The following is a 115,343-nucleotide window of genomic DNA, read 5'->3' as shown; positions in this document are numbered from 1 at the left end:
CAATACACCCACGCCGACACCAACCAACACACCCAGTTCCACGCCATCGCCCACGGCCACCGCCACAGCCACAAACACGCCCACGCCAACCCATACGTCTACCCCAACAAATACACCGATGCCTACGCCCACGCCGCTGCCGCAACGCACCTGGCAAGAACTAATAACGACGCATACCCCACAGGCCGGCGGGGAATATGCACTGGCCTATGATGCGGGGCGCGGCGTCCTCGTCCTCTACGGGGGCAATGCCTACGCCTGGCCCTACAGCAATGAAACGTGGGAGTTTGATGGTGTCGATTGGACCCAGGTGACGACAACCGTGTCGCCCGCGGCACGCTATGGCGCGGATATGGTCTACGATGCCACCAGCGGCCAGGTGCTTCTCTTTGGTGGCAGCGACCAGGATGACGCCGCCAATGGGGAAACGTGGATGTATGATGGCGCCAATTGGACGCGGCAGTTCCCGGCAACGTCGCCGCCCGCGCGCAGCGGGCATGTGATGGTGAGCGGGGAAACGGGAGATGTTTATCTCTTTGGCGGAGCCGATGGGGAGGCGGTTTATCAGGATTTGTGGCGGTATGATGGGGTGACGTGGTCTTTGGTCAATGCCGGCATCACTCTCCCCCCCCCACGCACCCACACCACCCTCGCCTTCCTCCCCAACACCAGCCAACTTCTCCTCTACGGCGGGCGTGACAACAGCGGCCAAACCCTCGCCGACACCTGGCTTTTTGACCTCAACACCAACACCTGGACACCCACAGGCGGCCTTAGTCCTGGCCCACGCCAGGCAACCGCCCTCAGCTACGACGCCATCACAGGTAACGCCGTCCTCTTCGGCGGCCTCGCCGACGACGGCGATGATACCCTGGCGGACACCTGGCATTACCAACCAGGCAGCGGCTGGAGTCTCGTCATCTTGCCCACATCACCACCCGCCTCCGCCTTCCAGCGCATAGCTTTCGACAGTGCCAACGGATACCTGATTCTCTGGACCGCCGGACAAACCTGGCGCTACCAGTAAGGGGAGTGCAGCAACATGAATAACCAGACCACGTCCACCGCAAATGAAAGCTCACCCCAACCATCTTCCCACGCCGTGTGGGGCTTGTTGATCGGCCTAATTTTCTTGTTGGCCTACGCCTTATGGTCGTTTGCGCGCGTCCCCGCCGCCGCGGCGCAAAAATTGGCCGCGCCCCTTGCCCCCCTGGCAGCCACCGACGCCCTCGAAGAACCCGCCGCCAATCCCCCCGCCGCTATAAACGAAGTCATCTACAGTCAGGATTTCAGCACCCCTCCCGGCCCAGAATGGTCAAACCCACTCACCGACACCACACCCTTCGGCGACCCCTTCTTGGGGCAGTTCAGCAGCGAAACAACCACCCTTAGCCTCAGCAACCTGCCCACGCACACCGCCGTCACCCTCAACTTCAGTTTCTATGCGCTAAACACCTGGGATGGCATCAATCCCAACTACGGCCCCGACCTCTTTGAAGTTCTCGTACAGGGCGGTCCCACCCTGCTCTACTCCACCTTCAGCATCTGGGACACGCTCGATACGCTATGGTGGCAAACCTATCCCGACACCTATCCCGGCGGCATCTACGCAGGCAACACGGGCGCCAGCCAGATCGGTGGACAAGGTTATTACTACAGTGCCATTTACGATTTCTCCTTCACCTTCTTCCACAACGAAAACAACATCTCCATTGATTTCAGCGCATATGGACTGCAAGAAATCACCGACGAAAGCTGGGGAATCGACAACGTAGCCATAGAAATCAGCAACGAGCCAACAGACATCCCCATCACATCCATCACAGCCATCAACAACAGCCCTACCCCTCTGGGGGAAGCCACCCACCTCTCCGCCATCGCCAACGGATATGCAACGAACTTTGAAGCGGGCCTGGGCGAATGGCAAGCAACCGGCCTATGGAATCTGCTAACGGACAGCAGTCCCTGCGCCGCTGCCGCGCTGCCCGTCCCCAGCGAGACCCATGTCGTCTACTACGGCCAGACAACCACCTGCAATTTCGCTACAGGAGCCACCACCACCGGCACGCTTACACTCCTCAACCCCATAACCCTGCCCGGCGTAGGCACACCCATCCTATCTTTGTGGAGCTACGAACAAACAGAATGCGGCGGCGGTATCAATTGCGGCTATGATCATCGCTACATAGAAATATCCACGGACAACGGCGCTTCCTGGATCACGCTAGGGGAAGGATACCAGGAAAACATCTGGTATCAGCTCACATTCGACCTCTCCCCCTACCTGGGGAATGATATTTTGCTCCGTTTCCGCTTCGACTCCGTTGACGACATTGCCAATGAATATCTTGGCTGGCTCATTGATGACGTCGAAATCAGTCAGGGCGGCGTGGGAAGCGGCATCAGTTACGCCTGGGCGTTCGGCGATGGCGCCACAGGCAACGGCCAGAACCCCAGCCACGTTTACCCCGCCGTTGGGACGTATACCGCCACCGTCACTGCCAGCAACACCATCAACAGCCTGACGGCAACGACCACCGTAGACATATTCGAGACGCATATCAGCGTTTTCCCCACCTCTCTGGAAGCCACCCTGTCCCAGGGGGAAATCCAGTCGCACACCCTGACCATCAGCAACAGCGGCGCTTCTGATCTGGTATGGCAAATTCCCAGCGGCGGCGCGCCCGACGTGCTGCTGCTGCACGCTGACTGGGACAGTGAATATGGCGACAGCCCGCTGCAATCCTACCTCAGCGCCTACGGCGACCTGGGGAGTATTGGCCTGTTTGACGCCCGCGATCCCAGCGGCGGCGGCAGCGCGCTTGCGGGTGGGGATAAGGGAAACGGACAGATTGCCGGCACGCCCTCGCTGTCCACACTTCTCTCCTACGATGTGGTCGTCGTCTGGTCTTACGAATACTTCCAGGACCCCTACGGCCTGGGCGACGTGCTGGCCGACTACGTGGACGCCGGCGGGCGCGTCATCGTCATGATGTACGCCCTGGACTCCTACGCCCAGTTATTTGGTCGTTTCATGGACCAGGATTACACCCCTCTGCGCGGCAGCAGCCCCAATTACAACTTCGCCTGCCTCGGTAGCGCGGATGGCAACCATCCCATTACGACCGGGATCACGGACATATGCGACGACATCCGCCTGGCCGGATCCTACCTGACACCTGGCTCAACAGCGCTGGCCTATTGGGATGATGGCGAGATATTGGCTGCCATCAAGAGCAATTTACCTGTAGTGGGCATAGCCGCCTATCCTGGATATTACTACGATTGGAGCGGCCAACTGCCAGACATCATTCACAACGCCATCCTCTTTCTTAGCGACCGCTGGCTGCAAGTAACACCCGCCAATGGCCTCACCCCACCCGCTGTCAGCACACCCATCACCATCACCCTCAACGCCACTAACCTGCTCAGCGGAACGTACAACACCATCCTGCGCGTTAACAGCAATGACCCCGACCTGCCCCAACTCCCCGTGCCCATCACCATGCACGTCCTGGGATCGCCGACAATCGTCGTCACCCCCACACAATTGACCATTAGCCCGGCTTACGTCGGATACCCCACCGGCGAACCGCTGCTGGTGAGCAACAGTGGCACGGCGGACCTCCTGGTTAGCGCCGTCAGCGCCGCCGATCCCACGGTCACTGTCTCGCCTACCACCTTCATTGTGCCGCCGGATAGCGCGCAATCTGTTCTGGTCACGGCCACTCCCATTGTCAGCGGCGTGCTGACCACGACGCTGACCGTTAGCAGCAACGCCCCCCTCTCTCCCACGCGGATAGTCACTGTGGTGGTCACCGCGGTGGATCCGCCCGTCCTTGTCTATGCGCCTACGGCCATTGAAAAGACGCTGGAATCAGGGCAAACGCAAACGGTCACGGTGACGATCAGCAACACGGGTGCCGCGGACCTGGCGTGGTCGCTCAGCCGGGCCGAAATTCATCCGTCTGAGCCGCCAATGATGTTTGATTTTGCCGGCATTTCCCCATCCCCCGCCCTCGACAATAACCAACTGCCCGTGCGCAAGCGTCGTGCCGGCATTTTCCCACTCGCCCCCGGCGACTTCACCCTCCTGGCAAACAGCCCCGTCCCCCTCACCTGCCTGGCCGTCGATCCCAACACGTCATTCATCTACGCCCAGGGCAATTACGACACAGGCTTCTACCGCTACGATCCCGCTACCGATCTCTGGACCGGCCTGGCCAGCGCGCCGCTCAGCAGCGGCAACAATGGCGGCGCGGCCTACCTGAACGGCAAGATTTACACCGTCTACACCAACAACAGCACGCAAATGGGCGTCTATGACATCGCCGGCAACACCTGGAACGTGATCAGCAATGGCCTGGGGGACGGCACAGGCAACATCACCACCGACGGCAACCGCTATCTCTACCTCGTGTCCGACGTTGTCTTCCGCCGTTACGACACCATCACCGACATCTGGACCGACCTGGCGGCACCGCCAACCTATTTCGAACTGTGGGGCGCGCTTGTCTATCTCGATGGCTTCATCTATGGGCATCAAGGCAACGGAGAAATCGCGTTTGCCCGCTACGATGTGGCCGCCAACAGTTGGACGGCGCTGCCCTCCCTGCCGGATGGGGCCGTCCTGGGCGGGGCCATCGACCCGGTGGACAACGTCTACTACACCTATGGCAATTACGGCGGCAATAATTGGTACGCATTCGATCTCACCACGGAAACCTGGAGCGTGACGACCGTTCCCTTCATAAATGTAGATGACGGGGGACTCGTGCATGTGGGGGCAAGCGGCATCAGCGGCATCTACATCATCGAAGGCGAAAACGGCACGGGTTTTGCCCGCCTGGAGACGAGCCCCTATTTTGGCTGGTTGGCCCTCGATCCACTGGCGGGCGTGCTGTCGCCACAAGCAGCGACGCAAGTCACCGTCACACTAGACGCCACGGCGCTGTTCAGCAACACGTACTATGCGAACATCCTCATTGACGGCAACGCACCGGCCACGCCGCGGGCCACATTGCCCGTGACCATGCACGTGACGGCGGACGCATTGCCCGTGGCTGTGCCGGCACAATTGGACTTCGGCGGCATGTTTGTCGGATACACGTCCACCCTGCCTCTCCTGATTGAGAATCAAGGGCTGGCCGATCTGGTGGTCACGGACGTGACCGCCAGCGATCCCGCCATTTCCACCACGCCCGTCAGCTTCGCCACGCCGCCATTGGCGAGTCAATCGGTAATGGTCACATTCAGCCCCATAGTCAGCGGCACGCTACTGGGCACGCTCACGTTGACCACGAACAGCGCCCTAACGCCGCTGCTGACCGTCGGCTTGAGCGGCGAGGCGTTAGGGCTGCCCGTGGCGCACCTGTCCCCGGCCGTGATCAGCGAAACCCTCATCAGCGGTAACAGCCGCCAGGTTCCGCTGCTCGTGTCGAATACGGGCGAAAGCGACCTGGCCTGGGATTTGACGGCGGTGAGTACGGTAAGCGGCACTGCCGGCATGGACTACGTCCTCAGCAGCAGCAACGAGGCGGGCGGACCGGCGTTCAACTGGATGGATATTGCCGGCACGGGCACGCCCATCTTCGGCCTCAGTGACGACAACTACGTCGGCCCCTTCCCCATCGGCTTTGACTTCACCTACTTCGGCGAAACCTACACCGAATTCTACGTCGGTTCCAACGGATTCATCGGTTTTGGACCGCCGACCTATTACGACGACCTGGGCAACACACCCCTTCCCGATAGCGGCGACCCGAACAACATCATTGCCTGGTTGTGGGATGATCTGCACCCACGTGCCGGCACAATCCACTACCAAAACGTCGCCGGCCAGCTCGTCATCCAGTTCACCAACTACTCCTGGTTCTGCTGCGGCGGCGACGCCATCACCGCCGAAATCATCCTCCGCCCCACCGGCAACATCCTCATCCAATACCTCACCTTCACCCCCTCCGCCCCCCTCACCACCAACACCATCGGCATCGAAAACCAGGACGGCAGCCTCGGCCTCCAGGCCGCCTACAACCAGGCCCTCGTCCAACCCAACCTGGCCCTCTCCTTCTCCCCACGTCCCAACTGGCTCGACCTCAACCCCGCCAACGGCAACACCGCCATGGACAGCGCCACGCCCATCACCGTCACACTAAACGCGACCAACCTCCTCAGCGGCACCTATGACGCGCACATCCAGCTACTCAGCAACGACCCCGTCACGCCCCTGTTAACCACGCCCCTCACACTGACCGTCATCGGCCAGCCCCATGCCGTAATCACGCCGACGCTGCTGGACTTCGGCGCAGGTTTCACCGGTTACACACGCACGCTGACCTTCACGGTGACGAATACGGGGTCGGAAGACCTGCGCGTATTTGACATAACCGCCGACTCGGCGGAACTGGCGGCGTCGCCGACGAGCTTCGTGCTTCCACTCTGGGGCGGCAGCCAGGTCGTGACAGTTGTGTATGGGGCGGAAAATGCCGGCATTCTCACCGCCACCCTCACCCTCACCACCAACAACCCCATCACCCCCATCCTCACCCTCCCCGTCAACGGCTCCGCCATTGATCCCCCTATTATCGCCGTTACCCCCGCCGCCGTCAGCGCCACCCTGCCCATCCACACCAGCCGCCAGATCACCCTCACCCTCGCCAACAACGGCGGCAGCAACCTCAACTGGGTCATCAACAACGGCCAGGCGCTCCAGTTCGACGGCAACGACTATGTCGCCACCGGCCTGAACATTGACCAGGGCAGCGGTTCTCCCGGCCTCACCCTGGAAGCGTGGGCCTATCCCACCTCCACCAGCAGCGGACGCCACCACATCATCAGCTCCGACAACGGCGGCCATGACTGGTCCATCCTGCACGAAGGCGGCGTCTGGTACGTCTTCACCGGCGAAAACGCCCGCTCCACCGGCTTCACCGTGGACCTGAATACCTGGCAGCACGTCGCCGCCGTCTTCCAACCCGGCATCGGCGTCACCTTCTACAAAAATGACCAGTCCGTCCTCATCCCCTACTTCTCCACGGACACCGCCGACAACAACATCCGCATCGGCGGCAATCCCGGCTTTGGCGAATACTTCACAGGCCAGATTGACGAGGCCCGCGTCTGGTCTGGCGTGCGCACCCCGGCGCAAATCATCAACAACCTCTACATCCCCCTCAATGGCGACGAACCCGGATTGCTCGGCTACTGGCCTTGCAACGAAGGCTTTGGCCCCACCACCGCCGACGCCAGCGGCCACGGCTACACGGGCAACATCGTCGGCGCGACCTGGGTGGCGACGGACATTCCCGGTTGGGTCATCGTCGAACCGCTCAACGGCCTACTGGCCCCACTCGCCAGCACCCCCCTCACCCTCACCCTCGACGCCCAATACCTGATCAGCGGCACATACCCCACCGCGTTGCACATCCTCAGCAACGACCCCGCTGTGCCGCGGTTCACCCTGCCCATCACCCTCACCGTCATCGAAGCAGGCCCCGTGGACCTGCTCGCCTCCACCATCGTCGTCACCCCCACCATGGCCATTGCCGACGGCGTAGACACGATCGCCATCAGCGGTACATTGCGGGACGGCGCGGGTCTGCCCGTATCCGAACGCTCCATCGGCTTGCAAGTAGGCGGCAGCGGCAACCTGATCGCCCCCGCTCCCCTCATTTCCAGCACCCTCGAGGGCGGAATCTCCTTTACGCTGGCCGCAACCGGCGCAGGACCACGCTCGCTGGCCCTTTATGACGCAGCCTACGGCGCAGCCCTCACCCTCACCAACGTCACCTTCATCACCCCCGCGCAGCCCAGCCTCGCCGCCGCCCCCACGACACTGCTGGCCGACGGCCTGCAAACGGCCCTCATCACAGTCACGCTGCGCAACACCGCGGGCGACCCCCTACCCGGAGAAATCGTCTCCCTTCGCTTCCTCAGCGGCACATACAGCTTGCTCAACGGCGTAGTTGTCACCGGCGCCAACTGGATTGACATCGGCGCGGCAGACGTGGGCGGGGTAGCCACGGCCACACTGGCCTCCACGCGCGCCGAAGTAAAGCATCTGGCCGCGCGCGGCGAAACCGTATCCGCCCCGGAGACAGTGACAGTCACATTCCTGGCAGACACCGCGATGCAAGCGCAGTTGCTCCTACCAGGAGAAACAGCCACGCCCGGCATCCTCCCTGGACAGGCAGGCACGCCTGCCGCCGTCACCGCGGGCGCCCCCTTCACCTTCACCCTGCAAGCAGTAGACGCCTACTGGAATCCCGTTCCTATCACGGGAACCCTGCAACTCACCGTGAGCGATCCGCTCGCCGACATGCCCGCCACAGTTGATCTGGTAGCTGGCACGGCAATGGTTTCCGCCACGCTACGACTGGCCGGCAGCCACGTCATCACGGCCACGCCCACGAATCAACCGTGGCCTGTAGCGATGAGCCAGCCGCTGCCCGTGCAGGCGGCCCCGGCGACCTCGCTGACGCTGGACATCCTCAGCAGCACGCAGTTGCTCGACCCCGTGGACGCCGCCGTCACGCTGTACGACCCGTTCGGCAACGTTGCCGGCAGCTACACCGGCCAGGTCCTCTTCAGCAGCAGCGACGCGCAGGCCACCCTGCCCACTCCCTACACCTTTGCACCCACGGATGGCGGCGCGCACACCTTCAGCGGCGGCATCCGCTTCCGCACACCCGGTCCACAAACAATCACCGTCACGGACAGCGTGCAACCATCCCTACTGGCGACGGCCACGCTCACCGTCTCCGACCAGGTCGTTATCAGCAACGACACCACCTGGAACGAAAGCGCCGTCGCGCTGGACAGCCTCACGGTACTCAACAACGCCATCCTCACGCTGCAAGGCGCGACGACGATCACGGCCAACAACGTGATCATCGACACCGGCGCGGCCATCTCCGCCAATGGGCAGGGGTATGGCGCGGCGGCTGGCCCTGGCGCGGGTGAAAACGGCGGTGGTCCCTGGAACCAGGCGGGCGGCGCGGGGCATGGCGGCTGGGGCGGCGCGGCAGAACATCCCGGCGGCGCGCCCTACGACAAGGTGTACCAACCGCGGGAATCGGGCAGCGGCGGCGGCAGCAGCGGCGGCAATGCGGGCGGCGCAGGCGGCGGGGCCATTCACCTGGTGGTGGCGGACACCCTCACCATCAGCGGCACGCTCTCCAGCAATGGCCTCTCCGCGGGCTACGGCGGCTTTGACGCCGGCGGCGGCGGCGCGGGCGGCGCTATCTGGCTAGACGCGAACACGCTCACGGGGGGCGGCAGTATCCAGGCCTCCGGCGGCGATGGCGGCACAACAAGTTTGGGCAATGCGTATGGGCGCGGCGGGGGCGGCGCGGGGGGTCGTGTGGCCGTGTATGCCGGCATTGACGACTACACCGGCGCCTTCCAACTTCACGGCGGCGGCGGCTCCCAATACGGCGGCCCGGGCACGCTTTATCGCCAGAACCAGGACCTGCTGCGCGTGGATAATGCCGGCCACAACGGCCAGAGCGCGGGCCTGCTGACAGGCGCGTACCATTTTACGGCAATCCAACTCACCGGCTACGGCCATTTGCACCTCCCTGACCCCGGCTCCATTCTCACCCTTACCAACGGCACAGCCGGCGGTGATGGCACGGCCCGCCTCAGCAGCAGCGGCCTGGTCATCGGGGACGCGGACATGCTCATCAGCGGCGTCACCCTGGCGATCCAGGGCGATCTACTAGGCGCGAACAGCATCACCACGCAGAGCAGCGGCGGCCTGGAACTAAGCGCCAGCACCCCTTGGCGCAGCGGCGTGTACACCTTCACAACCGTTACCATCGGCGGCGGCACAACCCTCAAGGCCGTCAACTACAACAACGGCAACACCGACTACAACGACGATTACGGCCTGACGCTGGTGGCTTCCGAGCTGACCATTGCGGAGGGTGCCGCCTTCACCGCCGATGGGCAGGGATATGGTTCTACGTCCGGGCCGGGCGCGGGCGCACCCGGCGGCGGCCCCTGGGATCAAGCAGGCGGCGGCGGCCATGGCGGCTGGGGACACAACGCCGAACATCCGGGCGGCGCACCCTATGGCGACCTGTACCAGCCGCTAGACCTGGGCAGCGGCGGCGGCTACAGCGGCGGACGCGCCGGCGGCGCGGGCGGCGGCGCGGTACACCTGATCGTCGCCAATACGTTAGCGATCAGTGGCACGCTCAGCAGCAACGGTATTTCCGGCGGCTTCGGCGGCTTTGATGGCGCAGGCGGCGGTTCCGGCGGTTCCCTCTGGATTGAGGCGGGCGTGCTGCAAGGCGGCGGCAGCATCCGCGCCAACGGCGGCGATGGCGGCACCACCACTTTGGGCAACGCTTATGGACGCGGCGGCGGCGGCGGCGGCGGGCGCATTGCCGTGTACGCCGCGGTGGACACATTCACGGGCAGCTACAGCGTCAACGCAGGCGATGCCGGCACATGCCCGGCTGTCTGCCTGGGCACCCTCTACTTCAACGGCATTGACCCCCTCAATTCCAGCCTCATCCTGGCCCCCGACGCACTGGTGGCGGACGGCGTGAGCGCGGCCACCATTACGGTGACGCTGCGCGCCCGCGACGGCGCGCCGCTGGCGGGCGAAGGCGTGGAACTGCGGGCTACGCCGGGCAATAACGCCCACATCAACGGGCAGCCCGCCGTCGGCTACGTCTACGTCGGGGACAGCGATAGCAATGGCGTCGTCACGGCGGTGATCACGTCCACCAAGGTAGGCTTGCACGTCCTGGACGCGCGCGGGCTGCGCGGGGAACTGTTGCAGCAAACGGCCACCGTGACGTTCACCGTTGGCCCCGTGGACGCGGACGCCTCCCAGTTGACGACCAACAAGAGCAACGTCATTGCCGATGGCCTGGACGCAGCCACGCTAACCGTGACCCTGACAGACGCGCAGGCGAACCCGCTGGCAGGGGAGGAAGTGCATTTACAGGCCACGGGCGTGGACATTACGGTGACGCAGCCGGTGACGCTGACGGATGCGGCGGGGCAGTTGCAGGCCACTGTGCGCTCAACGACCGCGCAGTCATCCCAGGTGACGGCCCTGGTGGTCGGCGAGGGGATCACCCTCACGGACGTGGTGAATCTCTCCTTCACGCCCGCGCCGGCGAACGCGGCCAATTCCACCATCATCATTACGCCCACGCAGGCGGCGGCCAATGGCAGCAGCGTGATCACGATTACGGCCACGCTGCGGGACATACTCAACCGTCCGCTGGCGAATCGGGCCATCCAGATTCAGGTCACGGGGAACAACAACGTTATTCACCCCTCCACCACCCAGAACACGGATGCGACCGGGCAGGTCGCATTCACGCTGGCCTCTTCAACGGCGCAGGCGAAGCAGATTTCGCTGCGCGACCTGGTGGGAAACGTGACGCTCGTAGGCGGTACGGTAACGTTCCTGCCCACGCCGCTGGACCCCAACCGCTCGGATATTAATATTCTGGGGGCGCGCACGGCGGCGGCGGATGGGCAGCATGCCCTGACGCTGATAGCCACGGCCCGCGACGCGAACGGGAACGCCATCCCCGACTTACCCGTGGTGTTTACGACGAATGCGCCCGTGAATCTGGCGCAGCCTAATTATCCCACAGACCCCAGCGGACGAGCGTTGGGCAGCGTCAGCAGCAGCGAGATCGGCGCGTTCACAATTGGGGTAACAATTGACGGCCTGGCGTTGAACAAAACGGTGACGGTTTCGTTTATTGGTCCGGACTTGCACGTGACACAAAGCGGACCGGCGCAGGCGACGGTGGGGTATCCGCTGGCGTATGACGTGACGGTGAAGAATGAGGGGTTGATGCCGGCATCTACCACCCTCATCAGCGACACCCTCCCCAACTACACCACCTTCGTCACCCAGACCAGCCCCTACCCCTTCACCTACTACACCACTACCCGCACCATCGTCTGGCAGGTCGGCCCCCTCCCTGTCGGCCAGAGCGCCAACCTGCACCTGGAAACCCTCGTAGACAACAACGCCCCCCTCAACAGCACCGTCTACAACACCGTCGTCGCCCAGGCTGCCGAACCGGAACTGGATACAGCGGACAACACCGCCTCCAGCCCCACCGTCCTCAAAGCGCCGCAGCCCAACATGGTCATCTCCTCCCTCTACCCCAGCCTCGTCGTCCCCGAAGGTTTGACGCGCACCCTGGTCCTGACCATCAGCAACGAAGGCACGGCCAACCTGATCAGCGCCACCATCCTGCCGCCGCCGCACCTGCCCTGGGTGACCGTCACGCCACAGCAGTTAGGCAACCTGGCGCCGGGCGACGTCGTCACTGCCACTATCATCGCGGACGCCAGCCAGGTCGGCGTGAACGGTCATTACCGTGACCGCCTGCAAGTAACGACGGCCAATGCAGGAACGCAAAACGTCTTCCTCACGGCGCAAGTCCAGGCCCCGCTGCGCAATTTGCACCTGCAATTGAGCAACGACCTGGAGCAAAACGTGATCAACGCCCACGTCATTCTCGTGGAAACGATCTACGTAGAAACAGAAGGCGTGCCCGGCTCCAGCAGCTACTACTACGAAAACGACACCGATGCGACCGGGCAAATTACCTTCAATTCCCTGGAAACAGGCCAAGCCTACGAATACACCATCACGGCGGCCAGCCATGACGCAGCCAATGGCTACGTCTACGTGGAAACGGGCGCGAACGCACAGGAATGGTCCCTGGTCCTGCAAGGGCAGCCCGGACTACGCCTGGAACCGGCGGCCATCACCTTCAACATGTATCGCGGCGAACTGGCGCAGCAAATCCTGACCATTCGCAACACCGGCGCGGCCCCGCTGAGCGACATCAGCCTGGCGATGCAGAATATCCCCTTCATCTACCTGGGCGAACCGGCGGTGGGCACGGTACTCAATCCAGGGCAGGCGGTGGAGGTGACGGTGAATGCCGCGCCGCCGATTACGGAAACGATTGACATCTACCAGGGGACGCTAACGGTAGATGCGTCCGGCGGACAGTCGCAGAGCATTCCCGTGACGGTAAATATCCGCGACCAACTGGCGCGCACGTTGTGCGCGCGCGTGGAAACCGACTCGGGCGCGCCTTTGACTCAGGCGACACTGCGGTTGACGGATCTTGCCGGCAAAATCATCGCCACAGGCCCCATCACCGACACCATCCAGCAAGCCTACGTGCAAAGCAGCGACCAGGACGGCCCCGGCTACAGTTGCTTTGCCGACCTCACCCCCGGCCCTTACTACCTGGAAGTGGGACGCGGCGATATTCTCCTCGGCGACAAAAACATCGCCGTCGTCCCCGGCGACGGCATCCAGGAAGAACTCATCATCGTAGACGAACCCGCCGTTATCGCCAAGTGGTCCGTCACCCCCACAGAGATTGAAGACGTCTACACCACCGTCTTCACACTTACCTTTATCCCCCACCAGGTGCCGCGGTTGTCCTTCTCGCCCGACCGCATCAACCTTTGCGGCGACGACGACGGCGTGGTAACGCAAGAGATCACCGTCCACAACTTCTACCCCATCACCCTCACCAACGCCGTCCTCACCTGGCAGACGCAGGGCAACGTTTCCGCCAGCGTCAGCGGCCCCAATGGCCCCACGGGCGGCGGCTCCATCGGCATTGGCGAACTGCCCCCCAACTCCCATACTCCCTTCCTCCTCACCGTCAGCACGGATATGCAGACCTGCTCTGGAGATGAAGGGCTGGTGCTGATCAACGTCGAAGCGGAATACCAACACTTCATCCCCGAAACGTGGTATCGCATTGATGCCACACCGGGGCTGGTGCAACCCGGTCAGCAGGCGCACATCCCCTTGAAATTGGTGAACACGGGGTATCCCGAAGAGAGCAACCTCAACGGCATCCCCCCCACGATGGAAGACATCACCATCGTGCCGCCGCAAAACCTGAACTGGATTACGGTCAGCACCACCCTGATTGACTCCCTGGAAGTGGGCGAAGAGATCGGCTTTGACCTGATTGTCGAGCCACCACAATGGCTGGCCGAAGGCTTCTATTACGATTACATCCAGATTTACGCCACCAATGGCATCACCACCCTGATCGGCATCGAGGCGGAGATGACGCCCGGCGGCCTGCGCGTGGAAACGCAGTTCGTTACGCCGCTGACGGCGGGCGAAGGGGGCGCGCCGCCACCGCCGCCGCCAGGAGAACCACCGCCACAGTACGGACAGGAAACGCCCCCCTGGGATGACATCGTTACCCAGTGGAACCCGGACATCTTTGGCCCCAACGAAGTGATCGTGGGCAACTGGCAAATCCTCGTCGGCTGCTACTGCGCGCAACCGGTAGGCGAATGGTATCCCGTGGGCAATGCGCTCGTCCACGTGGTCACGGGTGCGCCCGGACCCGGCTTCGCCTTTTCGCCCGACTTCAAGGAAAACGTCGTCATTTTGCAACTGGAGCAGCGCTTCTCGCTGGACCGCCAGGCCTTCACCGCCGACCTCGATCTGGGCAATGGTCTGGCCTCCGAGTTGACGGACGTGGAAGTGAGTATTGTCTTCCAGAACGGTCAGGGAGAGATTGTGCCCGTGCGCCTGCCGGAAGATCCCATCACGCCCACGGGAGACTTCACGCCCACGCTGCCGCTGACTTCGATTGTGCCGGCAGAAAACCTCCTGGACGGCACACCAGGCAGATGGCAAAAGATTTACCCGGCCAACTTCATCATCGTCCCGGAGACGCCCACCGCCCTGCCCAACCTGCCCAGCGGGCAAAACTACTTCGCCAGTTGGACTATCATCCCTGACGCCCCCGGGCTCACGGAACTGGGCTACTTTGACGTGTACGCCATCATCCGCTACAAGGTCAACGGCGTGCAAAAGGAGTTAATCACCTCGCCCGCGCCCATTACGGTGGAGCCGCAGCCGCGCATTGTGCTTGACTACTACCTGCCCAACTACGTTCTGGGCAGCCAGACCTTCGACTGGCTGGTGGTGGCGACAAACATCGGCTACGGCACGGCGCGCAACTTCCGTGTAGAAACGCCGCAGCCAAAGATCATCAAACAAAGCGAGGTCTACCCCACCAATTTCACCTTGATCGGCCCCTCCGTACTGAACTGGGGCGACGTGGCTCCCGGCCAGCAGGTGAGCGGCGTCTGGCGGCTACTGCCCAGCGAGCCGGGTTCATTCGTTGACTGGGAGGCAGAATGCAAGCACGACGACTACAAGGGCGTGGAACTGCCCGAACTCGTCTACTGCACGCCGCGCGTCCACTTCTACGACACCTCCTACCTGGCGGAATCGCAGCAGTGGGGCAAGGGAGATTCCTGTCTCTCTGGCCTCTTCCAGGGCTTCGACAGCGACCCCGTAAACACCTTCTCCGGCAACTTCACGTACAGCACCTCCGACGTGAACATTCCCTCTTGGGGGCCAGCATTGGAACTGGTACGCAGCTACAACTCGCGGGATACGGAGGACGGCCCCTTCGGACCCGGCTGGACGCACAACTTCAACCTGGACCTGACCTACGAGAGCTTTATTGGCCTGGATCAAGATGGCATCATCGGGCAGCAGACCTACTTTGCCGCCCGCTTGCCGCACGGCTCCATCATCTACTTCAACGTCAGCCCCGACGGGAACACCATCACCCCCTTCCCCGGCGTGAAGGCCACACTGACGCGGGAGTTGACGACATACACACTGACCCAGGCGTGCGACCAGACGGTTTACACGTACAATGCGGAACAAAAGTTGACGTCCGTGGAAGACCCGAATGGCAATCGCCTGACGATGTCATATGACCAAAACGGCAACCTGACGGCGGTGACGGATGACACGGGCCGCCCGTTGACGTTTACGTACGACGCCAACGGGCACGTGACGCAAATGACGGACCCACTGGGGCGCAGCTACACCTACTCTTATTCGCTGGGGTATCTGGCGCAGGTGGAGGATTTCCGCGGCCAGGTGACCCACTACACCTACTCGCTGCCTACGCCGCGGCAGCCAGGCCAGCTGGTGTCTCGCATTGACCCAAACGGCCACCAGGAGTTCGTCAACCATTACGACGAGAATTATCGCCTGGATTGGCAGGATGACGCCCTGGGGAATCGCACCCTGTTCGGGTACAACTACGACGCGAACAACGATACGCGCACAACGCTGGTTACGGACCCATTAGGGAACACGTCCACGGACCGATACGACAGCGAGGGCCGCCTCATCAGCCGTCATGACGCGCTGGGGAACGCGGAGACGTATGGGTACGACAATGCGTACAATGTGAACCGGGTGACAGACGCCAACGGGCATACGACGTTGTACGATTGGGACGACTGTAACTGCAATATCACGCAGTTGGTGGACCCGATGGGGAACACGACAACGATGACGGTGAACGGGCAGAAGCTGGTGACGAGCGTGACCAACGAGCGCGGCTACACCACTTCTATGGCCTACGACAGCCACACAAACCGCCTTGCGGTCACGGACCCGTTGGGGGGAACAAAATCGTACACGTATGGGCCGCATGGGGAGACATTGTCGGAGACGGACGAGAACGGCCACACGGCGTGGTTTGGCTATGATGCGTTTGGAAACACGACGGTGATCACGGACGCGTTGGGGCAGACGACGCGCATGGCGTATGACGTGGCGGGCCGTCTGCTACAAATGACGGATGCGTTGGGGCGGACGACGACGTATGTGTATGACGCGGGCGATAATGTGCTGCAAACGACGAATGGGATCAGCGCCACGACGGTATTTGCCTACGACAATGCCGGCAATCTCCTCTCCATCACCGATCCCCTGGGCCGCAACGTCAGCTACGAATACGACCCGCGCAACGACCTCATTCGCACCACCAACCCCCTCGGCGGGGTCCAGACCTACGCCTACGATGCCAACGGCAACCTCATCACCCAGGCAAACGCCAACGGGCGCGCTACCACCCACACTTACGACCCGCTCAACCGCCGCATCCAGACCACCAACCCGCTCTCCGGGACCGTGAGCAGCGTCTACGACCCCGTGGGCAACCTGCTGGCGGAGACAGACGCCAACGGCAACGTCACCCAATACGTCTACGACGCCAATGACCGCGTGGTGCGCACCATCTTCCCCGATGGCAGCGAAATGACCTCCCTCTACGACCAGGCGGACAACCTCTTGCAGTTGACCAACGGCGCGGGGGGCAGCGTCAGCTTCACCTACGACGCCCTGGGACGCACGCTCACGAAGACGGACCCGGAGTTGGGCGTCGCCAGTTACGTTTACGATCCTGCCGGCAATCAAATCCACATGACGGACGCCGAAGGACGACAAACCAGCTACACCTACGACGCCCTCAACCGCCTCGTCAGCGTCACCGACCCCGCCGGTTACATCACCAGTTTCGGCTACGATGCCGTGGGCAACCAGACCGGCGCCACGGACGGCAACGGGCACACGATGACAATTGTCTACGATGATGCCAACCGCATCGTACAGCGCATTGACCCGCGCGGCGGCATCACTCGTTACAGTTACGACCTCGTGGGCAATCGCACGCGCGTCGTTAATCCCTTAGGAAGCGCCACGCGCACCAGCTATGATGCCCTCAACCGCCCCCTGACCGTGACGAACGCCCTCAGCGGTACGGTCAGCTACCTCTACGACGGCGTGGGCAACATCCTGCAAGTGACGGACGAGGAAGGAAACACGCGGCAGTACGCCTACGATGCGCTGGACCGCAAGGTAAGCATGACGGATGCCCTGGGCGGAGTGACAACGATGGCGTATGACGCTAACGGCAATCTGCTGACGCAAACGGACCCACTGGGGCGGACGACGCAGTTTGCGTATGATGTCTTCAATCAGGTGCTTACGCGCACGAATCCGCTCGGCGGAACGACGGTTTATGTCTACGACGCGGTGGGTAACGTGCTGCAAGCGACGAATCCAAACGGGCAAGCGACACAGTTCAGTTACGACGGGTTGGATCGGATGATTGCCGCGATTGACGCGAATGCCGGCATCACCCTCTACGCCTACGATAAAGTGGGCAACCTCACCCAGCAAACCGACCCGGAAGGCAACGCCGTCGCCACCGCCTACGACCTCCTCAATCGCCCCGTCGCCGTCACCGACGCCCTCGGCCACGCCAGCAGCTACGCATACGACGCCGTGGGCAACCTCATTCGCATGACGGACGCGGAAGGGCGACAAACCACCTACGCCTACGACGAACTGAACCGCCTGGTGCAGTTGACCGACCCACTGGGACAGGTGACGCAGTACGCCTACGACGCCATCGGCAACCAGGTCAGCCTCGTGGACGCCCTGGGGCGCGAATCCACCTTTGCTTTTGACAAACTGAACCGGCTGGTGCGCGCCACCAACTCCATCAGCGGCACGACGGTTTACACGTACACCGCTGCCGGCAATCTCCACGCCGCCGCCGACGCCAACGGACAACAAACCACCTACATCTACGACACCCTCTACCGCCCCATCCACACCATTGACCCCCTGGGCCAGGTCCTCACCACCACCTACGACGCCGTGGGCAACCCCCTCGCCATCACTGACGTCGCCGGGCGCACCACGCAATTCACCTACGACGGCCTCAACCGTCTCGTGCAAGCCGTCAACCCGCTCGGCGGCGTGCAAACGATGGCCTACGACCCCATCGGCAACCGCATCCAGTCCAGCGACGAAAACGGGCACGCCATCCATTACAGCTACGATGCGCTTAACCGCCTCGTCGCCATCACCGATCCCCTCGCCCATCTCACCACCTTCACTTACGACCGCGTCGGCAACCAGCTCACCCTCACCGATCCCCTCTCCCGCACCACCGGCTACGCCTACGATGCCGCCTACCGCCTGCTGACCATCACCGACCCTCTGGGGCAGCAAAGCAGCTATAGCTATGATGCCGTAGGCAACATCCTCGCCAGCGCCGACGCCGCCGGACGCACCACGCAGTTCACGTACGACGGCCTCAACCGCGTCATCCAAATGACCAACCCCCTGAGCGGGACAATGCAATTCACTTACGACGCCGTAGGCAACCAGACCAGCGTCACCGACGCCGCCGGGCACGTGATCGCCTACGCCTACGACGGCATGGACCGCCTCACGCGGATCACCAACCCGCTCAACCAGGTCACCAGCTACGCCTACGACCCGCTGGGCAACCTGCTGGCGCAAACGGACGCCCTCAACCGCACCACGCGCTACGACTACGACGCCCTCAACCGGATGGTAATGGTCACGGACCCCCTCAGCGCCACCATGCAGTTCGAGTACGACCCCGTGGGCAACATGGTGCGCCAGGTAGATCGCCTCCAGAACCCCACGCAGTACACTGTGGATGCCCTCAACCGCGTCGTCGCCATGACGGATGCGTTAAACCAAACCACCAGTTTCGCCTACGACCCCGTGGGCAACCTGCTGCAAGTAACCAATGCCAACGGAGCGACCTCGCAGATGGCTTACGATGCCCTCAACCGCCTCGTCAGCCAGACCAACCCGCTGGGTCACACGACGCAATACAGCTATGACGCTATCGGCAACAACACCGCCGTCATTGACCCGCTGGGGCATCAGACCTCGTTTGTCTACGACCCGCTGGACCGCATGATCGGCGTCACGGACGCGCTCAATCGCACCACCGGCTACCTCTACGACCCTGTGGGCAACCAGGTGGGCATGACGGACGCCGAAGGCGTGGAGACGCGCTACCAGTATGACGCCCTCAACCGGCTCACCCAGGTGACGGAGAATTACGTCAGCGGCGGGCCGCAAGACGCGGAAACCAACGTGGTCAATCAGTTCAGCTACGACCCCGTGGGCAACCTGATTGCCGCCACCAACCCGCTGGGCAACAGCTTCACCTACAGCTACGACGCCCTCAACCGCATGGTGCAAGCTGCCGACCCGCTGGGCTATGTGACGCAGTACAACTACGACCCCGTGGGCAATCTGGCGGGCGTGATGGACCCGAATCAGACGCAGACCAGCTACGTCTACGACGACCTGAACCGCCTGACGACGATCACGCGCCCCGACGAAACTGTCAGCTTCACTTACGACGCCATGGGCAACCGGCTCACGATGAGCGACCTCACGGGGCTGACCAGTTACAGCTACGACGCCATTTACCGCCTTACCGTAGTCACGGATCCGCTGCTGCAAACGGTACAGTACGGCTACGACAGTGCCGGCAACCGCACCAGCCTCACCTACCCCGATGACGAGCAGGTGACGTATGGCTACGACGGAGCCAACCGCCTGCTGACGGTGACGGATTGGGATGGCGGCGAAACAAGTTACACCTACGACGAGGCCGCCCGCCTGGTCGAGGTGGTCCTGCCCAACGGCATCACAGGCACGTTCGGCTACGACGACGCCAACCAGCTTACCCTCATCCAATACAACAGCCTGACGCAAACGCTGGGCAGCTACGTGTACGCCTATGACCAGGCCGGCAACCGTATCCAGGTGGTGGAACTGCAAGTGGCGGCGGAAAACGTGCCCACAGCGGTATTCACGGCCACGGAGCGCGTGGGCGTGGCCCCGCTGACGGTGACATTCTACAACGGGTCCATCTATGCGGACACCTTTGTGTGGGAATTCGGCGACGGGCAAACGCTAACCACGACTTCCATGCTGCCGCTGACGCACACCTACGACCAACCCGGTCTGTACACGGTGCGCCTGACGGCGGCAAACGCGGATTACAGCCACACGCTGGAGCAGTCGGATTACGTGCTGGCGCTGGCGGCGGATGTGTTCCAGGAAAGCGGCGGTCAGGTGGTGATGGAAGCGGAACACGCGCACGCGATAATCGTCCGCGGCGGGCAGACGTGGATCACGCGCACGGCGCTGGCGGGCTATGTGGGCGAGAGTTACTTGCAGGTGCTGCCGGATCGAGGGGCGTTATATGCGACGGATTATCTGACGCGCAGCCCGGAGTTGCAGTACCAGGTGTACTTCAGCACGCCAGGCGATTATGTAGTGTGGGGCGCGGGGGCGGCGGTAAATGCCGGCAGCGACTCCCTCCACATCGGTATCAATGGCACGCCCGCCCTCAGCCTCACCGGCTTCCCCTGGCAGCAATGGGGTTGGACCAACCAGACCACCACCGGCCTTACCGCCACCCTGAACATTCCCGCTCCGGGTCTCTACACCATCACCCTCTGGGCGCGCGAAGACGGCCTGCGCTTCGATCGGCTGCTGCTCACACAAGACACAGACTACGTCCCCACAGGCAGCGGTCCCGGCGAAAGCCCGCGCGTGGGCGACGTGCCCCTGGCCCAGTTGACGCCGCCGCCTTCCCGCGTCGCCACCTGGTTCACCGCCAACAGCCGCCATGTGGCCGCCGCGGCGCAACAACAGCGCAACTGGCTCCAGATTGCCGCCACCATCTTGGGCAACCCGGGCCTGTTGTTCCTCGGGCCGCTGGGGTTGCTGGCCCCACTGGCTTATAGCCGCCGCAAGCGCCGCCGCCTCATTCGCGCCCTCACCGGCGCAACCATCGCCCTGGCGCTGATCGGCTTCGGCTGGGCGCTGACCACGGGCGCGGGCATGAATCTGGCGGAAGCGGTCGATCTGCCGCGCAGCTATCTCAACCCGCTCACACCCGCGAGTTTGACCGGCGACCAGGCCACCACGCACCAATCCCTGCGCGGCCTGGCGCAAACCAGCGCTACCACCATCCAGTACGAATACGACCCGCTCTATCGCCTCACTGCCGCAACCTACAGTTCTGGAGAGAGTTACGGATATAGCTACGATGCCGGCAGTAATCGTCTCCTGGAAGCGCGCAACGGCCAACCTATCGCCAGCTACACCTACGACATCGCCAACCGCCTCGTCCAGCTTGACGGCCAAACGCTCACCTACGACGCCAACGGCAACCTGCTCACCGACGGCCAGTTCAACTACGTCTACGACACGGCCAACCGCCTCACCCAAATCAGCAGCGGCGTCTCCACGGCGCAGTACGTCTACAACGGGGACGGCCACCGCGTGGCCCAAATTCTTGACGGCGTGCGCACCGATTACGTCCAGGACGTGGCCCGCGCGCTGCCCCAGGTACTCACCGCGCGCCAGGGCGGCACAACCTCCCGTTATCTGCGCGGCCTCGGTCTGATTGGGGAGCAGCACGGCGGAACGGGTCCCTTCGCTGATCCACCCACCTGGCAGTACACCCTGGCCGACGCCCTCGGCTCCATCCGCCAGGTGACGAACGGGCAAGGAAAAGTCACCCTCAGCCAGGACTTTGACCCGTTTGGCGCGGTGATGTCCAGCAACGGCGTCGCTGCCAGCGCCTACGGCTTCACCGGCGAAGAGCAGGACCCGCTCACGGGCCTCATCTATCTGCGCGCCCGCACCTACAACCCGGCCACGGGCCGCTTCTTGCAGCAGGACAGCGTCTTTGGCGATCCTACCCATCCGCGCACGCTGCACCGCTACGCCTACGGCTTCAACAATCCCGTCAACTACACCGACCCGTCGGGCAACATGCCCGACGGCGGGCGCAGCGCCGGTTCACAGGCGCTCCCCGGCGCGCGGCATGGCACGCCTGACGGGCAGCAACATGGTTCGAACGTGAGAACACCCGGCGGCCGGGGCGGCGGTTCGGGCGGTCAGAGTGAGCGGCGGCATGGCTCCGGGCTGTGCGGCTTCCTCGCTGACGTAGTCACCACCGTGGCAGACATCGCCACAGAACTGATTGACCTGGGCGGTAATGTCGTGGACGCCGCCGAAAGTCTGTGGGACTTTGTGCAGACGGGCGATCCCGAATCCCTCTTTGACGCCTACGACAGCATCAAGGCCGCGGGCGACAATGCCGTGAACATTTACAACCAGGCCGCGGACTTCGTAGAACGAAACGAAGCCGTGTTCACCGCGCTGCTGCAAGTCGCCATTGGCTTCATCCCCTATGTGGGAACCCTGTACGACATCGCTTCGCTGGCACTGGGGTACGACTTACTTACGGGCGAGCCACTGACCGACTTTGAGAAGGGGCTGATGATCGCGGGCCTCTTCCTCGGTGGCCTTGACGAATTAGGCGGGCTGTTCAAGGGCGGCTTGAAGTATGGCGATGAGCTGGTGGACGGCTTCCGCAGCGCTGACGAGTTGGGCGACCTGCACAACCTGGATGAACTGGGCGACCTGCGTCATGCGGACGAGTTAGGCGGTCTGCGCGGGGTGGATTCCGTAGCGGATGATTTCCGCTATGTGGATGATCTGCAAGATTTCCGCCACGCGGATGAGTTCGACAGCGCCGCGCGTCCGGTGACGTATGGCGGGTCGCCATCGAAGAGCGTGCCCATTGCCAGCGATTTCGTGGATGATGGGCGGCGCATCGGGCGCAGCGAACTGGCTCCGGACTTCTATTCGGTACCGAACAACGGCGGCGGGCGCGTCTGGGTGTCGGACAAGGTGATCGGCCAGGCGGATTTCGCCGATCTGGTGAATACAAAGAACGCCGGCGGTGAGGTCCACATCCTCACAGGCACACATGGCGACAAATTGGGCAACCTGATCCCCGAAAAGGCTTTCTACCGGCAAGACCTGGAGGAGTGGGGGAGTACGCCTGATGTGACGGTGTCAGACATCACGAAGATGACGCCGGAGGAGATTGAGAAGGCAGTGAACGGGCCAGGGCGCGTGGTTTGCGCCTGGTGCTACAGCGAACGCTCCCAGGATGTGCTGCAAGGATTGGGTCATACCTCGTGCGCGAACTCGTTTGCTGCCGGCACGTTCGTCTCCACTGACTCAGGCATGCAGGCCATCGAAACCATTAACGTGGGCGACCGCGTGCTGGCGCAAACCCCGCAAACGGAACAGCAGGCGTATGAAGCCGTTACGGTCCTCACTAACCACCCCACCAACAACCTGGTTAAACTGCCGCTACAATACACGGATGCCGCCGCGCGGGACGACCAGCGCCTGGATAATCGCTCTGGCAAGTTGTTTGGTCCCGACGGACAGGCGACCCAGGACGTGATCCTGGTGACGCCGGATCATCCCATCTACATTGAGGGCGCGGGCTGGATGCTGGCGGAGAACCTGGCGCTGGGCGACCGCCTGCGCCGCGCCGATGGCGGCTGGACCAAAGTGCTGGCTATCGAGCGACTCAAACAGGGACCGTTGCAACATGGCTACGACTTCGTGGAGGGACCGTTCGTGGTCAACCACAAAGTGGCGCGCAATCCCAATCTGAATCACCGGTCATTGATACCCAGAGGGCATCAAATCTCCATCCACACGCAGAAAGCGGTAGGTGCGTTCAACCGCTACATCGTGCGACCATAGAAGGAGTGGTTTGAACGTTATGTTTGCGGATGCGGATGGAGCGGAAATCCGGCAACTACTGCGGGAAACATATGACTTGCTGGTGTTATCGTTGATGGAATTTGGCTCCATGGACAAAGAAACCGCCGTGCGGATGATCGCGGATTCCGGTCTGTTTGCTTTTGCCACGGAGATGGAAGCGTACCTATTGCTGCATGAGGAGGCCTATTGTTGGGCAATGGTGCTGCTGCATGGGCGCGAAAACACGCAGTGGCACCAGGACCCGACCTTGTGGCCGATTCCTGAGCGTTACAATGCCCTGGCGGAGGCGTATTACCGCTCCCTGGAAGCGTAGCGTTCCTGTTTTCCGAGACAAGAAAAGACGGAATGGCTTTACGCCATTCCGTCTTTTTTCTATCTACCTGTGGCCTGAGTCTGTCGCAGGCAACCCCCGCCGCAACAGATAGGGGATTAGTCCTTCAGGCGACCTCAGCCGTCCCTGGTCAAGTGCCGGTTACTTCTTCAGCATGACCGTGAAGGAAGCGTTGTCGGATTGGCCGCGGAAGAAGACGATACGCAGTTTGTAGAGCGTGTCCTGGGTGATGGTCAGGTCGAGGCGGGAGTCGTGCCCCTGGACGGGTGTTTCCGCGCCGCCGCCGATGGAGAGGTAGATGGCCTGGGCGCATTCCACGTCCCAGAAGATGCTGAATTTCTCCCCGGCCTTGACGCTGTAGGTGGTTGGCTCGAATCGCTGCACGTAGGGGTCGCCGCAGGCGCTTCCGGTGACGTTGATGGTGAATGTGTGCGTTTCCTGGCTGTTGTCTTGCTTGACGACGAGGGCTTCGTAGGTGGTGGTGACGCTGGGGCAGACGGTGGCGGAGCCGATGCCGGCAACGCCCCGCTTGTCGAAGCCGTAAGCAAAGGAGACGTAAAGGGCCTTGATGTTGGTGAAGTTCCAGTGCAGGGTGGTGCAACTGCCGGCATTCAACGACGTCGTGTCCGCATAAAACAGGTTGGCTACCGTCGCCGACTCCGTGTTGCTGTAGGGGCCGAAGCCGTAGCTGTTGTTGCCACGGACGCGGTAGTAGAAAGTGCCGGCATTTTTCCCCGGCGACGGCACGGACCACGACGTTCCCGCGCCTGTGTACACCACCGTCGGGCTGGAGAAAGCCGCATTATCATCCTCCTCCAGACTGTACGTCTGCGCCAGCCCCGCCGCCTGCCACGACACCGTATAGTACCCATCTTGTTCCGCATTGCTGATCGGGTTCAACACAGGCGCATACGGCACGGGCGGATACCAATTAAACAGGATGGGAAAATAAAAGCGCGTCTCCACGGTAACAATATCAACCGCCGCGCCCACGATGGCCGGATTGCTCAACGAAACCGCCGTCAGCGTCAATTCATCTCGCGCGCCGACCGCATCAGAGGGAACCGTCAACTGTACCTCAACAGCGGCTGTCTCCTGCGCGTCCAGCATCAGCGTCAACTGCATCGTATTGGTCAGCGGCGCGCCCGCCAGCAGTACCGGCCAGCCCATTTGCGACTCCACCTGCACCAGGAAGGTGTCGCCGCCAGTCTGTGTATTCTTCACCGTATGCGCCAGGGTGAGCATCTGGCCGGGTTCGGCGGACACGTCATAATCCGGCTCCACATCCACCCCCGGAATTTGCGGGGCCGTGGGAATGGGCGTCTGCGCCCGCGCGGCGGATGACCAAGTGCCGAGAAAAACAAAAACGAAAACGCCGACGAGGGCGCTGAACATTCCGAAACTTACTTGCCGGCTCTGCCGGTTGTGTGGAAATAGCATGGTGTTCTCCTTCTCAAATACCTTATAGGGTCAATGAACCTTAAAGATCTTCCAGACCTTTAGGGTTTGGCAACTTTTCACGTAACGACTAACGCTCTCTGGAGATTGGACCAATTTCACGCGCTCAACGGCCATTTTCACCAAAGAAATGGGTCCAATCTGGCTTAGCAGTTACTTTTCACGCGCATAAAAGAAACGCCAGTAGAGATAGATGGCAATGATGTAGGTGGTGATTGTGCCCAGAAAAACGGGCGCGAATCCGTAATGCACTTGCAGCCAACCACTGATGGTGGGGCTGAACGACCAGCCAACGTTCCAACTCATGCTCACCAGACTGGCAACGGTGGCCCGCGCCTCCTGACGTACTTCCTCCATAACAAACGTCTGGTAGACGGGATTGCTCATGTTCATCAAGGCCAGGCGCACCAGGTAGGCGGTGGCGCTGAGCCAGAACCAGGGCGCGAATCCAAGCAAGATGAGGAAGGGAATGGACAGGGCTTGGGTGAGGACGACGACCGCGATCTTGCCGTATTTGTCGGCCAGGGGCGGGGCCACGAGCAGGCCAATACCCATAGCCAGGGAGCCGGCGGCAAAGAGGGTGCCGATGGCGGCGTCGCTGCTCTGGTAGGTGCGGCGGAAGAAGACGTTCATGAAGGGCATGAGCAGGCCCGCGCCCAGTGAGGTGACGAGCAGAGGGGAGATGAGTTTGCCCAGCAGGCGGGGGTTTTGGCGGGCATATTGGAATGGGGAGAGATTACGTCCTTCGTCTTCCTGGGCGCCGGGATGGGAGCGCAGGAGGGAGAGGGGGATGAGGGCCAGGGCGGCAATGCCGGCAACAATCACCAACGACCACCTGTAAGCGACGGCACTGGTTGCGCTCACGGCGGCGATATGGCCTATCCATGCCGGCATTCCCCCGCCAATCCAGTTCCCCACAAAACTCGCCAGCATATTCAAGCCAAAACTGATCGAAAAAAGATACGTCCGCTCCGCCTCGCCACTGTTCTCCATCAAAAACGGCCCCAACGTGACCCCACTCAGGCTTTGCGCCAACCCCAATACAAGGCTCATGGCAAAGAAGCCCGTCACGCTGCGCCACGTGACCAGCCCCACCACGGCAGCGGTCGTCATCAGGCTGGACAGAAACAAAGCCCGCTTCCGCCCGACGCGGTCGCTGACATAGCCGGCAGGCAAGGCACTGAGCAAAGCCACCAGGCTAGACGTGGTCAGCAGTTGCCCCAGCAGGGCTTCGTTGTAACCCAGGCTGAGGACGTAGAAGTTGAACAGTAGGCCGTAGATGCCGTAGGCGACGCCACTGACGATCAGGCTTGCCAGGTAGAGGCGTGCGTTGGGCCGGAACAAGCGCACTTTGTCCAGGTAGAGGCGCACGCCTGCCAGAATTCCGGTGCGCTCGCTACCGGATACGGTCAGTGGTGGCGGTATTTCCGTCACGATGGCTTTTCCCCCTCTTCCCGGCTGCGGGCGCAGGCGCGCACGGCGTCCAGGACGTTTTCAGGAGGGTCTCCTTTGCTGACGAAGCTGTCTACGCGGTGGGCACGGGCTTCGGCGCGGGCTTCGGGGCGACCGCTCAGAGCGAGGATGCGCATGAGGGGTTGGCGGGAGCGGATGAGGGGGAGGAGAGAAGATGCCGGCATTCCCGGCAGCTCCCAATCCAACAACAACAGATCAGCCACCTGGGACTGCAAGGCCAGAAACAGGCCGGTTGCATCCGCCGCCTCCGCCACAATCATATTGCCCGGCTCCTGTTCCAACAAGAGCCGCAGCGCCGCGCGCACCCGTGGCCGATCATCCGCGAGAATAATCCGCATTCTCTCCCTCATTGACGTGATGGCAGCGCCGCGTATATGCGCTGGTAATGTCAATATACCCCCAAAACCCCACCCCGGCATCAGGCAGGTGGCGAGAATTGTGTCTGGACGGATGGACAGATTCACGACTGGTCAACTGGCCAGTAAACGCGCATAGGAAGAACCCCCATGACTCATGACGAAAATCGGAAAAAAACCGGACGTTTGCCACTGGCGGTGACGGATGCCCTACTTCTATAGTAAAAGATTACAAAAGTCTTAGCCAGGCGTATTGATGTCAGCATGTAAGCGCTAAGCGAGATTGGACCAATTATCTTTGTAGTCTGTTAAAGGGGCCAGTGGGAGCAGCCCTCCATCACGAACATGTAACAAACAGGACACGAGCGTTTAAAGAATATCTACCCTTACTTGCCAGGGAGGCGCATGATGAACCGTAAATCGATCTTTCCTTTGATTGTGGTCGCCGCATTTTTGTTGGCGCTGGTTGCGCTGCCGGGCGCGCCGCGCCTGACACAGGCGGATGAATCCGCGGCGGATGAATCCGCGCCGCCGCGCCCAGAGCAGCCCACCGCGCCAGAGGCCCGCAGTGGGTACATTCCCATCCAGGGACGGCTGACGGACGCTGACGGCAGCCCACTGGACGGTGACTATTCCCTCACCTTTCGTCTCTACGATGTGTCCACGGGAGGGACGGCTCTGTGTACGGACACGCGCAGCGTCACCGTGGAAGATGGGCTGTTCAGCAAATACATGTATGCCGGCAACTGTCCCATCAGCGGACAGCAACTCTATTTGAGCATAGAAGTGGAAGGTGACGGGGAAATGACGCCGCGCCAGTATCTGGACAACGTCCCCTACGCCTGGAGCTTGCGGCCAGGAGCCGTGATTAAATACAACCTGAGCGGCGACAACGCCATTTTGCACGTCGAAAACAGCGGCAGCGGCGTGGGGGTGTATGCCGCCAGCGCGTCCGGCGTGGCCCTGCGGGCGGGCGGCAGCGGCGTTGTGCAAAGCACGGCCCCCTCGTATCTCTGGATCAGCGGCAGCGGCGCGCGCCCCTATCACCAATCCGACAGCACGATCATTGACATGGACACGGTGGGCGGCGCGAAAATCTATCGTGGGGCGACGGCGGGCAACAAGAATGTGATGCTGCCGATCACGGTTCCGGGCACACTTTATGGGCAGAACGTGCGTTTGACGGGCATGGAGATTCATTGGGCGGGGCAGACGGAGTTTGATGGGCTGGCGGCGGTGCTGCTGCGCCGGCAGACGGGCGTGTGCGGCACGTCCTCCTGCTACCTCACGATTCTGTTCGACACCACCGATCACGTCTGTGACGTAGGCAATAACCCCACCGGCTGCGTGCAATCCTACAACTTGAGCAACAACAATGTCCTTTCGCCGGACTCCGGCGTGCTGTACCTGACGTTGGAATTGGGATTCAGCGGCGCTTCCACCTGGGTGGAGATTGGCGGCGTGCGCCTGACGCTGGCGTATGACGATTGAAAAGGAGGCACAGGATGCAGCGCATACGAATCGGGTTGATCCTGGCGCTGATCGCCTGCCTGATCATTGCCCTCAGCACGCAGGCCATGTCATCGCCGAATTATGCCGTGGATTGGATGGTGCCGCTGTCGGGTGGCGGCGGGGCGGCCAGTTCCACCGATTACGCTATCAACATGACGGTAGGGCAGACGGCCATCGGGAAGGCTTCTAGCCCGTCATACGCGGCGCAAATGGGTTATTGGTATGGCATTGCCCGCGAGCAGCTCGTTTTTTTGCCAATGGTCCAAAAGTAGTGGGCGGACGGCGTGGAGAAAAAGTCGCTTGTTTCCGGTCCGATTTAGAAAATCGGACAACCCTCTTGTAGTCCGATTTTCCAAATCGGACACAGCCCGCCCGCAATCCGATCCAGGAATGGCTATTGGTTTGCCAGCTTGATCACGTCTATCTTCCAGAACCCGCCCTCCTGCAACAGCCGGATACGCAGCTCTTGACCGGCATCGCCAAAATCAAGGCGCAGGAGAACGACACCACCCGTGTTTTCGGCGGGCGTGGCGGCAAAGCCTTGCGGGGTCCTGGTGGTCAATAAAAATGGGTCGTCGCCACTTGCCCCGGCGGAGACCTGGGCATCTACCTGTTCCATCAGGGCGGCGGAGAGAAAGCCACTGGCGCGGTAGTCACCGTTGGTGAGGGCGGCTGGTCCCTGGTCGGCAAGGCGGCTAAGATACCAGAGGTAGAAGCTGTTGACGACGCCTTCGGGTGTGCCGGCACAAGCAATGTCGCTGATTTGCCAAAGATTGCCCGTTTGCTGCGTGTACACGACAAAAGCGTGTTGGGGCAAATTGGTACGCATAAGGAGCATGGGGACGCCGTTGTTGCTGAATTGTCCATCGAGGTAGAAGTTGTCGGGGGGGGTGATGCCGGCACACCACAAAGGATCCAGCCCCACAAAACCCTGCTCATCAAACTTCAGCACCAGCTCGTTGACGCGGTGCATCAACATGGGCGTCAGATAACCGCTCCGGGCGACCTCCCCATTCGCCAGCGGATTATCACGGTCGCCCGTCAGCGCCGCTTTGATCGCGTCCAGATACCAGCCGTAGAAATTTTGCACCGTATTCGCCGGGGTGTCGGCTTTGTCCGCGGGCGGCAGGTAAATTTCCTCCGTGGGCGTGGCAATGCCGGCATTCTCCCCGGCGGATTGGCTCGTCGTATCATGGGAGGCGGCGGGTTTGTCGGCGCGGCAGGCGGCAAGCAGCAGAGTCGCGGCCATAGCGCAGAGGAGCAGGCACATCTTCGAAGGCTTCATAGGGACACATTTCCTTATCACAATTTGCCCCCCGGCCAGGGGCGACATCAGAATATCCCCATTTTATTCCGTCTGCGCCTGATGCCAACCCAAACGATACCGTTTCTCTAAATTCGGTAAAGGACAAAGGACGCGGATGCGCGCAAAAGGATGCCGGCATAATATGCCGGCATCCACTCACATTCATCCACGTCCTGTTGTGGCAAGAGAAGCTTATTCGTTACCCGGACCAGACGATCATGTCTTCAATCGGGTAGCTGTACAGCAGATACCGCTGGTTAACCCAACCCGTTTGCCCTTCGGGGGTGATAATTTGCACCCAGGTAGCCGCGCCGTTGCGGTAGCCGGTGAGGGTAACTTGCTGCCCGTTGAGCAGACGGGTAAAAGTGGTGTAGGAGACATCCGGGCCGGTGCGGACGTTCAGGTAGAAAGCGATGACAATAGCCGTGCCGGCATTGACCGTCCCCGCCGATCCCGACCACACAGGCAAACTCAGAAGCGGATAACTGCTCAACACAAACGGCGCATACACCCACCCCTGCACATTATCCGCCGTAATCACCTGCACCCAAGTCGCGCTCAGGTTACGATAACCCGCCAACCGTACCACCTGATTGCGCGTCAGCACCCGGATGATATTGTAGCTCGGAGACGGCCCCGTGCGCAGATTCAGCAGATCAGAGATGACGGTCGCCGTGGCCCCGGTGGGCAGCGGCGGCGGCGTGGGCGTGGGTTTAGGCGTCGGCTGCGGCGTCGGCTGCGGCGCCGGCGTCGGGCCAGAGATCACGCTCCAGGTCAGATGCGCTTCCGCCAGACCCGCATGTTCATAGTACTCCATGCGCAGCGGCACGGAGCCACCCGGCAAGGAGAGGTCCGCCGAGAAGGATTGCGTCGCCCGGTCCTGCCAACGGTCAATCAGGAGAACATTATTCACCCACAGGCGCACCCCATCATCCGTCGTCGTCGTAAAGCGATAGTTGCCCGGACTAAAGTAGAGCGTTTGCGTCCAGCGCACGGAGAAGTTATCACTGTTAATAACGCCCACGGCAGGCGTGCCCGTGCCCCAGTTGAAGTTGACCTGGCTATCCGTGCGTACCAGAGCCGCCGCGCCGCTGAGGCTGGTGTTGTTGTAATATTCTCCCTGCCACTGGTTTGTGCCATAGGAGATAACCTGCGTCCAGGCCAGCTTGACAGACGCGCCGCCAATGTCTTCGTAGTACTCCAGTTTGATGGGAACCAGCGCGCCGGGCAGGTCAATTTCCGCGATGAGCGCCCCCCCTTGCTGGTCCACCCACTTGTCAACCAGGAGCGTATTGTTCACCCAGAGGCGCGCGCCATCGTCCGCGTTGACGACGAAGCGATAGCGGCCTGGATTGAAGGTGAGTGATTGCGTCCAGCGCACGGAGAAGTGGTCGGCGGCCAGGAGGCCCACGGCGGGCGTTCCCACGCCCCAGTTAAAGTCCACGGCGGGGTCGGTACGCACCAGCGCGGCCGTGCCGCTCAAGGTCTGGTTGTTGTAGTATTCGCCGCGCCAACCGGTGGTGGGCGTCGGCGTGGAGACATTGAGCGGCGACCAGTTGAGTTTGATGATGGCGTTGCCGCCCGCTTCGTAATATTCCAGCCGGACGTAGTGGTCACCCGCGGCAAGGAAGGTGTCCGCGCTGAGGGTGTGGACGTTGCTGGTGTACCAGGCGTTGATCAGAAGCTGATCGTCTACGTAAAGGCGCACGCCATCGTCCACAGTGACGGAGAAGCGATAGGTTCCGCCGGAAAAGTTGACGACGCGCATCCAGCAGGCGGAGAAGTTGTCGGCGTTGATGCCCGGGGCGGGGCTGCCTGTACCCCAGTCGTGGTTAATGTCAGATTCCTGGCGAAAGTAGGCGGGAGGCCCGGAGAGGGTGGTGTTGTTGAAGTATTCGGCCATCCAGGTTGTGTCCGCGGCGGCCAGGGGGGCGGACCCGCGCAGGATGAGGAAAAGGAAGAGGCCGGCCAGCACGACGAAGCCTGCCGGCAGGCGGAAGGCAAAGGTTTTTAGATGCCGCATGGTGACACCTCCTGTGTCGTCATTGCCGGATTGTGGTGCTGCAAGATGCCGGCACAAACCAACGCCACGATTAGCGTTACATACACTATACCGCGGGAAGACTCCCCATCGCATCCGCCTGTTGGCGGAATTTTGCTTAGCCAACTGACCAGGAATACACCTGGCTCAATGACCAGTGATCCGCCCAATTCCCCCGGAAAATGATATACTTCCCCGGAAAGACGAAGGCCCTCATTCATCGTAACTGCTAAGCCAGATTGGACCAATTTTCAGAGAGCGCTAGGAGTTACCATTCATCATTTGAAACTCACAAGGAGTTCCCCATGATAATTGGCGACTACATCACGCGGCGGGCGCAGCTTACGCCGGACAAGATCGCCCTGGTAGATACGCTTCACGAGCAGCAACCCATCACCTACCGCGCCTGGGCGGCCCGCATCAACGCTACCGCAAACTGGCTATGCGAAGAGATTGGGGTGTGCAAGGGGGACCGCGTCGCCGTGTTGGCGATGAACTGCACCGCCTACCTGGACATCTGGATGGCCTGCGGCAGATTGGGCGCCATTCTGCAAAACCTCAACTGGCGGCTGTCGCCCGCCGAACTGCGCGCCTTGCTCCAGGATGCGGAGCCGTCCGTCCTCATTTACGGCCCCGATTTCCGGGAGACGGTGGCGCAATTGCGCCAGGGAGTGGCCGGCATCCGTCATTGGGTGGCGCTGGCGGAACGCGCCCACGCGGATGATGAACCATTCACCCGCCGCGATAGTTATCCAGCGACGCCGCCGCCGGTGGTGGACCTGGTGGCGGACGATCCGTGGGTGATTTGTTACACGGGGGGGACGACGGGGCTGCCAAAGGGGGCGATTTTGACACACGGGGCGATATTGGCAAATGCCGGCAACACCAACTTCAGTTGGGGCTTGACCGGAGACGATACCGCCATCCTCAACGCCCCCCTCTTCCACGCCGGCGGCCTCAACGTCTTCACCTTCCCCCTGATCATCGCCGGCGGCACATCCATCGTCTGCCGCGGTTTCGACCCCGACCAGGTGTTTGACCTGATCGCCGGCGGCGGCGTCACCCTCTTCTTTGGCGTGCCCACCATGTTCCTCATGCTACAGCAGCACCCGCGCTGGGCCGAGGCCGACTTCTCCCGCCTCAAACTGGTCATCTCCGGCGGCGCCCCCTGCCCCATGCCCATCTTCGAGAAGTTCTGGGAGCGGGGCGTCGATTTCAAGACCGGTTACGGTCTCACGGAAGCGGGGCCAAACACCTTCTGGCTGCCGCCCGCCGACGTGCGGCGCAAGCCCGGCTACGTCGGCTTTCCCTTGCAATTCGTGGACGTGAAAGTGCTGCGGCCCGATGGCCGGGAGTGCGCCGCGGAAGAAGGGGGCGAACTGGTCATTCGCGGGCCGCATGTATGCGCGGGCTACTGGCGCAACCCAGAAGCGACCGCCAAAGCGATCCACCCTATCGCCGCCGACCCCAGCGGGCGCGCCTGGTTACATACGGGCGACATCGCCGTCCGGGACGAGGAGGGATACTATCGCATTGTGGGACGATTGAAGGAGATGTTTATCTCCGGTGGGGAGAATGTGTATCCGGCGGAGATAGAATCCGTGCTGCACGCGCATCCGGCGGTGGCAGAAGCCGCCGTTGTGGGCGTGCCGGACGAAACCTGGGGGGAAGTGGGACGGGCGTTTGTGGTGTTGGTGGCGGGGCGGCAAGTTGCGGCGGCGGAATTGGCCGCGTTTTGCCGGCAGCGGCTGGCCGCCTACAAAACGCCGAAGTCATTTGTGTTTCTGGAGGAGCTGCCGAAAACGGGCGCGGGGAAGATAGACAAGAAGCAACTGGCGTAGCCTTTCGGCGACGCCCTGGCGTCAACCCTGACAGGTCCGCCAGGTTCGCGGAGACCTGTCAGGGTTGTGCATCATCGGGTTATTGCGGGTCCATTACGCGCCGGGGGGCGGATCAACGGGACCATCAAACTGCATCACCGTGAAAATGCCACCTTGCGGGTCTTGCAGCACGGCAAAACGCCCCATCGCGCCCGCGGGCGTGGCGGGCACGAGAACCGTGCCGTTCAGTTCCTGGGTGCGGGCCACGGTGGCGTCCAGGTCATCCACCATGAAGTAAACGGCCCAGTTGGGGGGCACTTCTCCCCAGGAGTCGTCCATTTGCATCATGCCCGCTTGCCGCCGGCCATCCGCGGCGTAGACCACGTAGCCTGAACTGTCGGCATCGGCGGTCCAACCAAAGACGGCGCTGTAGAAGGCATTCGCCGCCGCGCCATCGCGTGTTTGCAGTTCGTTCCACACCAGGGTGTTGGGCATGTTCACCAACTGTGCGCCGATGTGGTCGCGTGGCTGCCAGACGCCAAACATGGCCCCGGTGGGGTCCTGGACCATCATCATGCGCCCTTCGCTCATCACGTCCATCGGGGGCATGGTGACGACGCCGCCGGCGCCGGGGATACGCGCGGCAATGGCGTCTACATCGCTGTGATTGACGTAGGAGGCCCAGAATGCCGGCATTCCTTCCATCCCCGGCGGCTGCGGCCCCAATCCCGCCACATTATAGCCATTCATGCGCAGCATCGTATACGCCGGCCCCATGGGGGTGGGAATATCCTCCGACTCCCAGCCAAAGAGACCCATATAAAACGCCTTCGCCCCTTCCGGATCAGGCGTAGCCAGATCCACCCAACTAAACACACCATCAGGATAACGTTTTACCACATGCATCTGTTTGTCTCCTTCTTCGAAATTAGATTTGAGGCAACTCAAGATTGGTTCATTCTCCAAGAATGAACCAATCTGACCACAAGAGGGTTGAGTCGTTACGCTTTAAGAGCGATTCTCATGCTGTCCCCAAGAAAAAATGTACTCGCCAACGGGTTGTGGTTGAGGAAGTGTTTGGAAACGGAATTAAGCGAGGGGAGAGCAAAATGATCATTTCCGCACACGAGAAAAGTATACCACAAATAGAACATCCGGTCTACTGTTTTTGGTGTAGAATTACAATGGTTGTAACTATTCACGTCTCCGAGAGATTGGACCAATTTTGTAGACATCAATAAGATTCAACCAGAGCAAATTGGTCCAATCTGGGCAGATGACCTGTATAGTCACCAATGGTTTTGATCTTTCGGATCGACTGTCAATTCTCTCAGGCGCGCGCAACTATCAACGCGCTCTGGAGATTGGACCAATTTCATGCGCTCAATGGCTATTTTCACCAGAGAAAATTGGTCCAATCTAGCTTAGGAGTTATAGGCGAGCCAGAAAATCGCCTGGCAAGGTGCTTTCAAAGGAGACTTTTATGCACACCGTCGACGTTTCTCATCTATCCAAGCGGTTTGGCAGCGTGCACGCAGTTGCAGATGTTTCTTTTGCGGTGGAGGCGGGCGAGATCTTTGGCCTACTAGGGCCAAATGGTGCCGGCAAAACCACGACAATCCGCATGGTGATGGATATTTTTAAGCCAGATGCCGGCACGATCAGCGTACTCGGGGGACCACTAGACCTGGAGCGCAAGCGACGAATTGGCTACCTGCCCGAAGACCGCGGTCTCTACAAAGACCTGAAACTGGAGAACACCCTCATCTACCTGGGAACCCTCAAAGGACTGGATGAGCGCACCGTGCGCGCCCGCCTGGGGGAGTGGTTGGAGCGGTTCGATCTGGCGGAACACCGGCAAAAAAAGGTACAGGAACTGAGCAAGGGCATGCAGCAAAAGGCGCAAATCATCGCCACGCTGCTGCACGAGCCGGACCTGATCGTCATTGACGAGCCGTTTTCCGGGTTAGACCCCGTGAACACGCGCCTGGTGAAGGACATTCTCGACGAGCAGCGGCTGGCGGGAAGGAGCATCATCATGTCCACGCACCAGATGTATCAGGTGGAAGCATTGTGTAACCGGATTGTCCTCATTGACGAGGGGCGAACGGTTTTGTATGGCAAAGTGGACGAGATTAAGCGGAATTTTGCCGGCAATGCCATTTCCCTCGACGGCAGCGGCAACTTCGACCAGATTCCCGGCGTCCTGGAAGCGCGCCACCACAACGGCTCCTGGCAATTGGCGCTGGCCGCCGGCGCGGACTCGCAAACCGTGCTGCGCGAACTGGCCGCGCGTCCCGACGTCCATATTGAGCGATTCGAGCTGGCGGAACCCTCGCTGGACGACATCTTCATCACGGTTGTTTCCGAGCGCCCCGCCGCCGAACACGCCAGGGAGGGGAACAATGCTTAACTATTGGCTGGTCATGCGACACGAATATCGGCGCATGGTGGCGCGGCGCGCATTTCTCCTCACCACTCTGGCCATCCCTCTGGGATTTTCCCTCCTCATCGGCCTGGTCATCGCCGTGGAACTGGCGCGGGAGAACAAACAGCCCATCGGTTACGTGGACAACGCGCACATTCTCGACGAATCGCTGCAAGCGACGGTCTCCGATGCCGAAAAACGCATTCACATAACGGCCTTTCCGGACGAGGCCAGCGCCCTGGATGCGCTACGCAGCGGCCAGGTGCAGGCGGTGTTCGTTTTCCCGCCGGATTATCCGGGAAACCGCGTTGTCGATCTTTATTACGAGAGGCAGGCTCCGGGCAACAGCGCCTGGGGGGATTTTGATGACTTTGTGCGCGTCAATCTGGTACGGAATATGCCGGCAAACTACCAGACACGACTGCTCGATGGTCCGCACATGATCGTGGAAGACACGGTGAGCGGGCGACAATTCAGCGAGCAAGGCGTCGTCAACATTATTTTGCCCATCGTCGGCAGCATCTTCTTCTTCGTCGCCACCATGACGGCGTCGGGCTACATGCTGCGCGTGGTCGCCGACGAGAAAGAGAACCGCACGATGGAAATTATGCTCACGTCCATCACGCCGCGGCAGTTGATCGGCGGCAAAGCCCTGGGATTGCTGGCGGCGGCCTTAACGCAGTTGGGCATCTACCTGATCACGGTGATCATCGCCCTCAAAGTCGCCACCCCCTACGTGCCAGAATTACAAGGGGTGCAGGTTCCCTGGGCCTACCTGGGCGTGATGGGCCTCTTCTTCTTTCCCGCCTACGGTCTCATCTCCGCCATCATGGTGGCCATCGGCAGCGCCGTCACCGAATTTCAACAGGGGCAGCAAATTGCCGGCTTGTTGAACTTCCTCTTCATCATTCCCATGCTCGTCCTGCCCGCCCTGCTGCAATCCCCCAACAGCCCGCTGGTCACATTTCTCTCCCTCTTTCCCACCAGTGCCTTCCTCACTATCTCCCTGCGCTGGGGATTAGGCACGGTTCCCACCTGGCAGTTGGTAGCAAGCTGGATCATCCTCGTAGGAACCACGATAGTCATGATCGCCGCCGCGGCGCGCGTTTTCCGCGCCGGTATGCTGCACTACGGGCAGCCGCTAAATCTGCGCAGCGTTATGGCGGCGCTGCGCGGCTAAAGGATCAACCCATGCAAACCATCTGGCTTGTCCTCAAACACGAAATTGTGACGACGCTGCGCAAGCGTTCGTTCTGGGTGATGACATTTTTAATGCCGGCATTCCTCATCCTCCTCAACGGCTACTACGTCCTGCAAGAGAGCGATGCCGCAACCCAAAACGAACAAACCGACACAGCCCCCGTAACGCTGCCCCATGTCGCCCTCGTAGACCAGGCAAACCTGGTCCACGGCTTCCCCCCCGAACTGCCCCCTGACGTTTTCCTCCCCTACGCCGACCTCGCCACCGCCCGCGCCGACCTGGACGCAGGCCGCGTTGATCAAATCGTCGTCGTCTCCGCCGATTACCTGGAAAGCGGCAACATCCGCATCTACGCCCCCGACTTCCACCTGCTCAGCGGCGGCGATAACAGCGTCGCCTTCAGCAGCAGCAACGAGTGGATGCTCAACTACCTTCTCGACTACAACCTCACCGGCGATGGCGCGCTGGCTATCGCCCTTTCCAACCCCACGCCCGGTGTCCTCGCCAGACAACACGCCTTGCAGCCCGCCACGGCGGAAAGCAGCGGTGAACGCGCCCAGGCGGAACTGGTCGCCACCATTGTCCCCTACATCTACTACTTCATCCTCCTCATCGTCAGCGGCTACATGCTGCAAAGCGTCACCGCCGAAAAAGAAAACCGCGTCGTGGAAATACTGCTCCTCAGCGTCAAACCGCGGCAGCTCATGATGGGCAAGATCATGGGCCTCACCATCGTCGCCCTGGTGCAACTGCTCATCTGGTTTGGCGGCGGCATCTTTATGCTGCAACGCAGCGCCATCTGGCTCAGCGCCGCCCAACTCAGCTTCCCCCCCAGCTTCTTCATCTGGGCCGTGCTATTCCTCCTCTTTGGCTACCTGACCTACGCCTCCATCATGGCCGCCGCAGGCGCCATTGCCCCCACCGCGCGCGAAGGCAGCCAGGTCACGTGGATGCTGGTCCTGCCGCTGCTGCCGACCCTCATGTTTGCTAGAGAATTCCTGGACAGCCCCCACGGGGGACTCTCCGTATCGCTCAGCCTCTTCCCCCTCAGCGCCCCCAGCGCCATGGTCACGCGCATCGCCGTGGCCCAGGTGCCGCTGTGGCAAATCCTGGTCAGCCTGGCCGGCCTGGCCCTCACCGCCTACCTGTTCATCACCCTCGCGGCGCGCTTCTTCCAGCCCAACAACCTGCTTTCGGTGGAATCATTCAACTGGAAGCGACTGGCAACGGGATGGCGGCGTGAAGTATGAGGGGTGAGGGGTGAGGTATGGGGTATGGGGTATGAGGTATGAGGTATGGGGTATGAGGGCGGAAGGGTGCGCGTACACTCGCCACTCGCACACTCGCCACTCGCCACTCGCCACTCGCACACTCGCCACTCGCACACTCGCCACTCGCACACTCGCCACTCGCACACTCGCCACTCGCACACTCGCCACTCGCACACTCGCCACTCGCACACTCGCCACTCGCGCACACTCGCCACTCGCACACTCGCACACTCGCCACTCGCACACTCGCCACTCGCACACTCGCCACTCGCACACTCGCCACTGCACACTCGCCACTCGCCACTCGCCACTCGCACACTCGCCACGCACACTCGCCACTCGCACACTCGCCACTCGCACACTCGCCACTCGCACACTCGCCACTCGCACACTCGCCACTCGCCACTCGCCACACACTCGCCACTCGCACACTCGCCACTCGCACACTCGCCACTCGCACACTCGCCACTCGCCACTCGCACACTCGCACACTCGCACACTCGCCACTCGCACACTCGCCACTCGCACACTCGCCACACTCGCACACTCGCCACTCGCACACTCGCCACTCGCACACTCGCCACTCGCACACTCGCCACTCGCACACTCGCCACTCGCCACTCGCCACTCACCACTACTTTCTCGGAGGATTTCCGCTATGGCTCCTACACAAACCTCGCACCATGAGCCTGTCCCTTATGTCCGGGTAGCCGCACCCGTTCTGGTTGGATTGATGGTGATTATGGGGCTGGTTATCTGGCTGGCTCCCGTGGACCGGACGTTGGGTGAGGGGATCAAAATTGTATACGTACATGTGGCGTTGACGTGGACGGGGATGTTGCAGTTGGTGATTGCCGGCATTCTCGGCCTCATCCTCCTCATCAGCGAAAACCCCGGCGTGCAAAACTGGCTCACCACCCTCAGCCGCGTCGGGCTAGGCTTCTTCGCCGCCGCCACCCTCATCAGCCTCTGGGCCGAGATCATCAACTGGGGCGGCATCCTCTGGCAGGAACCCCGCACCAGCGCCATGCTGCGCGTCCTGGCCGCCGCCATCATCGCCCAGGTGCTGCACACCTGGTTCCGGCGGCCCCGCATACAAGGCGGGCTGCACCTGCTCGTCGCCCTCTACCTCACCACCTCCCTCCTCCTCGCGCCCCGCTTCTTCCATCCGGGCAACCCCATCGGCGCATCCCCCTCCGCCGCCATTCAACTCGCATTCTACAGCCTCTTCGCACTCTGCTTCATCGCCGGGCTATGGATCATCGGCTATTTCCACCACGGCTATGACGCCAGCAGCCCCTGATCCGGACACACCATCTCTCCCACGCGGGAGCCGCTGGCAAAGCCGCACCGCCCATGTCATAATACGACGCACATCAGGCGTATCGAAGCGTCGCCGCGTTAGCGCACCTGTTATGCGTTTCGGCAGGTAGACGTCATGGTTAATCGCATTGTTTGCGCCAACTGCGGGCATCGCAACGCCGCTTTTCGGCGAAGTTGCCAGGTCTGCGGGGCGGCCCTCGCGCCGCCGCGGGATAGCGACCGCCAGGACAACTGGCAGCCCGCGCCGCCGCCGCTGAACACGACAGAAATGGTCCTCATCGGCGCAGTCGTCGCCCTGCTGCTGGCCTGCTTGATGGGCTACTGGATGTTGACGGCGGAAAGCGGAAGCATGGCCGCCGTGCCCTGGCAAAATCATCCCGAAATGCTGCTGCTGCTCTGTCCCGTTGCCCTGATCGGGCTGCTGGGCAGCGTCATCACTTATCGGCTCTGGTGGCGCGACCCCTCGCGCTCCTACATTCTACTGAGCATCATGCTTCTGCTCGTCCTGGCCGCGGGCCTGACCATCGGCTGGCTCGCCCTCACCCTTTTCGCCAACGCTTGAGAAAGGCAAGAGGCGCTCGCAAACGTACAAAGGAGTACGACTATGGGAATTGATTACGATGTCGTGGTGATTGGTTCAGGGGCCGGCGGCCTGACGGCAGCCTTGTGCCTGGCACAGGCGGGGCAGAAGGTACTTGTTTGTGAGCAGCATTATGTGGCCGGCGGCTGGTGTCACTCGTTCACGCTGGAAGGGTATCGCTTTAGCCCCGGCGTGCATTATATTGGCGGCATCGGTCCGGGCGGCCACATGCGGGAGATTTACGAAGGGTTGGGGGTGTCGCGGGACCTGGCCTTTAGCGAGATCAACCCGGATGGCTACGACCATATTCTGGTGGGGGAAACGGGAGCCAGCGCGCAGCGTTTTGACATTCCCAAGGGGCGTGCCGCTTATGAAGAAAAGCTAAAGGCGCGTTTCCCGCATGAAAGCAAGGGGATTGCCGCCTTTTTTGAGGCGGTGGATAGTTTGCCACAGGAGTTGAGCCGGCTGGCGCGGCTGCGCGGTGTGGTAGACGTGGTCAAGCTGCCGCTGACGGCCCCAAACGCGGTGCGTTGGGCGTGGCGGTCCGGCCAGGCGATGCTGAACCATTATGTGTCGGACCCCTTCTTGAAGGCGGTTCTGGCGGGGCAGGCGGGGGATCATGGGATGCCTTTGTCGCTGGTGTCGGCTCCGGTACATGCCGGCATTATCCACCACTACTTCGACGGCGGTTACTACCCCATTGGCGGCGGCTTCGCCATCCCCCGCGCCTTCGTGCGCGCCCTCAAGCGCGCCGGCGGCGAACTCCGCCTGGAAACCCGCGTAGAGCGCATCCTGCTGGAAGATGGCAAAGCCATCGGCGTGCGCCTCGGTGACGGCAGCGAAATCCGCGCCAACACCATCATCAGCAACGCCGACCCGGAAGTCACCTTCGGGCGATTGATAGGACGGGAAAACCTCTCCTCCCGGCTCCAGCGCAAACTGGATCGGGTGCGCTACTCCGTGTCCGCCCTCAGCCTGTTCGTGGCCGTGGACATGGACCTGCGCGCCGCCGGGCTGGATTCCGGCAACTACTGGTTCTACGCGCACAACGACCTGGACGGAATCTATCGCCAGGGGATGACGGATGAAGCGCTGCGGGCTGAGCGCGTGCCGGCAATTTTCCTCACCGCCACCACCCTCAAAGACCCCTCCAAAATGCACAGCGGCCACCACACCCTGGAAGCCTTCACCTTCGTCGGCTACGACGCCTTCCGCAAATGGGCCAACGAACCCAGCGGCCAACGCGGCACGTCCTACCAATCGTTGAAAGAACGCCTCATAGACCACATGTTGGCCCGCCTGGACGACCTCGTTCCCGGCTTCCGCGACCACGTCGTCTTTTGCGACCTGGGCACACCGTTGACCAACCAGTTCTACCTGGAAGCCACCGCCGGCAACCTCTACGGCATCGAAAAAAGCCGCTTCCAGGTCGGGCCGGGCGCATTCCCCACTCGTGGCGAAATCCCCGGCCTCTACATGGTCGGGGCCAGCACCCTCTCCCACGGCGTGGCCGGCGTTACCGCTTCCGGCCTGCAAGCGGCGCGGCAAATCCTCCACTGCCGCACCGCCGATCTGCTGCAACAGGATGGCCCCGCCCTGCCCATTTATCCGGCGGAAGACATCAGCCAGTGGCCGGACAAATTGCGCCGCCGCATTGAACAGCGCCAGGCCACCCTCGCCCCCGAACCTGAGCCGGAATTCGTAGGATAAGGTAAGGGCGCATCGGTTACGAATAGAGGCTTCGCTCGGGAATGGACGGATGCGCGAGGGCGGGTTCTTGGTTTATCCGCGCCCTATGCCTACCCGACCGGCACGCGCCCGCGAGCTTTGTCCGGGTGGCGCATCTGCATCAGGGGAATCCCCACGCCATAAGTGACGAACTCCTTTTCCGGCGTCACTTCGATCAGGCAATAATCGGCCACCTGCCCCGGATCGTCGGCCACGGAGCGAAAGACCGCTTGCACCAAGTCGCGCGGCGCTTCTTGTCCGGGGATCACGCGGGCTGTGCCGGCAAAAGTAATAGTCGCCGCCGGAATCCTCATCCAGGGCATAAAGGGAATACGCTTGGCGATAGGGATGGTCATGGATACCTGGGGGTTACGGGCGACGTGGCGCACCTTCCACGCATCCTTTTCCGTCCCGATGTACAGCTTGCGGTCGCGCACGACGTAGATAATGCCCACCGTGCGCCCCTCCCCGCGGGCGCTAACCATCCCCAACACACCGAATAACTCTTTCTCAATCACTTGCCAGACCTGTTCACTGGTCAACTGCACTGTCATTTCTCCATCCTTCAAACCTTCCCGGATGCTCAGGCAATCGCTTCCGGAAAGGCAGTACTAGCCGGGCATCTCCGCGGCCATTTGCGCCTATTCCCGCGGCTGGAGGGCCTCGGCAATCGCCACCGCCCAGGCGGTGATGGCCTCCCAATCGCGGAAATCACCCAGCGGAGCTTTAACGTTCTTGCTCACCCATTTTTCCAGCAGATTCAGATCCTCCACGTCTATTTCGCCGTGGAATACGGCCACATCTCGCGGCTGAATACGCTCAATAATGGCTTTTTGCGCTTCGGGAAAGCGCCAGCCTTGCAGGAGTTCCGCCGGGTCCCCTTCCCCAGTCGGTCCACTGGAGAAGAGCCAGAGGGGGCGCACGGCCAGCATGGCCTCATGGGTCGTGAGGAATTTCACGGCCTCCTTGCGCCATTGCCCGATGTAGACGGCGCTGCCCAAGACGACGGCCTGGTAGGGTGTCAAATCGGTGACGCGCTCCACGGACATCACATCCGCCCGCAACCCCGCCTGACCCAATACCTGGCCGATTTTTTCGGCGATTTCCGCCGTTGCGCCATGTTTTGTAGCATACGTGATCAATACGCGATCGTTCATTTTGTTCTCCTTGTGCCGGCATCACACGTCCAACCATGCGCCCCAACAGCCCCAAAATCAGGGACCGTTCGCCTCATCCGATTATTCCTCAACTCTTTGTCCTGTCACCCGTCGCGTATAACTCGCCACCACCCAACGCAACGTGATGATGGCTTCGTTGCCGGCAAATTGCATGGTCACTTGCAACCGATCAATTTCGCCCGGCACGCGCTGCTCCACCACAAACTGGTTCGCGTCCAGCCAGTAGCCGCGCACGCCGCTACGAATGCCATCCGCTTCGTTGAGACGAAAAACGTTGTCCAGGCCAATGGTGGTGGTGAAGGTATCCGTGGCGAAAGTTTGCACCAGTTCCGCTTCCGTTCCGTCCTCGTCAAAGGTGAGGGAAAAACGCTGCCAATCGAGGGCGTTGGGGTTCAGTTCGTAGACCTGGCCGGAGATTTGCGCGGCCAGCGGCGGCAGGGGCGGCACGGGTTTAGGATTCGGGGCGGCCACGGCGGTGATCGTTTGCGCGAGGCGGGCGTTGGCGGTGGGGTTGGGGGGCAGTGGGTCGTCGGAGAGAATGGCCGGCATCACATAAAACCGCAGTAACGATTCGGGCAATCCTTCGTCTCTTGCGGGCAAGCCACTCACCACAACCAGTAGCAGGTCGGCCTCCGGCACGACGAACAAATACTGCCCGCCATGCCCAACGGCTTTGTAATAACCCTGGGGACTGATCCACCACTGGTAGCCGTAGGTATCCTCACCGGGCGTTTCGATATGGCCGGTCGTGGCCCGGGTGATCCAGGATGCCGGCACAATCGTTTCCTCCTCCCACACCCCCTGATGCAAATAAAGATAGCCCAGTTTCGCCAGGTCACGCGGCGTCAAATACAGTCCGCCGCCTCCGAACGCGCGCCCTTGATTATCTGTGGCCCAGGAGACGTCCCTGATGCCCAGTTTATGGAACAGGTTATCCGCGGCAAATGCCGGCAGCGGCATATCCACGGCCCGCCCCACCAAAATCCCTAACAAATGAGACGCCCCGGAATTGTAGTTGAAGCGCGCGCCCGGGTCCGTGAACAGAGGACGGTCCAGCACAAACCGCACCCAATCGTCACTGGCCATCATCTGGTTCACGGGATTGCCGATGCTGCCATACGGCTTGCTGCTCTCCGGCCAGTCCAACCCCGTCGTCATCATCAGCAGATGGGTAATCTGTAGGCTCTCCTTGCGCGCATCCCGGTTCTGTATGGCATAGTCAGGGAAATAGGAGAGAACGGGCGCATCCCAATCGGGTATCTGCCCCTGCGCCAAAGCGATGCCCGCCAGCGTGCTGACCACGCTTTTCGTGATCGAAGCCAGGGCATGAGGAATGTTCGCTGCGTAGGGATAAAAGTACGCCTCAGAGATAACGTAACCGTGGCGTACAATGAGCAGTCCATCTATCGGCGCGTCCCGCTCCGCAATCAAGTCGAACAGGTCCGCCAGTTTTTCCGTGTCCACGCCCTGCGCTTCGGGCAGGCTGGCGCGCCAGGTGGTGGTGGGCCAATAGATTTCGGGAGCGGTTGAGGGGGGAGGAAATGCCGGCATAACGTCCGTGCCGGCAAGTTCGGCAGAGGGAGTCGGCACAGGCGGAACAGTCGGCGTCACGGTTGGCTCACTGGCCCGACAGCCCGCGAGCAAAACCATCAGCAGGCCAGAAAGGAGGAATAACGGTAACGGTTTAACACCCATCCGATCTTAGAACCCGTCCCTGTCACCAGGAGTTATAGAATGCCGGCAACCTAAACAACCCCCTCCCCCCCATTATCCTAAAAGGGGCATCTCTCCGGGAAAAGTGACAAAAAGCGCGAAGCCGGGCGATAAAAATCACGAGGAAACACCCGGATGCCTTGAACCAATGTCCTAAATGCTTCCCGCGTTTATCCACATATTGATTGAGGGCGTGGCGATTGAGGGTTTGGGGAATGCCGGCATCCGGCACAATCGTATCCGCATTCACAAACCGGCCCACGCCGGGGATGTAGTACCGCGCGTTGTAGTAGATGAGGCCGAGACGTTAACTGCTCCGCGAACGGCTGCGCGACAACGACAAGATTGGATTGTTACTGTGCTGCCAGCGCAACGGCTGGTGGGAGGGCTGCCGCCGTAGTAGAGGCTGTGGAATTGTGGGTAACTGGGATGTTCCAGTTATCCACATTCCCACCAGCCTGGTATGCCAGGATAAGGTAGGAACGCGCTCAGTTCCAAGTTGAAAAAAGCCTCATCGGAACAGGAGCTACTGTTTCTTTCGAATAATCACGTCTATATCTATTCCGATGTTGACTTGTGCCAACTCTTTCAAAAGCGTGTTTTCAAGATGAATACTGGGCACTGTATCAACAACATACACGATTACGGAAAATATAGGGGCTAGATCGTTTTTTTGAATAATTTCGACTAACTCTTTTTTATTTAGTTTTATGTGATTCCAAAAGTCACTTATAACTCTCTCAGTGTAAAAATCTGTAGTAGGTTGAGATTCAGCGCTAAATTTACAGCCGTTGCTTTCGTGGGTAAGAATAGTTTTACCTTTGGGCTGCCCTTTGAACCAGGATTCTGTAGCACCCATTTCCTTTAATAAGGCTAGAAGTTTATCGTCTACAGCATCTTCTTCTATTACTAATGATATATATATTTCAGGGATCATAATTTATTCCGGTAGGACTACAAATTAGCGTGGAGTGATTCGGGTCGGATAGCGAAGCAAAAAAGCAGTTCGCGCACCGACCCAACCTCCTCCGTCAGACCAGCCGCCATGGCTGGCGTTCCTTCCAAAGTGGCATGAACACGACAGAAATTGTACACGCAACCTGTCCAGAATAGCGCTGCCTCCAGGCTCAGCCATCGGATTGTCCAGGTCGGCGTGGAAGACGTAGATGCTCGTGATAGGGTCAATGGCGTGCGCCGCCTGGCCGTCGTTGGCGGCGCGAAACTCGATGCGACTGGCGGGGCTGCTGCTGAAGCGATTGACGTGTTTGCCCGGCGGCAGGCTTGTAATCACATTGGGGTAGTTGTACTCGATGGCGTAGAGCCGCTTCTTGGCCGTGGCGACGGTGGTGACGATGGTGTCGCCGCTTTCGGAATTGAAATAGTGGTATGTTTCCTCCACCTCTTTGGTGTTGTAGGTGTCGTTCATCTGGTTGCCGAACGCATCGGTGACCGTGTCCACGTGCCACGCCATCCCGGAACTGGTGCGCGGGCTGGGTTCTGTGTCGGAACCGGTATCCAGACCGCGATGGCCGCTGATTTCCAGGTTCCAGACGGCGCCCGCGTTTTGGTATTCTTCACTGTCGGTCGTGTATCCAAGGCGATAACGTGTGCCATCGGGTGTGTCCACGAGCCAGAACAGTTTGTCGTAGTTGAGGGCGGCCTCATCGAAGTAGCGGTAGATACGCAACTGCGGCGCGTCCTCAGCATAGTAGCGCACACTGTCCCCCATAGTGTCGCCCGCGGGCACGAGCTTGTGCCCTGTGCCGTTGAGCAGGAGGCGGAACTCGTCAGGGTGCCGCAGCACGTACCATTTGTCGGGATTCGAGTCGCTCACCTTCATGTTGACGCCGGTACGGAGAATGCTGATTTGCGCCAATGACCAGCCGGTAGCCACGAGGCCAAAGTCCGGGTCGTGAATGGCGCCATCCAGGTTGCGGCTGTTGTAGCTGAGGGAGACTTGGGGCTGCAACCCGCGCCGGCCAGGGGGCACGGCGATGGGGTAATTGTAGGTGACGGCGCCGCTGAATGCGCTCACGGCGGGGGGAGTCCAGGTAGGCATCCAGGGGGTAGGGGTTTGTCCCATTTCCCAGTCGGAGAAGTCCAGCACTTCGGCGCTGAGGAGGCCGGCATTGTCGTGGAGGGTGAAGGGGACTTCGTGTCGCAGGGCGGGATTTTCCGGGTCGCGCCGGCCGAGGTAGAAGGCGTAAGGTTTGGGAGCGAAATTGAGCTTCCAGGAAGGTTCGTCAAGTAAAAATTTCCGCGTTTTGTTTCGTCGTTGGCCCGAAATTTGGCATTTGATTTGAACAACCGCCCATAATGGATAATAATAGCGGCACAAACCGTAGCGCAGTAAACGGCGAGTAGCCGTGGGAAATGAAGATTCACCCTTCGTTCTTCATCATTCGTCTTTCTAGGAGATACCCCATGACAAAAGCAATCATTATCGGCGATGGCCCTGGCGGACTAAGCGCTGCCCTTTTCCTGGCGAAAAACGGCGTTGATACTATCGTCTTTGCCCAGGACAAAACGGCCATGCACTACGCGCTCCTGCTCAACTATCTGGGCATTCCGGAGATGACGGGCACGGACTTCCAACAAATAGCGCGTGAGCAGGTCGCTTCGTTCGGCGCGGATTTGCGCGATCAGGCGGTTGCGGCCATTGCCCAGGCAGAGCAGGGCTTCGTCGTCACCACCGAGGATGGTGCAAAACATGAAGCGGATTACGTCGTCCTCGCCGAAGGCAAGGCGTCGAAACTGGCCGTTGCTTTTGGACTGCTCAAGGGGGATGCCGGCATTCCCGTAGATCGTGACGGGCGCTGCGGCGTAGAAGGCTTATACATCGTCGGGCGCAGCACCCGCGTCAACCGCAGCCAGGCCATCATCTCCGCCGGCGACGGCGCCGCCGCCGCGCTAGACATTCTTTCGCGGATACACGGCAACGAGTTCCACGACTTCGACAAGCCGCCCGCCGCATCGTAAAATACACGCCCTCGCACCTACGCGACCTTTCCTATCAGCAGCGCGCCGCATGGCTACAAAAAAAATGCGGCGCACCCTTACTTTATTAACGCCAATGGTGGTTTGCTGGCGGGAAGAAGCAGGCGCGGGCCTTGTCACCCTGTTTCTGTTATTGATCGGGTTGCTTACCGGTCTCCACGAACAGGGGCCGGGAGCAAAAAAGCCGTAAGGGCGCATCCGTCAATAGAGGCTTCGCGCGGGAATTGACGGATGCGCGGGAACGGTTCTTGCTTTTTGGATAATCCAAAGTTGATTTTGTACGAGCCATAAGCATATATTTTGGGAGGTTCCATGTTTCGTCTACGCAAAACGTATCTTGTTGTCATGCTGCTGCTGGCGCTGTCCGTATTCGCCGACGGGTTGTTCTCCGCCGTCGCCGCCCGAACAAACGCGGATTTTGCTTTGTTTATGCCGGCACTACACTACGCCCAACCCACCCCCGGCATCAACGGCCGCGTCACCGAAAACGGCAGCCCCGCCGGCGGCGTCCCCCTCGACCTACGCTTCTACAACGGCAGCGAATGGTCCACCAAAGCCAGCACCACCACCGACGCCAACGGCGTCTTCTCCTTCACCGGCAGCCCCTCGCTCGGCGCGAACCAACGATACTACGTCCTCTTCCTGAACCAGGACAACCCTAACCGCCTCTATGTTTGGGGCTCGCGCGACCTCACATCCTACAACGGGGGAGCAGCCATCCACATCGGCGACTTCGACGTCGCCAATGTCGAAATGCTCTCCCCCGCACCCGGCGCAACCGTCGGAATGCCGGCAACCTTCACCTGGGACCGCCGCACCGCCACACCCAACGACAGCTACGAATTCAACCTGTATGACTATGACGATGGCGCCCCCTACTTCTACACCGCTCCCCCACTCGGCTACGTTGGCAGCTACGTCCTCGGCGAACTCCCACCCGGCTTCAGCCCAGGCGTCCCCTACGTCTGGAACATGTGGGTCTATGGCGATGAGGGGTTGGAGAGCTTCGGCATTTCCTACTGGCTCTACTACGTCGCCTTTTCCGGCGGCGGGCTTGCCCTGACGCCCGTGCAAACACATACAGCGCTGCCCCAATCCGGCAGCATCGAAGCACTGCTACGAAAATGAGACTCGAATTCCGTTGAGCGAGATTCTAACTCGCTCCCGTGAAAACAGGCAGTTGTTGGAAGGAACCGCGCGGCACAGTATAATTTGCGCGGTTCTCGCTCGCGCGATACGCCACGCTAAACAACAATGCTTGCACGCCCGACTCCGGTCGGTCATAGGAGAAAACGACCCCATGCGGACACGACGTTCCCCCCGCTTCTTGCTCATCCCCCTGCTGCTGCTCTTTGGCCTGCTGGCCGCCCGCCCCTTGCTCGTCCACGCACAAGAAGAGGCCACCGGCGAAGGCGAACACGCCACCACCGTCACCACGGAAACAGAAACGGAACAACCCGTTCCCGTGCAAATTAGTGAAGGACAGGACGACGCCGTCTCATTGGGCGTTGTTCTCGGCCTGATCACGCTGGTTCTGGTCGTTGTGATGGGGGTTGTCGTCCTCGGAGCCGTGGGATTGGGTGTGATTGGATTAGGGGCCTGGATCTCGCAAGGCGAAGGGTAGCGCCCGTCACGAAGAACGAATTTCGAAGGTTTTGAGATGCGACGCACTTGGGGCCAGTGCGTCGCATTTGTGTTTGCGCGACTACTCCCTGATTTCTGCCCGCCCCGTCATGCCCGGACGCAGCGCCAGGTCCGTCGGCGGCAAGTCAATCATTACCGCAAAAACAGCCGCATCCCCCACCGCGCCCGACGCCTGCGGCGCCACCCGCGCCACGCGCCCCGCCACAGGCTGATCCGGAAACGCTTTTAGCACAATCTCCACCGGCAACCCGGCCACAATCTGCGCCAGGTCCCGTTCACTCACGTTCGTCGTCTGAAACTGAAGATGATTGGTGTCCAGCAACGTCACGATGGGCGAACCCGTGCCCACCAGTGCGCCCGCAGCCACCTCCACGGAGAGAATGGTTCCGCCCCACGGCGCCAAAAGCCGTGCCTGCGCCAGCGCCTTTTGCGCCTGCGCCAGAGAGAATTCGCTTTGCTCCCGCGCCAGCTCCGCTTGCTCCACTTTCAACTCCGCGGCGGCAATGTCCGCCTCCGTGGGGCCGCGCCGAGCCTGATCCAACGATTGCTGCGCCGTGACCACGGAGACGCGCGCCTTGAGGGCGGCGTCATCTTGCAGGCCGGCCAGGGCCAGGTTGTACTGCGCCTGCGCCACTTCCAGGTTTTGGCGTGCCCCCTCCAGGCGGCGGGTGGTGGCGTCCCGCTCCGCTTTCAGGCGATCCGCGCGGAAGGGGTCATTCAGTTCCCAATCCCGCGCCGGGTCCCAGGCCGTATCGTAGGCTTCTTGGGCGTCGGCCACGCCCTGGCGCGCCTGGTCCACGGAGATGCGGGCGGAGGTGAGGGTGTTGCCGGCTGCCGCGTCTTGCGCCTGCGCCGCCTGGTAACCGGCTTCCGCCGCCGCCAGGTTGGCTTCCGCCGCGGCAACAGCCAGTTCGTCCGCCTCCCAATTCCGCAGCGTGTCCAGGGAGGCCTGCGCCTGCGCCAGGCTGTTTTCCGCCTGCGCCAGTTGCAACTGCGCGTTGGTGACGGCGTCTTGCAGGGCGTCGTCGGCGAGTGTGGCAATCAAGTCTCCGGCGGCGACGGTGTCGCCAGCCTGGACGGCCAGGGTGAGCAAATGCCCACCGGTCTGGAAGCCCAGGGGCAGCACCGGATTGACGGCCACGATTTGCCCTTCGGCGAGGACGGTGACGCCTGTTTGCGCGGCGCGGGTGGGTTGTGGCGTGGGGGTGTTCGCGGAGGCGTTGGGCGTGGGTGTGGTAGAGAGGCGTGAGGAAGATTGCCGGCATCCACCCAGCACCAGCGCCATTAAAGTCAAACACAAAATGAAATACCGCTTCATCGCAAGTCCTTTATTGCACGGTAACCGAAGTTTCCCGTCTTTTTGTAAGTGCCGCTGTATTTACTGCATCCGCAAAATCTCAACAGCCTGTCGCTTCACGATCCGCCGCGCCGAAAAAACCGCGCCAATCATGCTGGCCAGCACCACCATGACCACAATCAGCGGCATCACCGTTGTGTCCACGGCAAAGACAACGGGGCGCTGCTGCAAAATGTAGTTGCCATAGGTGGCGACGTATCCCATCGTCGCCCCGGCGGCGATGCCTGCCAGCGCCGCGCCCAGCGTCATCGTGATCGCTTCGATGACGAGCATCCCCGTCAGGTCGCGCCGTCGCATGCCCATCGCTTTTAACATGCCAATTTCGATGCGGCGGGCGTAGATGGTGACGTAGATGACGGCAAAGACACCGAAGACCGCCGTGGTGAAGGAGATCAGGGTGAGGGCAATGAGGAAAATACGCTGTGTGGCCTGTCCGCGCTCGCTGCGCGCCAGGTCGGTTTCCATCAGGTTGATGCGCAGGTTGAGTTTGGTGGCGTACCGCTGGTTGAGGTCGTCCAGCACGTCCTGCGCCACGGCTCCGGGCGTGGTGGTGGCAATGACACGGGCCAGGATGGGATCGTCGGCGGGTGGCAGGGGCAGGTCGGGTGGGGTTTTGAGGGCGCGGAAGCCATCCAGCGAGAGGAGGACGGTGCTGCCGGAACGGGCTTGAATGCGACTGCGGCCGATGTTGTCAATGCCGGCAATTCGCCTTGCCACCCCCACCACATGCACCACCACCGTATGGTCCCGCCCCGCCCCCTCCAATTTCAACTCATTGCCCACCGTCGCCGACAGTTCCTCCGCCAGCCCCTCGCTGATAATGATCGCCTGAGGGTCCGCGAGAATATCGTCCAGCGCCCGCGGGCTGCCGGCTACAAATTCCACCAGGTCGGGATAAGCCACCTCCCGCAGCCGCCCGCTCACGCCGATCACCGTCACCCCCGCTCCACGTAGGCCGATGGGGTCCGTCAGGCGGGAGGAGTAACTATGCGAAAGCCCCGCCGTGCGATCAATGCCCGGAACAGCCTCCAAGTCATCCGTGAGGAAGCTGGGGCGCAGGCGATAAGTGGCGGCTTCCGGTTCGGGCAGCCACGTGCCGGAGACGCGAATGCCCACAGGCGCGCCCCAGCGCAGCCGCACCGAGCCGGGCAAATTCGCCTGGTCCAGGGCCACCTGGGTCGCCAGGAAGCTGGGTAGCACGCCGCTAAATAGCACAAGGAGGGAGATGAGGGTGTTTCGCAGTTGGCCGCGCCCCACGTTGCGGCTGGCGAAGTAGGTCAGACGCGGGGCGACCAGTCGCATCACCAGCAGCGCCAGCCGCTCAAAAGGAACGGTGGTGATGAAGAAGATGAGGCCGACGCCCAGCACGAGTACGCCCAGCGCGGCCAGGATGAAGACGACTTGTAGGGCGGGGTTGCCAAAGGCGTCGATGACCTGGAAGCCGGCGATAAGGGCGAAGATGAGGAGGAGGATGAGGCCGGCCAGGAAGAGTTTGCCGTCGGGGCGGCGTTCACGGAGGCGGGCCAGGTCTTCGATTTGCAGGTTGTCGGCGACGCTGGGGTTGATGGCGTGCATGACTTTGGTGCGCGAGGCTTCCTGGGCGGGCTTGAGGGTGCTGATGATGAGGACGGCAAAGGTGGCGATAGATGCCGGCATTATCGTCCCCAACGTCACCTGAGGCTGCAAGCGAAAAGTCAGTCCGGCTAACGTCATTTGATGTGCAATTGCCGGCACAACCACATACCGCGTCAACGCCTGCCCCAAGATCGCCCCCAAAATCACCCCAATCGCCCCCATCACCATTACCTCGGCAATCACCAGTTGGAAAAGATAACGGCGCTGGCTGCCCAAAATACGCAAAATCGCCATATCCCGCCGCTGCTCCTGCACATTCGTCATCACCAACGTATGCACCAGCAGCCCCACAATCCCCAGTGCCGTCAAGCCATAAACACTGATCAACGCCTGAATCACCAGGAAACCCTGACTGGACGCATCCAAAGCAGCCGCCTTGTCCATGGCAAAAACATACTCATCCCCCAACGCCTGCTGCACCGTTTCCGCCACCTCCCGCACCCGCAGCGCCGCCTCCTCCGCGCTACTCGTCTCGTACAACGCGGGATCAACCGTCGCCACCAACTGCTGCGCCCGCCCCTCCCGCCGCAACCACGCCTGCGCATCCGCCAGCGACACGATCAGCCCTTCGCTCACGCTGCTGCTGGTCACGCCATCCTGGCGCACAATGGCCCTAATCGTAAAACTTTGCACAGTACGCCGCTGGCTGCTGCCCGACGTACTCGGCTGCCCCTTCTCCCGCGGCAGCGGAAAGCTGTAGGCCACGTCAATCGTATCTCCCACATCCAACCCATAGACACCCGCCGTATCCGCAAACAGCGCCGCCTGCTGCTCCCCCAAAGCCAGCGTCCCGGAGACCACCTCAATAAAACCGATATGGTCCACGGCAGGATCGAGCGCCAGCAGCGTTCCCTGCGCCACTTCGGCCCCGATGTTCATCTCCACCGGCTGCTGAATGCGCGCATACACAGCGGTGACGCGGCTGTCCGCCGCCAGCACACGCGGCACAACATCCGCCACATCAATGAACGGGTCCGGGCTGATGTCCATCTTGGTGATGGACAGGTCAAACTGCCCCACCTCATTGGCAATCAGATCCACGTTCGAGCGGCGCACCGTTTCCACCGTGGCGCTCATCGTCACAATCAAGCCCATGCTCACCAACAGCGCCAGCACCATCAAAACGGTGCGCACTTTGCGGCGGCTGAAGTTTTTCCAGACGTATTTGAGAATCATGACAGAATCTGCCCGTCGCGCAATTCCACCACACGCTGCGCAAAGGCCGCCATGCGGGGGTCGTGGGTGACAAAAACGATAGTCATGCCGTCTCGATTGAGTTGGGAGGCCAGTTCCATGATGGCAAACCCCGTCTCCGAGTCCAGATCGCCCGTCATTTCATCAGCAATGAGGATGGGCGGGTTGTTCGCCAGGGCGCGGGCAATGGCCACGCGCTGCTGCTGCCCGCCGGAAAGCTCGCCCGGATAATGGTGCGCCCGGTCGCCGAGGCCGACTCGCTCCAAAAGGGTGTGGGCACGCTGCCGGCGCTCTTTGCGCCCCACGCCCGCCAGCACCATGGGCGCTTCCACATTCTCCTGCGCCGTAAAGTTGCCCAGGAGATTGTAGTTTTGAAAGACGAAGCCCATTTTCTCCAGGCGCAGGCGGGCCAGTTCGTTTTCCGAAAGTGCCACCAGGTTTTCCCCCTGCACGATCAAGTGACCACGGCTGGCCTCATCCAGGCCGCCAATGATGTTGAGCAGCGTGGTTTTGCCTGAGCCACTTGGCCCCATCAGACAGACAAATTCGCCCTGCCGGATTTCTAGCGATACGCCGCGCAGGGCTGGGACGGCTTCTTTGCCCATCAAGTAGGATTTGTAGACGTTGTCCACGATGATGATTGGCTCACTCATGAGCATTTCCTTTTGCTGCTTTCCCTTGCGCGGAAGTAACTACCGACGCTCTCTGGAGATTGGACCCATTTCACGCGCTCAATGGCTATTTCACCAGAGAAAATTGGTCCAATCGGCTTAGGACTGACGACGAAATAAAGTACGGAATTGCATCGTCAGTTTGAAGGAACGGGAGTGTTACCAAGCAAACAACTTCGTTGTCTTATTAAATTCCGTTCCTTAGCAGTTACGCGCGGAAAGAGATTTCTCCGGCGGGTGCTGGGGTCTCGCGCGACATATTTTTAGAGGATCAGCCGCTATGGATTTTAGTAGTTGCCGCCTTTTTGTAAACACCCCTGCGAGGATATTTGTGACAGGCGAAAATAAACGATTTTTCCGGTGGCCGCAAGCGCGGCGCTGCAACTCTGCCGCGCTGCCTTCGTAAAAAAGTATAACCCTGTCGGCTCGAATTGACAGGCGACACGTGAGTTTGCCGCCCACCCGTCAGGGGTGGAAAGGAGAACAATGATGGCAAAAGGACAAGTGGAACAATTGTTGGGGCAAGAGTTTGTTTGCGCGCGCTGTGGGCGCGCGGGGGGGCATGTGGAGCGCCTGTCGATGTCGGGCACGGGTCTGTCGCGGCTGATGGAGATTCAGCCATACCGGTATGCCTTTGTTTCCTGTAATAATTGTGGCTATACGGAGGTGTACAATTTGCGCATGTTGGAAGGAAAAGACGACCTGGGTACATTCCTGGACATCTTGTTCTCCAATTAGACGCACAACCGCCACGATAGTCCCAACGGGCGTATCACTATTATACGAAAACGAAAGCCGCGCCAATGGCGCGGCTTTCGTTTTGTGTCGGTTACGCAACGACTAACGTTCTCTGGAGATTGGACCCATTTCACGCGCTCAATAACCATTATCACCAGAGAAAATTGGTCCAATCTGGCTTAGCAGTTGCTCGGTTACTTGTTCTCCGTTGGTGTAGTCGGTCCACATTCTCCGTTGAAGAAGGCCCAACTATTGCAAGCGTTTCCGTCGGGGAAAACACAGATGCCACACAGACGACCATCCTGCTGCGCCCGCACCTCGTATTGATACCCTTGTTGCGTGCAATAGAGCGCGGCGGGGTTTCCCTCTCCCGGTTCGTTGGCTGCCGCCACGCCGGTGCGCAGAACGCGCCCATTTGCGTCTACGACGGCCTGCCAGCAAAATCCGGTAACGCTATCGCCCAGGGCAACATGGTAGAGAGTGCCGGCATTTGTGTCTAGCGTGTAGGAAACGGTGATGGTGCAATCCTCGGCGGTGAAACGGTAGACGCCAAAGCCGACGGGCGTTTCCGCGCCGCCCGGGGCTGCCCGCCAACGCACGCCGGCGCGGGGAACACACTCATTGGCGCTGGTGCGCAGGAAAGCGAGGGCCGCGTCGCGGGCCGTGAGGACGGCGGCGGGTGTGGTTGCTTCCGCGGTGGGGGTGGGCGACGGGATGGCGGCGGTGGTGGCAGCGGGGGAGCAACTGGCCGCGAGGAGCAAGAGCCAGCAGAGACAAATAATGATCAGGATTTGCCTGAGGCTGTGGTGGGATTGCATGAGTTACCTCCTGCCTCGGCGACCTGTGGAGGGCTGGTTTCAGGTTGCGAGAGGCGATTCAGCGTCGTCTTCCGGTTCTGACGGCGCTTCCAGGTGGAGTCTGCGCGCCAGGTGATTGCCGGCATCCGCGTAAAAAACAAGCATGAATCGCGCGGGAGCCTCCCGGAGATTGCGAAAACTGTGGGGCAGAGAGGCATCAAACAGGAGACTGTTTCCTGGCTCCAGAATATACGCCTGATCAGCAATGCGATACTCAACGATACCGGCCAGGCAGTAAACAAACTCCTCTCCCCCATGACGGACCGGTTGGTCCGCGTTGCCCGCCCCCGCCGACAATGTAACCAGAAACGGTTCAAGATGCTGATGCGGCAGCCCAATCCCCAGGCTTTCTAGCGTGATGCCATTGGCCTCGGAACGCAATCGTGTCTCTGGTCGAACGACAATGATGGCCTGGCGCGCCTCCGCGTCCTCGAAAAAATCGGTGATGGACACACCCAACGCCGTCGCCAGCACATGCAGCGAGGAAACCGTAGGTGAATTCTCGCCTCGTTCGATCAGACTAATGGCATTTGTCGACAGACCACACTGCTTTGCCAGCGCCCGCAGGGAAAGCCCTAGCGCTTCTCGCTGGCGGCGAATACGCCTGCCGACGTCAAGGTTTGTGCGTTCCATTGCTAATTGTGCATCCCATAAAGGGGCATTGCACCTGAACAACAATTTTGTCTATCAGTTTACCCGGCAAACGGGTTCACCAAGTCACGTCAATTATACTACAATAGTTTACAGATGTACATTATTTTAGTACGTACGGACAAGAAATGGAATGAAAAATGCCGGCAGCCGCCGGAACCCCGTAGAGTTGCAATTTTCTTATGAGTGGACAATAATTTGTCCACACCCCTCGGGGAAGCAACCATCGCCCGGTCAGGAAGGACAGGCTTCCATGTCGAACAGGCAAGACAAATTCACCGAAGAAAGGCTGAAAATGGTTCACACGCAATTGCGCGCGCGCGATATTACTGACCCCGCCGTACTGCGTGCCATGTCCCTTGTCCCCCGTCATCTTTTTGTCCCTTCCGCCTACAAAGAATACGCCTATGCCGACACCCCCCTACCCATACCGCAAGGGCAAACCATCTCCCAGCCCTACGTTGTTGCCTACATGATCCAGGCCCTTGTGCTGGACCGATCCGACCGGGTTCTGGAAATTGGCACAGGATCAGGATATGCCGCTGCCGTTTTGGCCCAACTTACACGGGACGTTTATACCGTTGAGCGCGAAACCATTCTCGTCCGCTACGCCACCATACGGCTACAGCGACTTGGCTACACCAACGTTCATTTACATCAGGGGGATGGCACGCTCGGCTGGCGTGAGCATGCGCCATACGAAGGGATTCTCGTCTCCGCCAGTGGTCCCCACGTTCCACAGGCTTTGCGGGAGCAGCTCGCGCCCGGCGGCAGGCTGGTCATTCCCATTGGCTCACGCCGCAAGACACAAGAACTCCTGCGCATCACCTCGCTCGGAGAGGGTCTATACGAAACAGAATATCTTGGGGGCGTCCGCTTTGTGCCCCTAATAGGCTCCGAAGGCTGGAACTGAACGGCGACATTACGACGCGCGCTCCTGGCTCTCGACTGCGGCTTGCGTTGCTTCTACACGTAGTTGCAAGAGAAACCACAACCCTAACACCGCCACGCCAACCCACCCCATCAGGGCCGTCACCTGGCGTACCCCCAGATGCAGCGTGTCTTGCCCATAACCCGCCCAAAAAATAGAAATGGATTGGGTCAGGGTGAGAAAGGCGAATTCAAAAGCAAAGACGCGCCCGCGCACACGATCAGGCACGAGCATTTGCAGCAGAGCCGCGGAGAAAACCCAGATTGTGCCAGAGCCAATCGTGCGGATCAGGGTACCAAGGGCAAAGACGGGCAGTGTGGGGGCCATGCTCAGCACAAACAGGCCGGTTGTCAGCAGGACAAAGCCTGAAGTGATCGCCCAACGCGCCCGCGCGGGTTCGTCGCCAAAGACGCGGCGCAGCAGCAAGGGACCAAGTCCGGTGCCGAGGCCGCTGATGGTGTAGATGATGCCCAGCGTAGCGGTGCTGTTGTGGCCGCCCAGGGGAAAGATTTTTTCGGCGAAATTGACTTCAAGCACGTTTACGGCTCCCCAGACCAGGGAGCCGCCACCTTTGACGAGGCTGAGGGCGAGGATAGCGGGTGCGCCACGAAGATAACGGAGACCGTCAAGGAAGGCTAACCAGCCGCGTCGGGCGACGAGGTCTGCGCTGCTCTGGTGTATGTTCGTGATGCGGCTGATAAACCAGGCGGAGAGGAAGAAAGTGCCGGCATCTACTACAAATGCCGTCGTTCCCCCAAACAACGCGGCCACGACGCCGCCGAGCATGGAACCAACCGCCAGCATCGTGCTCCAGGTCAAGCTGTCCAGCGCATTAGCCGTGACCAACTCCTCTGTCCGCACGACATTCGCCAGCACCGCGGAACGCGCCGGCGTAAACAATGCGCTAAGAACAAACTGGCTGACGGTAAGCAGGTATAGCAGCCATATTTGCGATGGATCGCGGATCAGCAGGAAGCCCAACACAATCAGGGCGCGCAGCACGTCCGTCACGATCATGATTGCCTGGCGACTGTAGCGGTCCGCCAGGACGCCAGCAATCGGGCTAAAGAAGAAAAGGGGCAAAAAACGAGCGAGGAAAAGGTAGCTGATGGCGGTTCCGGTCGTCGTCAGCTGGGCTACCAAGGCTGCGGAGGCAATTAAGTTGAACCAGTCCCCCAGGTTGCTGATCAGGGCGCCTAACCACAACAGTCGATAGTTCCGGTTAGTACGTAGTAAGCGCCAGTATTGGCTCATGCAAACACTCCCCGTACTCGGCTCCGTTTTGGGGCGATGGGTGATTGTAAATGCCGGCAGAAAATGAAAAAAGGCCTTTTGGCAATGACCTACTCTCCCAGGGGGTCGCCCCCCAAGTACCATCGGCGCTGACGAGCTTAACTTCCGGGTTCGGGATGGGACCGGGTGTACCCTCGTCGCTTAAATCACCAAAAGACCTTTATCAACAAAGCTTTTTTAAGCCTGGTTTACACAATCGAATATAGACATCAGAACAGTCTTATACGGAGTCAAAATCCCGAATTCTCCGTACCACATGGTTTGTAAGCCCTCGACCATTAGTACAGCTTAGCTGAGCACCTTTATATATACGTACTTACACTTGCTGCCTATCAAGCTAGTAGTCTTCTAGCGGTCTTACTCCTTACGGATGAGGGATCTAGTCTTGAGGCGAGTTTCCCGCTTAGATGCTTTCAGCGGTTATCTCTGCCAGACGTAGCTACCCAGCGATGCCACTGGCGTGACAACTGGCACACTAGAGGTCTGTCCACCCCGGTCCTCTCGTACTAGGGGCAGCTCCTCTCAAATCCCTTACGCCCACAGCGGATAGAGACCGACCTGTCTCACGACGGTCTGAACCCAGCTCACGTACCGCTTTAATGGGCGAACAGCCCAACCCTTGGGACCTTATCCAGCCCCAGGATGCGATGAGCCGACATCGAGGTGCCGAGCCAGGTCGTCGATGTGAACTCTTGGACCTGACTAGCCTGTTATCCCCGGGGTAGCTTTTATCCGGTAAGCCACGGCCCTTCCACTCGGAACCGTAGGATCACTAAGCCCCACTTTCGTGCCTGCGCGACTTGTAGGTCTTGCAGTCAAGCTCCCTTGTGCCTTTACACTCTATGGCTGGTTTCCATTCAGCCTGAGGGAACCTTTGGGCGCCTCTGTTACTCTTTCGGAGGCGACCGCCCCAGTCAAACTACCCACCAGGCACTGTCCCCACGCCGGATAACGGTCGCAGGTTAGGGTCAAGACTTAACCAGGGTGGTATTTCAACGACGGCTCCACCGAGACTAGCGTCCCAGCTTCATAGCCTCCCACCTATCCTACACAAGTTAAGCCCTAACGCAATGCCAAGTTGTAGTAAAGCTCCACGGGGTCTTTTTGTCCAGCTGCGGGTAACGCGCATCTTTACACGTACTTCAATTTCGCCGGGGCCTTCGTTGAGACAGTGCTCCTCTCATTACGCCATTCGTGCGGGTCGGAACTTACCCGACAAGGAATTTCGCTACCTTAGGACCGTTATAGTTACGGCCGCCGTTCACCGGGGCTTCGGTTCAAAGCTTCGCTTTCGCTAACCTCTCCCCTTAACCTTCCGGCACTGGGCAGGCGTCAGCCCCTATACATCGTCTTTCGACTTAGCAGAGACCTGTGTTTTTGGTAAACAGTTGGAAGAGCCATTTCTCTGCGACCTCCAAAAGCTTCGCTTAATTGCTAACCATCAGAGGCCCTCCTTCTCCCGAAGTTACGGAGGTATTTTGCCTAGTTCCTTAACGAAGGTTCTCCCGATCCCCTTGGTATACTCTACCCACCTACCGGTGTCGGTTTGCGGTACGGTCACTTAAGCATCAACGCTTAGAAGATTTTCTTGGCAGCTTGGCTCAATCACTTCCGGCTCTATTGGCACCGCCATCACGCTTCAGGTTCAAAGTGCGGCTTTTCCTACACTCATCATTACCCTAGACGTTTGGTACCCGCCATGTCCATTTAGACGGGCTGACCTACCATACTGCGTCCCTCCATCACTCCACTTAAGTGGTTCCGGAATATTAACCGGATGTCCATCGCCTACGCCTTTCGGCCTCGGCTTAGGCCCGACTGACCCGACGCGGATTAACCTTCCGTCGGAAACCTTAGGTTTACGGGGAACATGTTTCTCACATGTTTTACGCTACTCATGCCAGCATTCTCACTTCTGTAGGCCACAGCCGTCCTTTCGGTCGACCTTGTATCTCCTACAGAACGCTCTCCTACCACTCCATACCAGGTATGGAGTCCGTGGCTTCGGTACTATGCTTAAGCCCCGTTAAATTTTCCGCGCAAGAGCGTTTGACCAGTGAGCTATTACGCACTCTTTAAAGGGTGGCTGCTTCTAAGCCAACCTCCTGGCTGTCTGAACACTCTCACATCGTTTCCCACTTAGCATAGATTTGAGGACCTTAGCCGGCGGTCTGGGTTGTTTCCCTTTCGACTATGAAACTCATCTCACATAGTCCGACTGCCGCGTTCTGGAGTATAGGTATTCGGAGTTTGGTTGAGGTTGGTAAGCTTGCGCCCCCTAGCTCATCCAGTGCTCTACCCCCTATACTAAACACGCGACGCTAGCCCTAAAGCTATTTCGGAGAGAACAAGCTATCTCCAAGTTCGTTTGGCATATCACCTCTACCCACACGTCATCCCCTAAATTTGTAACTTTAGTGGGTTCGGCCCTCCACGAGAGGTTAGTCTCGCTTCAGCCTGCACATGGGTAGCTCACATGGTTTCGTGTCTAATCCCAGCGACTGCAACGCCCTATTAAGACTCGCTTTCGCTACGGCTCCGTCTGTAACTGACTTAACCTTGCCACTGAGATTAACTCGCTGGCTCATTCTCCAAAAGGCACGCCGTCACACATTGCCAGACGACCGAAATCGTCGGCCATAGTGCTTCGACCGGTTGTAGGCATACGGTTTCAGGTTCTATTTCACTCCCCTTGCCGGGGGTCTTTTCACCTTTCCTTCACAGTACTTGTTCGCTATCGGTTACCAAATGTATTTAGCCTTGGGAAGTGGGCTTCCCAGCTTCCGGCAGGGTTAGCGTGTCCCGCCGTACTCAGGAGCTTTGCGGAAGTCTGTTCAGTTTCGCATACGGGACTGTCACCCTCTATGGTCAACCTTTCCTGAATTGTTCTGCTACCAAACAGATTTGTAACTTCCATAATGCAAAGTCCTACAACCCCGCTATCAGAGATAACGGTTTGGGCTGATCCCCTTTCGCTCGCCACTACTCAGGGAATAATCTCTTTTCCTAGGGTTACTTAGATGTTTCAGTTCACCCCGTTCCCTCTATCACCCTATGTATTCAGATGATAGTACCAGGGCACAACCCCTGGTGGGTTTCCCCATTCGGAAATCCTCGGGTATAGCGTCTGCACACGACTAACCGAGGCATATCGCAGTGTGCCACGTCCTTCATCGGCATTTGGTACCAAGGCATCCACCGTACGCCCTTAGTAGCTTACTCATATGATACGGAGAATTCGACATTCTCACTTTACGTGTAAGACTGCATGGACGATATCTATATTCGATTTTTAATGTGCAAACATACTTGTTTAGCAACCTGGTAGGCCGCTAATGAATGCCCCCATGTTAGAGACATTCATTAATTGCCTACCGCCGTTTCGGCACAAAAAAGGCCCGGCATAGAGCCAGGCCGCAAAGAAACCTGAATCACATGCCTGATATTCGTGCCTAACGAGTGTCAACTAACAACAATCTTATTTCCTGTTAACAAGCTTTGTAGAAAGGCGACCCTTCTGGGAAGAGATGGAGATGAGGGGACTCGAACCCCTGACCTCCGCCGTGCAAAGGCGGCGCTCTCCCAGCTGAGCTACATCCCCTCTGATTTAATGGAGGAGTGGGCCTGGTTGGACTCGAACCAACGACCTCTCCCTTATCAGAGGAACGCTCTAACCGGCTGAGCTACAGGCCCTTGACACGTTCGCTTTAGAAAGCAGAGTCTGCTTTTAACGAGCCTTCTTCAAATCACCACAAGACTTTAACAACTGAAAAGCGACAGAAACAAGTGCCTGGGTTATACGCAACCTCTCGGTCACATACTTTCTCCATAAAAAGGAGGTGATCCAGCCGCAGCTTCCGCTACAGCTACCTTGTTACGACTTCGTCCCAGTTACCAACCCCGCCTTAGGCGGCTGCCTCCGTTAGGTTAGCTCACCGACTTCAGGCGTTGCCAACTTCCATGACGTGACGGGCGGTGTGTACAAGCCCCGGGAACGTATTCACCGCACTGTGGCTGACGCGCGGTTACTAGCAACTCCGACTTCATGCAGGCGAGTTGCAGCCTACAATCCGAACTGAGACCGGCTTTGGGGGATTGGCTCCGTCTCGCGACTTAGCAACCCATTGTACCGGCCATTGTAGCGTGTGTGTAGCCCAGGATATAAAGGCCATGCTGACTTGACGTCATCCCCACCTTCCTCCGGCTTATCACCGGCAGTCTCGCTAGACACATGTAACTAACGATGAGGGTTGCGCTCGTTATTGGACTTAACCAAACACCTCACGGCACGAGCTGACGACAGCCATGCAGCACCTGTGCTGGCTCCCCGAAGGGTCGTTCCGTTTTCACTTCACTACCACCAGCATGTCAAACCCTGGTAAGGTTCTTCGCGTAGCCTCGAATTAAACCACACGCTCCGCTGCTTGTGCGGGGCCCCGTCAATTCCTTTGAGTTTTAGCCTTGCGGCCGTAGTCCCCAGGCGGTCAACTTAACGCGTTAGCTGCAGCACAGAGGGGTTGGATACCCCCTACGCCTAGTTGACATCGTTTACGGCTAGGAATACCGGGGTTTCTAATCCCGTTCTCTCCCCTAGCTTTCGCGTCTGAGCGTCAGGAATGGCCCAGAGAGCCGCCTTCGCCACTGGTGTTCCTCCCGATATCTACGCATTTCACCACTACACCGGGAATTCCACTCTCCTCTACCATCCTCAAGTTTTCCAGTTTCGAACGGCCTCTCCCAGTTGAGCCAGGAGCTTTCACGTCCGACTTAGAAAACCGCCTGCACGCGCTTTACGCCCAGTAAATCCGGATAACGCTCGCCTCCTACGTTTTACCGCGGCTGCTGGCACGTAGTTAGCCGAGGCTTATTCCTGGGGTACTGTCCTTTCTCATCCCCCAGAAAAGGAGTTTACAACCCGAAGGCCTTCATCCTCCACGCGGCGTTGCTGCGTCAGGCTTTCGCCCATTGCGCAATATTCCTTACTGCTGCTACCCGTAGGTATCTGGTCCGTGTGTCAGTACCAGTGTGGGGGGTCACGCTCTCACGCCCCCTACCCGTCTTAGCCTTGGTAGGCCATTACCCTACCAACTAGCTGATGGGACGCAGGCCCCTCCCAGAGCGCCGGAGCTTTAGTTATTGCTTTCTAAACACAATAACATCTGGGGTATTAGCCATCGTTTCCGACAGTTATCCCCCTCTCTGGGGCAGGTCACCAACGTGTTACTCACCCGTTCGCCACTTTCACCCTGATAAATCAAGGTTCACGTTCGACTTGCATGTATTAGGCACACCGCTAGCGTTCATCCTGAGCCAGGATCAAACTCTCCGTTAGATTAAGGAAAGTTTTTTATCCGTAAAGAATACGGACTACGTTTTGAATTTACCTGGAGCCCAAGCATATGCTTGTTTCTATCGCTTTTCAACTGTTAAAGTTCTTCCGTCGAGAGTTAGTATCGTAACACAACTCTCTTAGCGTGTCAAGGGCTGTTGCCAACCAATTTTGCTTTTTCTCGCATCTATTCTGATTAGAAATTCGCTGCGAGAAATCTACTAGCTATAGATTGGCTTTTTGCCACAACTTTATACGCTGTTTACTGCTGTTCAGGTTTACAACTGGCCGCTGCCAGCAAAAGAGCATTATACAACTTTCTTATGGCTTGTCAACCCCTTTCTTGGCCGGATTTCACATTTCCCCCATTTGCCCTTGCCACGGTGTGCAAGCGACGCTTCTGGGGGGGGAGATTGAGAAGTCTTGTGCCCGATGGGGCAAATCCGATTGAAGATCATGGCTTGACAACGGCTTCGGCAACCAAACAACAACATCATCAGTGAATAACAACATCGGGAGATCGGCCAAAACAGATGATCACAAATCACCGCAGTCTTGTATTCGCCGCCTTTCGGACTTGGGTAAATTATAAGTTATAAAACGCCTCAAATACACGCCTATAACCACCATATGTGGCATTATGACGGACTTATACCCTTTATTTTTTACTTTCCTATCAGGGTGACGGGGTTGAGCGGTTGTTGATCTCGATGTATTCTTTATGAGTTACTCACAAAAAAATAGCCTCGATCAGTTCTTGGAGATCATGTACGGAATTATAGCTGTGGTGAGCAAGTTCGTTCTGTACGGCCTGACGAAACAGGGCTAATCCAAGTGTATACACCTGGCTGCGATTGGCGCCAAAGAGGGCGTGAAGAGTGCCTTGTACACGTCCTAGTTCAATAGCTTGCTGCGGCGATACGCGGAGGGAGGTCCAGTTTCGCTCCGCATCTTCCGCCGGCAACGGCAAATCCCACAGCAAATACAACGATTCCATATCCGTTATTCCCTCTGGCATCTCCCGTTCACGATCAGCAACATGCCGGCGTATGCTCTCCAACCTCACGGCCAGCAGACCGATAGCAAGATCGGGAATATCCGCGCGCTTCAAGCCCGGCGGGAGTTTATCCGCCAGGTCATGCATAGCCTGCTTCTCTTCCCCTGTTAGCGCAACATAGACGTTTTGCCGACTAATGCGACGGGGCGGACGACCCCGCTTTGGCTTATCCTGCAACAGCGCGGCAATTGTGCTTTTCTTCGGTTCCACTAACTATTTCCCTCTAGCTGACGGTAATTCTGGTGCTTGTCCAGAAACGCATTGACAAATGCCTCGTCAATTAGACGTCCCTTGTCCTGGGCCAACAACTCAAGGCATAAATGTAAGCAAAGCAAACAGATGCTGCGAGGATAGCCTCTCGTCGTGCGCCATATCAGCAAGGCGGCGTCATCCGTAAAAAGCGTTCCCTGACTAGGGCTGCGTCCGGCGGCAAACAGGCGATATTCGATGAGGGCTTTGGTATCTTCCGGGGGGAGAGGATCAAGCGAGGATCGCGTGGCGACGCGATCATTGAAGTCGGGCACGAAGCGCAAATTAATATCCAGTTCGGGCCGCCCCAGCAGCACCAGCTGGTATGCCTTGCCCCCGCGTGGATCGCGGAAGTTGAGAAGGCGGCGAAGTTCGGTGAATTGCTCCGCGCCCAATTCGTGCGCTTCATCAATGATGATCAATGGTAGCACGCCTTTGGCTGTCTGCTCGACGAGATAAGCGCGGAACTCGTTTAGTTGATCTTCCGTGGCACGACGGGTGCGCAAACCAAACTCGGCCGCGATACGACGCAGCAGAAGCAGACCGCTGCGCTTGGGCGGCTCATCAACTTTGGCGGCAACGAAATCGGGGCGGCGCGCATAGCGACTGTGAAACCAGGAAGCCAGGGTTGTTTTGCCCGTTCCTACCTCGCCTATGATGATGGAAGCCCCCTGTCCGGCTTCCACCATGTAGCTGACCTTGGACAGCGCGCGCTTGGTTTCTGTGGAAAGGTACATAAAGCGAGGGTCGGCCTCTATGCTGAAGGGGGGAACCACTAACCCCAGGTTTTCCCATTTGGGCTGAAAGAATTGATCGATCTCGATCATGGGGAAGATGTCAGCGCTCATGGACATATCCTATTAAGTGTGAATGTGATTGTCAAGGGAGGCCTAACTGCGCGATCCCGTTCCTCTTTATAACACAAAACCCACAAGTTATCCACATGCTATCCACAACAATTTGCGTCAATTGCGGCTTCTATGGCAAAAAGATGCCCGAATCGGCAATCTATAGCATATAGATTTATTGACAAGGGTTTCTATCTTTGTTACACTGTTTTGCGTCGCACCCCATTTCTCTTGTTTTTCAGTGCCTGCCCATCAGCAAGTACGCAATGGGGCATCTTGAACAAGAAAAAGACAGCGAGAACACCATTGCGAGTGAGGGGGCAATTCACTCAAGTGGTGTGTAGCTGAGTAAGGTCATTGCATGTCAGTGTGGTGGCTTTCCTCGGCGATTGAGATGTTTCACGCTAACAAGTATTCCGTTAACGTGCGTGCATCTCGTGCATAAGCAAAAGGCCAAGCGGGGGCACGCTTGGCCTGGCGGAAATTGCAAGCAAACTTATACATTTGAGTTGAAGCCGCTGGCAACGTTTTCAACAATGTACCCTGTGAGGGGGTGGGGGTTTTTGCGCCTCCACGAAGTTTGCTCTACCGGGTAAAGAGCATAGCACACGCCTGTATATGTGTCAATAATCTCGTGCATGGCGCGAGGTTGATGCATTGGTGTAGGCTGCTCCGCCCCGTCTAGAGTGCGCGGTGAGGGAAGAATATCGGCAGGGTGAGCGGTTATTGGCCTTGCAGTCGGCTCAGGAACATCTGGCAGCACGGCGCAGGCTATGCCGGCATCAACGCCTCTCCACCAACCAGCCCATACACACAGATGAAACCGGGCGCCGCCTGGACCCCTGTGTTGTGCCGGCATCTTCTCCTCCCCCCCCCATCACCCTCCCCCCCCATCTCGGATGGGAAAGCCAACCCCTCACCCAACTGCTGCGGCGGCAAACCCCCTCCTTAAACACACCGCCGCCATCCACCCCACCCGCCCCATCCACCCCACCCACGCCCGACAAACCGACACACGACGCGCGCCTCACCCTGTACCCGGACCTGGCCCTGGCCATGCTGCGCCAGAGTCAGGTAGCCGCCGGGCGCATCTGGCTGCTGCTGCGCCACCTGGATCAAGCAGGACGCGGCTGGCTCTCGCTCGCGGAGGCACGCCAGCAACTGACATCCACCACGGGAACGTGGCGCGTCTGTGGCTGGCGGCAGTTACGCAATTTACTGACGCAAGGAGACGACATCTTCTGGCAGCGGCAAAACGAACGCATCTGGCTGCGGTCCGTGCCCCGCGTAGCCGCCGCCCTCGGCGTTGCCGCGCTGACATCGCCTGCCGTTCTGCTGCCGGCAAAACACCTGCGTGGCGACATTGGCAAAGTTCGCGCCCATTTCTATGCCAGTTTCCACAGCAGCCGCGGCAAAACAACCCGCGACGGACGCATCCAGGCGGCCCCTATCGCCCGCATCACGCTGGAAAAACTGAGCCAGACGACGCGACAAACACAACGCCGGTATGAGAAAAGTGCCGGCATTCGACCACAAACAAACATCGCGGTGGGAGCCCCCCCTACCCCGACAACAACGCAAGCACGCGCCAGCCAGCATGGTCACGCCCTGTTCCATTTCCGCGACCACCGCGGCCAAATGGGCCAGGCCGGACAAACCTACCTGGCCTGGCAGCTACCCAACAGCTACATCGGCCCCCACGCACAACGAGCGCCGGGGCAACGACGCCGCCTCAACCGGCAGCTTGCAGTCCTGTTGCATGAAGGGATGACGGGGAACGACAAGACACAAGCCGGAAAAAAGCGTGAGCGCCGCTGCCAGCGATTCTTCCGCGACGGGAGCCAGGCCGCCCATGGATACAACCGCGCGCCCACGCAAGACGTCTACTGGGCTAATCAACGCCCCCATCGCAGCTCGGCCACCTATTGGCACGTCCTTGCCGGGCAGCAACCAGATCAGGCCTGATCTGGCTTGATCAGGTCTGATCTGGCTTGATCAGGTCGCGTAATCCCGGAAGAAACTGCACCCCATTATCAAGGGACTCTTTTTTTCTTTTCGCAAACAGGTCCCAGCGGTTAAGCAGTGTTATTCGGCAAATTTGCCGAGTTGGCGCGCAATAACGCCCCCCACATCCGCAGGCTGCCATCCAGGAGGCTTAAGCTGCTTACCATCGGCCCGACGCGGTCCATGGGTTTTGTCCATATTGGCTTGATGCACGGCGGCAAAAACCGGGTCGGGGTCAACGCCACAGGCCAGCATGGCTCCATAGGTCACGTACAGCAAATCGGCCAGTTCGTGCATCAGATGGCTGAAGGCGGCGGCGTTAACGCCTTCAGCCCCGGCCATCAGTTGTCGGATAGCCGTCTTTACTTCGTCGTATTCCTCGTCCAGCAGGGTTTCCCGCAAGCGCAAAAGTGACTGATCGGGGGCATGGGGTTTTGCCGGCACGGGCGACCCCATCGCCGCATGAAAAGCCCGCACCCGCTCCGCATTCGTCTCACCACACATCTAGCTTCCTCGCAATCCATTCACAAACAACCGCAAACCCATCCGCGCCTCCCCGCCCCATTCCCCACGCGGACACTGCCAGGGAAAAATATGATTTTCCGGGTGCGGCATCAACCCCAACACATTCCCCGCCGCGTTGCTCAATCCGGCAATGCCATCCACGGAGCCATTAGGGTTCCCCGGATACCCGACGTCATTCCCCGCCGCGTCCACATAACGCAGCGCCACCAGATTTTGCGCCCACAACCGCGCCGCCGCCGCTTCATCACGCACCGCCAGCCGCCCCTCCCCATGCGCCACCGGACAATAAATCAACTCATCCAACCCGCGCGTAAACAGGTTGTTACAGGCCGCATGGGGCCGCAAATAGACCCAACGACATTCAAACTGGGCCGATTCATTAAACGTCAACGTTACGTCCCGCGCCCCGGATGTATTCCCAGGCAGCACGCCCGCCTTCACCAACACCTGGAATCCATTGCAAATGCCCAACACGGGGCGACCGCTTTGCACAAAATGGTGCAGCGCTTCCCCCAAACTATGCCGCAAATCCTGCGCCCACAGCACCCCCGCCCCCAGATCATCCCCGTAGGAAAAGCCGCCGGGAACCACGAGCATGTGGTAATCATCCAGCCGCCGTTCCCTGGCCAGGAGTTGATTCACGTGGACGATCTCCGGGTCGCCTCCCGCCAGGTGGCAGGCCAGCGCCGCATCCCGATCCCGATTGGTGCCGTTAGCGTGCAAGATCAGCACTCTGGCCGCGCCCACCCGATGTCCGCCGCCACGCTGTCGCGCTGATGGCAGGGGCGCGGTTGCCCGCACTGGTGGCGGGGGCGATTCCTGACCGCGCCAGGCTCGCTCCAGGTCCGTCACGGATAAATCTATCAGCGGTTGTTCCCCGTCCCGCAGGATAAATCGCGTCGCTGCCGTCACCTTACCAATAACGGCGTGGGGAATGTCCGCCAGCATCGCTTCCAGTGCCGGCATATCCGCCACAGCCACCTCCAGCACAAACCGCGTCAACGATTCGGCAAACAGCGCCGCTTCCGTCGTCACCGGATACGCCACGGGAAGCCGCGCCACGTCCACATCCAGCCCCAGCCCTCCGGCCAGAGCCATTTCCGCCAGCGTCACCGCCAGACCACCATCGGCGCAATCGTGGCACGCCTGCACCAATCCGGCGCGAATCGCCTGATGCAGTGCGCGCAAACGAGCCGGCGCGTCAGGCACAGGCTGTGGCAGTTGTCCATCCGCCGCGTGCCGGAGGGCGGCATAATGCCCGCCGCCCAACTCCTCCCGCGTGTCGCCGATGACGTAGAGGCGACTGCCCGGCTGCCGCAAATCGGTGGCCGTCGTGCGGGTCACGTCGGGCACAATGCCCAGAGCGGAGATAAGGAGCGTGCCGGGAATGGCGTGTTTTTGCCCATCCGCACCCGTGTATTCGTTGTTCAAGCTATCTTTGCCGGAGATGAAGGGCGTGCCATAAGCGATGGCGGCATCGTGGCAGCCCTGCGCGCAACGCACCAACCCGCCGAGGCGGTCGGGCAGGTTGGGGTTGCCCCAGCAAAAGTTGTCCAGAATGGCAACCCGGTCCGGGTCCGCGCCCACGGCGACCACGTTGCGCAGCGCCTCGTCAATGGCGGCCCAGGCCATCAGGTAAGGGTCCCTGGCGGTGTAGCCGGGGCGGATGCCGTTGCCCAGGGCGACGCCGGGGACAGTGGCCGCTTCGGGCGCGTCGAGCAAGGCGACCTGCGCGCTTTGCGGCACGAGAACGGCGGCGTCCGCCGGTCCGGCGTTGGCCGACCCCACCAGCGGCTTGATGGCCGTGCCGCCTTGCACTTCGTGGTCGTAGCGGCAGATGACGTCTTCTTTACTGTGAATATCGGGGTGAGCCAGGAGGTCGAGGAGGATTGTCGTCCAGTTGGCGGGGGGGGCTGGGGGAGGTGGGGTGTTGTTTTGCTGCGTGGGTGGGGGCCAGAATGCCGGCATTATCCTTCGCGGTAGCCCATCATGCAAAAAGGCCATCGACACATCCCCCACCAGCCGTTCCCCGAAGAACAGCCGCAGCCGCCCGCCCGGTTCAAACTCCCCCAGGCAAATGGGTTCCACGTTTTGCCCGGCGCAGATTTGCCGCAGGCGCTGCAGATGGCGCGGCGGCACGGCCAGCACCATGCGCTCTTGCGCCTCGCTCAGCCAGATTTCCCACGGGCGCAGGCCCGGATATTTGAGCGTGGCGGCCTGGAGCTGCACGCGCGCGCCGATCTTTTCGCCCATTTCGCCCACGGCGGAGGAGAATCCCCCCGCGCCGCAGTCGGTGATGGCGTTGTACAGTCCTTCGTCGCGGGCGCGCAGGACGACCTCCTGCACCTGTTTTTCCTGGATGGGGTGGCCGATTTGCACGGCTGTGCCGGCAATTTCACTCGTCGCCACATCCATTTCCATGCTGGAAAACGTCGCCCCGCGCAGCCCATCTCGCCCCGTGCGTCCACCAATTGCCACGATCAGGTCGCCCGGTTGCGCCTGTGTGCGGTGCGCCCCGCGCGGCAACACCCCCAGGCAGCCGCAGTAGACGAGCGGGTTGGCCGTGTAGCCCGGATGATAAAGGATGGCCCCGTTTACCGTGGGGATGCCCATCTTGTTGCCATAATCTTCGATGCCGCGCACCACGCCGGCGGCAATGCGACGCGGATGCAGCACACCCACCGGCAGATCATCGTGCGCCAGGTCGGGCGGGCCAAAGCAGAGGATGTCGGTGTTGGCGATGGGGCGGGCGCTGACGCCCAGGATGTCGCGCACGACGCCGCCGACGCCGGTGTTGGCGCCGCCGAAGGGTTCCAGGGCGCTGGGGTGGTTGTGGGTTTCTACTTTGAAGGCCAGGTCGTGGGTATCGGTGAAGGCGATGATGCCGGCATTATCCACAAACGCCGACCGCACCCACGGTTTATTTATCGTCTCCGTCGCCCCCTGAATATACGTACGCAGCAGTCCATCAATCCGCTGTGGCCTGGGCGGGTCCGTGGGCGACGCGCCCGCCGGCGGCCCCACATAATCAATCGTCGCCTTAAACGTCTTATGCACGCAATGCTCGCTCCACGTCTGCGCCAGCATCTCCAGTTCCACATCCGTCGGATCACGCCCCTCCGCCGCAAAATAGGCGCGAATCGCCTGCATTTCCGCCAGATTTAGCGCCAACCGCCGCGCCGCGCTGATCGCCATCAGCTCCGCATCATCCGCCATCCGCAGCGGGATCACGTCTACCCGCTCGTCCGCCGCCTGATACGCGAAGAAAGGGGGCGCGATGGGCCGATCGATGGCGAACCGGTGGACGACGGGATTGGCGAATAGCTCCGAAGCCAACCGCGTCAGCGTGTCCGTGTCCAGCGTCCCCGTGAGTGTAAACCGCTGCCCCGTAGCCGCCCGCGCCACGCCATCAATGCCCAGCGCCCGTGCCGCGCGTACCAGGTTCTCCGCCGCCGGATCGGTCACGCCGGGCAGCGGCGTCACTTCGATGGTATGGACTGCCGCCATTGGACGTTGCGCCTGTTCCCCCGCGCCAACGGACACCGTAAACTGCTCCGTCACCGGGTCTGTCAGCAGTTCCCGCGCCACGCGCGCGGCGTCGGCGGGTGTGAGTGTGCCTTGCAAGAAGTAGAGGCGGGCGCGCGCGCAGTCGCTCAGGCCGGTCAATCCTGATTCCCGCGCGGCCTGCACAAAGCCGGCCCCACTGTGGTCAAAAGCGGTGTCACGCGCGTCAATGGCAATACGAAAGGTTGTCTGCTCCATGAAACCTACCTTGTTGAGGTGTGAAGGGGAGAAAGCGTGGGGGCTATTCTTCTAGCCACTCGCGGTAGAGGTACCAGTTGCCCTGGCGATTGTCGGCATCTTTCGGGGCGCGATCGTAGTAGATTTCAAACACACGCCCACCGGTCGTGCGTACCTTGAAGCTGAAACGCCCCACGCCCCACGAGCCGCGATTTTCCGCCACAGCCGCGTGCTGCGGCTGCATATTGCGCGCCATCCGCCCCCGCCGCCGGTAGTCGCGCCATGCGGCCAGCGTCTCGGCGATCTCAAACGTTTGCCCATCCCAGGTGAAGCGATCCGGGCATGGCGGTTTTTTGCTCATGGCCGGCGGTGCATCGAAAGCCACGGATATGGGTTCGGCGATGAAGCGGGAGCGGGACATGGGCTGTTTTTATTCGCGCCGATATTGCGCCTCTAGCGCCGTCACTTGCGCCAGGCACTCGTCATCCACTTCGTTGGGTTCGTACTGGTGCTGGAACCAGGCGTTGAGTATCTCTTCCGCCATAATTTCCGACGTGCGACGCAGCGAGAGGCAAAGCACGTTGGCGTTGTTCCACAGGCGCGCGCCCCGCGCCGTCTCCGCGTCATCGCAGAGGGCGGCGCGAATGCCGGGGACTTTATTGGCCGCCAGGCTGACGCCCGTGCCCGTCCAGCAGAATAGAATGCCTTCATCCGCCGCGCCGCGGACCACGGCTTCCGCCACTTCTCGCGCCACGGCGGGCCAATAAGCCGGTTCATCTTGCAGCGGCCCATGGAGGGTCAGTTCGTGCCCCCTCTGTCGCAGGTCGGTCACGATCTTGTCTGTTAAATAGGTGCGCTCATCTGAGCCAACAGCGATTTTCATGCAGCGTCCTTCGAAAACACCGTACAGGGCGAGGTTCTAACCCGCCTGAGAAAAGTTGGCAGTCGGTGGTTGGTAGTTAACAGTGGTTGGAATCCCTGTTTGTTGTACGCACTTCAGTTGGTTGCCGACCGGTATGGACCTGGACTGGTAATCTGGGGACAGTCGGGGTCGATGCCCCGCCATTATACCACGCTACGAGCGCGCCACCCTACAGCCCAACCAACGCTCAACCGCCAACTACCAACCATGACTCTACTGAAAAAAGGTCAAAAACCGGGTTTTTACACAGGAACCACTCTGGAAATTTCAGCCAGACAATCGAAAAACCCGGTTTTTTCAGCGAACTCAACCATCAACTGCCTCACCCACTAACACCCCACTTGCACAAATCCCCCCCAATACGCATGATGATGGCCCTGCCTGATGGCGGCGCGCTGCGACGCCGCCAGCGCCGTTAGCGGCGTCGCGCCGGCGGCATAGCGGGCGTAGAAGTCCACCATCAACGCCGCCGCCGCCGGATCCAGCACGCGCCACAAATTGCCCACAACCCGGCTGGCTCCCGCCGCCAGGCAGGTGGGCGTCAGCCCTACCGTCTCGTCGCCATCGTATCGCAGGCTGTGGCTACCATAGCAGGCGGATAACGTGACCAGCGACGGCAGCGGGGCCAACTCCCAGATGTCGTCTACCCATAGTTCGCTGTCGTAGAGAAAAATGCCGCTGAGGCGTCCGTTGTCACGCCCGGCGGCGGCGTGGGAGGCGACGTGAAAGAATGAATCCTCGCTCGCTTCTTGGTTCGCCCACCATTGGCGCAAATTTTCTCTGGTGGTTGCTTCGTCGTGGAGGATGGATACGTTTTCGGCCCCTAGCAGTTGTTGCAAGCCGTGCCGCTCTTCCGTGACGAGTGGCAGAGGGGGCTGCTGCTGGTTGGCGAAGGTACTCACGGCCAATATCCGTCCACGCAACCGTGTGGTTGGCGGCTGTGGCCGTTGGTGCTGTCGCTGGTGCAGGAGGACGAGGCTGTCGGCGGAGGGGATGATCAGGGGGAGGCAGCGGTTGACCAGGTGGTCGTTGTCCAGGCGGAGGGCGGCCCAGGGGATGCTGTGCAGTTTGCCGGAGGGGGCGATGAGCAGGGGGGTATGGGGATGGAGGTGGGAACGGATAAATGCCGGCATCAACAAATCCCCCAACAGCGCCAGATCACGATCCAGAATCCGCTCCCCCGTCTGCGCCTGGGCGCACTGCCCCAGCACAAAACCGGTCAGCCCATCAATTGGCGTATGCCAGACGCGGCACGTCTCCGCCGTCGTCCATGTGGCATACAGCGTATCATCGCCGCCCAGGTAATAGCTGATAGCCCCCCACCCCGCGCCAAATGCCTGCGTCGCCGCGCGCCGGAAGCGGCTCAACTCCGCCTGCTCTGCCGGCAAATCCGCGTCGCTCTCCCCCATCTGTTGTCGCTCCAGGCGCGCCCGCAGCTTCTCATACCGCGTAATTGCCTCGCGCAGCCGCCGGCGCAAAGGTGACGCCGTCGGATCTGCCGTGGATCGGAACAAACGACTTTGCCGCCCCACCTCCTGCAACTTTTCCCGCAGCCAGCGAATCTCCGCCGCCAGGTCCGACAATTCCGTCCGCCGCGAGACGGCGGAAATGGTTGACTGCATGGCCGCGTCCGCCAACTGCCGCTGCAACGTCTGCGCCTTGCTCACTTCAATAAAGTACCAGGCATCTTCGGCGGCGTCTTCGGTGGCGGCCAGCCGCACCGCCGCGTCCAGAGTGGGCTTGACGCGCGTAAAATGATGCCCGGCTACTTCCGGCTGCCAGAAATCGCGCCGGTATTGAGCCAGCGCGGCGACGGCCCGGCGATAGGCCGCCAACGCCGCATCAATGCGCCCGGACTGCGCCGCCAGGTCCGCCAGCCCTGCTTCCGCCAGCCAGGTTTGTTCTGGCAGCAGCCCTTCGCTCTGCGATCTGGCCCGCTCCCAGGCCGCTTCCGCCGCTGCCGCGTCGCCCGCCTGGAGGTAGTAGCGCCCCAGCGCCAGATCGCCGTTGACCTGTTCGACGCTGTGCCCCATGGCGGTGAATGTTTCCTGCGCCTCCTGTAAATAGGGCGCCGATTCCGCCAGTTTGCCCAGCGCCAGCAGCCCTTCTCCCAATGCCCGCTGCGTCAGGGCGTGCTGCGCGGCCATGTCGGGGGACGTGGAAACATCCAGGGCACGCCGCCACCAGTCAACGGCTTCTTCCAATTTCCCTTCTTGCTCCAGTACGTTGGCGCGGCGGTTGTAGATGGCGGCTTTGTAGACGGGTATATCCTGCGTTTCAAAATAGGCGGCGGCCTGATCCAGGTAGTGATGGGCGGGTTCGGGCTGTCCCAACAGATACCAGACGCGCGCCAGGCGCAGGGCGCAGGTGGCGACTTCGCGGGGGTATTTCAGGTCAATCAGTTCCGCTTCCGCCGCTTCCAACGATTGCAGGGCATGTTGGTAGCGCCCTTGTGAGAGGTCTACATCCCCCCGATTGAGGATGGCGTAGGCTGCCAGCATGTGGCGTCCGACAAGTCTGTATTGCGCTTCCGCCTGGTGTAGGGCGGCTAATGCCTGGGGGAATTGCCCCAGGTAGTTGAGCAGCTTGCCCGTGTCCATCAAATTGTCCGCCAGCGCGCCCGGAACGCCCGCTTGCCGGTAGATGCCGTATGCCTGGGTCAGCGCTTCGCGCGCGTTGCGGAGTTGCCCCAGGTCCCGAAAAACCTGACCTAGCGCGTTGTAGGCTTGTGCCGTCCACAAGGGGAGGCCGCATTGCTCAAAGATGTCGCGGGCTGCCTGGAGGTGGGGAATGGCGGCGGAGTAGGCTTCCTGGATGAGATAGCCGAGTCCGCGCTGCTGCGCGATGCGTCCCTGCCAGACGGGAGCGTCGAGGTCGTTGGCAATGGCCTGCGCCTGGTCCAGGGCGGCGAATCTTGCCGGCAATCCCTGAGGTGCGTCACAGATGGATTGTACGAGCCAGGCCTTGATTTGCAGGGCGGGATCGGGAGCCGTCAGTCCGTATTGCGCCTGGACCTGGGCTGTGTCGGCGCGCCCGGTGAGCAGATAGGCGACGGCGAGGGAGAGGCGACAGGGAAGAACGAAGGCGGCCATTTCCTCTACTTGCAACAGGTGCGCGAGGGCTTCTTCCAGGGCGACGACGGCCTGGGCGAAGTTGGTGTGGAGCCAGGGTTCGGCGTATTCCTGCCATTGGCAGGCGGTCAGCCAGGCGGGGGCGTTGGCTTCACGGAAGTGGGCGCGTGCCTGCGCCAGCGGGGGGCGCAGCAGATGGGGATCGGGCAGCAAGTTGGCGGCGGCGGCTTCGTGGAAGGCGGCCTGCCCCCGGCGCAGTGGGGACGTTTGGGGATGGACGCGGGCGGCGGCGTTGGCGACGGCGGCGATGGCCCAGGCGCGACGGGGGCGGCGATAGGCGAAGCGGGCGGCGTGGGTGGTGAGGGTGTGGAGCAGAGGATCGGTGAGGGGGGGGAGTTCGATGGCGTGGCGGGGGAGTTCGGCGTGGGGGAGAATGCCGGCATCTAACCGCTCTGCCATCTCCAGGTAAATTGAGCCGTCCAGGCCAGATTGATCCATTGCGTATCCACCATTCGGTCGTGTTCCCGCTCAGTTGCGCATCGTCTCTAGAGACAGCCGCAAATCATGCAGAAAATGCGCTTGATCGTCCAGCACATCCGCCAGGAGCAGCGGACGGTAGAACACTTCCGCCGGTCCCTGGATCACTACCGTCTGATCGAAATTGCCCCACGTCAAACGTGCCTGCAATGGAGCGGGGGCGTCGCCGCTGATGCCCACGGAGATGGATAAACGGAGGTAGTCCGGTGACTCGTCTTCCTGATAGGCGTGGAGCGCCAGAGCCAGGTCGTTTTCTTGCATGTGGGTGCGGCTTTGGAAGAGAAGAAAGCGTGGGGCCTCCAGTGCGTCCCGCATGTCGCGGTAGGCCAGGCCGCGCGCCTGCCAGTCGAAAGCCGCCTGGACCTGGGCGATTGTCTGTTGCCAGACGATGCGCCAACCGCCTGGCGTGGCATTGGCATGCCGTGGCGGAAGCGAATCCAGGGGAGATGGGTCCGTGTTCTGCGTTTCTTTTGCTTCTAGTTCTTCTAATGAGGCCAGGAATTGCGTCTGGAGGGTTTTGTCTTCCAGCATTCTGGCAAAAAAGGCGGGATGCAATGTGTCAATGTCCAGGCCCCACAGTGCGGCCTGGGCTATTTCGCGGATGGTGTCTTCGTCGGTAGGGGACGTGGATGCCGGCAGTTCCCTTCGTATCTGTGCCAATAATCGTCTCGCGGATGCCGGCATCTCGCCGGATTGCTCCAGCCGTTCATACAGTTCGGCCAGTTCCCTCTGCGTCCAATCGGCGGCTGGATAATCCCCTGTATCAGGCATTGATAAGCTCATTTGTAGTATGGCCCATGGCTGTTTTGATGCGATTGGCGGAACGGCGTCGCCATGATGCCCACGGCCACCCGATGAAAAAGGAGTCCATTTTCAAGCGGCTGTCCGGCGACGGATAGTCAGCGATGATGCCTTTCCCTCCTGGCCCTGGCGATTGTAAATCTCCCGCACCTCTTCAAGAGCGTCAAAGTGCAGTTTGTACAATGCGCTTAACGTTTTATTCATTATCGGTTGAATTTCCGCAAAAGACAAATCCTGGTAATAGTGTAGCAGGAGGAAACGTTGACGATCCGGGTTGCTCATGGTCTCAATAGAGCGCAACAAATCCTGGTGTATGGCAACCGACTCTTCCAGTTTCCGCACGGGCGTTGGCCCTTGTTCGCTCTGTTGTTGTTCCCGCAATTCCGCTACCTCTTTCGCTTTTCGGTGCATTTGGGCGCAGGTGTTGCGCAAAATGCGGCGGGCCCAGGGATCGAAGTGTGTATCATAAGGGAATCGCGCCGTTATCAAAACCAGCATGGCTTCGTGCGCAATGTCTTCGGCCTCTCCTTGAGCGAGATTGTATTTGCCGCTGCTCAAGTAATGTCGCGCCCAGACCGTCAGCTTGCTGTGTAGGAGACGCCATATCTGATCCGACCGGGTTTGCTGCAACAGGATGATATATGCCGCCCACTGCTGGTAGTGGTCGGCGACGTAATCAACGTAGTCTGTGAGTTGGTGTTCTGGGTGACGTTTGAGGTAGTAATTGAAACGCCCGATTTTGAGGTTGGCGAGGACGATGGGTCGGATGTGCTTTACCAGGTCGCATCCCCTTTTCCGAGCAAAGAGGCGGAGCGCCTTGTCTAGTTGAGCGTTCCAATCGGGTGATGTTAGGTCGGTCACGTTCTTCATCCCCGTGGTAGCACAATCTGAAAGGCCAAAAACCGGGTTTTTACACATGAACCACTCTGGTAATTTCGGCCGGACACTCGAAAAACCCGGTTTTTTCAGTGAACTCATTATACTTTTGCGGGTAAAGAATAGCAATTGACCGGGGTATTGTTAAAAAATAGAAAGAATCCAGTAATTATCGGCAATAAACAAATGGAATGAGTTGAGCAAACCAGACTGGCTGCCAAAACCCTGCCAGGTTTATCCCATATCAGCGAACGCCTTTCATGTTGTATAAAGCGAACGCCTTTCATGTTGTATAACGACAAGGATTTTTGTCAGGAGATTCATGAATTACACGAAAAACGCACTTCGTGAAATCGTGGCAGGGTAACGGCTAAGCCCGATTGGCCCCATTTTCTCTGGTGAACATGCTCATTGAGCGCGTGAAATTGGGCTAATCTCCAGAGCGCGTTAGTCGTTACAAGGTTTTGGTGATTTGGCGAATTGCGGAGGAGGATCGATGTCTGGGAATGGCAGTGATAGGATCATGACGATAAGGGAGGTAGCCGAGTATTTGCAATTGGCTTCCTCGACTGTGTACAAGCTCGCGCAAGAAGGCGTATTGCCGGCACGAAAAATCGGCGGCACATGGCGGTTTTCCCTGGAACGATTGGATCGCTGGATACAATCATCCTCCCCTGATGTTGAGGATGGCGACGAGGTCGAGGACTAGCGGTTGTCCTTTTCCTCCCGCTCACAACTATGCGAAAACACGGACGGGGGAGCCTGGCGCGCGCATCCGAGGCCGGGCGGCGCACGTCCGGTCTCAGGCGCGCATTTGCAGCAGGGCTATTCCCCCCACGATGATGCCCATACCCGCCACCATCCCCGGCGTGATCTGCTCCCCTAGCAGCAGCGCCCCACCCACCGTCGCCACCAGCGGAATCACATACGCCGTCATGGCCGCGGATGTGGCCCCAAACCGCTTGACAATGTAGAAAGCCAGCAGCAGCCCGATAAACGTCCCCACCAATCCCGCATACCCCAACACCAGGTATCCGCGCCCATCCACCCGGCTGAAATCCAATCCCAAGAGCAAGGCGGAAAGAGGCAGCACCGTCAGCGCCGCCGCCAGGAAGCGAATGGTGGAGACATCCAGCGCGGCATACTCGGCCAGATAGCGGCGCATGTAGATGGTTGCGCCGCTGGCCAGGGTCATGGCCGCCAGCACCAGCCCATAGCCCATGGGGCTGGCCTCGTGGACGCCGGGAATGCCGCTTTCTCCCCGTAGTGTCAGCAGCAGTGCGCCGCCGAGGGCCAGGACCAGTCCGACAACCTTGCGCCGCGTTAGCCGCTCGTCCTTAAGCGCATAATGGGCAAACAGGACTGTCAGCGCCGGATTGGCCGTGAGCAGAATGGACGTGACCCCGCTGGATTGGTACCGCAGCGATGTGACAATGGCCGTCATGGGAATGGCCGTGCCCACCACGCCCAGAAGCGTGGCGCGCCGCCAGAGACGGGCGTCCGTCGGCCACTTGTAGGCGGGGTGGATGGCGTAGATAAGCCCACATGCCGCGCTCGCCAGACTCAAGCGCAGGCCGATGTAGGTGGAAGGGGCGAATTGGGCGACGCCAAAGCGGGAGGCCACGAGTGTGGAGCCAAAGAGAAAACCGAGCAGGAGGACGTAGGGAAGCGCTTCCAGGGGCATGGTGCAAAGGATGATCAGGATGATTTTTGGCGCCGCCGCAGGTAGCGTGTGATGCCGTCTACGGACATGTAGTGCGGGTTGGCGATGGCGTAGCGGTGGAAAAGGTCTTCGGACAGGTGGTGGGCTGTTGCGCTTTGGTGAATCCAGTTTACATATTCGCTGACGAGTTGGTCGCGGGGCATGTTGGCTTGCAGCCGCGCGTCGATAAAGGTGACGGCCTGGTCGATGAGTTGGCCGATTGCCTGGAAGTGGGCGCGGGGGTTTGTGACGAGGCCGAAGTGGGTGGGATAAATGCCGGCAAACCCCGCATCCATGAGCTTCTGTATCGTTTGCCGCCAGGCCTCGCGGTCGAATTCCGGCGGTGGCGCGGGAAGATCGACAAAATCCGTCCCCGGCAAGTGGATGCCGCCGGCGTCACCGACGAAGGCGATGTCTCCCAGGCAGATCACATGGTGGTGGCTGGCGTGCCCCGGCGTGTGCATGGCCATGAAGGTCAGGCCGCCGGCGGTGATCGTGTCGCCATCGTGCAAGGCGTGGACGCAATCGGCGGGCGCGGGGAGCATCTCCCCCCAAAGGGTGTCCATCTGGTCGCCGTAGATGCGGGCGGCGCTGGACAACAGGCGGGTGGGATCGATCAGGTGGGGTGCGCCGACGTAGTGGACGTAGACGGGTACGCCCTGCTGGGCGAACCAGCCCGCGGCGCCGGCGTGGTCGAGGTGGATGTGGGTGACGATGATGGCTTGCAGGTCGCGGGGTTGCAGGTGGCGTTGGCGCAAATGGTCTACGAGGGTGTGCCGTGTGGAGCCGGGGCCGGTTTCGACCAGGACCATGCCGGCAGGTCCTTCGATCAGGTATGCGGCGATTGTTTGGGGGGTGTGTTGAAAAGCGAGATCGAGTGTTTCGATGTGCATGTGGAACCTCGGCAGGGTGTTTGACGCAACGTGGAAATATGATGGGATATGTAACGGCTAGGCCAGGTTGGATCAGTTTTCTCTGGTGAAAGTGATCCAATCTCCCGAGAGTGTTAGTCGCTACGGGGATATTAGCACACGGGTTGATCGGTTTCCACTCGTTTTGTCTTCTCAGGTCTATGCGAAGAGTGTTGATGAGGTGAGGGAGGCTGTGAGAGGCGTTGTGTGGGAGGAAATGCCGGCATTTCCCCCCACCCCATCCGCGAAAACGCCAGTTTCCTGCCGTTCATGCAAAATTGGAACCAAATGTTATCACTTATATCTCAAATTGAAATCAATTTGGAATCATATTAGTATCAATTGATACCACATGTAAATGGGCTTGCCGTGTTTGTTTGCGCATATGATGCCATGTGATACCATTTGACATCATCTTTGAAAACAAATGATACCAATATGGTTTCAATTGATACCACTTGAGCGCGGGAAAATGCGGCAGCCCCATCCGCGGCAGCCCCATCCGCGGCTCCCCCTTCCACGAGGATCACGGAGATATTCCTGATGAGCGAACACCCAACGATTTTTGCCGTTGTCAATCAGAAAGGTGGCGTCGGAAAAACGACGACCGCCGTTAACCTTGCCTATGGCCTGGCGCGGATGTGCGCCGCGCACAATGACGGCCATGTCTTGCTGATCGATTTCGATGCGCAAGGAAACTGCGCCACGTCCCTGGGTGTACAGCCAAACGAGACGACCCTGGCCGACGTCCTCGTGGGGCGCGGGGCGATCCGCGACAGCCTTATCGTTGCCGACCGCGCCGACGAAGGTCTGCCGCGCCCCAATTTGTGGCTGTTGCCTTCCGACCAAAAACTGGCGGAAATAAAAACGGAACTGGTAATGCAGGAGGCCTTGACCAATGCCATGGCCATCATGCGCCCCAACGAAGGCGAACGCAACGTTCCCTTGCTGAACTTACTTGAATCCCGTCTGGGAAGCCTCACGGAGCGGTTTGCTTTTACCGTCATCGATTGCCCTCCGGCGCACGACGCGCTGTCTAATGCTGTGTACCAGTTGGCGCACGCGGCCATTGTGCCCGTGAAGTTGGACTTCCTCAGTGCCATTGGCGCCGGGCAGCACATCGAAAACGTGCGCCGCGCCCAGATGAGCGGCATCAACATCGCCATCCACACGGTTGTCCCCACCTTTTTTGTGAAGCGACAAGTGCAGGATAACCAGGTGCTGGAATCTCTTGTTGATGCGTACGGCGTGAAAGTCGTCGCGGAGCCGATTCCTAAAAACCAGGTGGTCCCCGAATCCGCCGCGTCCGGGGGAGGGATGACGTTATTTGAGTATGCGCCCGACTCGCCAGCCGCCGATGCCTATCAGCGATTAGTGGAGCGTATCTATTATGGCCGATGATCTGCCTGATTTTTTAGCCGATTTTGAAGAACCGAAAGTTAACCGCCCCAATACGCGCAAAAAGCAGTTAGCCAACCCGTTTGAGGTAATTCCGGCCACGGAGGTGCGGCGGGCGACAAACCCGCAGGGCAAGGACCCCTCCATGGCCGGGCGGCAATTGCGGCGTGGCGTGCTGCTGCCGCCAGAAATGGACGAGGAGATCAATCGCCTGGTAAAGCGGTATGGCATTGGCAAGATGGAGTTGATGCGTTATCTGTTGGCGGCGGGGCTGGAGCGCGTCCACCGTTATGGTATTGAGCGCGATATGGTGGAGACGCGGAACGTGGAATTGCGTATGCCTAACTGGCGACATGACGAGTAGCGGCGCGTCCTCCTCATTGGTACTTTTGCCTCTGTCCACGATTTATTGACCACTCATTTCTATTCCGAGGTTAACTGATGACCGCGTTGATCCCTCTTGAACAAAAGCAGGTTGTCTTTTATGATGATGAGATAACCGTCGTATTGGTGGACATGGGCAAACGGCAGGAGATATACGTGCCCATCCGCCCCATTTGCGATTTCTTGGGCGTGGCCTGGGATCCGCAGCGGCGGCGCATCAAACGCGACCTGGTGCTGTCGCGGGAGGTGCGAGGTGTCACCGTTACGGTGACACCTGGAGGTCGCCAGGAGATGATTTGTTTGCCGCTTGATTATCTGAGCGGTTTCCTCTTCGGCATCAGCGCCAGCCGTGTCAAAGAGGAGATTCGGGACCGTCTGGTACGCTACCAGCGGGAGTGCTACAAAGTGTTGGCGGAAGCGTTCCAGGAGGGGCGGCTGACCACGGACCCGGTGCTGGATGATTTGCTGCAAAGCGACACGGAGGCGGTGCAGGCGTACAAGATGCTGCAAGCCCTGGTGAAACTGGCCCGCAACCAGATTTTGTTGGAGGCCCAACTGGATCGACATACGACGCGCCTGGACGAGCATGATCAGCGGTTGGAGGAGCTGGAGGCGGTGTTGGGGGATACGGGGCGCAGCGTGACGCCGGATCAGGCGAGCCAGATCAGTCAGGCGGTGAAAGCGGTGGCGTTGGCGCTGGGGCAGCTCACGAACCGGAATGAGTTTGGCGGCGTGTATGGGGAGTTTTATCGTAAATTTGGGATCACGAGTTATAAGGCGCTGCCGGCAAAAAAGTTTGACGAAGCCCTCCAATTCCTCACCGAATGGCATCAAAGCCTGGTGGGGCGCGCCCCTTTTTAGCAACCCGCACATGTCTTCGCATAGTCCTGAGAAACGGGAGCAAACGCAAGCCGCGGAGCAGGGTAGGGGGCGCATCGTCACGCAAACCGGTGCATGGTGGCGTGTTCTGCTTGGCCTTTTGCTCTTGCCCGGACTCCTGGCCTGCGGCGGTTTGGGATTGCTTCCCGCCGATAGCTTTGCCTTACCCACGCTGGCCGCGCCGGCCAGCGCCCCACCGGAATCGCCGCCGCCGCGCACGCCCGTATCCCTGCGCCCCACGTACACGCCCGTTCCTTCGCCAACGCCCATCCCCGCGCACACCAGCACCCCGTCCCCCACGCCCAGCCCCACGGCCACCGCGAATCCTTATGAGGGGCTGTCGATTGCCGAACTAGCGGCCCGGCCTTATGGTGGCGGCGCGCTGCGAATCGTGGAAACGATGGAGTACAGGCCCACCTTCACGCGCTACCTGATCACGTACCCCAGCGATGGATTGACGCTGTACGGTTTTATGGATGTGCCGGAAGGGGAGGGGGAATTCCCGGTGGCGATTGTGCTGCACGGCTACGTGGACCCCGACGAGTACCGCGTGAAGGATTACACCACGCGCTACGCCGATGCCCTGGCGGAAGCGGGCTATTTTGTCATTCACCCCACTTACCGTAACCATCCTCCTTCTGATAACGGCCCCAACCCTTACCGAATTGGCTATGCCATTGACGTGATGAACCTGATTGCCATTGTCAAGGAACAAAGCCTGGACGCAACGGGGGTGCTGCGCCGCGCCGATGGCAACAACATCTATCTCTGGGGGCACAGCATGGGAGGCGGGATTGCCTTGCGCGTGATCACGGTCTGGCCGGAGGCGGTGCGGGCGGCGGTGCTGTATGGGGCGATGAGCGGGGACGAGGCGCTCAATTACGAGCGGATTAGCGCGTGGTCGGAGGGGCGGGAATGGGAATTTGAGATGAGCGCGCCATCTGAGGTGTTGCAGACGATTTCCCCGATCTCTTATCTGGACCGTATTCAGGCTCCGGTGAGTATTCACCACGGTGTAAAGGATGTAACGGTTCCGCCGGCGTGGTCGGAGCAGTTGTGCCGGTTGTTGACGGCGGGGAATCATGTGGTAGAGTGCTTCCGTTACGAAGGGCAGGGGCATACGTTTTATGGGGATAGTGAGAAACTGTTTGAGGATCGCGTCCTTTCTTTTTTTGCGGTGTGGTAGGGGCGCGGGTAATGGAAATGGCATCTATGAACCAGGTTTATCATTCATCGCGGTCTTTGAGAAGTGCCGGCATTTTTGTCATCGCCGCGCACGTTTTCCTCTTTCTCCTGCTCCTCGTCGCCCTTATCCTGGATCAGCGCCCCCTGGCAAGCTACCTGTTCCTGCCCATCCTCCTCATCAACCCCCTCAACTGGATGGGCATCTACTTCTTCATTCGCCACAGCGACGCAGTCACCCTCACCGACACGCACATCACCTGGCAGCGCTTCCAGCGTCACAAAACCATCCCCTACACCGACATCACCGGCTACCAGGAGCGCGATTACCACCTGCCTCCCAACCTCATCCTGTTCGCCGAAAACGACAAACTCCGCCTCAACCGCCGCCTGGAAAACTTCCCGGACCTGTACCAGGCGCTGCGCCAGCGCATACCCGCCCTGCAGCAACCGGAGCTACCACAGTTCCCCTGGCAGTTGCGCCTGCAATCCCGCTACCTTTGGAGCCAGGCCGGCATCGCTCTGCTCCTGATCGTGGGTTTCGGAGCCATGTCCCTCTTAATCGCCGACCGGCAAAACCGTTGGGAAGCGTTTCTGGTTCTGGAAATTCTCATCGGCGTCATGCTTCTTGCCGCTCTCTTGATGGAGATGCACGGCCCTGCCAACGTTCGTTTTACCCCGGATACGATCAAAGTCCACAACTTCTGGCGTAGCCCGCAAATCTGGGACGCGCGCAGCATTGTTGACGTCCGCCTCAACCGCAACCGCACCCTCATTCGTGGCATTGAACGCATCATGTACGACGTGGAAATTCGTTTCGACGATGGTCGGGTACTCACCATTGAGGAAGCGCGCTCATGGGCGTTCGGCTACGATCCCTCCCGTCTGTGCGACATGTTGCATCGCCTCTATCTCAATCCCGCGCCCGGATCATCACGGCAGTCGGCACAGGCGCGCGCCGACGACTTGCTGGTGCAGGCCAACGCCTGGCGACAGCAGCAAGCGTATGAGGAAGCCATCGCCGCCTACAGTGAGGCGATTCGCCTGTTTCCCCCCTACCACACGCACCGCCTGGTCATGGCCGACTTGTTGTACGACATGGGGCGCTTCGCGGAAGCGGCGACCAACTATGAAGCATTGGTGCAGTTAACGCCGGAACACGATCAGGCCTGGTATGGATTTGGGTTGTGCCAAATGCGCCTGGGGCAGCCGGCGGCGGCGGCGGGTGCCTTTGACCAGGTGTTAGAACTGGACACAACCAACGCCCAGGCGTATTATGCGGGGGCCATGGCCTACACGCTGCTTGACGATCGCAAACAAGGACGGCGCTATTTGCTGCGCGCCCTGGACCTGAAGCCGGAATGGCGCGACAGCGCGCGCCAGGATGCGGTGCTGCAATCCTATTTTGCCTGAAGACAGTAGGGCGTTTTTGAAGGAGAGCCTATGCTAACGCACGAATCATTGCTGGCCGCCGTGCCCCAGGCGCTGGCAAGCGTGGACATTCCTGGTTGGGGAGCAAAGGAAACGGGGAAGGTGCGCGACATCTACCGCCGCGATAAGCAGCGGCTGTTGATCGTGACGGACCGCGTTTCCGCGTTCGACCGCGTATTGGGCCTGATTCCTTACAAGGGGCAGGTCTTGAATCAGTTGAGCGCCTGGTGGTTTGAGCAGCTTGGCGACGTGGCGCGCAACCACGTGATCGCCATCCCTGATCCCAACGTGACCATCGCGCATGAGGCGCAGCCGCTGCCCGTGGAAGTCGTCGTGCGCGGCTTCATCACGGGGGTGACGACGACGTCGCTCTGGTATTTGTATGAGCGCGGCGAGCGGCGGCCGTACGGCATTCCGCTGCCGGATGGCCTGCGCAAGAATGATCGCCTGCCGCACCCTATCATTACGCCGACGACGAAAGCGGCGCGGGGTCAGCACGACGAGCGCATCACGCGCGCGGAGATTGTGGCGCGAGGGTTGGTTTCGCCGGCGTTGTGGGCGGAGGTAGAGGAGACGGCGCTGGCGGTCTTTGCCCGTGGGCAGGCGCTGGCTGCTCGCGCCGGGTTGATCCTGGTGGATACGAAGTATGAATTTGGCCTGGTAGATGGGCGGCTGGTGTTGATTGACGAGGTACACACGCCGGATTCCAGCCGTTATTGGGTGGCGGAGAGCTATCAGCCTGGCGGCGCGGAGCCGGAGAATCTGGATAAGGAGTTTTTGCGGCGATGGTATGCGCAACAGGGGTATCGGGGTGAGGGGGCGCCTCCGGTGATGCCGGCATTTTTCATGGCCCAAGTAGCGGCGCGTTATATCAGCGTCTACGAAAAGTTGATTGGGCAGCCATTCGTCCCCGGCGCGCAACCGGCGGCGACGCGGATAGCGCAAAATTTGGCCCGCTGGCATGATCAGGTCGGTGCAATATGACATCCTCCGGCGGGTTTGTGCTAGAATCATGAGCGGTTTGCCGTGATGGGTGGCGTTCTGCCGGCCCGCGCCTGATGCGTTCCCTGATAACCGAGAAATCTGGCAGTTCAAGATTCCTGATACGAATGATCCGTGTTCGTTGGCTTATGGCTGCGAGTCGGTGAAGTCGTGCGGAAATGAGGGGCTGCGAATAACATGCGAGGATGAGGTCATGCACAGAATCCTGGATGGTTGGTACAGTCCCAACCTGGAAAAGTATATGGAAATTGCCACGTATGGGCATTTTGGGCTGCCGTTGTTGCTATTTCCCACGGCGGCGGCGGATTATTTGGAGTATGAGCGGTTTCAGATGATTGATGCGCTGGCGGAGGTGATCAATGCCGGCAAAGTCAAAGTCTTTTCCATCAACAGCATCAACAGTGAGAGCTGGCTCAACCGCGCCGTGCCTGTCAAGTACAAAGGCCTGCGTCAGGTGCAGTACAACAACTACATCACGGATGAAGTTGTCCCCTATATCTGGAATAGCTGCCAGGGCAAGTTGGGCATCATCACCAGCGGGGCCAGCCTGGGCGCGTTCCACTGCGCCAACCAACTCTTCCGCCGCCCTGACCTCTTTGCCGGCATGATCGCCATGAGCGGCTCCTACGACATTCGCGGCTACTACAACGGCGATCATTACGACGAAAACGTGTACTTCAACAATCCCGTCGATTACCTGCCCAACCTGGGAGAGCCTTACCTGGGCATGCTGCAACAGAAAACGCACATCCACATTGTCACCGGACAGGGCAGTTACGAAAACCCGGACGCATCGCGCCGCCTGGCGGACATTCTCCAGCGCAAAGGCATCCCGCATGAGTTGGACGTATGGGGATACGACATCCCGCACGACTGGCCCTCCTGGCGCAAGATGCTGCCTTATTATCTGGCCTTTCGTTTTTGAGAGGCGGTTTCCCGACGACAATAGAGAGGAAATAGCATGACAAACCCGGAGACCCCGCTGGTGGGCGTGATCATGGGTAGCACGTCGGACTGGCCCACCATGCGGCACGCGGCAACGGTGTTGGCCGAATTTGGCGTGCCGCACGAGTGCCTGGTCGTCTCCGCGCATCGCACGCCGCAATGGATGAGCGAATACGCGGAGACTGCGGAAGCGCGTGGTTTGGAGGTGATCATCGCCGGGGCAGGGGGGGCGGCGCATCTGCCCGGCATGGTGGCGGCGCAGACGACGCTGCCCGTGCTGGGTGTGCCCGTGCAAAGCCGCGCCCTCAACGGCCTGGATTCCCTGCTCTCCATTGTGCAAATGCCCGGCGGCGTCCCCGTGGGTACGCTGGCGATTGGCAATTCCGGAGCGAAAAACGCGGCGCTGCTGGCCGTGGCGATCCTGGGCAACAAATACCCCGATCTACGGCAGAAGCTCAAACAGTTCCGTACCCGTCAGATGGAAGAGGTGCGGGCGGCGAAGGTGCCGGCAGAAGATAAAGCCTGACGCCCTCTTTTCTTACCAAAGCGCGGCGTCGATCAAGCAGAGTCTGTTCTCTCAGGAGATTCTCCCACCTTGAGCAGAGGTTGCTGGATAGCGTACAGCCCGCCTTGCGGGTAGAGCAGATTGTTTGTCTGTGTATCAAAATTGGTAATAAGCACTTCGCGGTTGACGACCCGCTCCGCCCCGTTTTTTTTCGTATTCATGCCGGAGAAGGACTGAATGGGCACAATGTTATAGCCGTCATACATTTGGTGTATTTCTGGCATATCGTAGGAAGATAGCATCCATTTGCACTTTGTTCGGGACAACCGCATTGCCAACTTCCGATGATCTTCCCAATCTTGCATGTTGTGTTTATAGTTGCACCCGTTTTGCGGATATGGCGGGTCAAGGTACATGAAGACTTTCGCGCGGTCATAACGATCAATGCAATCTTCCCAACTCAGATTTTCTATGATCACCGTGCGTAGCCGTTCATATGCGGGCTGAATTCGTTGGCGCAAATGCTTCAAGGCCCCAATAAGACGGTTGCCATGTCCCCCATCAGAAATGCTGGTTTGAAAACGCGGGTAATCCAGTTCGCCGCCCCAACCTGCCATGATGAGGTAATAGAAGCGGTGCGCCCGTTCCATTTCGGAAAGGGTGGCTGGGTCCAATTGCGCCAATCTTTCAAACTCAGATCGGGAAACAAGTTCCCATTCAAAGGACCTGATCAACTCTTCGGGTTCGCTTTTGAGGATTCTAAAGAAATTGATCAATTCCTGGTCAATGTCATTGAGAATTTCAACTGGACTTGGCGCTTTGCCAAAAAGCACCCACGCAGCACCGGCGAAAACTTCGACATAGCAGGTATGCGGAGGAATTAAGGGAATGATATGCTTACGCAAACGTGATTTTCCTCCAACCCAACGAATGGGACTGTTGAACATTTTGTCTTTGCTCGAAGCCATGACTACTGTCCTGTCACGCATAAAACGATGGATACGCGCCGTAGGACAAGACGCTGTCTTGTCCGGTCAATTCAGCGAATTGACCTACGGTTTCCCATCAAAACACCCTTGACATGACACTACCCTTTCGTCTCTGATAGAGACATTTCGGCATGAAACATGCAAGAGAGCAAATATAGAGAACAGTTGTTCTGTGACTGAGTATAAGCTGATTGGCGGGGTCCACGCAAACTGAGAGAGGATGGCAGTGGAATGCTCAAAAGAGGGCAGCGGACATTACCGGGCTGGAGAGATTTTGAGTGCACCGTTGCCGCGGCATTCAAAGGCGTGACGACAGAGAATAAGTCGATTTATGATGTGATTTGGGGTGACAGGTATGGCTTATCCTGCAAAATGCGACAAACTCTGCCAGTGGCCGAAAAAAGCGTTATGGCGTTCATCTCCTTTCTTTTTGGAACCCCTGCCCGCGAATCTGGAATATGGGCTTCAAGGCAAAGCGGCATTGTATTTCCCTGAACTATGGAAACAACACCAGCGGGGGTAATTCTCCCCGGCGCAACGATTGGTATTTTGGGCAGCGGGCAGTTGGGGCGCATGTTGGCGCTGGCGGCACGGCGCATGGGGTATCGCGTGCATGTGTTCTCGCCGGGGCGGGATACGCCAACGGGCCAGGTGGCGGATGCGGAGGTTTGCGCCGCGTATGAGGACCTGGAGGCGGTGCGGGCGTTCGCCGGCGGCGTGGATGTGGTGACGTATGAGTTTGAGAATGTGCCGGCATCTACCGCTGCCACTTGCGCCGAAATAAAGCCCCTGCGCCCTGGCATCGCCGCCCTCCACGTCGCCCAAAACCGCCTGCGCGAAAAACAGTTCTTCCGCGACAACGACCTCCCCGTCACCCCGTTTTACCCTGTTTCCAGCCTGGCGGAACTGGAACAGGGCCTGCGCGCGCTTGGCTGCCCCGCCATTTTGAAAACGGCCTCTTCCGGGTATGATGGCAAAGGGCAGCGCATGATCACCCATACCGCGGATGCGCCCGCCGCCTGGGAGGCCATTGGCCAAGCCCCGGCCATCCTGGAAGGGTTCGTGGATTTCGCGCGGGAACTGTCCGTCGTCGCCGCGCGCGGCATGGATGGCCGATTTGCCCACTACGGCCTCATGGCCAACACCCACCGTCATCATATCCTGGACGTTTCCGTGGCGCCCGTGGACATGCCGGCATCCGTCGCCGCCGCGGCCACATCCTACACTCGCATAGTTATGGAACAGTTGGACGCCGTGGGCGTGCTGTGCGTCGAATTCTTCCTGACAAAAGAGGGTCGCCTGCTGTTAAACGAAATCGCCCCGCGCCCACACAACTCCGGCCACCTGACGGTGGACGCCTGCGTCACCGGCCAGTTCGAGCAGCAACTACGCGCCATATGCGGGCTGCCGCTGGGAGATACGCGGTATTTGCAGGCAGCGGCGATGGTGAACTTGCTGGGCGATCTGTGGCAGGATGGCGCGCCGGATTGGGCGCGTTTGTTGGCGCTGCCGCACGTAAAATTACACTTGTATGGCAAGCGTGATGCTCGCCCAGGCCGCAAAATGGGCCACCTGACGGCGCTGGCGGACACGCCGGCGGCGGCGGCGCAGTTGGCGCGCGCGGCGTGGCGAGTGGCGAGTGGCGAGGGATAATTTCGTTCGCAAACGCGCAAACGGGAGAAAACTATGTTTGATTGGCAATTGGAATGGCAGGATGACAAGGCGCATGATGAGTGCGGGATTGTGGGCGTTTTTGCGCCGGGGCGGGATGTGGCGCGGCTGGCGTTTTTTGGTTTGTATGCGTTGCAGCATCGGGGGCAGGAAAGTGCCGGCATTTGCACCACCGACTCCCGAACCGCCTACATCCACAAAGGCATGGGACTCGTCGCCCAGGTCTTCAAAGAAGACAACCTGGCCCCCCTCGTCGGCCACCTGGCCATCGGCCACAACCGCTACTCCACCACCGGCTCCTCCCACATCAGCAACGCCCAACCCTACCTCATCGAAACCATCCACGGCCCCCTCGGCGTCGCCCACAACGGCAACCTCACCAACGCCCTCCACCTGCGCTACCAGCTTCTCAAACGCGGCGTGGGTCTCTCCTCCACCAGTGACAGCGAAGTGATCACCCAGATGTTGGCCGCGCCCGCCGACGTGTGGACCGAACTCCCCGCCCATGGCCGCCATACCGATCATTGGCTGGCGCGGCTGCACGCCCTCCAACTCGTCGCCGAAGGCGCCTACTCCCTCGTCGTCCTCACCCGTCGCGCCCTCTACGCCATGCGCGACCCGCTGGGGCTGCGCCCGCTCTGCCTGGGAGCATTGGACGGCGGTGGCTACGTCGTTGCCTCCGAATCGTGCGCCCTGCACACCATTGGCGCGCGCTTCCTGCGCGAAATCCAGCCCGGCGAGATTGTGCGTATCGACGAAACGGGCATCACGTCTTATATGGTGGAGCAGGCGGCACGACCCGCGCTCTGTATTTTCGAGTACGTCTATTTTGCCCGGCCCGACTCCACCTTCGAGGGGCAGGTGATCCACGAAGTGCGGCAGCGATTGGGCCGCCGGTTGGCCCAGGAAGCGCCCGCCCCCGCCGACGTGGTCATTGGCGTGCCTGACTCCTCCACCCCGGCAGCCATTGGCTACAGCCTGGAATCGGGCATTCCCTTCAGCGAGGGCCTGACCAAGAATCGCTACATCGGGCGCACGTTCATCCAGCCGGACGACCATCTGCGCAAGGAAGGCATCCGCATCAAGTACAATCCGCTCTCGACGAATTTACGGGGCAAGCGGGTGGTGATGGTGGATGATTCCATCGTGCGCGGGAATACGGCGGGGCCGCTGGTGCAGCTTCTGCGGGATGGCGGGGCCAGGGAGGTGCATGTGCGCGTTTCTTCGCCGCCGGTGCGCTTCCCTTGCTTCATGGGAATTGACATGGCCACGCAGTCGCAGTTGATCGCCCATCGGCTGGATGTGGAAGGAATCCGGCGGCGTGTTGGCGCGGATAGCCTGGCGTATTTGAGTTTGGAGGGGATGGTGGCGGCGGTGAATGCCGGCATTTCTCCCCCCACCAATCACTGCCACGCCTGTTTTTCCGGCCAATATCCGCTGGACATCCCTGACTGGCTTTTCCACGAAGAACGCGAAAAAATGCTGTTTGAAGGGCTGCGGGGCGTCGTTGGCTGACGTCCCCTGCTCTGCCTGGAAGAACTGCCTGGGGCGGGGGCAGGATGGTTGCCATGAATAAATCTCCCCTGGTCCGCCTCTCGTGGGCCGTCTTCTTCCTTGCCATCGCCCTGTTCGCGGACGCCTACGCCGCGCCGCCTACGCCGTTTCCTCCCTTCGTTTTGCCGGCACAAGGCTGCCCCATGGCCCACTGTGACGCGCAAATGACCGATTGGGAAAACGCACTGCCCCCCGGTCCCGAAGCGCGCATCATCTGGCGTGACGCCCGCGAAGGCCCGCCGGGCGAGCCGTTGGGATCATCGCGGGGGTTGGGTTGTGCCGGCAACGGCGAAATCGTCGCCTGCACATTTGGCCTCCCCCTGGAAGATGACGCCGACATCTCCTGCGACCCGCAAATACAGGACACCCTCGTCGTCTACGCCTACACCAATGCCCAGAAAACCCCCGACATTCTCTGGACCTCTGGCGACCTCCTCAACTGCACCGCCAACACGTCCGCCCCGCTCGTTGGCGTGAGCGGCGGCGTCATCGCCGCCGACGACACCCGCATCATCCGCTTCGCGCCCAACGGTATCCCCTTGTGGCAGACAGCCACCCCCGGGGGTAAGCCCATCAGCCCCGTCCTGCTGGACAGCGGCCTCATCCTCCTGGCAACCGTCGGCGGCCCCGTTTCCGTCTACAACAGCGAAACGGGCGAGATGGGCGCGCAGCTTTCCCTCGGCGAAGGCGCGAGCTTCTACGAGACCATCAACACGCCCGCCGTCAACGGCAACCGCGTCTATATTTCCACGCAACTCAACGAAGACCCCACCTATGGGCGGCTTTATGCGCTGGATGTGACGCCCGGCCCTCCCGCCAACATCCAGGTCGCCTGGCATTTCAACTTTGGCGGCCCCAGCGGTGCCAGCCCTCTCCTCATTGGCGACACCCTTTACTTTGACGGCAATCGATCTGAACCGGGCGGGGCGTTCGCGCCGCAAATTTACGCGGTGCAGGACACGGGCAGCATCGGGCAACTGCTGTGGGTGAAGCCGATGCCCGGCGAAATCCAGGCATCGTTTGCGCGGGACCCGCGCGGCGGTTTTTGGGCGTTTTCGGTGGGCACGCCGCTCAAAGATAATCGCTGGCTGACGCGAATGCGGTTCACCGACCTGGATGGGGATGGGGTGGGGGATGTGTGGGAGCGGATTGATCTGGATGCGCTGGTCAATTTGCCGGGTGTCCATGTGCCTTCGTCGGCCATGTCCATTGCCGGCACAGCCGACACCCCCATTATGATCGTCAGCGCCACCGCCTTTGCCGAAGATGGCTCCATTGATTCCACCTACGTTGTCGCCGTAGACCTGGCCGCGCGCGCCCGTTTCTGGCGCGTCTGGCTGCCCTCCGACCTGACCGCCGGCCAATTTGCCGTGACTTTGGGCGCATTGGGGCCGCGCGTGTTCTTCACCAACAAAACCGAGGGAGCCTGGGTCATCGGCAGACCCTTGACATACACTGAACTGCTGCCCGCCGTGTTCGCCCCTTGAGGCGGAGCCGTTGCTGCTTCCCGTCTGTTTCTTCCCCGTTTGCCGTGAGAAATTTGCGCGAACGAGTTACAATAACGTGACTCGCTTCCGTATGGAAGTCGGGTAGGACGCGGGCGAGCGCGGAATGACGCGAAAAAATCCGCGCAAGCCGGCACTATTTTACTACAATACGCTTCGCTTTCGCATAGTGGCGCACCGACCAGGAGAGAAAACAGGGTGGGGCGCGGAGGGTCGCGGAAAAGCGAGCGTCCGCGGGATTTGTAACCGTTTTCGTAGCGCCTCGGTTGCCGGCATTTGCGGCGGCAGAGACAAGGAATCGGCAAGCGTGAAGAAGTTGAATCTGTTAATCGTTGGCGGCGGGGGACGAGAACACGCGTTGGCCTGGAAGCTGGCCCAATCGCCCCGCGTAGCCGCCTTGTATATCGCCCCCGGAAATGGGGGTACGGAGCAGTTGGGCACAAACGTTCCCATTGACGACAATGACGTGAATGCGCTCAGCCTGTTTGCGCGGAAGAATCAGATAGACCTGACCATTGTGGGACCGGAAACACCGCTGGCGGCGGGCATCACGGACGTTTTTCATGCGGCGGGGCTGCGCGTGTTTGGCCCCTCCCGCCTGGCGGCGCAGCTAGAGTCGTCGAAAGCTTTCGCCAAAGGGTTCATGCTGGACCACGACATTCCCACGGCGGCGTATGCCACGTTTGAGACCTACGAGGCGGCGCTTGCCTATGCGCGAAAGCAGCCGGGTCGGGTGGTGGTGAAGGCCAGCGGATTGGCGGCAGGGAAGGGCGTGATTGTGTGCGATGATCGGGCGCAGGCGGAGGCGGCGCTGCATGAGATTATGGTGGCGCGGCGCTTTGGCAATGCCGGCAATCAAGTCATCATCGAAGAGCGTCTGCAAGGCCCCGAACTCTCCCTGCTGGCCTTCACCGATGGGCGCACCGTGGTCCCCCTGCTGCCGGCACGCGACCACAAACGTGTCTACGACCATGATCAGGGTCCGAACACGGGCGGCATGGGGGCCTACGCGCCGCCGCCGGACGTGGACGACGACATGGCAGCCGACATCATGCGCACGGTGCTGCAACCCGCTGTTGCCGGCATGGCGGAACGACGGATGCCTTATGTGGGGGTGCTGTATGCCGGCATGATCCTCACCCCCGACGGCCCCAAAGTGCTGGAATTCAACTGTCGCTTTGGCGACCCGGAGACGCAGGCCATCTTGCCCATGCTGGACAGCGACCTGCTGGAGATCATGCTCGCCTGCCTGGATGGCTCGTTGCAGCCGGAGATGGTGCGGCAGCGCCCCGGCGCGTGCGCCACCATCGTCATGGCCGCGCCCGGCTATCCCGGCACATATCCCAAAGGGTTGCCCATTGAGGGCATTGCCGCAGCGGAGCGAGAAGCGGGCGTGATTGTCTTCCATGCCGGCACATCGCGGGTCAATGACTGCCTGGAAACCAGCGGCGGGCGCGTCCTGGCCGTCACCGCCCAGGGCGACACCGTCTCCACGGCGGCGCGGCGGGCATATGCGGGCGTCTCCCACATCCACTTCGACAAAGCCCACTACCGCCGCGACATTGGCGTGGACGTGCCCGCCTGATCCCGTGGTTGCCTCCGCCTTGTCACTTCCCTCCGCGGAGATGGGGCTGCGCCTCAACATTGTGGGAACCGGCGGCGTGGGCAAGACCACCCTGGCGCGGCGGCTGAGCCAGGTGCTGGCGCTGCCGCACGTGGAGTTGGACGCCCTCTACTGGGGACCCAACTGGACGGAACCGACGCCGGAGGTCTTTCGCCGGCGGGTGGGCGCGGCCCTCGACCGTCCGCGTTGGGTGGTGGACGGCAATTATTCCGTCGTGCGGGACATCATCTGGGGCCGGGCGGATACCATTGTGTGGCTTGATTACGGGCTGCCCTTGATTTTGTGGCGGGTGACGTGGCGCACGGTACGGCGGGCAGCGCGCCGGGAGGTCTTGTGGCAGGGGAATCGAGAGGCGTGGGGGCGATTCTTCAGCCGCGACTCAATGGTGGTGTGGGTGCTGCGAACGTATCGCCGCCGCCGTCGCCAATATCGCGCCCTGTTCGCCGATCCCGCTCATGCGCATCTGCGCAAAGTGCGCCTGCGCGGCCCGCGCGAGACGGAGACGTGGCTGGCGGCATTGCCGCGCCGCGCCCGCGATGAGGAAACAGATGCGTGAAGAGAATGCTTATGCGCGGGCGGGGGTGGATATTGATGCCGGCAATCGCGCCACCCAACTGATACGCGCCGCCGTCCGCTCCACCTTTGGCCCCGAAGTCCTTTCCGACGTGGGGTCCTTTGGCGGCCTTTTCAGCGCCGCCGCCCTGCGGGACATGGCCGCGCCCGTGCTGGTCGCCTCTACCGACGGCGTGGGCACAAAGACGAAGGTGGCCGCCCGCCTGGGTCGCTGGGACACCATCGGCCACGACATCGTCAACCATTGCGTCAACGACATCCTGGTGCAGGGAGCGCGCCCCCTCTTCTTTCTCGACTACGTGGCCGCGGCGCGGCTCGATCCGTCGCAAATCGCCACCATTGTGGGCGGGATCGCCGCCGCCTGCCGCGCCGCGGGCTGCGCCTTGCTCGGCGGCGAAACGGCGGAGATGCCGGGCGTGTACACCGAGGGGGCGGTGGACCTGGTGGGGACGATTGTGGGGGTGGTGGACCGTGCCGGCATTATTGATGGCCGCCGTATTCAACCGGGGGACGCGATTCTGGGGTTGCCTTCCTCCGGCCTGCATACCAATGGTTTTACCCTGGCGCGGCAGGCGTTGGCGGGGCTGGATTGGACGCGGCCCGCGCCGGGGATGGCTCGGCCGTTGGGGGAGTTGCTGCTGACGCCGCATCGCGCTTATTTGCCGCAGGTGCGGGCGTTGTGGAATGCCGGCATTGACGTGCGCGGCCTGGCGCATATCACCGGCGGCGGCCTGATCGACAATCCGCCGCGTATTTTCCCCGATGGGGTGGGGGCGGCTTTGCGCCGGGGAAGCTGGCCCATCCCTCCCCTTTTTGACTTGATTCAACGCCTGGGGGACGTGAGCGAGGCGGAAATGCGGCGGGTGTTCAATATGGGGTTGGGGATGCTGGTGGTTTTGCCGGCATTCCAGGTCGCGGCGGCGCAGGCCGTTGTGGGCGAATCCTACGTGGTGGGCGAGATAGTGACAAGCGCCACAAAAGGGGTGGTCGTCGTCGATGGCTAGTTACGCGCGCGCCCCACGCTTCCCTCGGAGGTCGTATGCGTAAACGCCTGGTGGTCTTGGTTTCCGGGTCGGGGACGAATTTGCAGGCATTGTTGGATGCGGCGAAGGGAGGGGAAATGCCGGCATCCATCGTTCTCGTCGTCTCGAATCGGCGGGAGGCGTATGGCTTGACGCGGGCGCGGGAGGCGGGTGTGCCGGCGCTCTATTTTCCTTTGCGCCCGTTCCGCGAAGCGGGCCAGACGCGCGTGGATTATGACGCGGCGTTGGCGGCGGCCATTCAGCCATATGCGCCGGACTTGATTGTGTTGGCGGGGTGGATGCACATTCTCAGCCCGGCTTTTCTGAACGAATTTCCGAACCGGGTGATCAATTTACATCCGGCGCTGCCTGGGCAATATGCCGGCACGCACGCCATCCAACGCGCCTACGAAGCCTACCGACGCGGCGAAATTTCGCATAGCGGGTGCATAGTGCACGTTGTCGTGCCCGAAGTGGACGCGGGACCCGTCATCGGCCAGCGCGTCGTCCCCCTCCACCCCACGGACACCCTGGCCGACTTTGAGGCGCGCATGCACGCGGCGGAACACGAGTTAATTGTCACGGCCACGCGACAGGCGCTCAAGTCACCTTGCCCCGGCACATTCTGAGCCGGTACGAGAAGGGGCTTTTAGGGAAGGGTGGGGCAGGTGCGATGGTATGGCTGCGCAACACCGAAGTATTGACTCCATTCGACCTGTGTCAGATTGCGGCCGGCAGCCTGGCAGGCTAACGCTACCAGTTCCGTTGTATCCAGCGTCCACAAGCGCACACTCCCGTCAACACTGCCCGTTATGAGCCAATGATTGTCGGGGCTGAACAGGAGTGTCCAGACCCAGTTCTGGTGGCCGGCAAAAATGATGGAGGCTGCTGCCGGCACTGTCGTGGTCATATCCCAGAGGCGAGCCGTACGATCCTCGCTGCCGCTGGCTAACCAATGGCCGTCGGGGCTGAAAGCGACCGTAAACACGTTCCCTTTGTGCCCTTTTAGGAGCAGCGGGGCGATTTCCAAATCAGGTGACGTCAAATCCCACAAGTAGACGGAAGAGTCGCCGCAGGCGATAGCCAGCCAGCGACTGTCCGGGCTAATCGCCAGATCGAAAACAATGCCATTATGACTCAGGATGTGTTGATCGGCAGTGGGATCGGGTTCGGTCAGATCCCACAAGCGAGCCGTTCGATCCTCGCTGCCCGTCACCAGCCAGCGGCCATCGCCGCTAAACGCGAGTTCCCAAATGCGTCCGTTGTGGCCCGGCAGCTTAATTGGTTCATTGACGACAGGCAGCGTCGTTAAATCCCACAGCAGAACAAAACCCTCAAAACTTCCTGCGGCCAGCCAATGATTGTCCGGGCTGATCGCGCTGGACGTTACGTTTCCCGTATGCCCTGGGAGCAGAATGGAAGTCGAGGATGGGTCCGGGGCCTGCAAATCCCAAAGTCGGGCCGTGCCGTCCCAACTTCCCGTCACCAGCCAATGATTATCTGGACTGATCGTTACCGTTTCTACGCGAGCCTCGTGAGCGGACAAAACTACAGGTTGGGTAGAAATTTCTGTCGCCGTCAAATCCCAAAGACGTACCGTTCCATCCCAACTGGCGGTTGCCAGCCAATGATTGTCCGTGCTAAGCGCCAGATTGGGTATCCAGTCATGGTGTCCGGCCAGTACGATGGACGTTGTTGACGGGTTTGGTGTGGTCAGGTCCCAAATACGGGCCGTCTGGTCGGTACTGACGGTCAACAACTGATTTTTATTGGAAGTAACGGCCAAATCTCCGACCCAATCCGTGTGCCCGCGTAAGACAATGGGCGCCGGCGCTGCTGCCGGATTGTCACTCTGCAAATCCCAGAGTCGGGCCGTATTATCGGCGCTGCCCGTGACCAGCCAATGACTGTCAGAGCTGATTGTCGCCGTTTTGATCGTGTCCGCGTGTCCCGACAGACGCACAGAAGCGGTGGTAGGGTCTGGTTTCCGCAAATCCCAGAGACGGGCTGTGTTGTCCGCGCTGGTTGTGGCCAACCAGTGTCCATCAGGGCTGAAAACAACGGTTTCTATTAACCCTTGGTGTTCCGCCAGGAGCAGCGGTGTATCGGCAGGATCCTCCGTGGTCAAATCCCACAAGTGAACTTTTCGGTCCAACCCGCCGGTTGCCAGCCAGTGGGCATCGGGGCTGAAGGCCAAATCCGTGGGGATGTTTTCGTGGGGCAAAACAGCCGCCAGCATGTTTTCGGGGTCTGGCGCGAGCAGATTCCAGAGACGGACGTCCTGGTCAAAGCTGGCGGTTGCCAGCCAGTGATTGTCGGGGCTGATGGCCAGCGACCAGACATTGTTGGTATGTCCAGGCAGGACAATGGCGGATGTTTCTGGGTGGGCGCTGCGCAGATTCCACAGGCGCGCCGTGAAGTCGAAACTCCCCGTCGCCAGCCAATGTCCATCAGGACTGACGGCCAGGGTGGCTATCTGATTTGTATGCCCGGCCAGGATGAGCGGGTTGGCGGACGGGTCTGGGGCTGTGAGGTTCCACATACGGGCGGTTTTGTCGCCGCTCCCCGTTATCAACCAGTGATTATCCGGGGTAAAGGCGAGGGCCGTAATCACGGCCCGGTGCCCACGCAAGACGATGGGGGCGGGAATGTCCTCCATGTGGGTTAGGTCCCAGATGCGGGCGGTGTTGTCATGGCTGCCCGAGGCCAGCCAGTGCCCATCCGCGCTCATGGCCAGCGATTTGATGATGTCTTCGTGGCCCTTGAGGATAATGGGATTGGCCGCGGGGTCGGCGGCGGAGAGGTCCCAGATGCGAATGTCGCCATCTTTGCTTCCGGTTGCCAACCAGCGACTATCAGGTGTGATAGCCACGGCATTGATCCCGTCTGTGTGACCGGCCAGGGGGCGACCGCCGGTTTGTGTGAGCGCCTGCCAGAGGATGTTTTCGGTGAGGAGCGTGTTTGTTTGTCCCTGCTCCTGTGCCATGCGTAGCGCTTCCGTGGCCAACAAGAGACTTTGTTGTGGTGAATCCGTCAGGCGTTCCATGGCGATTGCCTGGGTGCGGAATATACGGGAAAAGGTTTCATTGATTCGGGCAACTTCGAATTGGCGGATGGCAAAAAGCAGGACGAGGATGAGTCCTGTGAGCAGGGCGGCGCTCACGCCGGCGGCAATTTTCACTTCACGAGGGATCAGGTCCCACCAGCTTACGGGCCAATGCTGGCGAATCCACGGTTCGTCAAAGAGGGTTGCGTAGATGGGGTTGCGTACCTTTAGCAGGCCTGCTTCCGCGCGGACGATGCCGGATAGTTTTAAGTGGGCTTTGAGCGGGGATTGCGCGTCATCACGCACGGGGCGTTTTTTGACGCGGATGGCCTGATAGATTTTTAATACCAGGGTGGGGTCCAGGTCTCCTTTGGGCGATGTGAGCCAATCACGAACGAATTGTAGATTATCGTCTTCCCATCCTTTGCGACTAAAAAAAACAGTGGCGACGAGTTGTTCCACGGCATCGCGGGAGGCTTCGCGCCATTCCTGCCGCGCGCTGAGGGATTGGATGCGCTCGCATACGCGCTGTGTCAGATAGGGGTGTCCTCCTGTCCAATGGAGGACCCATGTCAGGGTCTGGCGGGCTTTGTCTGGGGGGAGTTTCAGTCCCGCGGCCAGGGGGAGGGCTTCTTCCAGGGTGAAGTCGGTGAGTTCGACCCGTTGGCCGATGTTGAAGGGGGTGCGGCGGGGGTCGGTGATGAGTTCGCTGGGGGTGGCAACGCCAAAGAGGACGAAGGAGAGGCGTGCCAGGGCGGGTTCGGTGGCGCGGGCGTTGTAGAGGGAACGAATGCCGGCAAAAAAGTCATCCGTAAAATCCAGCCGCAGCGTCGTATCAATTTCATCAACAAAGATAACGACCGGGGTGACCACTTCCCGTAATAACACTTCACGGAAGAAAAGCATGAAGCGGTGCATCAGGCTTAACTGTTCGTGGCCGTGCCACCAATCAAAAAGGTCCGTCTGCAGTTGCAGACTTTGGCTGATTGTGAAGAGAAGGCCAAGGTGCCATTGTTCCGCTGTGATTTGTTCATTGCCAAAGCGGGAAAGGTCAATGGTGACGGAACGGATTCCCTCTTGCGCCAGACGTTGCGCGGTATTCACCATCAGGCTGGATTTTCCCATCTGACGAGCGGTGAGGACATAGGCAAAAGCCCCGGTCTGGCAAAGCCGAAGCAGTTCGGCATCGGCCTGGCGGTGAATGTAAATGCCGTGACCGGCCTGAACCGTACCTTTAATGGTGTAGATATTTTGATCAGTCATGCAAATTTTTGGCAAAGAAATCGGCGTAAAGTTGGCAACTGGGAATAACGGTATACTCTTCTTCTTGCCGCACCAGGCCGGCGCCCTGTAGTCGCCAGAATACCTGGTGGTCATCGCAGCGCTGTTCGTGGAGGACTTGCTGAAATCCGCGGCGCAACGCAGGATGCAAATATAAGTTTAAGAGATGGCGACGTAAATGATCCCCGTAGGGGCCGTCATCTTCCGCGGCGTGGCGGAAAAAATCAGGGGCGGATATTTCTTGCCGCGCCAGAAGGTAGAGGGCGCGGCGGACGAGATAGGGATGTCCCTGCAACAGGGACATTAGCCGCGCCAACTGGTTGCTGTTCAACGGTTCATGGTGGCGGCGGTTGAGTTCTGACACCTGGGCCAGGGTGAAGTTGGTTAGTGAAACAGTCACGCCTACGTTAAAGGGGGATTGATGCAGGTCGTTTATGAAACCATAGGGTTCGGTTGAACTGACCAGGGCCAGGTCCAGATGTTTCCACACGGATTCCAGCGCGCGCCCATTGTGCCAACTGCGCAGCATACCAAAGAAGCTGTTGCGGAAATCAGTGTCATAGATGTTGTCAACTTCGTCAATAGCGAGTAGAAGCGTGCGGTCGCTGTGGGTGAGCAGGCAATGTCTGATATATTCTGTACACCGCAAGGCAGCGGGTAGCGGGAGCCGCCAGTAGGTGGTCAGTTTTTCATCCAATTCTTCCCATGCGGCCGCATCCAGGTAATAGGCGAAGGCGCTGCAAAACTGGCGCAAGAAGGTTTCGAAATCGCTGTGGGTTGGCTGCATTTGTTGGAAGTCGAGGAAGATGACGTGTTTGCCGGCATTTTTCCCGGACGCCATCAACCGTGCTAATAAAGAGCTTTTTCCCGTTTGGCGAGGCCCTTTTATGGTGATAGTAACGCCTGGGTGCAGCATGGCCTGCCGTGCTATGCGATCCGCCTCTCTTTCGATATAGAAAGCGGAGTCAGGCGACATGGTGCCTTCCGGCATCTCCAGGGGGAGACGGGAAGCCAGAGGCAGAGGGGGCAGCATGTCAATTGTTTGGTCTGTTTGTCGCGGTTGTTTGGCGATGCCGGCAATGGGCATCTTGCCCAAGATGGCCTGCCGAATATCTTCCACCAGTCGGGGTGTGTCTTCTATCGTCCGCCAGATGATGTCCAGGCTGCTGTGGTCCAGGTAGGTTTCCGTTGGCTCCGGGAATGTGCCGGCATAAGCCAGCCGCACCGTAAAAAGAAGCGGCCTGCCTGAATTTGTCTCGCGCAGGCGATGTATTTCCTCCAGTTGAAAGAGAAGCATCTCGTCTGCTATGGAGCGGGCGGAAAGTAGGGCGATGACGAAATCGGCTTGTTTTAGTTCGTTAATAGAGAGGGCTATTCCATCGGGAGATGCCTGCTGCGCCTGGTCGAAAAAGATGTGGTGATGTTGGCGCAATTTTTCTGATAGGGTTTGGGCGATGTGCGAATCTGGCTGTACGTTGCCGGCATAACAAAGAAAGATGCGTGAACGGGGAGCGTCGGCAAACAGGCGGGCAAGAACGTCCCCAGGAGCGGGGTGACGTGCCTGTATCAGCAAACTTTGCGCCCAGGAGCGTCCCACAAATCCATACGTGACGCAGTATTGCACCAGTTTCTCTACATGGGATACGAAGTCGCCCGGAATATGGCCCCGACTCCACTTGGCAATCGCGTCTCCACTGTATCCGCCCAGTAGCGACTGCCCGATCTCCCCCTGGATGTCACGGACATTTCGTCGCTGTTTATTAGCGACACTCTTTACGCCCTGTTGTAATAAGGTTCCACAATAAAGCTGCGTTTTGTGTTGATTGTCCATTTTTAGGGAAGTGTTGCGGTGTGCAGCAAGGCTTGTTTACATCACAAGCCAGGAGGCCGTATCAAAAAGCGGACGTAATGAGATGGCGGGTGCAAAAATCCGTCGGAAATCGTCCGTAAAAGCGGACGGGAATGGATGGATAATAGTGGACATGTGCAGACCACAACCCCATCTTTCCCGAAACGCGAAGTGTTCATTCAAGTGAACATTGCCCATATTATATCTCAAAACGGGGTCAAGGAAGTGGCTGTATTTGGATAATTAAAGGCGACTATTCAGCCTCTGGGGTCATAGCCTAACGAGGAACCTTCCCGGAAGCTCAATTTCAGGCCCAAAGCATTGCATATTCAAGTTATTGAGCATCCAAACAGCTTCCGGGAAGGTAATCGTGAGTAGTTGCGAATCAAAATCAAGAATAGCCTGAAGATTATTCTGTTGCCCACAAAGTTTGCCGGCATTTACAAAAAGTGTGACTGCCCACAGCCGCCCAACAGATGCCGGCAAACATAACGAATCATGACGCCAACTATGCCTGAGCCAGGCGGGAGTTTATCCGGGCGCTGAATTCAAACCGAATTCAGCGCCTTTTTTGTTGGGCGCTAATTCGGAAAGCGGCGATAGCTAAAAACACCTTATACCCAAGACGAGAAAAATTCCCCTGGGCTGGCAACCCGCCAAATCAAACCAACCAGATGCCAACTTGCACTGAGGAGAGAATTTACGTCAAAATCTTGGTCGCCTCGGCCAGGTTGAGGCGGTTGACGCGGCGGATGGCGGGGATGGCGGCGAGGAGCATGGTGAGGAGAATGCCGGCACTGGTCAACAAATAACTCTCCCACGAAATGTGAATGTCGAACTCGAATAACTCGGCGCTGAATGCCTGCCCCATCTGTACGGCGGTCCACGTGCCCAGCAGCAGACCGGGAACCAGCGCCAGCAGCCACAACAGCGCCGTCTCCAGCGAGATGTTGCCGGCAATGCGCCACTTGTCGCTGCCGATGGCCCGCATCGTCGCCAGCTCCCGCTGCCGCTCCAACACGTTCACCGTGGCGGCGTTGAACAGCAGGGCGAAGGCCATCACCAGCACAAAGCCCAACATCATCAGCATGAAGGCCCAAAAGAGGCCGACGAGTTGGTCGAAATCCTGCCGCGTTTCCGCCTTCACCTGCACGCTGGCCGCGCCGGGTAGGCGGTAGAGGTCGCGCTTGATGCTTTTGGCCCGCGCCGGGTCCACGCGCAGGTAGATGCCGTTGAAGATGGGCACGGGCAGGGGGGAGAGCTTGCGCGCCTGCGCCAGGGAGACGTAAGCGGCGGCGCTCATCAGTTCGGTGACGGTGGCGCTGAGGTGGAGGGTTTGCCGTCCCAGGGGGGTGTCCAGGGTCACGGGGTCGCCCGGCTGCACGCCGAGTTGGCGCGCCAGGGCGTCGGTGAGGACGATCTGGCCGTCGGCGAGGGCCTGCGCGGGGGAGATGCCTGCCGCCAGGGGCAGGACGTGCATGTCCTGTTCCGGGGGGAGGGCGGTGAGCAGGATGTCCTGGCTGGCGTCGGGGGTGTGGAGGGATGCCGGCATTTGCATCACCCCCACTGCCTCCGCCACACCCGCCCACGAACGCACCCGCGTCAACGTATTCTCCACCTGCGGCGTATCAAACACGGCGGCAACATCCCACCGCTCCACCTCCTCGAACGTCTGCGTTTGCAGCGTGCGCATCGCATCTATCAGTCCCAGAACCATCAAAACGAGGACAAAAGAAAAGATGATGCCCAACCCCGTCGTCAGGGCGCGGCGGCGCTGGCGAAACACGTTCCGCAGCGGCAAGCGCAGCCACAGCGGCGGGCGGATCCATCGCTCTAGCAGGCTCAAATGCCCATCGCTGAGCGCCGCCGCCGGGTCTAGCCGCATCGCCGCCGCCGGCGCCATCCGCGCCGACTGCCGCGCCGGCCCCCATCCGGCCAGGATAGAGGCGATCAGGCTGAAAGCCGCGGCGGGCACGATCAGGTCCGCGTAGACGTGCGTGCGCACCAGGGGGATGCCCAACTCGCTGGCATAGGTTTGCGTAATCCACCGCCCCAGCGGAATCCCCGCCGCCACCCCCAACACCATTCCCAACACGCCTATCGCCAGGGCGAAGGCGAGATAATGTCCCAGGACGGCGCGGCTGCTGTAGCCTAACGCCTTCATCAGGCCGATCTGCGGCTGCTGCGCTCGCACCATGCGCCCCAGCATCACGTAAACGGAGATGGCGGCCACGGCAATGATCAAGGTGGGCATGAGGCTGGCGAGTTCGCGGTAGCCGTCCAGGTCTTGCTGCAAGGCGGCGTTCGATGGTTGCTCCCCCTGCCAGATGGTGGACTCAATCTGGTACGGCTGCAGGACGCTGCCGGCGGCGGCGGCCACGGCGGATTGGTCCGCGTCCGGGCGCAGGCGCAGCGCGAACTCGTTCACGGCGTCCCCCGCGTTCATGGCCTCTTGCAGCGTCGAGAGGGGCAGGAATATCACGGCGAAGCTGCGCGGCGAGGGGAAAATTTCCTGCTGGCTGGGGCTGACGATCAGGTATTCCGGGCTGGAGGCGATGCCCACCAGCGTCAGCGGCGTGGGTTGGCCGTTGAGGATGGGCGTGATGGTGTCGCCCGGGTGGAGATCGTGCAGACCGGCGAAGGCGGATTCCAGCACGGCTGCGTTGGTGTCGCCGGCGGCCAACATGCGCCCCTCGCTGATCCATAGCTGGTTCACGGCGGGCTGGCCGTCTCCGGGCAGCCCCAGCAGCCGCGCCCGCACCTGGTCCCCGTCGGGCAGGTCCAGCCCCGCGTCTACGCGCAGGCGGCCCGTCACCGCTGCCACGCCGTCGAGTTGGGTTATGTCGGCGGAAATGCCGGCAGGCGCGCTATCTACCTGGAACGTCACATCGGCGAAGCGCAGTTGATCATAGGTGTTGCGATAGGATGTGCCCAGGTCGCGGTAGGCGCTGATCAGGCCGATAAAGCCGGAGACGCCCAGGGTCATAATGACGACCAGGGCCAACGTTTGCGGCCACATGGCGCGCAGATCGCGTAGCATTTTGCGGAATAGCGTATTCATATTGCAAACAGATTAGCGATTTTAGATTGGTTCAATCTCCGAAGATTGAACCAATCTCCGAATGATGGTTTACCAGTTGAGTTGGGCCACGGGAACGGGCGTGGCGTTGATTTCTTCGTGGTCGATCATCCCGTCGCGCAGGCGGATAATGCGGTCGGCCATGGGCGCGATGGCCGTGTTATGCGTGACCAGGATAATGGTGGCGCCGCGCTGCCGGTTCAGGTCGCGCATCACTTGCAGCACCTGCTGCCCGGTGTCCACGTCCAGGTTGCCCGTTGGCTCGTCGCACAGCAGCAGCGGGGGATCGTTCGCCAGGGCGCGCGCAATGGCTACACGCTGCTGCTCCCCGCCCGAAAGCTGGGAGGGAAAATGGTCGGCGCGTGCGGCCAGGCCAACCAGTTGCAGCAGGTCGCGGGCGCGCTGGCGCATGGATTTGCCGTTGTGCTGCGTGAGGGCGAGGGCGAATTCGACGTTTTCGCCGGCGGTGAGGGTGGGGATGAGGTTGAAGAACTGGAAGACGAAGCCGACTTTGCGTTGGCGGTAGCGGGTCAACTGTGTTTCATCGTACAGGCTGATCTCTTCTCCTTGCACGATGACGCGCCCGCCGGTGGGGCGGTCCAGCCCGCCGATGAGGTTGAGGGTGGTGGTTTTGCCGGAGCCGGAGGGGCCAAGCAGGACGGCGAATGTGCCCGCGCCCACGCGCAGGTCAAGTCCTTGCAGGGCGTGAACGGTGACTTCGCCCATGCGGTAGGCGCGCGTCAACTGCTCGCAGCGTATCAGATCGTCGGAAGGGGGTGTATTCATGTTTTGCTCCCAGTGCATTTAACCGCAAGCACTTCGTCGTACCATGCCTTTGAACGAACCTTTTGTCTGGAATTACGAAGGCGTTTGCAGTTCCGTTTTTTGCCGGTGGAGGGCGGCAACGCGGGATTGAACGTCGGCCAGTTTTTGACCGTGGAGACTATAGCCCAAGAGGATGAGGCAGGCAAGGATGGCGGCGATGGCGGGAATGCCGGCAATCATCCAGCGAATCCCCATCACCGCCGCCGCCGGCTGCACGGGATACAGGTCCCCGTTGGCGGGGGAGATGTAGCCGCTGAGGGTGAGGATTGCGCCGGTGATGAAGCCCTGAATGGTGAAGGCGAAGCGGATGACGAAGCCGTTCATGCCGAAGTACATGCCCTCCCGCCGCGCGCCCGTGGTTAGCTCGTCGGCGTCCACCATGTCGGCAATGAGCAGGTCGGTGAGCATGAGCAGCCCGGCGAAGTTGATCCCGAGGATGGCGGTCCCCAGGATGCCGCCGTAGAAGTTGGCGGCCCAGAAGAAGACGAGCAGCGCCGCTGCCGTGGTCAGGCAACAAACTTGCAGGGTGACGCGCGCGCCCCACCGCTGCGCCAGCTTTGTCCATACGGGCATGGCGGGCATGGCCATAATAAAGGCCACGGCCAGGAACAGGGACGTTTGCAGCTCCGGGTCGAGGGTGAAGCCGTTGGCGAGGGTGAGCGGCTCGCGGATGTTTAGGGCGTACTTGGTGTAGAAGGGGACGGTGGCCGCCAGCATCATGAAGATGAACTGGATCGCCAGGTTCGCGCCCAGAAAGTAGAGGAAGTCGCGGTTGGCGAGGGTGGCGCGCAGCGCCTGGCCGAAGGGGAGCGTTTCGTCTTGTTGGAAGACGCCGCGCTCGCGGCTGCCGAGGAGGGAGAGGGCGAAGAAGACGACGGTGACGACGGTGAGGAGGAGGGCCATGCCGCCGCGATTGCTCCAGTCCGCGCCGGCCAGCACGGGGGGCAGGGCGACGCCGATGAGCAGGCCGATGAGGGAGAAGATTTGCCGCCAGGCGGAGACGACGGCGCGTTCGCGGTCGTCGGGGACCATTTCCGGGAAGAGGGCGGTCCAGTTCATGACGACGATGGTCCAGAAGAGGTCGAAGAGGAGGACGAAGCCGAGGAAGTAGAGGAGCAGCCCGGTGCCTTTGGCGGCGACGAGTCCGGCGGGGGGGGACCAGAGGAAGTAGAAGGTGATGCCCAGGGGGAGGAAACTGCCGGCAATCCAGGGAATGCGCCGCCCCCAACGGGTTTGTGTTTTGTCTGACCAGTAGCCGGAGAGCGGGTCGTTGATGGCGTTCCAGACGCCATAGATGGCCCAGGCCAGCCCCACCCAGCGGGCGGCCAGCCCCAGCACGTCAATGTACACAAACTGGATGTAGGTGGCGAAGGATTGGTAGGAGAGGGCCACGGCCAGGGAGCCGGAGGCGTAGAGGATCATTTGCCAGCGGGGGAGGTGGAAGTCGCGGGTCATAGAGAAACCTCATGAGCGGGGTTATGGGGTGGTTTGCCCTGACGCGGGTGGAACGGTGTGGAGAATTGCGCCATGCCCGCGCATGGGCGATTGGAACAGGCAACTGGCGGCAAATACGGCAAAACTATATCCGATGCGGAGCGGTGTGACAATGAAATGATGGGGCGGTTGGTGGGGAAATCGGGAACGCCTCTTGCGGGGAAGAGGCGTTCTGGTGAGGGGAGGGAAAGAGGCGGGTTGTCAGTTTGCGGCGGGCGTTTGCTGGTGGGTGAGCCATTCCGCCGCGGTTAGCCCGTCGGCTCGCTGCCGTCTGCCGGCTCTGGCGGGTGCGGTTGGCGGGGCGGGGAAGGTGGGCTGGGCGGCGGCTATGGGGTAGAGGAGGGAGACGCCGTTTTGCCCCAGGATGCGCATTCGCTCCAGTTCCGCCAGCCGCTGCATGTCGGTGTCGGAGAATTGGCTGATGATTTTTTGCAGGTAGGCGAGGGCGCGGGCTTCGCTTTCCGCCTGGACGGCTCTTTCGTGGGCGGCGGCGAGGGTGGATTGGATTTGTGCCGGCATTTCCAACGACTCAATCACCACCCGCTGCACCACCACGCCCAACGACGCCAGCCGCCCAGCCGCCGCCTGCCGTACCTCGCGCTCCAGCCGCCCGCGCGCGCCCGCGGCAAACAACTCGTTTATCCCGTAGTTGCTCACCACCCGTTGCAGGCAGTTGTTTACGTGTGACTGCGCGATCATGCGGCTCTTCCGTGCGAGTTTCAGGGCCAGCTTCGCTTGTGTATCCGCCGACAGCGCAAACGGCTCCATCTGGTAAGCTGCCTGCCAGCGCACCGTCAGGGGAACGCCGCCGTTGGTGTACGCCTGGCACGCGCCGGAAGCGACCTCCCCGCCCAGGGGGATGACGGCCTGCACTTGTTCCGCGAAAGGAACCAGCCAGTGGCTCCCGGCGGGCAGCAGGCGGGAAAAGGCTTGCCGTTCCCGGTTGTAGACGACGGCGGCGCTCAGTTCGGGTACGCGCACGAAGGAGGCGCGGGCGGTGAGGGTGAGGAGGGTGAGGAGGAGGAGGATGCCGGCAATGCTCCCCACGAGCGGCCAACCCACCACCAGCCCCGTTACGGCTGTTACGCTGCTTAGTCCTGCGACGATACGCCACATATGATTTGCTCCTCTGAAAATGATCTTCCCGGAAGCTTTGTTACGGATGATAACCCTCGGTAACAGCTTCCGGGAAGATGTTCTTATTGGGTGGTACCCTGATCTTCCCGGAAGCTTCGTTACGGATGATAACCCTCGGTAACAGCTTCCGGGAAGATGTTCTTATTGGGTGGTATTGCGTCGGAATTGTTGTTAGTGTTTATTGAACACGAATTATAGTGTAGAAAATACACATTGTCAAGGGAAAGGGCTTTGGGTTTGTGATATGGGAGGGGAGGGGAAAATGCCGGCACAAAACCCCACCATCCATCAATGGCTGACCAACGCTCTTGGACTTAGTGGGAAAAACGGGCTGGCTACCCTGGTTCCTGACTTTGTGCCAGGCAGGAATGAATGGCGAAAAAGAGGTCGTCCCCTGTGTAAGGTGGCGGCACAATGTGGCGGAAATCTTCCGCCCGCGGTTCTTCCGCCACCAGCAACAAATAAGGGAGTCGCGGGAGGGTCGCCGTGCGCGCCATCTCCGCGGAAATCAGCAGCAAATCAACCGGCTCATCCATCACCAGGGGAGACACATCCGCCGAGGTGTAGACGGTGTACTGTTCTTGTTGCAACAATTGGCGCAGGTGGGTGCGCCGCTCCTCCACCTCATCCGCAAGCCAGATAGCGCCCTGCGCTCGTGGGGGCGGCGCAACAGCCAAAGGGAACTTGACGATCACGGAGGTGCCGTGTCCTGGGCAACTGCGCACCGCGATTTGGGCGTCATGCAAGGTGACAATCTCGCTGACAATGCTCAGACCCAGCCCTGTGCCGCGAATGTTCGATTGGCTGGTTTGTCTGCCGCGATAGAAGCGTTCAAAGAGATAGGGCAGATCATCCGGTTCGATGCCAATGCCCGTGTCCTCAACCTGGAGCCATACCTGCTGGCGTGACACCAGCGCGCGCGTACTGACCCACACCTGCCCCTGGGGGGTGTAATTGATGGCGTTGACCAGCAAGTTGGTCACCACCTGTAGCAATTGGTTGCGTTCGCCACGAATCTGATACAGTTGCGGTCCTGGCACAAATATCATGCGCAGTCCATTGGCCTCGGCCAGCGGCCTGTGAATGGTCACCATCTGGTCCACCAGCCCGTTCAATTCAATTGTCTGGAAAGAAATCTTATGATCCCCGTTCGCCCCTGATTCTTTTGCCAGATCGAGGCGCGCCAGGTTCAATATCTCTTCCACCAGGCGCGTCAGCCGCCGGGTCTCATGCTTCAACACATCCAGGTAGCGCGTCTTGCGTTGCGGATCCTGCGCCTGCTCCAGCAGTTCTAAATGCAACTCCAGGTTGGTGATGGGCGTGCGCAATTCGTGGGAAACGTCCGTGACGAAACGGGATTTGAGTCGGTCCAGTTCCTGTAGACGCTCATTGGCCTCTGCCAGTTCGCGGGTGCGCTCGTTTACCCGTTGTTCCAGGTCGGCGGCATAGGCGCTCAACTGGGCATACAATTGCGCGTTTTCCGTGGCAATGGCGACGTAGCCGGTCAGTGCGGTGAGCAGGGAAATATCCCGCCGTGGGTAGAAATCATCCGGGTCGCGCCGTCCCAGCAGCCAGAACCCGAGCAGTTTCTGCCCCAATTGCAGTGGCAGCGCCAGACGTAGCCAGGCCAGATTGTCCGGGCTGGCCTGGGTCGGAGAGATGTAATGGCCGGCATGCCCTTTGATGTAGTCAAACTGCGCCATATGGCGCGGCACCTGGATGGGCATTAACCCTTGCATGTAGGCCACTTCCACCTGATTGCCGGAGAGGAGGCAAAGGGCGGATTGCCGAATCAACAGTTTGGGCGCGATGTCTTGTTTCAAGATGCGGGCCAGGTCATCGTGCCGGACGGCATGGGAGACCCGCGCCGCGAAGTTTTCGATGATGGTTTCGTCGTAGGGCGTGGCTCCGTAGACGAGTTGATCGACCAGACGCAGGAAGGGGGTGCGCAACAGCGGTGCGCAGATGACGAAAATGGTGGAGATGATGGCGCTGTAGATGACGGGTTCGTTGTCTATGCCTATCCATTGGTGACCTATCAGGAAGGTGATGACGAAGCCGATCAGGTAGACGAGGCCGAAGCTGTAGGACCCCAACAGACGGCTGACGCGGAATTCCAGGTCGCCGAGGAAGCGGCGGAAGATGGCGTAGGTATAGAACAGGGGCCAGACGGGGATGGAGAGGAGGGCGATGCCGGTGAGAAGCGGGGTGAGGGCGGGAGGGGGCGTGGAGATATTGCTCAAGAAGAGAAAGAGAATGCCGGGACCAAAAGCCAGCGCCAGCCCGGCGAGCATGATGCGGGCGGCCTGGCGACTGGCCGGCGGCATGCCTGGGGAGAGGACGGTGACTAAAAGGAGGATGCTGCCAATGATGGCCACCAGCAGGCTGATCAGGTAGACGCCTGTGGGCAGGAGTCGCAAGACTTCCAGGGCGATCATGATCGCCGCCAGACCATAGAGGAAGATGAGCAGGTAGGGGTGGAAGCGTTGCCCGCGAGGAATGGGCACGATGAGGTGCATGTGTAGGCAGATGGGGAGGAGGAGCCAACTGGTGAGGCGCAGGACGAGGGAAGAGGCGCCAACCTGCCAGGCGGCGTCCGTTCCGCTGACGAACCAGATGCCAATGAGAAAGGTCGTGGACACGAGAAGTTGCCAGCGGCGGTCACGGGGTTGGAGGAAGAGCATGATGATGGTGCCGGCAACCCAGAAGGGCAAGAACATGAGGAGTGTGCCAAAATCACGCAGCGGGGAAGTGACGCTGCGTGCCGGCATTTCCCACAACGCGATTATGGGAGACAATGCCGCTCCCCGGAGAAACTTGACCGGAACCATATCCCCCGCCGCGTACCCCGCAAACGGCGTTTGCCGCCAATCCTGCCGGTATTGGGCATACGTCAGGTTGCCAATTTGCACAAACCGGTCCCCTACGATTACGTCATTGGAGCAGGGCATGCCCGCTGCACAAGGCAGAATTTCCGTGACAACCCAGTTGCTGCTGATGGTCAGACCCGGCTGTGGCAGCAGATAGATACGCGCATAAACATAGTACAGACAGAGGAGCAAGACTCCCGCGGAAATAAGGAGGAAAGGCCATTCTTTGGAACGGGTGTTTGTTTTCTGTACTGACTTCATACGACAAACGTGCTTAGGACTGACGATGAAATAAAGTGCGGAATTGCATCGTCAGTTTGAAGGAACGGTAAGGAAACAACTTCGTTGTCTTATTTAGGTTCCGTCCCTTAGGACTGACGATGAAATAAAGTGCGGAATTGCATCGTCAGTTTGAAGGAACGGTAAGGAAACAACTTCGTTGTCTTATTTAGGTTCCGTCCCTTAGGACTGACGATGAAATAAAGTGCGGAATTGCATCGTCAGTTTGAAGGAACGGTAAGGAAA

General features: G+C 60.2%; 73 protein-coding genes, 2 tRNA genes and 3 rRNA genes (1 of these 78 cut by a window edge). 36 read left to right on the top strand and 42 right to left on the bottom strand.

From position 1 onward, the window contains the following. The 3 genes in view from H6650_13065 to H6650_13055 are tightly spaced (at most 15 nt apart) and all read left to right on the top strand, a layout consistent with a single transcriptional unit that may run on beyond the window. Positions 1-1,027, top strand: partial view of a hypothetical protein gene (locus H6650_13065; GenBank protein MCB8952932.1) — the final stretch only. Its footprint begins 1,526 nt before the window's first position; 1,027 of the gene's 2,553 nt are visible here — the last part of the coding sequence; the start codon falls outside the window, past its left edge; the stop codon is at positions 1,025-1,027. A gap of 15 nt (positions 1,028-1,042) precedes the next feature. Then, positions 1,043-24,292 (top strand): Ig-like domain-containing protein, encoded by a 23,250-nt coding sequence (locus H6650_13060; GenBank protein ID MCB8952931.1) that lies wholly within the window; start codon positions 1,043-1,045, stop codon positions 24,290-24,292. Positions 24,293-24,302: 10 nt separating this feature from the next. Further along, positions 24,303-24,626 carry a hypothetical protein gene (locus H6650_13055; protein MCB8952930.1) on the top strand — a complete coding sequence of 108 codons (324 nt, stop codon included), beginning with the start codon at positions 24,303-24,305 and terminating at the stop codon, positions 24,624-24,626. A gap of 159 nt (positions 24,627-24,785) precedes the next feature. Here H6650_13055 and H6650_13050 read toward each other — a convergent pair whose 3' ends face one another. From H6650_13050 to H6650_13040, 3 genes are all read right to left on the bottom strand, one after another. After that, positions 24,786-26,084, bottom strand: a complete 1,299-nt coding sequence (locus tag H6650_13050) for a hypothetical protein (protein MCB8952929.1) — start codon at positions 26,082-26,084, stop codon at positions 24,786-24,788. A gap of 171 nt (positions 26,085-26,255) precedes the next feature. Further along, positions 26,256-27,536, bottom strand: coding sequence for an MFS transporter (locus H6650_13045; GenBank protein ID MCB8952928.1), 1,281 nt, complete (start codon positions 27,534-27,536; stop codon positions 26,256-26,258). After that, on the bottom strand, positions 27,533-27,913 hold the full coding sequence (locus tag H6650_13040) for a response regulator transcription factor (protein MCB8952927.1): 381 nt from the start codon (positions 27,911-27,913) through the stop codon (positions 27,533-27,535). Before H6650_13040 ends, H6650_13045 begins: the two co-directional genes overlap by 4 nt. Before the next feature lie 423 nt (positions 27,914-28,336). Here H6650_13040 and H6650_13035 point away from each other — a divergent pair, with 423 nt between their 5' ends. Both H6650_13035 and H6650_13030 read left to right on the top strand, forming a co-directional pair. Then, complete coding sequence (locus H6650_13035; GenBank protein ID MCB8952926.1) at positions 28,337-29,422, top strand: hypothetical protein; 1,086 nt, start codon at positions 28,337-28,339, stop codon at positions 29,420-29,422. A gap of 14 nt (positions 29,423-29,436) precedes the next feature. Continuing rightward, positions 29,437-29,715, top strand: coding sequence for a hypothetical protein (locus H6650_13030; protein MCB8952925.1), 279 nt, complete (start codon positions 29,437-29,439; stop codon positions 29,713-29,715). Positions 29,716-29,837: 122 nt separating this feature from the next. Here the strand turns inward: H6650_13030 and H6650_13025 are convergent, their stop codons facing one another. The 3 genes from H6650_13025 to H6650_13015 form a co-directional block, all read right to left on the bottom strand. After that, positions 29,838-30,728 (bottom strand): DUF3828 domain-containing protein, encoded by an 891-nt coding sequence (locus H6650_13025; protein MCB8952924.1) that lies wholly within the window; start codon positions 30,726-30,728, stop codon positions 29,838-29,840. Positions 30,729-30,948: 220 nt separating this feature from the next. Next, the gene (locus H6650_13020) at positions 30,949-32,772 is read right to left on the bottom strand and encodes an SH3 domain-containing protein (protein MCB8952923.1); all 1,824 of its coding nucleotides are present in this window, start codon (positions 32,770-32,772) and stop codon (positions 30,949-30,951) included. Continuing rightward, positions 32,760-33,011: a hypothetical protein gene (locus tag H6650_13015; GenBank protein MCB8952922.1), complete on the bottom strand. Its 252-nt coding sequence runs from the start codon at positions 33,009-33,011 to the stop codon at positions 32,760-32,762. Before H6650_13015 ends, H6650_13020 begins: the two co-directional genes overlap by 13 nt. 84 nt (positions 33,012-33,095) lie before the next feature. Between H6650_13015 and H6650_13010 the strand changes: the two genes are divergently transcribed. Further along, positions 33,096-34,631, top strand: a complete 1,536-nt coding sequence (locus H6650_13010; GenBank protein ID MCB8952921.1) for a long-chain fatty acid--CoA ligase — start codon at positions 33,096-33,098, stop codon at positions 34,629-34,631. A 93-nt stretch (positions 34,632-34,724) separates the two neighbouring features. Here the strand turns inward: H6650_13010 and H6650_13005 are convergent, their stop codons facing one another. Next, entirely contained in the window at positions 34,725-35,516 is a 792-nt protein-coding gene (locus H6650_13005) for a VOC family protein (protein ID MCB8952920.1), read from the bottom strand. A gap of 577 nt (positions 35,517-36,093) precedes the next feature. Between H6650_13005 and H6650_13000 the strand changes: the two genes are divergently transcribed. The 6 genes from H6650_13000 (at position 36,094) to H6650_12975 (ending at position 43,123) form a co-directional block, all read left to right on the top strand. Then, positions 36,094-37,023, top strand: coding sequence for an ATP-binding cassette domain-containing protein (locus tag H6650_13000; protein ID MCB8952919.1), 930 nt, complete (start codon positions 36,094-36,096; stop codon positions 37,021-37,023). Continuing rightward, positions 37,016-38,218, top strand: coding sequence for an ABC transporter permease (locus tag H6650_12995; GenBank protein MCB8952918.1), 1,203 nt, complete (start codon positions 37,016-37,018; stop codon positions 38,216-38,218). Before H6650_13000 ends, H6650_12995 begins: the two co-directional genes overlap by 8 nt. An 11-nt stretch (positions 38,219-38,229) precedes the next feature. Further along, entirely contained in the window at positions 38,230-39,489 is a 1,260-nt protein-coding gene (locus tag H6650_12990; protein MCB8952917.1) for an ABC transporter permease, read from the top strand. 679 nt (positions 39,490-40,168) lie between these two features. Further along, positions 40,169-40,813: a hypothetical protein gene (locus H6650_12985; protein MCB8952916.1), complete on the top strand. Its 645-nt coding sequence runs from the start codon at positions 40,169-40,171 to the stop codon at positions 40,811-40,813. A 135-nt stretch (positions 40,814-40,948) separates the two neighbouring features. Further along, complete coding sequence (locus H6650_12980) at positions 40,949-41,395, top strand: hypothetical protein (protein MCB8952915.1); 447 nt, start codon at positions 40,949-40,951, stop codon at positions 41,393-41,395. Positions 41,396-41,437: 42 nt separating this feature from the next. After that, positions 41,438-43,123, top strand: a complete 1,686-nt coding sequence (locus H6650_12975; protein MCB8952914.1) for an NAD(P)/FAD-dependent oxidoreductase — start codon at positions 41,438-41,440, stop codon at positions 43,121-43,123. An 89-nt stretch (positions 43,124-43,212) separates the two neighbouring features. On the opposite strand, the gene H6650_12970 is transcribed toward H6650_12975, so the two are convergent. From H6650_12970 to H6650_12960, 3 genes are all read right to left on the bottom strand, one after another. Beyond that, the gene (locus H6650_12970) at positions 43,213-43,695 is read right to left on the bottom strand and encodes a pyridoxamine 5'-phosphate oxidase family protein (GenBank protein MCB8952913.1); all 483 of its coding nucleotides are present in this window, start codon (positions 43,693-43,695) and stop codon (positions 43,213-43,215) included. Between the two features lie 87 nt (positions 43,696-43,782). Further along, positions 43,783-44,298, bottom strand: coding sequence for a flavodoxin domain-containing protein (locus H6650_12965; GenBank protein ID MCB8952912.1), 516 nt, complete (start codon positions 44,296-44,298; stop codon positions 43,783-43,785). 81 nt (positions 44,299-44,379) lie between these two features. Further along, positions 44,380-45,930 (bottom strand): serine hydrolase, encoded by a 1,551-nt coding sequence (locus tag H6650_12960; GenBank protein ID MCB8952911.1) that lies wholly within the window; start codon positions 45,928-45,930, stop codon positions 44,380-44,382. Between the two features lie 259 nt (positions 45,931-46,189). Between H6650_12960 and H6650_12955 the strand changes: the two genes are divergently transcribed. Then, positions 46,190-46,432 carry a hypothetical protein gene (locus tag H6650_12955; GenBank protein MCB8952910.1) on the top strand — a complete coding sequence of 81 codons (243 nt, stop codon included), beginning with the start codon at positions 46,190-46,192 and terminating at the stop codon, positions 46,430-46,432. Positions 46,433-46,558: 126 nt separating this feature from the next. Here the strand turns inward: H6650_12955 and H6650_12950 are convergent, their stop codons facing one another. Both H6650_12950 and H6650_12945 read right to left on the bottom strand, forming a co-directional pair. Continuing rightward, positions 46,559-46,969, bottom strand: coding sequence for a DUF4279 domain-containing protein (locus tag H6650_12950; GenBank protein ID MCB8952909.1), 411 nt, complete (start codon positions 46,967-46,969; stop codon positions 46,559-46,561). Between the two features lie 24 nt (positions 46,970-46,993). Continuing rightward, the gene (locus H6650_12945; GenBank protein MCB8952908.1) at positions 46,994-48,370 is read right to left on the bottom strand and encodes a hypothetical protein; all 1,377 of its coding nucleotides are present in this window, start codon (positions 48,368-48,370) and stop codon (positions 46,994-46,996) included. A gap of 86 nt (positions 48,371-48,456) precedes the next feature. Between H6650_12945 and H6650_12940 the strand changes: the two genes are divergently transcribed. The 4 genes from H6650_12940 to H6650_12925 all read left to right on the top strand — a co-directional run bounded on the left by H6650_12940 (position 48,457) and on the right by H6650_12925 (position 50,653). Further along, a complete protein-coding gene (locus H6650_12940) occupies positions 48,457-49,011 on the top strand; it encodes an FAD-dependent oxidoreductase (GenBank protein MCB8952907.1) in 555 nt (184 codons plus the stop codon). A 49-nt stretch (positions 49,012-49,060) separates the two neighbouring features. Next, a complete protein-coding gene (locus tag H6650_12935; GenBank protein ID MCB8952906.1) occupies positions 49,061-49,219 on the top strand; it encodes a hypothetical protein in 159 nt (52 codons plus the stop codon). 122 nt (positions 49,220-49,341) lie between these two features. Further along, entirely contained in the window at positions 49,342-50,157 is an 816-nt protein-coding gene (locus tag H6650_12930) for a hypothetical protein (GenBank protein MCB8952905.1), read from the top strand. Between the two features lie 172 nt (positions 50,158-50,329). Next, positions 50,330-50,653, top strand: a complete 324-nt coding sequence (locus H6650_12925; protein MCB8952904.1) for a hypothetical protein — start codon at positions 50,330-50,332, stop codon at positions 50,651-50,653. An 81-nt stretch (positions 50,654-50,734) separates the two neighbouring features. Here H6650_12925 and H6650_12920 read toward each other — a convergent pair whose 3' ends face one another. From H6650_12920 to H6650_12910, 3 genes are read right to left on the bottom strand one after another with little or no spacing between them, the layout of a single operon-like run. Then, complete coding sequence (locus H6650_12920; protein MCB8952903.1) at positions 50,735-51,991, bottom strand: efflux RND transporter periplasmic adaptor subunit; 1,257 nt, start codon at positions 51,989-51,991, stop codon at positions 50,735-50,737. 60 nt (positions 51,992-52,051) lie between these two features. Then, entirely contained in the window at positions 52,052-54,841 is a 2,790-nt protein-coding gene (locus tag H6650_12915) for an ABC transporter permease (GenBank protein ID MCB8952902.1), read from the bottom strand. Next, positions 54,838-55,500: an ABC transporter ATP-binding protein gene (locus tag H6650_12910; protein MCB8952901.1), complete on the bottom strand. Its 663-nt coding sequence runs from the start codon at positions 55,498-55,500 to the stop codon at positions 54,838-54,840. Before H6650_12910 ends, H6650_12915 begins: the two co-directional genes overlap by 4 nt. A 519-nt stretch (positions 55,501-56,019) precedes the next feature. On the opposite strand from H6650_12910, the gene H6650_12905 reads away from it, so the two are divergent. Beyond that, complete coding sequence (locus tag H6650_12905; GenBank protein MCB8952900.1) at positions 56,020-56,268, top strand: hypothetical protein; 249 nt, start codon at positions 56,020-56,022, stop codon at positions 56,266-56,268. A gap of 194 nt (positions 56,269-56,462) precedes the next feature. Here H6650_12905 and H6650_12900 read toward each other — a convergent pair whose 3' ends face one another. Beyond that, positions 56,463-57,086, bottom strand: coding sequence for a DUF333 domain-containing protein (locus H6650_12900; GenBank protein ID MCB8952899.1), 624 nt, complete (start codon positions 57,084-57,086; stop codon positions 56,463-56,465). A 39-nt stretch (positions 57,087-57,125) separates the two neighbouring features. Next, on the bottom strand, positions 57,126-57,758 hold the full coding sequence (locus tag H6650_12895; GenBank protein ID MCB8952898.1) for a cupin domain-containing protein: 633 nt from the start codon (positions 57,756-57,758) through the stop codon (positions 57,126-57,128). A 271-nt stretch (positions 57,759-58,029) separates the two neighbouring features. Between H6650_12895 and H6650_12890 the strand changes: the two genes are divergently transcribed. Further along, positions 58,030-58,689 (top strand): protein-L-isoaspartate(D-aspartate) O-methyltransferase, encoded by a 660-nt coding sequence (locus H6650_12890; protein ID MCB8952897.1) that lies wholly within the window; start codon positions 58,030-58,032, stop codon positions 58,687-58,689. A 9-nt stretch (positions 58,690-58,698) separates the two neighbouring features. On the opposite strand, the gene H6650_12885 is transcribed toward H6650_12890, so the two are convergent. From H6650_12885 to H6650_12850, 8 genes are all read right to left on the bottom strand, one after another. After that, entirely contained in the window at positions 58,699-59,961 is a 1,263-nt protein-coding gene (locus H6650_12885; GenBank protein ID MCB8952896.1) for an MFS transporter, read from the bottom strand. Positions 59,962-60,037: 76 nt separating this feature from the next. Beyond that, positions 60,038-60,154, bottom strand: a 5S ribosomal RNA gene (gene rrf / locus H6650_12880). A gap of 109 nt (positions 60,155-60,263) precedes the next feature. Continuing rightward, positions 60,264-63,225, bottom strand: a 23S ribosomal RNA gene (locus H6650_12875). A 303-nt stretch (positions 63,226-63,528) separates the two neighbouring features. Then, positions 63,529-63,601, bottom strand: a tRNA-Ala gene (locus H6650_12870). Positions 63,602-63,619: 18 nt separating this feature from the next. Further along, a tRNA-Ile gene (locus tag H6650_12865) sits at positions 63,620-63,693 on the bottom strand. Between the two features lie 136 nt (positions 63,694-63,829). Next, a 16S ribosomal RNA gene (locus H6650_12860) occupies positions 63,830-65,327 on the bottom strand. Together the 16S, 23S and 5S rRNA genes with 2 tRNA genes alongside form the textbook arrangement of a ribosomal RNA operon. A gap of 732 nt (positions 65,328-66,059) precedes the next feature. Beyond that, positions 66,060-66,596, bottom strand: coding sequence for a hypothetical protein (locus tag H6650_12855; GenBank protein MCB8952895.1), 537 nt, complete (start codon positions 66,594-66,596; stop codon positions 66,060-66,062). Further along, positions 66,596-67,483, bottom strand: coding sequence for an AAA family ATPase (locus tag H6650_12850; GenBank protein MCB8952894.1), 888 nt, complete (start codon positions 67,481-67,483; stop codon positions 66,596-66,598). The genes H6650_12855 and H6650_12850 overlap by 1 nt, the downstream gene beginning before the upstream one ends. Positions 67,484-68,176: 693 nt before the next feature. On the opposite strand from H6650_12850, the gene H6650_12845 reads away from it, so the two are divergent. Continuing rightward, complete coding sequence (locus tag H6650_12845; GenBank protein ID MCB8952893.1) at positions 68,177-69,448, top strand: hypothetical protein; 1,272 nt, start codon at positions 68,177-68,179, stop codon at positions 69,446-69,448. Between the two features lie 120 nt (positions 69,449-69,568). Here the strand turns inward: H6650_12845 and H6650_12840 are convergent, their stop codons facing one another. The 7 genes from H6650_12840 to H6650_12810 all read right to left on the bottom strand — a co-directional run bounded on the left by H6650_12840 (position 69,569) and on the right by H6650_12810 (position 79,945). Next, complete coding sequence (locus H6650_12840) at positions 69,569-69,991, bottom strand: hypothetical protein (protein MCB8952892.1); 423 nt, start codon at positions 69,989-69,991, stop codon at positions 69,569-69,571. Then, on the bottom strand, positions 69,992-73,774 hold the full coding sequence (gene purL / locus H6650_12835) for a phosphoribosylformylglycinamidine synthase subunit PurL (GenBank protein ID MCB8952891.1): 3,783 nt from the start codon (positions 73,772-73,774) through the stop codon (positions 69,992-69,994). It abuts the gene before it with no gap. 43 nt (positions 73,775-73,817) lie between these two features. Next, complete coding sequence (locus H6650_12830; GenBank protein ID MCB8952890.1) at positions 73,818-74,174, bottom strand: hypothetical protein; 357 nt, start codon at positions 74,172-74,174, stop codon at positions 73,818-73,820. Positions 74,175-74,183: 9 nt separating this feature from the next. Beyond that, positions 74,184-74,636: an RpiB/LacA/LacB family sugar-phosphate isomerase gene (locus H6650_12825; protein ID MCB8952889.1), complete on the bottom strand. Its 453-nt coding sequence runs from the start codon at positions 74,634-74,636 to the stop codon at positions 74,184-74,186. 368 nt (positions 74,637-75,004) lie between these two features. Further along, positions 75,005-78,244 carry a CHAT domain-containing protein gene (locus H6650_12820; GenBank protein MCB8952888.1) on the bottom strand — a complete coding sequence of 1,080 codons (3,240 nt, stop codon included), beginning with the start codon at positions 78,242-78,244 and terminating at the stop codon, positions 75,005-75,007. A 30-nt stretch (positions 78,245-78,274) separates the two neighbouring features. Further along, positions 78,275-79,054, bottom strand: a complete 780-nt coding sequence (locus H6650_12815) for a hypothetical protein (protein MCB8952887.1) — start codon at positions 79,052-79,054, stop codon at positions 78,275-78,277. Between the two features lie 102 nt (positions 79,055-79,156). Beyond that, positions 79,157-79,945, bottom strand: coding sequence for an RNA polymerase sigma factor (locus H6650_12810; protein ID MCB8952886.1), 789 nt, complete (start codon positions 79,943-79,945; stop codon positions 79,157-79,159). Positions 79,946-80,456: 511 nt separating this feature from the next. Here H6650_12810 and H6650_12805 point away from each other — a divergent pair. After that, positions 80,457-80,669 (top strand): helix-turn-helix domain-containing protein, encoded by a 213-nt coding sequence (locus H6650_12805; protein ID MCB8952885.1) that lies wholly within the window; start codon positions 80,457-80,459, stop codon positions 80,667-80,669. Positions 80,670-80,762: 93 nt separating this feature from the next. Here the strand turns inward: H6650_12805 and H6650_12800 are convergent, their stop codons facing one another. Both H6650_12800 and H6650_12795 read right to left on the bottom strand, forming a co-directional pair. Next, positions 80,763-81,644, bottom strand: coding sequence for a DMT family transporter (locus H6650_12800; GenBank protein MCB8952884.1), 882 nt, complete (start codon positions 81,642-81,644; stop codon positions 80,763-80,765). Between the two features lie 14 nt (positions 81,645-81,658). Further along, positions 81,659-82,555 (bottom strand): MBL fold metallo-hydrolase, encoded by an 897-nt coding sequence (locus H6650_12795; GenBank protein ID MCB8952883.1) that lies wholly within the window; start codon positions 82,553-82,555, stop codon positions 81,659-81,661. A gap of 561 nt (positions 82,556-83,116) precedes the next feature. On the opposite strand from H6650_12795, the gene H6650_12790 reads away from it, so the two are divergent. The 8 genes from H6650_12790 to purE all read left to right on the top strand — a co-directional run bounded on the left by H6650_12790 (position 83,117) and on the right by purE (position 90,320). Beyond that, the gene (locus H6650_12790; protein ID MCB8952882.1) at positions 83,117-83,974 is read left to right on the top strand and encodes a ParA family protein; all 858 of its coding nucleotides are present in this window, start codon (positions 83,117-83,119) and stop codon (positions 83,972-83,974) included. Next, complete coding sequence (locus H6650_12785) at positions 83,964-84,335, top strand: hypothetical protein (GenBank protein ID MCB8952881.1); 372 nt, start codon at positions 83,964-83,966, stop codon at positions 84,333-84,335. Before H6650_12790 ends, H6650_12785 begins: the two co-directional genes overlap by 11 nt. Positions 84,336-84,412: 77 nt before the next feature. Continuing rightward, complete coding sequence (locus H6650_12780) at positions 84,413-85,216, top strand: ORF6C domain-containing protein (GenBank protein ID MCB8952880.1); 804 nt, start codon at positions 84,413-84,415, stop codon at positions 85,214-85,216. A gap of 418 nt (positions 85,217-85,634) precedes the next feature. Beyond that, positions 85,635-86,420: an alpha/beta fold hydrolase gene (locus tag H6650_12775; protein MCB8952879.1), complete on the top strand. Its 786-nt coding sequence runs from the start codon at positions 85,635-85,637 to the stop codon at positions 86,418-86,420. Positions 86,421-86,446: 26 nt separating this feature from the next. Next, complete coding sequence (locus tag H6650_12770; protein MCB8952878.1) at positions 86,447-87,829, top strand: tetratricopeptide repeat protein; 1,383 nt, start codon at positions 86,447-86,449, stop codon at positions 87,827-87,829. Positions 87,830-87,859: 30 nt separating this feature from the next. Then, positions 87,860-88,831 (top strand): phosphoribosylaminoimidazolesuccinocarboxamide synthase, encoded by a 972-nt coding sequence (locus H6650_12765; GenBank protein ID MCB8952877.1) that lies wholly within the window; start codon positions 87,860-87,862, stop codon positions 88,829-88,831. A gap of 211 nt (positions 88,832-89,042) precedes the next feature. Further along, the gene (locus tag H6650_12760) at positions 89,043-89,774 is read left to right on the top strand and encodes an esterase family protein (GenBank protein MCB8952876.1); all 732 of its coding nucleotides are present in this window, start codon (positions 89,043-89,045) and stop codon (positions 89,772-89,774) included. Between the two features lie 36 nt (positions 89,775-89,810). Then, positions 89,811-90,320 (top strand): 5-(carboxyamino)imidazole ribonucleotide mutase, encoded by a 510-nt coding sequence (gene purE, locus H6650_12755; protein ID MCB8952875.1) that lies wholly within the window; start codon positions 89,811-89,813, stop codon positions 90,318-90,320. A gap of 32 nt (positions 90,321-90,352) precedes the next feature. Here the strand turns inward: purE and H6650_12750 are convergent, their stop codons facing one another. Continuing rightward, positions 90,353-91,267 carry a DNA adenine methylase gene (locus H6650_12750; protein ID MCB8952874.1) on the bottom strand — a complete coding sequence of 305 codons (915 nt, stop codon included), beginning with the start codon at positions 91,265-91,267 and terminating at the stop codon, positions 90,353-90,355. Positions 91,268-91,786: 519 nt separating this feature from the next. Between H6650_12750 and H6650_12745 the strand changes: the two genes are divergently transcribed. From H6650_12745 to purN, 7 genes are all read left to right on the top strand, one after another. Then, positions 91,787-92,941 (top strand): 5-(carboxyamino)imidazole ribonucleotide synthase, encoded by a 1,155-nt coding sequence (locus tag H6650_12745; GenBank protein MCB8952873.1) that lies wholly within the window; start codon positions 91,787-91,789, stop codon positions 92,939-92,941. Positions 92,942-92,974: 33 nt separating this feature from the next. Beyond that, on the top strand, positions 92,975-94,474 hold the full coding sequence (gene purF / locus H6650_12740) for an amidophosphoribosyltransferase (protein MCB8952872.1): 1,500 nt from the start codon (positions 92,975-92,977) through the stop codon (positions 94,472-94,474). Between the two features lie 53 nt (positions 94,475-94,527). Then, a complete protein-coding gene (locus H6650_12735; protein ID MCB8952871.1) occupies positions 94,528-96,000 on the top strand; it encodes a hypothetical protein in 1,473 nt (490 codons plus the stop codon). Positions 96,001-96,334: 334 nt separating this feature from the next. Then, on the top strand, positions 96,335-97,603 hold the full coding sequence (gene purD, locus H6650_12730) for a phosphoribosylamine--glycine ligase (GenBank protein ID MCB8952870.1): 1,269 nt from the start codon (positions 96,335-96,337) through the stop codon (positions 97,601-97,603). Positions 97,604-97,643: 40 nt separating this feature from the next. Next, positions 97,644-98,198 (top strand): adenylate kinase, encoded by a 555-nt coding sequence (locus tag H6650_12725; GenBank protein MCB8952869.1) that lies wholly within the window; start codon positions 97,644-97,646, stop codon positions 98,196-98,198. Continuing rightward, complete coding sequence (locus H6650_12720) at positions 98,179-99,219, top strand: phosphoribosylformylglycinamidine cyclo-ligase (protein ID MCB8952868.1); 1,041 nt, start codon at positions 98,179-98,181, stop codon at positions 99,217-99,219. Before H6650_12725 ends, H6650_12720 begins: the two co-directional genes overlap by 20 nt. 35 nt (positions 99,220-99,254) lie before the next feature. Then, positions 99,255-99,866, top strand: a complete 612-nt coding sequence (gene purN / locus H6650_12715) for a phosphoribosylglycinamide formyltransferase (GenBank protein MCB8952867.1) — start codon at positions 99,255-99,257, stop codon at positions 99,864-99,866. 20 nt (positions 99,867-99,886) lie between these two features. On the opposite strand, the gene H6650_12710 is transcribed toward purN, so the two are convergent. From H6650_12710 to H6650_12680, 7 genes are all read right to left on the bottom strand, one after another. Next, the gene (locus tag H6650_12710) at positions 99,887-103,546 is read right to left on the bottom strand and encodes an AAA-like domain-containing protein (GenBank protein ID MCB8952866.1); all 3,660 of its coding nucleotides are present in this window, start codon (positions 103,544-103,546) and stop codon (positions 99,887-99,889) included. Then, a complete protein-coding gene (locus tag H6650_12705) occupies positions 103,539-105,395 on the bottom strand; it encodes an AAA-like domain-containing protein (protein MCB8952865.1) in 1,857 nt (618 codons plus the stop codon). The genes H6650_12710 and H6650_12705 overlap by 8 nt, the downstream gene beginning before the upstream one ends. Positions 105,396-106,113: 718 nt before the next feature. Beyond that, on the bottom strand, positions 106,114-108,474 hold the full coding sequence (locus tag H6650_12700) for an ABC transporter permease (protein MCB8952864.1): 2,361 nt from the start codon (positions 108,472-108,474) through the stop codon (positions 106,114-106,116). 69 nt (positions 108,475-108,543) lie between these two features. Then, complete coding sequence (locus tag H6650_12695; GenBank protein MCB8952863.1) at positions 108,544-109,278, bottom strand: ABC transporter ATP-binding protein; 735 nt, start codon at positions 109,276-109,278, stop codon at positions 108,544-108,546. A gap of 72 nt (positions 109,279-109,350) precedes the next feature. Beyond that, on the bottom strand, positions 109,351-110,772 hold the full coding sequence (locus H6650_12690; GenBank protein ID MCB8952862.1) for an MFS transporter: 1,422 nt from the start codon (positions 110,770-110,772) through the stop codon (positions 109,351-109,353). A gap of 240 nt (positions 110,773-111,012) precedes the next feature. After that, positions 111,013-111,927 carry an SPFH domain-containing protein gene (locus H6650_12685; protein ID MCB8952861.1) on the bottom strand — a complete coding sequence of 305 codons (915 nt, stop codon included), beginning with the start codon at positions 111,925-111,927 and terminating at the stop codon, positions 111,013-111,015. A gap of 356 nt (positions 111,928-112,283) precedes the next feature. Further along, complete coding sequence (locus H6650_12680) at positions 112,284-115,079, bottom strand: hypothetical protein (protein ID MCB8952860.1); 2,796 nt, start codon at positions 115,077-115,079, stop codon at positions 112,284-112,286. Positions 115,080-115,343 lie beyond the last annotated feature (264 nt).

This window comes from Ardenticatenales bacterium (assembly GCA_020634515.1).
Lineage (GTDB): Bacteria > Chloroflexota > Anaerolineae > Promineifilales > Promineifilaceae > JAGVTM01.
Note: the sequence above shows the minus strand (reverse complement) of the source record. Positions and strands in the feature narration are given on the sequence as shown.

Bases quoted from the DNA above. Each gene is read 5' to 3' on its own strand.
- H6650_12990 (MCB8952917.1), top strand. From the start codon at position 38,230: ATGCAAACCATCTGGCTTGTCCTCAAACACGAAATTGTGACGACGCTG.
- H6650_13035 (MCB8952926.1), top strand. From the start codon at position 28,337: ATGATGAACCGTAAATCGATCTTTCCTTTGATTGTGGTCGCCGCATTT.
- H6650_13050 (MCB8952929.1), bottom strand. From the start codon at position 26,084: ATGCTATTTCCACACAACCGGCAGAGCCGGCAAGTAAGTTTCGGAATG.
- H6650_13000 (MCB8952919.1), top strand. From the start codon at position 36,094: ATGCACACCGTCGACGTTTCTCATCTATCCAAGCGGTTTGGCAGCGTG.
- H6650_13060 (MCB8952931.1), top strand. From the start codon at position 1,043: ATGAATAACCAGACCACGTCCACCGCAAATGAAAGCTCACCCCAACCA.
- H6650_12735 (MCB8952871.1), top strand. From the start codon at position 94,528: ATGAATAAATCTCCCCTGGTCCGCCTCTCGTGGGCCGTCTTCTTCCTT.
- H6650_12930 (MCB8952905.1), top strand. From the start codon at position 49,342: ATGTTTCGTCTACGCAAAACGTATCTTGTTGTCATGCTGCTGCTGGCG.
- H6650_12815 (MCB8952887.1), bottom strand. From the start codon at position 79,054: ATGCCTGATACAGGGGATTATCCAGCCGCCGATTGGACGCAGAGGGAA.
- H6650_12925 (MCB8952904.1), top strand. From the start codon at position 50,330: ATGCGGACACGACGTTCCCCCCGCTTCTTGCTCATCCCCCTGCTGCTG.
- purN (MCB8952867.1), top strand. From the start codon at position 99,255: ATGCGTAAACGCCTGGTGGTCTTGGTTTCCGGGTCGGGGACGAATTTG.
- H6650_12975 (MCB8952914.1), top strand. From the start codon at position 41,438: ATGGGAATTGATTACGATGTCGTGGTGATTGGTTCAGGGGCCGGCGGC.
- H6650_12700 (MCB8952864.1), bottom strand. From the start codon at position 108,474: ATGAATACGCTATTCCGCAAAATGCTACGCGATCTGCGCGCCATGTGG.
- H6650_12680 (MCB8952860.1), bottom strand. From the start codon at position 115,079: ATGAAGTCAGTACAGAAAACAAACACCCGTTCCAAAGAATGGCCTTTC.
- H6650_12985 (MCB8952916.1), top strand. From the start codon at position 40,169: ATGGCTCCTACACAAACCTCGCACCATGAGCCTGTCCCTTATGTCCGG.
- H6650_12725 (MCB8952869.1), top strand. From the start codon at position 97,644: ATGGGGCTGCGCCTCAACATTGTGGGAACCGGCGGCGTGGGCAAGACC.
- H6650_12745 (MCB8952873.1), top strand. From the start codon at position 91,787: ATGGAAACAACACCAGCGGGGGTAATTCTCCCCGGCGCAACGATTGGT.
- H6650_13040 (MCB8952927.1), bottom strand. From the start codon at position 27,913: ATGCGGATTATTCTCGCGGATGATCGGCCACGGGTGCGCGCGGCGCTG.
- H6650_13015 (MCB8952922.1), bottom strand. From the start codon at position 33,011: ATGAATGAGGGCCTTCGTCTTTCCGGGGAAGTATATCATTTTCCGGGG.
- H6650_13020 (MCB8952923.1), bottom strand. From the start codon at position 32,772: ATGCGGCATCTAAAAACCTTTGCCTTCCGCCTGCCGGCAGGCTTCGTC.
- H6650_12900 (MCB8952899.1), bottom strand. From the start codon at position 57,086: ATGCAATCCCACCACAGCCTCAGGCAAATCCTGATCATTATTTGTCTC.
- H6650_12685 (MCB8952861.1), bottom strand. From the start codon at position 111,927: ATGTGGCGTATCGTCGCAGGACTAAGCAGCGTAACAGCCGTAACGGGG.
- H6650_12830 (MCB8952890.1), bottom strand. From the start codon at position 74,174: ATGTCCCGCTCCCGCTTCATCGCCGAACCCATATCCGTGGCTTTCGAT.
- purE (MCB8952875.1), top strand. From the start codon at position 89,811: ATGACAAACCCGGAGACCCCGCTGGTGGGCGTGATCATGGGTAGCACG.
- H6650_12935 (MCB8952906.1), top strand. From the start codon at position 49,061: ATGGCTACAAAAAAAATGCGGCGCACCCTTACTTTATTAACGCCAATG.
- H6650_13025 (MCB8952924.1), bottom strand. From the start codon at position 30,728: ATGAAGCCTTCGAAGATGTGCCTGCTCCTCTGCGCTATGGCCGCGACT.
- purL (MCB8952891.1), bottom strand. From the start codon at position 73,774: ATGGAGCAGACAACCTTTCGTATTGCCATTGACGCGCGTGACACCGCT.
- H6650_12775 (MCB8952879.1), top strand. From the start codon at position 85,635: ATGGAGTACAGGCCCACCTTCACGCGCTACCTGATCACGTACCCCAGC.
- H6650_12790 (MCB8952882.1), top strand. From the start codon at position 83,117: ATGAGCGAACACCCAACGATTTTTGCCGTTGTCAATCAGAAAGGTGGC.
- H6650_12995 (MCB8952918.1), top strand. From the start codon at position 37,016: ATGCTTAACTATTGGCTGGTCATGCGACACGAATATCGGCGCATGGTG.
- H6650_12805 (MCB8952885.1), top strand. From the start codon at position 80,457: ATGTCTGGGAATGGCAGTGATAGGATCATGACGATAAGGGAGGTAGCC.
- H6650_12780 (MCB8952880.1), top strand. From the start codon at position 84,413: ATGACCGCGTTGATCCCTCTTGAACAAAAGCAGGTTGTCTTTTATGAT.
- H6650_12850 (MCB8952894.1), bottom strand. From the start codon at position 67,483: ATGAGCGCTGACATCTTCCCCATGATCGAGATCGATCAATTCTTTCAG.
- H6650_12750 (MCB8952874.1), bottom strand. From the start codon at position 91,267: ATGGCTTCGAGCAAAGACAAAATGTTCAACAGTCCCATTCGTTGGGTT.
- H6650_13010 (MCB8952921.1), top strand. From the start codon at position 33,096: ATGATAATTGGCGACTACATCACGCGGCGGGCGCAGCTTACGCCGGAC.
- H6650_12915 (MCB8952902.1), bottom strand. From the start codon at position 54,841: ATGATTCTCAAATACGTCTGGAAAAACTTCAGCCGCCGCAAAGTGCGC.
- H6650_12800 (MCB8952884.1), bottom strand. From the start codon at position 81,644: ATGCCCCTGGAAGCGCTTCCCTACGTCCTCCTGCTCGGTTTTCTCTTT.
- H6650_12760 (MCB8952876.1), top strand. From the start codon at position 89,043: ATGCACAGAATCCTGGATGGTTGGTACAGTCCCAACCTGGAAAAGTAT.
- H6650_12705 (MCB8952865.1), bottom strand. From the start codon at position 105,395: ATGGACAATCAACACAAAACGCAGCTTTATTGTGGAACCTTATTACAA.
- H6650_12720 (MCB8952868.1), top strand. From the start codon at position 98,179: ATGAGGAAACAGATGCGTGAAGAGAATGCTTATGCGCGGGCGGGGGTG.
- H6650_13005 (MCB8952920.1), bottom strand. From the start codon at position 35,516: ATGCATGTGGTAAAACGTTATCCTGATGGTGTGTTTAGTTGGGTGGAT.
- H6650_12965 (MCB8952912.1), bottom strand. From the start codon at position 44,298: ATGAACGATCGCGTATTGATCACGTATGCTACAAAACATGGCGCAACG.
- H6650_12890 (MCB8952897.1), top strand. From the start codon at position 58,030: ATGTCGAACAGGCAAGACAAATTCACCGAAGAAAGGCTGAAAATGGTT.
- H6650_12970 (MCB8952913.1), bottom strand. From the start codon at position 43,695: ATGACAGTGCAGTTGACCAGTGAACAGGTCTGGCAAGTGATTGAGAAA.
- H6650_12895 (MCB8952898.1), bottom strand. From the start codon at position 57,758: ATGGAACGCACAAACCTTGACGTCGGCAGGCGTATTCGCCGCCAGCGA.
- H6650_12710 (MCB8952866.1), bottom strand. From the start codon at position 103,546: ATGACTGATCAAAATATCTACACCATTAAAGGTACGGTTCAGGCCGGT.
- H6650_12690 (MCB8952862.1), bottom strand. From the start codon at position 110,772: ATGACCCGCGACTTCCACCTCCCCCGCTGGCAAATGATCCTCTACGCC.
- H6650_12905 (MCB8952900.1), top strand. From the start codon at position 56,020: ATGGCAAAAGGACAAGTGGAACAATTGTTGGGGCAAGAGTTTGTTTGC.
- H6650_12980 (MCB8952915.1), top strand. From the start codon at position 40,949: ATGGTTAATCGCATTGTTTGCGCCAACTGCGGGCATCGCAACGCCGCT.
- H6650_12940 (MCB8952907.1), top strand. From the start codon at position 48,457: ATGACAAAAGCAATCATTATCGGCGATGGCCCTGGCGGACTAAGCGCT.
- H6650_12840 (MCB8952892.1), bottom strand. From the start codon at position 69,991: ATGTGTGGTGAGACGAATGCGGAGCGGGTGCGGGCTTTTCATGCGGCG.
- H6650_12795 (MCB8952883.1), bottom strand. From the start codon at position 82,555: ATGCACATCGAAACACTCGATCTCGCTTTTCAACACACCCCCCAAACA.
- H6650_12885 (MCB8952896.1), bottom strand. From the start codon at position 59,961: ATGAGCCAATACTGGCGCTTACTACGTACTAACCGGAACTATCGACTG.
- H6650_12825 (MCB8952889.1), bottom strand. From the start codon at position 74,636: ATGAAAATCGCTGTTGGCTCAGATGAGCGCACCTATTTAACAGACAAG.
- H6650_12785 (MCB8952881.1), top strand. From the start codon at position 83,964: ATGGCCGATGATCTGCCTGATTTTTTAGCCGATTTTGAAGAACCGAAA.
- H6650_12950 (MCB8952909.1), bottom strand. From the start codon at position 46,969: ATGATCCCTGAAATATATATATCATTAGTAATAGAAGAAGATGCTGTA.
- H6650_12920 (MCB8952903.1), bottom strand. From the start codon at position 51,991: ATGAAGCGGTATTTCATTTTGTGTTTGACTTTAATGGCGCTGGTGCTG.
- H6650_12955 (MCB8952910.1), top strand. From the start codon at position 46,190: ATGCTTCCCGCGTTTATCCACATATTGATTGAGGGCGTGGCGATTGAG.
- H6650_13030 (MCB8952925.1), top strand. From the start codon at position 29,437: ATGCAGCGCATACGAATCGGGTTGATCCTGGCGCTGATCGCCTGCCTG.
- H6650_12765 (MCB8952877.1), top strand. From the start codon at position 87,860: ATGCTAACGCACGAATCATTGCTGGCCGCCGTGCCCCAGGCGCTGGCA.
- H6650_12695 (MCB8952863.1), bottom strand. From the start codon at position 109,278: ATGAATACACCCCCTTCCGACGATCTGATACGCTGCGAGCAGTTGACG.
- purF (MCB8952872.1), top strand. From the start codon at position 92,975: ATGTTTGATTGGCAATTGGAATGGCAGGATGACAAGGCGCATGATGAG.
- H6650_12770 (MCB8952878.1), top strand. From the start codon at position 86,447: ATGAACCAGGTTTATCATTCATCGCGGTCTTTGAGAAGTGCCGGCATT.
- H6650_12820 (MCB8952888.1), bottom strand. From the start codon at position 78,244: ATGGATCAATCTGGCCTGGACGGCTCAATTTACCTGGAGATGGCAGAG.